This window comes from Streptomyces armeniacus (assembly GCF_003355155.1).
Taxonomy (GTDB): domain Bacteria; phylum Actinomycetota; class Actinomycetes; order Streptomycetales; family Streptomycetaceae; genus Streptomyces; species Streptomyces armeniacus.
In genome coordinates this window covers 6,435,901-6,548,062 of sequence record NZ_CP031320.1, presented here as the reverse complement: position 1 = coordinate 6,548,062, position 112,162 = coordinate 6,435,901, and the positions used below count along the sequence as shown (strand labels likewise).

Genomic DNA, 112,162 nt, shown 5'->3' with positions numbered 1-112,162 from the left:
CGTGGAGAGCACGGTGAACCACACGGTGTTCCACAGCGAGGACCACATCGCCGGGTCGCGTACGGCCTCGGCGTAGTTGTCGAGCCCCGTGAACTCCGCCCCGGTGCCGGTGATGTTCTGGCTGGTGAGGCTCATCCCGGCGCCGTAGACGAGCGGCCACAGCAGGAACAGCGCGTAGATGAGCAGGAACGGGGTGACGAAGACGAGGCCGTGCTCGGTCCACTTGCGGCGCACTCCGGCGGGCCGGGCCGCCGCGCCCGCCGCGCCGCCCGCGGGCAGGTCCGCGCGCGGCGCCGGGGCCGCGGTGGGGCTGACTGCGGTCATGAGGCGGCTCCCGGCAGGGGGTTGGGGGTGTCGAGGAAGCCCCGGATACGTTCCCTGGCCTCCGCGAGCGCGCTGCGCGGCGTACGGGAACCGGTGAGCACGCCGGAGAAGACGTCTCCGAGCTCGATCCACATCCGGGAGGCGGAGCCGTTGAACCAGGCCGGGGCGTCCAGCTCCACGTCCTCGAGCACACTGCGGTACTCCGACTGCGGGTCCAGCTTCAGATACGCGGGGTCGTCGAGCACCGGCAGGTACGCCGGCACATGGCCGCCGGCCGCCCAGTCGACGGAGTGCTTCAGCATCCAGGCGACCAGCGTGTGCGCCGCCTCGTTCGGCGCGCCCCCGCGGTCGTCCTGGTGCGGCAGGACGAAGGAGTGGCAGTCGGCCTGCGCGGTGGGCCGGCCGAAGAGGTCCGGTATCCGGGTCATGGAGAAGGGCACCTTGTTGGTCTTGAAGGTGGTGACCTCCCATTCGCCACCGAGGAGGAAGCCGGTCTTGCCGAGGTTGAAGACGCCGACAGCGCCGAGCGCGTCGACGCGCCGCACCCACAGCCCCTCGGCGGTCATCGACGCCATCCACTCCAGTACGCGCAGGGCCTTGGCGTCGTCGATGACGAGCCGCTTGCCGTCGGCGGAGAGCACCTTGCCGCCGGTCTGCGAATAGAAGGTCGAGAACAGCCGCCAGCCGCCCACGGACTCCGCGCCCAGGGTCTCGGTGACCAGCGCCGGCCGGCCGGTCGCCTGCTTCACCCGGCGCAGCACCTCGGTGAACTCCTCCGCCCCGCGGATCGGCGCGAGCTTCCCGTCCTTCAGCAGCCCGGCCTTCTCGCAGATCTCGGTCTGGAAGTAGAGGACCATCGGGTGGGTGTCGAGCGGGATGGCGTACTGCTTCCCGCCGACCCGGCCGCGCCGCCAGATGTCCGGCGGGAAGTCCTTCTCGGTTACGCCGTGTTCGGCGAGCAGGTCGAGGTCGAACGGGTCGAGGAGGGTGCCGGGCCCGAAGCCGGGCAGCCGCGCGAGATGGAGCGCGGCCAGCTCGGGCGCGCGCCCGCCGACACCGGCCATGCCGAGCTTGGTGTAGTACGGGGCGCCCCACTGGAGGGTGACGGCCTCCAGGTCGATGTCGGGGTGGTCCGCGCCGAACGCGTCCAGCATCTTCGCCAGGTTGACGCCGTCACCGCCGGAGAACAGATGCCAGAAGCGCAGCCGCGCCGCGCCCGACGCGGAGGCCGCCGGCGCGGAGCAGCCGGCGGCGAACGGGCCGAGGGTGCCCGCCGCGGCGAGCGCGCCGAGCCCGCCGGCCAGTGCCCGGCGCCGGCTGGGGAGGGGTGGGTTCATCGCGGCTCATCTCTCGGGGTTGCGGGTTCACGGAGGCGGGTTCACCGGCGGCGGGTGGCGGATCAGAGGCGGGCGCCGGGTCAGGCCAGGCGGATCACGTTCCAGGACAGCGGCTCCAGTTCGACGCCGAGTTCGTCACCGGAGAGCACCGCCCCGCGCCCCTCGTGCGGCGCGACCCGTCCGGGGTCGTCGAGGGTGTTGCGGGCCTCGGGGTCGGCGTCGGCGAGCACGGTGTGCTCCACGACCTCGGCGAGGTCCAGGTCGCGCAGGCCGATCCGTACGGGCAGCGGCCGCCGCTGGTCGCGGTTGACGGCGAAGACGGCGACGCCCCCGGTCTCCGGGTCCCGTACGGCGGTGGCGTGCAGCAGCGGCACCTCGCCGTACTGCGCGGTGGCGTACGTCGGGGAGTCGACGCGTACGTCCAGCACTTCCCCGCGCCCGTACCGCGCGGCCTGCGCGAAGGGGAAGAACGTCGTCTGCCGCCACGCGGGCCCGCCCGGCTCGGTCATGATCGGCGCGATGACGTTGACGAGCTGCGCGAGGCAGGCGACGGTCACCCGGTCCGCGTGCCGCAGCAGCGCGATGAGCAGGGAGCCGAAGACGACGGCGTCGGTGACGGAGTAGCTGTCCTCCAGCAGCCGCGGCGCCTCGGGCCAGTCGGGCGGGCCCGCCTCGAACTCCGCGTGGAACCGGCGCATGTACCAGACGTTCCACTCGTCGAAGGAGAGGTTGATCCGCTTCTTCGACTTGAGCCGGGCGCCGACGTGGTCGCAGGTGGCGACGGTGTTCTCGATGAACGACTCCATGTCCACGGCGGAGGCGAGGAACGAGTCGCGGTCGCCGTCCAGCTCCTCGTAGTAGGCGTGCAGCGAGATGTAGTCGACCAGGTCGTACGTCTCCTGGAGGACCGTCGCCTCCCACGCGGCGAAGGTCTCCATGCCCTGGTTGGAAGAGCCGCAGGCGACCAGTTCGACGTCCCGGTCGGCCTGCCGCATGGCGCGCGCGGTCTCGGCGGCGAGCCGCCCGTACTCCTGCGCGGTCTTGTGGCCGGTCTGCCAGGGGCCGTCCATCTCGTTGCCCAGGCACCACAGCCGGATGCCGAACGGGTCCTTGTCGCCGTGCTCGGCGCGCAGGTCGGAAAGGGCGGTGCCGGAGGGGTGGTTGGCGTACTCCTGGAGCTGGAGGGCCTCGGCGACGCCGCGGGTGCCGAGGTTGACCGCCAGCATCGGCTCGGCCTGCGGGCCGAGCTTCCCGAGGAAGCCGATGAACTCGCTCAGCCCGAAGCGGTTGGTCTCCGTGGAGCGCCAGGCCAGGTCGAGGCGGCGGGGCCGCTCGCCGACCGGGCCGACGGAGTCCTCCCAGCGGTAGCCGGAGACGAAGTTGCCGCCGGGGTAGCGCACGGCGGTGACGCCCAGCTCGCGGACGAGTGCGAGCACGTCGGTACGGAGTCCCGCCGAGTCGGCCGCGGGGTGGCCCGGTTCGTGGATGCCGGTGTAGACGCAGCGGCCGAGGTGCTCGACGAACGAGCCGAACAGCCGTCGGTCGACCTCGCCGACGGTGAAGGCGCGGTCGAGGGTGAAGCGGGCGGCGCGGCCTGTCGTGCCGGAGGGGGGCATGGCGACCTTTCCGTGTCTCGTGCAGCTCGTTCGATATTTCGAAGAGTGATCGCAACTTCGAACACGGAAGGAAGGTAGATGCGTGAGCACGCGTGGTCAACGGTTCCCGCAGAATCCCCGGACGGGGGTCCGAAATCCCGCACAACAGCGGGCCGCGGGCGCTCTCTTACGACCTCACGGCCCGCGGCGTACGACCCCGACCGACAGGGCGCGGGCGGCGCGCCCGTACGAGCGCGCCACCCAGGTGCCGCCCGCGTGCGCGTCAGCTCCCGTCGGGCACCGCCATCTCGCCGAGCAGGGACCAGCCCTCCTGCGGCACCGACGTGTTGACGATCCGCGGGGTCTCCGCGAGGTGGGGCGGCAGCGTCCGCTGCGCGGCGGCGAAGTGCTCGGACTGTACGTGCGCCGCACCGGCCTCGTCGTCGCGGAACGCCTCGAGCAGCACGTACTCGTCGGGGTCCTCCACGCTGCGGGACCAGTCGAACCACAGGCACCCCGGCTCGCTCCGGGTCGCCTCCGTGAACGGGCGGCTGATGTCGGGCCAGTCGTCGGCGTACTCGTGCCGTACGCGGAACCTGGCGGCAATGAAGATCATGGCGCTTCCTCGTGTGTGTCGCGGTGTCCGGACCGGAGGTTCGTGTGTGTCGCGGTGTGTGTCGCGGTGTCCGGACGGGAGGGTCAGTGGGATCAGGGATCAGGGGACCACGATCGCCCGTCCCCCGCCCGTACGGCACGCTTCCGCACACGCCCCACGGAAGCGGTCGGCTGATCGACGACGGGCTGTCCCAGGCGACGTACGCCTGATGCTGCGGTTCAGCGGACCGCCGTGCTCAGACGTGCAGGGTGGGGCGGTAGACCAGCTCCTGGATGTTGCCGTCGAGCGTGCAGCTCTCGGTCAGTTCGAGGTCGAAGTCGGCCGCGTCCCGGAAGACCGGGTCCAGCCCCGTCTGACCGGTGATCACGGGGAAGAGCGTCACCTGTACGCGGTCCACCAGCCCCGCCGTCATCAGCGCCCGGTTCATCGACAGGCTGCCGTGCGAACGCAACGGCACGTCGGACTCCTCCTTGAGGCGGGCGACGACATCGACGGCGTCGCCGTTCGCGATGTCCGCGTCCGGCCAGTCGAGGGGGCCTTCGAGCGTGGTCGACACGACCGTCGCCGGAAGGCTGCGCATCCGCGTCACCCAGGGGTCGCGTACGTCGTCGCCCTCCGCGCTCTCGGCCAGCATCTGCGCGAACAGCCGGTACGTGTTGGCCCCGAAGACCATCCGCTGCTCCCCGTCGTACAGGGCGAGGCGGTGGTCGAGCAGCTCGGGGCCCTGCTTGCCCCAGTAGCCGGTCCAGTTGCCTCCGGCGGCGCCGAAGCCGTCGAGGCTGGAGAAGACGTCGAAGGTGTAGGTGGCGGGCATGATGCGCTCCGTTGGTTGTCGGGTGCGGTGATCGCGTGTGTGAATACAGACGGTGAACGACGGCGGAACTCATCGGTGCCGCGACAGGTCCAGTTCAGCCCGTACCGTCTTGCCGACCGGCACCCGGTCGAGGACGCACCAGCGGTCGGCAAGCGCCTCGACCAGCAGCAGCCCGCGACCGCCCTCGGCTCCGTCCACGGGAGTCACGGCGCCGTCGGGGCGCCGCTCGCCGCGCGCGTCCGACACGTCGATCCGCAGGGCGTACGCGTCGAGGCTGAGCCGCACCTCGAAGTCACGGCCGGGAACGCGGCCGTGGGTTGCGGCGTTGGCCGCCAGCTCGGCCACGACGAGCGCGGCGGCGTCCGAGGCGCCGGAGCCGTACGGGACGCCCCAGGCGCTCAGCTGGTTCAGGGCGAGATGGCGGGCGAGGCGGGCCCCGCGCGGAGTGGAACTGAACCGCTGCGTGAACACACGTACGGTGACCGGCCGGTGGGGTGCGGGGCGTTGCGTCATGGCGCCGAAACTGGCCGCCCGCGCACACAGCACACCAGGTCAGCGACTCGTACTCTGCGTCAGCGTACGAGTACGGACGGTGGACAGGGCTGGCGACCGCCCGTAACCATGGCCGGGGTGAACGCGGTTGGCGGGGCAGGCTGGGGAAGGGAGGGGTCCTCGCATGGCGGACGGTACGGGTGGCACTGGCGGATCGCCGGGCGGCGGCGGCGAGCCGGAGGTGTCGGACAGTCTCAGGACGTTCGGCGAGGTGTTCAAGGCGTTCCGCAAACGGGCGCGCCTGACGCAAGAGGAATTCGCGGAGCGGGTGCCGTACTCGGTCCAGACGGTAGCCAAGATCGAACAGGGCCGCCGCTTCCCGCAACCGGACTTCGTGGAACGGGCGGAGGAGACCCTGGACGCGTTCGGCGCGCTACGGGGCGCGGCCCGACACCTGTCGCGCCAGCCGGGCCTGGCGAGTTGGTTCCGCCAGTGGGCACGGCTGGAGGCCGAGGCGGTAAGCCTCAACACGTACGAATGCCGGGTCGTACCCGGCCTGTTGCAGACCGAGGCCTACGCGCGCGCCGTCTCGTTCAGCGTGCCGCCGCTGCCCGACGAGCAGGAGATGAGCGAGCGCATCGCGGCACGCCTCGCCCGCCACGAGCTTCTGGCCACAAGCCGGAAGCCGCCTTCGGCCTTCAGCTTCATCGTCGAACAGGCGGTGCTGGAGCGGCACACGGGCGGCGAGGAGGTGACGCGGGAGCTGTACGACCACCTGCTGGCGGTGATCGACCGGCACTGGAACGTGGAGTTCCAGCTCATGCCGCTACGGCAGCCGGTGCACGCCGGGCTGGACGGGCCGCTTCAGCTGGCCGAGACACCGGAGCGCCGGTGGTTCGGCTACTCGGAAGGCCAGGAAAACGGCCGTCTCATCACTGACGCAAAAGAGATCAGCCGTCTCCACCAGCGCTATGCCAAGATGCGCTCACAGGCTCTGACCCCCGAGGACTCCCTGAGCCTGCTGAAGCGAATGCGAGGAGCGCTATGAGCACGTCCGAAGTGACCTGGTTCAAGAGCAGTTACAGCGGCTCGCAGGGCGACGACTGCGTCGAAGTGGCCCTCTCCTGGCACAAGTCCAGCTACAGCAGCGGCAGCCAAGGCGACTGCGTCGAGGTGGCGGCCTGCCCCACCACCGTCCACGTACGGGACTCCAAGCTGACGCAGAGCCCGCAGCTGGCGATAGCCCCGGCCACATGGCGGAGCTTCCTCACGTACGCGACCCGGGACTGACCGCCCGGCGCCGCCGGTCTCACAGAGTGAAGGGCGCCCCGTAATCGAGGCCGTCCATCCACTCCGGCCGGGGCTCTTCGGCCAGCATGTCCAGCAGGCCGTTGATGTAAGAGTCGATGTCAGGCGCGGGGTGCGGACCGTCGAGCCGTACGGCCAGGTCCTTTCCGCCCGCCGAAGCGAGTGGCGGGTCCAGGGGCGGCAGTTGGGCGACGATGCCGTCCCAGTCGAGGGAAAGGCGCGCGCCCTCGTCCTCGGGAGGCGGGTCGGCCCGCCTCCCGTCGGAGAAGTCTGACCGGTGCCAGTTGAGCTCGAACACGGTGGTGGTGACGCCGTTCGGCAGGTCAGCGCTGACGTATTCGGTGACATCGAGGCCTGCGAGCAGCCGCCCGCGCTGCACCGTCCACACGTTGACGCTCTCACCGAGCAGCAAGTCATTGAGAAGCCTGCCGTGGCTTTCACGATGGGAGAGCTTGGGTGCCAGACGGGCGTGCAGCTCTTCTGCGGTGGCGTACGGGCGGAAGTATCCCGTCTCGCCGATGACGGGCCACGACTCTTCCAACAGATAGAAGCTCCGCGTCGGTTCGGCATGCGAGGCGGTGTGTTCGGCGCTGATTCCCTCGTGGTCTGGCCGCATCTTCGTTCCCCGTGACGCTGGATGATCCTGTACTGGGCGACCCTACGGGCGGTCGCCGTCACCGCGGGGCGGGACCAGCGGGTGCTCGTGTGGGACCTCGGGCGGAACGGGATCGCGAGGGTGCGGTAGGCCGCGGCGCCGAGGGGGGTGCCCGCAATGCCCGCCCTCGCGCGCCTCCGGCATTACTTGGCTAGCCACACGATTGCTGTTACGGTAATTATGTGGCTAGCCAAGCTTTTGGTGAGCCGAAGAGAGCGGAGTCATCATGAGAGCCATCGTTTTCGACCGGTTCGGCGGCCCGGACGTGCTGCACGAAGCGGACATCGAGGTCCCGCAGCCCGGCCCCGGCCAGGTCCGGGTCCGTGTGAAGGCCGCCGGGCTGAACGCGCTGGACGGCAAGATCCGCGCCGGGATGCTGGAGGCCGTCCGCCCGACGACCTTGCCCGCCGTCCCCGGTGGCGAGTTCGCCGGAGTGGTGGACGCCCTCGGCGAGGGCGTGAGCGAGGTGCAGGCCGGGGATGAGGTGCTGGGCTGGTCGGACACCGGCTCGTACGCCCAGTACGCGCTGGCCACCACCGTGGCCCCCAAGCCCGACGGCCTCGACTGGCAGCACGCGGCCGCGCTGCCGGTGGCCGGTGAGACGACCGACCGGGTCCTGAACCTGCTGGGCGTCGCCGCCGGGGAGACCGTGCTGATGCACGGCGCGTCCGGAGCGGTCGGGACCCTGGCGGTTCAGCTCGCAACGGCCCGCGGAGTACGCGTGATTGCCACCGCGGGCCCCTCCAACCAGGACTACCTGGCCGCGCTCGGCGCCACCGCGACCGTGTACGGCGACGGGCTGGTCGAGCGAGTGCGAGCGCTGGCCCCCGACGGCGTGGACGCGGTGTTCGACCTGGCCGGGAAGGGAGCCCTGGAGGGCTCCGTCACCCTGCGGGGCGGCACCGACCGCATCGTCACCATCGCCGACTTCGGTGCACAGCAGCTGGGCATCACCTTCTCCCAGGGGCCTCAGGAACGCTCGCCCGCCCGCTTGGCCGCCCTGGCCCAGGACGCCGCGGCCGGGAAGCTCGTCACCACCGTCACCGCCTACCCGCTCGACCAGTCGGCCGCGGCCCAGCAGGCCAGCGACGCCGGGCACGTGCGGGGCAAGCTCGTCCTGACCGTCGGCTGAGCACGCCCTCCCACCGCGCCCCACACCCCCACGACCACCCCTGCCTTTGCGGTGACCGGCCGGTCACCGCCGTATCGGAGGACCTCCTCATGCTGGATTCCCTGTGGACGCCGACCACTGTTGGCGGCATGTCTCTGCCGCACCGCCTGGTCATGGCCCCCATGACCCGTGACCGCTCCACGCCTGAAGGCGTACCGACCGAGCTGAACGCCGAGTACTACGCCCAGCGGGCCTCGCACGCGCTCGTCATCACCGAGGGAACCCAGCCCTCCGCCGACGGCCAGGGCTACCTCCTGACCCCCGGCATCCACAACGACGAGCAGATCGCCGGTTGGCGCAAGGTCACCGACGCCGTACACGCGGCCGACGGCCGGATCGTCATCCAGCTGATGCACACCGGACGCATCGCCCACCCCGACAACACCCCCCACGGGCGGCGGCCGGTCGCACCTTCGGCGATCCGGCCGCGGGGCACGATGTTCACCGCGTCCGGGCCCCAGGAGATGCCGGAGCCCCGTGCTCTGTCCACACAGGAGGTCGCGGCGACCGTCGAGGACTTCCGCCGCGCCGCGGCGGCTGCCGTCGCGGCGGGCGCCGACGGTGTGGAGATACACGGCGCCAACGGCTACCTGGTGCACCAGTTCCTGTCCGACAACACCAATCAGCGCACCGACGGTTACGGCGGCTCGGCCGAGGCCCGTATCCGCTTCGCCGTCGAGGTCGCCGCCGCGGTGGCCGACGAGATCGGCGCCGAGCGCACCGGTATCCGCATCTCCCCCGCGAACCCGTACAACGACATCGCCGAGTCCGACACCGCCGGGCTGTATCCGGCGCTCCTGGACGCCCTGCGCCCCCTCGGCCTGGCCTACCTCCACGTGCTGCACGTCGGCGACGAGGAGCTGTTGGGCACCCTGCGCGCGCTGTGGCCGACCACGCTGATCCTCAACCGGGGCGGCACCGACCTGCCCGACCGCGCCAAGGACATCGGCGACGGCACGGCCGACCTCGTTTCCGTCGGCGCCCTCGCGCTCGCCAACCCCGACCTGGTCGAGAGGCTCCGCACCGGCGCGCCGCTGAACACCCCCGACCCGGCTACCTTCTACGGCGGCGGGGCGGCCGGTTACACCGACTACCCCACTCACACCGACTGAGGAGCCGAACCATGCCCGACCCCACACCGCGCATCCCCACGACGGCCGGCGCAGGGCCGATGAGTTACGCGATCTTCCAACTCGCCCGCGCCCACCGCGCCCGCGCCGGCGCCATGCTCCGCGAGATGGACCTGCATCCCGGACAGGAACTGCTGCTGATGCAACTCCTCGACAGGGATGGCCAGACCCAGTCAGAGCTGCTCGAAAGCGTCGGCCTGGACCACTCCACCCTCTCCAAGGCGCTGCGCCGCATGCAGGACGCCGGCCTGCTCGTCCGCGAGCCGGCCGCGCATGACCGGCGCGTCATGGTGGTCCACCTCACCGACAAGGGCCGGGCGATGCGCGAGCCCATCGCGGCCCTGTGGCAGGCCCTGGAGGAGGACTCCGTACGGAATCTGTCGGAGCGCCAGGTGGAGTCCTTCGTCGAGACCGCGTACGCCATCACCGAGGCGATCAGCGGCCGCGCACTGCCGGAAGAGGAGTCCGCGTAACTCCCCGGTGCGCGGGGGAAGTGGCAGCCGTGCGGCAACAGCTGTGGCGCTTGCAGGACGGGATGAACGACGCCGGTCTCGCTCACCTGGGGCGGACGTTCCGTCTACGGACGCGGCTTCGCCATTCTCATCGTCGTCCGCTACCTGCTGGAGACCTGCGACACCGTCGACGAGGCGGTCGGCAGGCTGCGGTCCCTGCCGGGTCGCCGTTCCCCAGAACCTCACCCTTGTCGACGCCTCGAAGGCGGTGACGGTGTTCGTGGTGCCGGACATGCCGCCGACGGTGGCACCGGATGCCTGCGCCGGAGTCCTGGCAACAGTCCTTCGGCGACTTCACACCCGGATCCCGCACCGTGGCCCTGGGCCGGTCCGGCTGAGAGCCATTCCTGACGCCGGGGGGCCACGGTCCGGGGATCAGGCTGCGATGTCGGCCTCGGACTGGAGAGCGGGACCAAGCAGCAGTCCCCCGTCCAGGACGAACTCCGCACCAGTGGCGAAAGACGCGTCCCGGGAGGTGATGAAGAGCAACAGGCGGGTGATCTCAGAGGGTTCGGCGAGGCGGGGAACGGCGTAGGGATCGGGCGAGTAGACGTCGGCGATCGCCGGCTGGCCCGCAACGGTGGGTTCGTTGATCAGCGGTGTGGAGACGACGCCGGGATGGATGGAGTTGACCCGGATGTTGTCCCGCCCCAGCTCCAGCGCAGCCGACTTGGTCAACCCGCGCACGGCCCACTTGCTGGCGGTGTAGGGGGCGTAGAAGGCCGTACCGCCGTGAGCCACGGTCGACGCGATGTTGACGATGGTTCCGCCGTCGCCCCGGCGCATCGACGGGGCCACGGCCCTGATGCCGAGGAACTGGCCGGTGACGTTGACGCTGAAGGTGTGCTCCCAGGTGCGGGGTTCGGTCTGCTCGATAAGGGCCGCCGGGTTCTGGACGCCCGCGTTGTTCACCAGGATGGTGACCGGCCCGAAGTGGCCTTCGGCTTCTCGCACCGCCGCCGCCCAGTCGTCCTCGCTGGCGACGTCCAGGTGTACGTACAGAGCCCGATGACCGAGCCGAGCAACGAGATCGCGGCCGGCGTCGTCGTTGCGGCCGGCGATGACGACGTTCGCTCCCTCGGCGTGGTAGCCCTGCACATGGCTGCTGCCCATGCCCCCGCTGCCGCCCGTGACGATGACGGTCTGGCCCTCGAAGCGTCCCATGGTGCGTCCTTCCAGGCTTTAATGGTGAGCCGAGTGGCTCACCTCTTCTCCGAAGGTAAGAGCAGACTAGAGGTGAGTCAAGTGACTCACCTCGCAGCGAGAGGCATACTGGACGGCATGACGGCAGAGCCTTCGGAATACCACCGGCGCGTGGCAGCGCAGAAGCGGATGTCCATCGTCGAGGCGGCGACGAAGCTGTTCCTCGACTCCGGCTACGACGGCACCTCGCTGGCCCGCATCGCCGAGGCGGCCGGAGTGTCGAGGGCGACGCTGTTCAAGCAGTTCACCACCAAGGCGGCCCTGTTCGAGGCGATCGTCACCGAGTACTGGAAGGTCGACGACGAGGAGGCACCCCTCCCCGAACCGGGGAACCTCCGCGCAGGGCTGGAGACCATCGGACGCCGATACGTAGCCCTTCTCACCCAGCCCGGCATGGCCGCCCTCTTCCGCATCGTCATCGCCGAGGTGCCACGCTTCCCGGAGCTCGGCGAGACTCAGTTCAATCTCGGCAAGATGCCTTACTTCGAATCGGTCCAGCGCTACCTGGCAACGGAAAACGCCGCCGGCACAGCCCGGCTTGACGATGCGGAGATGGCGGCGACCCAATTCCTCGGGATGATCTCCAACTACGTGTTCTGGCCGCGGATGCTGCTCGCACACTGGGAGCCAGACGACTCCGACCTCGACAACGCGGTGGACCAAGCGGTTCTGACCATGCTCGCCCGATACGGCGCTGCGGGAACCCACGACGCCTGAGACCCGAGCGCCCCACCGCGCTGCGTAACCGCCCCATATCTCCCGCACAGGCTGACCCGCGGCCAGTCCCAGAAGCCGAAGGCGAGGGCGCCACGGCGAATTCGGGACCCCACTGCCACTCGGTGACCGGGACCGAGGCACCGCAGGTGGAGCAGGGGGCGCTCCGGCGGGCCGTACCGTACGGAACGCGTTCCGCGTGGCGGTCCCCGGACCTCCTCGCTGAAAACAAGCTCGTGTTCTAAGCGGCTTCCCCACCAGGGAAGCATGACGGAGCCGCCCGTGCCCGCTGCCCGGGCGGCACCGTCGGCGTCGCTTACGATCGCCGCCTGCCCTCCGTCAGACCTTGCCCCCGTGCTCCACGGTGCGGTGTCCCAGCTGCCTGCTGAACTTCTCGCAGAAACTGTCGGAGAGCGACGGCCAGTTCCAGAAGTCGAAGGCGAGGGTGCCGAGGGCGAATTCGGGGCTCCACTGCCACTCGGTGACCGGGACGGAGGCACCGCAGGAGGCGCAGGGCGCACTCCCCTCCCCCGTCTCCATCCAGGCGGCGATGGCGTCCTCGAACGGCTGCCAGACCTCCTCGTCCGTCTCGAACTCCTCCGGGTAGTTGATGACCACGGTCTTGCTCTGACACCGCGGGCAGACGGCGAATGACGCCGAGTCAACTCCCTGTCCGGCGACGTAGTAGCCACGACCGACGACGACAGCCACCGGGCCCGGCAGCCAGTCCGGGTACGGGGGCTCGGCAAGGGCTCGCGCCCAGTTGGGACCCGGCACGTAGCCCTTGTCCACGGGGTGGCTGTACACCCCGTCGTCGGACATCTCGCGCGTGATCAGGCCCTCGGCGACCATCCAGTCGACCATCCGCTCCGCGAGCGCCCCGGCCTCCTCGCCGGTCGCCTCCACGTCGACGATCCGCTCGAAGTAGTCACCCATCGTCTCTCCCACGCCTGTCGATCAGTACCGGACACACTCTGCCATCCCCCACTGACACCGGTCCCGGCATCGGCAAGGGCCTGGAAGCACGACGGTGCCGCCCGTGGCCCGCGGCAGGGAGGGGGTCACTCCGCCGCGGGGCGCAGGCGGGTGGTCAGGAAGGCGAGGATCTCGTCCCTCGCGCGCACCGTGGGGTGTCCCTCCTCGTCGACGAAGTGGGCGGTGACGACGCTGTGCGGGGTCGCGACCACGTCGCGGAAGAACGGGGGCGGGTCGGCGCGGGCACAACTGCCCGGCAGGACGCGGCCGTCGAAGGCGTCGCCGAGGAGCGCGCGGTACGCGTCGAAGCGCCGGCCGGTGCACCAGCGGTCGTTGTCGAAGCGGTACGCGAGGACCGTCAGGCCGTCGCGCGTGACGCGGTCCCGGACCGTACGGGCGTCCTCGTCGCTGATCTCGAGTCCCGCGGGGTCGTCCAGCGGCAGCGACGGGTGGTTGACCACCGGTGCGATGACGGCCGGTTCCAGCGCCATGGTGAGGGCGAAGTTGCCGGTGAAGCACAGGCCGACCGCGCCGACGCCCGGACCGCCGCACTCCGCGTGCGCCTGGCGCGCGAGCCCGCGCAGCCACGCCGTGACGGGGCTGGTGCCGCCCCCGGCGAACGCGCGGAACTCGGCGCTGACACACGCACGGCGGACAACCTCCGTACCCCGCCCGGCCGTTGGCCAGGCGCCGTCGGTCCCGAACAGCGAGGGGACGTGGACGGTGAAGCCCGCGTCCCGTATCCATCGCGCCAACCGGAGGACGTCGGGGCTGATGCCGGGCATCTCCGGCATCAGGACGACGGCCGGCCCGGTGCCCGACACGTGGACGGTCTTCACCACCCCGTCCACGTCAACGGACCGGCGGGAGAAGTCGGTGATCGCGTCGTCCGGGCGTTCGTCGGGGCGTTCGCTGGCAGCACTCATGGCGACAGCGTGACCCGGTGCGCCCGTACGGAGTGATGGGCCGGATCGCCGACTACGGGGGTAATCTCGCCACGAGGCGGGGCGAGGCGAAGCAGGAAGGGGCCGGCGTGGACGCGCTGCGGGTCGGTGTCCTGGCGTATCCGGGCAGCTTCGCGTCCGAGGTGTTCGGCGTGCCCGATCTCCTGACGATGGCCACGCACGTCGCCGGGCCGGACCGCGCCGGGTACGAGGTGTCGGTCGTCTCGCCGCGCCGCAGCGTCACGGCAGCGGGCGGTACGGCGTTGGCCGTCGCCCCGGTGCGCGAGGCCGACGTGCTCGTCGTGCCGGGCTTCGAGCTCGTGCCGGGCCTCGACATCGGCGCGAAGCTCGCGCCCCTCGCCCCCGAGGTCGCGGCGATCCGCGCGCACGCCGCCTCGGGTAACGCCGTCGTCTCGATCTGCGTCGGCGCGTTCCTGCTCGCCGAGGCGGGCCTGCTCCGCGGGCGCCGCGCCACGACGGCGTGGCTGCACGCGGACGAACTGGCCCGGCGCTGCCCGGAGACCGACGTCCGCCCTGAACGCCTCGTCATCACCGACGGCGGGGTGACGACGACGGCGGCGTTCAGCGCCATGTACGACTTCGCGCTGGAGCTGATCCGCCGGCAGAGCGGACCCGGCGTGGCACGGACGACCGCGCGGGTGGCGCTCGTTGACGACGCGCGCTCGTCGCAGTCCCCGTACGTCGACACGCGGCTCCTTCCGCAGCCCGGGAACGAGTTCTCCCGCCGGGTGATGCGGTGGCTCGACCAGAACCTCGCCGCACGGTACGACCTCGCCGCGCTGGCGGCAGCGTTCCACGTCAGCACCCGGACGCTGCTGCGGCGCTTCGCGCGGGAGACGGGCCAGAGCCCGCTCGCGTACCTCCAGTCGGCACGTATCCGCCGCGCCCGCCATCTCCTGGAGACGACGGACCGCACCGTCGCGGGCATCGCCACGGCGGTCGGCTACGGCGACCCCGGCACCTTCGCCGCGCTGTTCGCCAGGCACACCGGCCACCGCCCGAGGGACTACCGCGCGGCCTTCCGCCGCGCCGACGGCTGACCACAGCCGTCTCCGGACCCCGCCCGCGGTGGGTTCGGAGACTCCGCGACCGGCCGGAGCGTCACGGGTTCCTCGTTACCCCGCGGCGCGGCCGATGAGTTTACGGCTCCCGGCCGGTCAGAACTCGTGACACCCCAGGAAAGGACACCGCCATGTCAGAGCTTCTCGTTGACTTCATCACCTCCCTTGACGGCCACGCCTCGGCAGAGGGATGGCCCGGGTTCTGGGGCCTCGAGGGCCCGGAGTACCTCGCATGGCTCGGCGAGCAGCCCGAGACCACCCATCTGATGGGGGCGAACACGTACCGCCAGATGTCGGGCTTCGCCGCCGGTGAGGTCCCGGACGGCCAGGACGAGTTCAGGCCCGAAGAAGAGGCGTCCGTCGACGAGCTCACGCGGGCGTCCAAGGTGGTGTTCTCCTCCTCACTCGAGGAGCCGCTGACGTGGGCCAACTCCACGCTCGTCCGTGACGACGCCGTCGAGACGGTCCGTGCCATGAAGGCGAGTGGCTCGGGGCTCCTCAGCACGATCGGCAGCCTGAGCCTGTGCCGGTCCCTGTTGCGAGCGGGGCTCGTCGACCGCTTCCGGGTCGTGATGTTCCCGGTGATCACCGGAGCCACGGGCGCGGAACGCATCTACGACGGCTATCCGGACGTCGCTCTCGAGATGACCGAGCACCGCACCTTCGACGGCAGCATCCAGCTGGTCGAGTACAAGCCCCGCGTGCTCGAGCACCCTCCGCTCGCCACCCCTGCGTGACGTCGCGCCGCCCGCCGGCCTGGACCGCCGCCAGGCCACCAGGTCACCAGGCCGGCGGGCCGGCGTACGGGCGCGGAGCCCGCGGCACTTCTCGGATACGAGGCGTTGACACATTTCCAGGGGCCACAGGAAAATAACCCGCACTTGACAACGTTGTCCAACGGTGAGGAGCCACCGTGGCGCCCACGTCCCTCCCGGTCGGCCGCCGACGGCTGCTCCAACTCCTCGGCGTGGGCGGCGCCTTGGCCGCTCTCCCCACGTCCCTCGGCACCTACGGGGCGGCCGCCGCCGGCCGTGCCGGGGACGCGGGCGGTGAGGTCGCCGGCACGTACCACCGCGTGCTCCTCCGGCACACCCGCTGGTCCGAGACGCAGTGGGACGAGGCGAAGGAGGTCTACACCGACAAGGACTTCGGCTTCGCCGTCGTCCTCGGGCACGCCGTGCTGCTCACGCACGGGAGCTTCGACGAGCGCGAGGCAGGCATCGACCGGGAGACCCTGAAGCGCCGCACCCTGTCGACCCTCCGCCACTTCGCCGCCTCGAACCGGCTGACCGGCGGCACCCAGTGGGGCCGCAAGCTGTTCTTCGACACCACGTTCCAGTCGTACTTCATCCTCGCCGCGCGCCTGCTGTGGGACGAGCTCGACGCCGGTACGCGTACCGCCGTCGACACCATCACCCGTGAACAGGCGGCGTACACCCACTCGTTGGGCACGGGCGACGACCCGGACTCCGGGGACTGGACGCCGAACGGCCTCAAGGGCGGGTACGTCGGCGACACCAAGCTGGAGGAGATGGGCCTCTACGCGCAGACCCTCGCCCCCGCGCTCGCCTGGGCCCCGGACGACCGGCGCCGCTCCGACTGGGCCGCCGACTACGGCGCCTGGTCCCGCAACGAGGCCGGGCTGCCGGCCGCCGACCTGGCCAACCCGGCGCGGGTGGACGGCGTTCCGGTGTCGCGCAACACCGCGCACAACACGTACGACACGTTCATCGTCGAGAACCACGGCTCGTTCGGGCCGCACTACCAGGAGGAGTTGTGGCGTACGTCGGGCCGCAACGCCGCGCACTTCCTCGCGGCCGGCGAGCCGCTGCCCGAGGTGCTGACCGCGCAGCCCAACGCGGGGCCGCTGTGGCGCACGCTGCTGGGCGTCATGTCCGACGCCGGTGAGCCGCTGATGCCCATGGTGGACGACCGGGAGCATCTGTACGGCAGGGACGTGATCCCGCTGGCGTTCCTCTCGCGGGTGGCCGGTGACCGGGCCGCGGCGCGGGCGGAACTGGAGCTGGCGGCGCGCCTGGAGGCGTACCAGAAGTACCCGCCGGAGTACCGGCTGGCGAAGTTCTCCGGGGAGCCCAAGTACGAGCCGGAGGCGCGCGCCGAGCTCGCCATCAGCTATCTGCTGCACGTGTGGCCGGAGGCCGGGCGGCGGGTGCGGCCGATGTCGCGGGAGGAGCTGTTCGCGTACGCGTCGGGGGTCACCGACTTCGGTACGGGCCCCGGTCTGGTCTCCCACCAGTCCCCCGCGGCATGGGCGGGCACGGTGACGAAGCCCGGCTTCGTCAAGTTCGCCTGGCAGCCGGGCCACGACGACTGGCTGTTCCGGCTCAGCGGCGGCACCCCGATGTTCCTGCCGTCGACCGCCGCCGGAATCGACCACCGTACGGTGCGCGAACACAACACCGTACGGGACGGTTTCGACGGGAGCGCGACGCTGCTGCGCCTGAAGGACGGCTTCGCCGGGTACACGACGCTGCCCTCGGGCGCGGTGGTGTACGCCTACGACGGGCCGGGCGCGGGCCGTTCACGGCTGGAGGTGCACAACCTCACCATGCCGGGTGTGGCGGGCCTGGACGGCAGCCGCACGTACCGGTTCGCGGAGGGCTCCGCCGAGGTACGCGCGCAGGACGCCGCGTCGCACGGCGGGGGACGCGTCGACGAACTGACCTTCGCGCGTGCGACGGTGCGTCACCTCCGGATGCTGGGCGTGCAGCCCGACCCGGAGTACGGGTACTCGCTGTACGCCGTCGAGGCCCGCGACGGCGCAGACGGTGACGACCTCGCGCGCGGCCGTACGGCGACGGCCTCCTCCCACGAGCCGGACAGGGCACCGGAGCTGGCGGTGGACGACGACGGTGGCACCCGCTGGGCCGTCTCGCGCGCCGACCGGCAGCGGGCGGACAGCTGGTGGGCGGTGGACCTCGGGGCCGCGCTCGCGCTCGACCGGGTCACGCTCCGCTGGGAGGCGGCGGCCGGGCGCGTCTACCGCGTGCAGGGGTCGTCCGACGGCGAGCAGTGGGCCGACCTGGTGACGGGGCCGGAATCGGCGCTGCGCAGCCGCGGCGGCTGGCTCGACATCGACGGCCGCGCGGGGCTGGTCGTACGCGGCGGGCAGCCGCTTGCCGTGTACGGCGACTCGATCGTGCCCGCGGACGATCCGGACACGGCGTCGCTCCTCGTCGAGGGCCACTGCGGCGCCTCTCCCGACGAACTGCGGGACCTGGCGCGCCGCCCCGCGCCCTCCGCCGCGGACAAGCGTGTCCGTACGGCGCTCACCGACGGGCACCTGAGCCTGTTCAACCTGTCGGCGGAGGCCGTCCGTACGCGCGTCGAGGTGCCGCAGCAGGGCCATCGCCGGCTCGTCTACGAAGGCGAGCAGACGGTGACCCCGGACGGCCTCGCCTATACGGCACGCCTCGACGCCGCCACCGCCCTGCTGCTCCCTCCCCGGTTCACGCTCACCTCGCTGTCGGGCCGGAAGCTGCCGACGGGGCTGCGGGTCCGGGTGGCCGACGGGGCGACCCTGCACCTGTCCGGGCCGGGTTGCCGGGTGCGGATCGCGGCTCAGGGCAAGAGCACGGTGACGACCGTACGGAGCGGGCGCGAGACACGTGTCACGCTGCACGGCGCGCGCCCGTACCCGTACGGGGACCGTGCCCTGGGCCGGACCACCTTCCCCACCGATCCGCTGCCGTCCGGGATGTCCCGCCCATACGCCGCCGTGGACGGCGACCCGGACACCGCGTGGCAGCCGGGACGGGACGGCCGCATGGTGGTGGACCTCGGGGCGCGGCACCCGGTGCGGACGGTGGAGGCCGAGTGGACGACCGGGTCGGCCCCGGCCGCCCACGTGGAGTTCAGCCGGGACGGCGTGCACTACAGCCGTGCGGGCACGCTGGACGGCAACGGACGCGTACGGAGGCTGACGCACACGGGTTCCGCGCGGTACGTCGCGCTGGCGGTGCACGGCACACCGCACGGGGACGCGGGTGTCGTACGGCTCTCGGTGCGCTGACCCTTTCCGGTTTCGGCCGGATCAGTCCAGCCCCAGCCCTCGCCATCAGCGACCCGGCCTGCGAGGGCCCCGGGCGCCTCCGGTACAACAGTGTTCGCAGCGGAACGCCACGGCGTCACCGGTCCTGTCGCGGTGCGCGCCCCGGCTCCGTCCGCCGGTGGTCTCCGCTGCGAAAAACCCGCGGGGGCGGCTGTCGGCCGCGGGTCCAACGGGGGCCGGCCGGTGCGTACTTCGGGGGCGCGGCGCCAGTGCGGCACGGAGAGAGGCAGCTGTGCGAACCATCGCGGACAGGTACGAACTGGTGGCGTTCGTGGGCCGGGGCGGCATGGGGGAGGTCTGGGAGGGCCGGGACCTGGCCATCGAGCGCCGCGTCGCGGTCAAACTGCTGCCGGACCAGCAGCACGGCCCTGCCGCCGACCTGTTCTTCCGCGAGGCGCGCACCGCGGGCGGCCTGAACCACCGCGGCGTCGTCATCGTCCACGATCTGGGCCGCGACCCGGGCGACGGCACGCTCTACCTCGTCATGGAGTACGTGGCCGGGCGCGACCTCGCCACAGTGCTGCGCGAGGAGGGCCCGCCGCCGCCCGCGACGAGTGTCGACTGGGCGGCCCAGACCGCCGCCGCGCTGGCCGCCGCGCACGACGCGGGCGTGGTGCACCGGGACCTGAAGCCCGCCAACCTCATGCTCACCACCGGCGGCGAGGTGAAGGTGCTCGACTTCGGCATCGCCCGCTTCATGGCCACCGGCGACAAGTCCAGCCAGGTCATGGGCACCCTCGCCTACATGGCCCCAGAGCGCTTCGCGGAGCACTCCGGCGACGCCCGCAGCGATCTGTACGCGTTCGGCTGCGTTCTGCACGAACTGCTGACCGGGAAACCGCCGTTCGACGCGGGTGACCCGGTGTCCCTGATGGCCGCCCACCTGAACAAGGCGCCCGAGGCGCCGAGTGCACTGCGCCCCGGGATTCCCCCCGCCCTCGACGCTCTGGTGCTGCGGCTGCTCGCGAAACAACCGGCCGACCGTCCGCAGTCCGCGGCCTCCGTCCACGACGAACTGCGGGCCCTGGACCTGGCTTCGGCGCAGGCGACGATGCCCGCCCCGGCCCGGCCCTCCTCTGCCCCTCGCGCGCCATGTTCAGCTGGCCCGCCATCAGGGACACCGGCACACCCGCTCAGAACGGCGGTTTCCCGGTCCGCCGTTCGTGCAGGCCAGCCCGCGCCGGGCCACGGCCGGCCGCCCCGGAACCGGGCCTGCCTGCCGTGGCCGGCCGAGGGCGCGGCGCTCCCCGCGCTGGGGCGCCGGAGCGGCGCCGGCCCGGCAGCGGTCGTACTCGCCGCACTCGCCGTGTACGCGCACCGGCTGAGCGGGGAGGGGGAGGTGCTGCTCGGCTACGGCTCCGGGCGCGGCGTCCTGCCCGTACGCGCGGGGCGGCACTGGAGGAACGCGAACCCGTGCCGCCGCGCCCCGTACGGACGGCGACGGGCGGCGTGGCGGCAGCGGCGGGCGTACTCCTGCTGGGGCCGCCCGGCGGCGGGCTGGCGGACCGGCACCCGGGGCGGCGTCAGGCCGTGGCCGCGGACCGCAGGTGCTCCCGCGCCCAGGCGGCGAAGCCGGTGAGCGGGATGCCGAGGTCCGCGGCGTACCGCGGCCGGGCCGGCTGGCCCGCCACGTTCAGCCAGTCGTGCGTGGCGCCCATCGCCGGCATTCCGGCGGCAAGGGCCTCCTCCTCGGTCATGTCCGGCGCGGACAGCCGCGTGCCCAGGGCGTCGGAGAGGACTTCGGCGATCTCCGTCATCGAGAGGTAGTCGCTCGCCAGCTCCAGCTCTACGCCGTCGAACCGTTCGGGATCTGCGATCGCCGCGGCGGCCGCCCTGCCGATGTCGTCCACCGCGACCAGTGAGAGCCGGGTCTCGGGCTTCACCACGGACACGAGGCCGCCCTCGATGCCGCGCGGGAAGAGGAAGGCCATGGACGGGAGGAAGTTCTCCATGAAGAACGCCGGCTTGAGGAGCGTCCAGTGCGGGAAGCCGGCCTCGCGTACCCGGTCCTGGATCGCGGCCTTGGCGCCCAGGGTGGGCTTCATCGCGGCCCAGCGGCCCTCGGCCCAGCCGGGAGTCCCGGTGTGCCGGCCGGCGCCGCTGACGGAGGTGTGCACGAACTGCCGTACGCCGGCGGCCTTCGCGCCCTCGACGAGGTTGACACCCTGGGCCGCCTCCCCGTCGAAGTCGGGGCCGTCCGCGGTGAATTCGGGCATCTGCACGGAGAAGACCGCGCGGGCGCCCTCGGCGGCCCGGCGTACGGAGTCGCGGTCGCGGAGATCGCCGGTGGCCAGTTCGGCACCGCGTGCGGCGACGGCGCGGGCCCGGCCGGTGGCCGGGTCGCGCACCAGGGCGCGTACGGGCACGCCCGCCGCAAGCAGGGCGCGGGCGGTGGCGCCGCCCTGCCTGCCGGTGGCACCGGCGACCAGGACGGGCGCGGAGCCAGCGGGGTCTGCGGGGCTTGGGGAGTCTGCGGGGTCTGCGGGGTCTGCGGGGTCTGCGGGCATGACGCTCCTCGGTGCTCGGCCGAACGCGAAACGGCGGGGCCCGCCGTTTCGCCTCGGATACGATACGGCGGGGCCCGCCACTTCGTAAACCTGGAGACGACGCCATGCCCGAGCACCGGCGCGCGGACGCACGGCGCAACTACGCGCGCATCCTCGCCGTGGCCGAGGAGGAGGTCGCCGCCCACGGGGCAGCCGCCTCCCTGGAGCAGATCGCCCGCGTCGCGGGGGTCGGTTCGGCGACGGTGCGCCGTCACTTCCCCACCCGCCACGCGCTGCTGGAGGCGGTCTCCCGGGAGCGGATCGAGGCCCTGTGCGTGCGCGCCCGCGAGCTGACGGGCGCGGGAGACAGCACCGTTGACAGCCGGAGCGCGCTGCTGGAATGGCTCGGCGAGGTCGTCTCGTACTCCGTGACCGCCCGGGGCCTGGCCGTCGCGCTCGCCTACGACACCGCCGGCGCCGACCCGGCCCACGGCAACTCCTGCTCCACGGCGCTCGAAGAGGCGGGCGACCCGCTGCTCCAACGCGCCGTACGGGACGGCGCGGTGGCGGCGGACGTCACCGTCGCCGACCTGATCACGCTGATCGTCGGCATCGTCCTGGCGGCGGAGCACCACCCCGATCCGGCCGCCCGCGCGGACCGGCTGTTCCGGCTGGCCGTGACGGGACTGGGCCCTCAGGAGGACCGCACCGCGTAGGGCGCGCTCCACCCCGTACGACGTCCACGGCGCCGTGCCCGGGGCCCCACATCCCGTACCGGGCCGTGCACTGCGGTTCACATCCCGTACCGGGCCGTGCACTGCGGTTCCATTCCGAGGAAGAACGACAGCGCCCGCGCGCACGGCGCGAGCCCCCGCGTACGGCATCGGCCTGCCCCGGAGCGGCGCGGGAGACGCGGCACCCGGGCTGTGGAGCGCCCGTACGGGTACGGGGGTGGACTCGACCACCGCGGTCGAGCGGCGGTGGGGCCCGACCCAGCGGGTGTCCGTCAGGTGTCATGCGGCGGGCGGCAGCGCGGCCTGACGCGCAACAAGGCGAACGGCGGCGCGGCCTGACGCACGCGCGCGCCGCCCGGGACAGGCCCGGACGGCGCGCCTTCGTACCTCACGTGCCTTGCTACGACCCGCAGTTGCCCTGTGCCGGCGTGCCGGCGAAACGGGCGCCGAGCCAGTCGAGCGCGGGCCCGTTGCCGTCGATGGCCGCCTGGACGTGGCTGTCACCGGGGAAGGACTTCCACTCCACCGCCAGCCCCTTGGCGCACCAGTCGGCCCGCAGGCCGGTGCCCAACTCGTACGGGATCGTCTCGTCCGCTTCCCCGTGGTAGAGGAAGACGGGCGCCGTGGGCGTCTTCGTGCCCAGCTTGTTGGCGTTGACCGCCTGCTGCCAGTCGGGCTCCTCCAGCGGGTTGCTGACCGTGAAGTCCTCGATCTTCTTGCCCTTGCCCGCCTCGAGGATCTCGTTGAGGCAGCTCTCCTTGGTGAACTCGGCCAGCTTGCTCCCCTCGTCGTTCAGGTACTTGCCGAGGTCCAGCTCGGGGAACGAGGTGGTGTGGCCGATCGCGGACATCATGACGTAGCCCGCGCTGTCGCCGCCGTTCAGATGTGTGGCGACCTTCATCAGGTCGGCGGGTACGCCGCCGCTCGCCGTGCCCTTGACCTTCAGTTCGGGCGCGTACGAGCCGTGGAGCTCCGCCGCCCAGGCGCTCGCCTGGCCGCCCTGCGAGTAGCCCATGATGCCGACCGGCGACTCCGCGCTGACGCCCATCTGCTGTGCCTCGGGCAGGCGCTGGGCCGCGCGCGCCGCGTCGAGCAGTGCCGTGCCGGCGGGCTGCGCGACAGTGTACGTGTGGTCGCCGGGCGTGCCGAGACCCTCGTAGTCGGTGACGGCGACGGCGAAGCCGCGTACGAGCGCCGCGTTGATCAGCGGTGCCTCGGTCGTGCTGCCGTCGTGGAACCCGGCGGAGGGCGCGCACTTGTCGCCCATGCCGACGGATCCGGCGGCGTACGCGATCAGCGGGCGGGGCCCGGTCTTGCCGTCGTCGGGGACGACGACCGTGCCGGAGACGGTGTTCTCCTTTCCGGTGGCCGTGGTCGACTTGTAGGTGATCTTCCAGGCGGAGGCGGCGGCCGGATAGCCGGGCCAGTACTGGAATTCGGTGGGTTCGGAGCTGACGATGTCCCCGGGACCCGCCGTGGACTCGGGGCCCTTGGCCTTGGCCTTGCTCTTGGCCTTGTCTTCGGCCTTGGTGCCCTTGTCCTTGGCCTGGCGGTCCGCCGTGGCCTGCTGACCCGCCTCGGTCCCGTCGGCGGCGGACGGCTCCTGTGCCTGCGAGCCGCCCGCACTTCCGAGGATTCCGAGGACGGACAGCGCGAGCGCGGCCGTGGCCGCGCCGGCTCTGCCCAGGGGGGACGCCAGTGATGACGATTGCATACGGCTCTCCCGACTCTCCTGCTGACAGGGGTGGTTGGCAGCACCGTACTGACTCGTCAGTAGCACCGCTATGGTGCGTACCGTTTCCCCTGCCGGCCGCGGCTCCCGGCCGCCCGCTGCCGGCCGCCCGCCTACGGCGCTCTGCCCGGAGCGTGTGCGCCGATCGCGCGTCGCGGCCTGGCGGGCGCGATGGTTGGCGACGTAGGCACCGCTGCCGCAGCCTGACCCTCTGCCCCTGTCCCCTCCCCCGCCAACCCCACGGCGCCTTCTCCCCGTGCACCGCCGGGAACGTCGTGGTGAGCCACGGGCCCAGGTCATCCGGCGGCAGGCCGCGGACCCGGCGAGGTCGGAGGTCCAGCCGCCGTAGCGGGGCATCACGAGGGTGGACCCCGTACGTACGATCTTCCGCGCCGCCGGAATTCGGTTGCCCGCCCGATCCGCTCCCTGCTGTACTCCCACGCGACACCCGGAGAAGGAGCGAGGAGCCCGTCATGCGCCGAGCGTTCATGTCCGACCAGAAGGGAATCGGCATCCACCCAGAGGACATGACGCTCCATGACCACGTACAGAACGCTCAACCTGGGCATCCTGGCGCATGTTGACGCCGGAAAGACCAGCCTGACCGAACGACTCCTGCTGGACGCCGGAGTCATCGACGAGATCGGCAGCGTCGACGACGGCAGCACGCAGACCGACTCGCTGGCGCTGGAACGGCAGCGCGGCATCACGATCAAGTCCGCCGTCGTCTCGTTCACGCTCGGCGACGTCACGGTCAACCTGATCGACACCCCCGGTCACCCCGACTTCATCGCCGAGGTCGAGCGCGTGCTGAACGTGCTCGACGGCGCCGTCCTCGTCGTCTCCGCCGTGGAGGGCGTGCAGCCGCAGACCCGCGTACTGATGCGGACGCTGCGGCGGCTGCGCATCCCGACGCTCGTCTTCGTGAACAAGATCGACCGCTCCGGCGCACACCTGGACCGCGTACTGCGTGAGCTCGCCGAGAAGCTGACCCCGGCCGTCGTACCGATGGCCACGGCCGAACGGCTGGGCACCCGCGACGCGTTCGCCGTCCCGTACGCGGGCGACGACGCGGCCTTCCGCGACCGGCTGGCGGAACGCCTCGCGGACCACGACGACGCGCTGCTGGCCGCGTACGTGGACGACGCGGCGCTCCCGTACGGCCGACTGCGCGCCGCACTGGCCGCGCAGACCGGCCGCGCGCTGGTGCACCCCGTGTACGCGGGCTCCGCGATCACGGGCGCGGGCGTGGAGGCGCTGACCGACGGCATCAGGGAACTGCTGCCGGGCACGGAACGTTGCGCGGACGCGGACGGGTCCGGGGACGGCGATCCGTCCGGCACCGTCTTCAAGGTCGAACGGGGCCCGGCGGGCCAGAAGATCGCGTACGTGCGGATGTTCGCCGGGACACTCCGGGTGCGCGACAAGGTGCGTTACGGGCAGGACGGTGCGCCGGACGGGGCCCGCGAGGGCGAGGTCACCGAGGACAAGGCCACCGAAGGCAAGGCCGCCGAAGGCAAGGTCACCGCGATCAGCGTCTTCGCGGACGGCTCGGAAGTACGGCGGCCCTCGGTGTCGGCGGGCCGTATCGCCCGGCTGTGGGGCCTTGCCGACGTCCGCGTGGGCGACACGGTGGGCGTTCCGCGCCCCGGCGCGGCCCCCGCCCGGCGCCACTTCGCGCCGCCGACACTGGAGACGGTCGTCGTCCCCGGCCGTACGGCCGACCGTGCCGCGCTGCACACGGCGCTCGCCCAACTCGCCGAACAGGACCCGCTGATCGGCCTGCGGCAGGACGACGTACGCCAGGAGGTGTCCGTGTCGCTCTACGGCGAGGTGCAGAAGGAGGTCATCGAGGCGACGCTGACGGACGAGTTCGGGCTGGACGTCGCGTTCCGCGAGTCGACCACGATCCACATCGAACGGCCCGTCGGCAGTGGTGCGGACGCCGAGCTCATCGGCACCGAGCCGAACCCGTTCCTCGCCACCGTCGGACTGCGGGTCGATCCGGCGCCCGTCGGGTCGGGGGTGTCGTTCCGGCTCGGAGTGGAGCTGGGGTCGATGCCGTACGCGTTCTTCGCGGCGGTCGAGGAGACCGTACGGGAGACGCTGCGGCAGGGCGTCCACGGCTGGGAGGTCACCGACTGCGCGGTCACCATGACGCACTCCGGCTACTGGGCGCGGCAGAGCCACTCCCACGGCACGTTCGACAAGAGCATGTCGAGCACCGCCGGCGACTTCCGCAACCTCACGCCGCTGGTGCTGATGAGCGCCCTCAAACGGGCGGGCAGCCGGGTGCACGAGCCGATGCACCGGTTCCGGCTGGAACTCCCGGCGGACGCTTTCGGCACCGTCCTGCCGGTGCTGGGGCGGCTGCGGGCGGTGCCCCACAAGCCGGTGGCGCGGGGCGGCGCGTACCTGCTGGAGGGCGACATCCCGGCCGCCTCCGTACACGAGTTGGGGCAGCGGCTGCCCGGACTGACGCGCGGCGAAGGGGTACTGGAGTCCGCGTTCGACCACTACGAGCCGGTCACCGGCCCGGCCCCGACCCGCCCGCGCACGGACCACGACCCGCTGCACCGCAAGGAGTATCTGCTGAGCGTCGTACGGCGGGTGAGCGCCGCGCCCGCCCCCCGGCCACGCGCCTCCAGCCCGTCCGACGCTCGAGGACGAACCGGGGCGGCCACCAAATCCGGCCCGTCCGGCGCTTGAGGACAACACCGGGGCGGCCACCGGACGCAAGTGACCCAACAAGCAGTGGCACAGCGCGCCCCCGCCGTGGCCGAGGGCCGTCCTCAAACGCCGGACGGGCTGGGGGGGGGCGGCTGACGACCGTCTTCGAGTGACGGGGACCAGTTGGGCGGCGGCGTCAGACCGAGGCCGTGCCGATCAGGCCCTCGCGGGTGACCAGCCCGGCCAGTTCGGACTCCGTCATACCCTCCGTGCCGGGCGGGCGCTCCGGCAGAACCATGTAGCGGCTCTCCGCGCTGGAGTCCCACACGGTGATCTCCACCTCCTCCGGCAGGTGCAGCCCGAACTCGGCCAGTACGGCGCGGGGTTCGCGTACGACGCGCGAGCGGTACGCCTCGCTCTTGTACCAGGACGGGGACGGCCCGAGCAGCCCGATCGGGTAACAGGAGCAGAGCGTGCAGACCAGCACGTTGTGCCGGGTGGGCGTGTTGGCGACGACGCCGAGGCGCTGCGCCTGGAGGCCGCCTGCGGTGCCGAGGCCCAGTTCGGGGAGGGCCGCGCCGGCGTCGGCGAGGAGGCGTTCGCGGAAGTCCGGGTCGGACCAGGCGCGGGCGGTGACGCGGGCGCCGTTGAGGGGCGAGGCGCCCTGCAGGAACCGGGTGAGGACGGCGTCCAGCTCGGCCTCGTCGACGAGCCCGGCGCCGATCAGCCGCTCTTCGAGCCGCCGTACGCGGGCGGCGAGGGGGTTGCCGGTGTGCGTGCCGCTCATACGGGTTCCTCTCCGGCAGCCGGACCCGCCGCCGATTCCGCTGCCGGTTCCAGGTACGACTGCCACAGATCGAGGGTGACCTCGTGGCCGCCCTCGCCCCACAGGGCGCGCGCGTCGAACGCGACCGTGTACACGGGCTCGTTCCGTGGCGCGGGCCGGTGTGCCGCTACGTCGTCGGCCAGCGGCCAGTTCCCGGTGAGGGCGACGATCCGGCCGGTCTGGCCGCGCGCGTAGCGCGGGAGGCGGGTGTGCCCGTCGGGGTCACCGGCACGGGCCCGTACGCGGTCGCCGGGCGCGAACCGGGGCGGCACGGCGCCGGACTCACCCACGGCCCGCACCCCCACCCGTACGGACGTCCGCGCCGCCACCCGTACCGCCGCCCGTACGACCCTCCGTCAGCGTCTCGATCGCCCTCAGCCACCGCTCGTAGTACGACGCGGCCAGATACTCCTGCGGCGGCATCCGCTCGATGGCGTCCCGGAACTCGTGCAGCGTGTACACCCCGCGCCGCACGAGCGCGGCGTTCAGCGCGTACACGCGCGCTTCCCAGTCGGCACTGAACGGCGGCTCGTCCCGCTCGATCTCCAGCCTGCCGAAACCCGTCTGCCCACCGACATCGTTGACCCGGCTCATACGCGCCAGCCTATTCCTTCCACTCGCGCAGCCTTCTGGCGATGGCGGCCAGCCCTGTCCTCTCGGCCCGGATTTCCCGGACGAGTTGGGCCATGGCACCGGGGGGCGGGATGAAGGGCTGGTCCGACTGCCGCATGTACATATCCGCGCACCCAGCCCCGATCGAGGCGTTGAAGTCGGAGAAGGGCTCTAAGAGCAGCGCCGTGTGCAGGAAGGTGGCCGCGCGGCTCGCGGGCTCTTCGTAGTACGCCTCGCCCGCGAAGCGCTCGTACCTGTGGCGCTCAGCCATGCACTGAAGCGCCCCCCAGTCCCGCACGGGGGTGTTGGCCGGAGAAACCTCGACCTGAACATTGAGGATCCACCCGGTGTCGACGTAGAGGGTCAACGCAGACCCTCCGGGAACTCGTCCTCGAACTCGGCCTTGTACTCCAGCGCCCTCTTCGTGGCGCCCTCGACGAAGCGCTGTTTCTGCCGGCGCCGCACCACGTCCTCGGTCAGTATGTCGTGGGCCAGCCGCTTGATCGCCAGTCCCTGCTCCTTCGCCTCCGCGCGCAGCTCCGCGAGCTCTTCCTCAGTGAATTCGATCGTGATTCCAGGCATGCGATCAGATTAGAGGCAGCGAAACCATTCCTGCTACCAGAGTCACTACTACGAGCGAGGCGGACACACACTGTTGACGATATGCAACTCTCAGTCGCGCCCCACCCGTTCCTCCAGGATGCGCTGCAGCTCGCGGGCCGCGCGGGTCGGGGAGACGTCGCCGCGGTGGGCGACCGAGATGGTGCGGTGGAGGCCCGGGGGTGCGAAGGGGGTGGCGCGGAGGCCGGAACGGGCGGCGACCATGCCGGGGACGACGGCGACGCCGAGCCCGGCCCGTACGAAGCCCAGCACCGCGTCCATCTCGCCGCCCTCGACGCCCAGCACCGGTTCGAACCCGGCCGCGCGGCAGGCCGCCAGGGTGAGGTCCCGCAGGTCGTAGCCGCGCCGGAACATCGCCAGCGGGCGGTCGCGGAGGTCTTCGATCCGGATGCGGGCGCGGCGGCGTACGGGCGGGGGCGCGTCCGGGGCGGAGACGACGACCAGCTCCTCCCGCAGCAGCTCCGCGGTGGCGAGCGCCGGGGCCTGGCCGAGCAGCGGGGTGATGATCAGCGCGAGGTCGAGTTCGCCGGCGGCCAGCACCCGTACGAGGTCCTGCGAGCCGTCCTCGTGGACGACCAGCTCGACGCCCGGGTAGCTGTCGTGGAACGCACGCAGCACCCCCGGCACGATGCTCGCGCACAGGCTGGGCGGCGCGCCCAGGCGCACCCGGCCGCGGCGCAGCTGCGCGGCCTCCTGGACCTCGCGGCGCGCGGTCTCGGTGTCGGCGAGGATGCGGCGGGCGAGCGGGAGCAGTGCCTCGCCGGCGTCGGTCAGTGAGATGTGGCCGCGGGCGCGGTGGAAGAGTTCGGCGCCCAACTCCCGTTCCAGCGCGCGGATCTGCTGGGAGAGGGACGGCTGCGCGACGTGTTCGCGCTGGGCGGCGCGGGTGAAGTGGCGGGTGTCGGCGACGGCGGCGAAGTACCGAAGCTGCTGGAGCTGCATACGCCGAGGATAGAGGCTCGGCATAGGCATCATCTATCGAAAGCAGCAGGTCTATGTCTTGGACTGATCCGCCGGACCCTCTCTAACGTCGGCCCCATGGCACTGGGCACGCGGACGCGCACGGACCGGCGGGAGACGGACCCGCGCAGGACGGACCGGCGAGGGACGGGCAAGACGGCCGCACGGCGGCCGTCCTCCCTCGTGGCACTCGTATGGCGCTCGACCGTCGGCAAGAAGGCCGTCATGGCCGTCACCGGCCTGATCATGCTGGCGTACCTGGTCGGCCATCTCCTCGGGAATCTGAAGGTGTTCTTCGGCCCGGACGAGATGAACGGCTACGCGCACTGGCTGCGTACGATCGGCGAACCCTTCCTCCGGCACGGCTGGTTCGTGTGGCTCGTACGGTTCGGGCTGCTGGCCGCCGTCATCCTGCACGGCGTCTCCGCGTACCAGCTCAGCCGCCGGGACCGGGCCGCGCGGCCCGTCGCGTACGCGCACCCGCGGCGGCCCGGGAAGGGCCGCGGCGACTACGCGACGCGGACGATGCGCTGGGGCGGCGTGATCCTCGCGCTGTTCATCGTGTGGCACCTGCTCGACCTGACCACCGGCACGGTGAACCCGCGGGGCGAGGAGGGCCACCCGTACGAGAACATCGTCGCCACCTTCAGCACGTGGTACGGCAACACCATCTACATCGTGGCGATGCTCGCCGTCGGGCTGCACATCCGGCACGGCTTCTGGAGCGCCGCCCAGACCCTCGGCGCGAACCGGCCGAGCCGCGACCGGGCGCTCAAGATCACGGCGAACGGGCTGGCGCTGGTCCTGACCGCCGGGTTCCTCTCCATTCCCCTGGCCGTGATGACGGGAGTCGTGAGCTGACGATGACCAAGGACCACACGTACGACGACGCGGCCAAGGGCCACAGGTACGGCGAGCGCGCGTACGACGACGCGACCGAGCACGGCACGTACAGCGAGCACGGCACGTACAGCGAGCACGCGTACGGCGGTTACTCCGACTACGCCGTCGGCGACCCCCTCGTCGACACCAAGGCCCCCGACGGCCCCGTCGCCGACCGCTGGAAGCGCCGCCGCTTCGAGGCCAGGCTGGTCAACCCGGCGAACCGCCGCAAGCACACCGTCATCGTCGTCGGCACCGGCCTGGCGGGCGGCGCCGCCGGGGCGTCCCTCGCCGAACAGGGCTACCGCGTCGTCCAGTTCTGCTACCAGGACTCCCCGCGCCGCGCCCACTCCATCGCCGCCCAGGGCGGCATCAACGCCGCCAAGAACTACCGCAACGACGGCGACTCCGTGCACCGCCTCTTCTACGACACCGTGAAGGGCGGCGACTTCCGCTCCCGCGAGTCGAACGTGCACCGGCTCGCCGAGGTGTCGGTGGAGATCATCGACCAGTGCGTGGCGCAGGGCGTGCCGTTCGCCCGCGAGTACGGCGGGCTGCTGGACACGCGGTCGTTCGGCGGCATGCAGGTCTCCCGTACGTTCTACGCCCGCGGCCAGACCGGGCAGCAGCTGCTGCTCGGCGCGTACCAGGCGCTGTCCCGGCAGATCGCCGCCGGCAGCGTGGAGATGCATCCCCGTACGGAGATGCTGGACCTGATCGTCGTGGACGGGCGTGCCCGCGGCATCGTGGCGCGCGACCTGGTGACGGGCCGCGTCGACACGTACTTCGCGGACGCCGTCGTGCTGGCCACCGGCGGCTACGGCAACGTCTTCTACCTCTCCACCAACGCCAAGAACTCCAACGCCACCGCCGTCTGGCGGGCCCACCGGCGCGGCGCCCACTTCGCCAACCCCTGCTTCACGCAGATCCATCCGACCTGCATCCCGCGCGCCGGCGACCACCAGTCGAAGCTGACGCTGATGAGCGAGTCGCTGCGGAACGACGGCCGGATCTGGGTGCCGAAGGCGCACGGCGACGACCGGCCGCCCGGCGCCATCCCCGAGAACGAGCGGGACTACTACCTGGAGCGGCAGTATCCCTCGTTCGGCAATCTCGTGCCGCGCGACATCGCCTCGCGCGCCGCCAAGAACGTCTGCGACGAGGGCCGCGGCGTCGGCCCCGGCGGCCAGGGCGTGTACCTCGACTTCGCCGACGCCATCGCGCGGCTGGGCCGTGAGGCGGTGGAGGCGAAGTACGGGAACCTCTTCGAGATGTACGAGCGGATCACCGCGGAGAACCCGTACGAGGTGCCCATGCGCATCTACCCCGCCATCCACTACACGATGGGCGGCCTCTGGGTCGACTACGACCTCCAGACCACCGTGCCCGGCCTGTTCGCCATCGGCGAGGCCAACTTCTCCGACCACGGCGCCAACCGCCTCGGCGCCTCCGCCCTCATGCAGGGCCTCGCCGACGGCTACTTCGTGCTGCCCGCCACCCTCAACGACTACCTCGCCGGCCACTGGCACGACGAGGTGCCCGAGAACCACCCGGCGGTGCACGAGGCCGTCGGCGCGGTCACCGACCGGCTGTACGCGCTGCTGTCCAACAACGGCGACCGCACCCCCGACTCGTTCCACCGCGAGCTGGGCGAGCTGCTCTGGGACGAGTGCGGCATGTCCCGTACGGAGGCGGGGCTGCGCAAGGCGCTCGACCGGATTCCCGCGCTCCGCGAGGAGTTCTGGCGCCGCATTCGCGTCCCCGGCAGCGGCGAGGCGCTCAACCAGTCGCTGGAGAAGGCCAACCGCGTCGCCGACCACCTCGAGCTCGCCGAGCTGATGTGCCTGGACGCGCTGCACCGCACCGAGTCCTGCGGCGGCCACTTCCGCGAGGAGAGCCGTACGGCGGACGGCGAGGCGGAGCGCGACGACGAGGCGTTCTCGTACGTCGCCGCCTGGGAGTTCACCCGTACGGGAGCGCCGCCGGTGCTGCACCGCGAGCAGCTGACCTTCGAGTACGTACACCCCACCCAGCGGAGCTACACGTGAACCTCCACCTGCGCATCTGGCGCCAGCCGGGCCCTGACGCGGACGGCGCCATGACCACGTACGAGGTGACGGGCATCAGCCCGGACATGTCGTTCCTGGAGATGCTCGACACCCTCAACGAGGAGCTGGCGGCGCGCGGCGAGGAGCCCGTCGCGTTCGACCACGACTGCCGCGAGGGCATCTGCGGCGCCTGCGGCATGGTCATCAACGGCCAGGCACACGGCCCGGAACGCACCACCGCCTGCCAGCTGCACATGCGGCACTTCGCGGACGGCGACACGATCGACGTGGAGCCGTGGCGGGCGGCGGCCTTCCCGGTGGTGAAGGACCTGGTGGTGGACCGTTCGGCGTTCGACCGCATCATCGGCTCGGGCGGCTACGTCACGGCCCCGACGGGCAGCGCCCCGGAGGCACACGCCACGCCGGTGCCGAAGGCGGCGGCGGACACGGCGTTCGAGAACGCGGAGTGCATCGGCTGCGGCGCGTGCGTGGCGGCCTGCCCGAACGGCTCGGCGATGCTCTTCACCTCGGCGAAGGTCGTCCACCTCAACTCCCTGCCGCAGGGCGGCCCGGAGCGGGAGTCCCGGGTCCTGGACATGGTCGCGACGATGGACGAGGAGGGCTTCGGCGGCTGCACGAACACGGGCGAGTGCGCGACCGCCTGCCCGAAGGGCATCCCGCTCCCGTCGATCGCGGCGATGAACCGCGAGTACCTGCGGGCGGCACGGCGGGCGGGGCGCTGACGGTGCGCCGCAGGGCTGCGGGGGCGCTGACCCCACGGGTGCCGCGCGCGGCACCCGTGCCGGGCCTCGCCTCGCTTGCCTCGCCTGCCTCGCCCGAAAACCAGTTGAGCCGCTCGTCCGCGCGCCGCTAGCGTGCTCGCGCCTCTGTCGCCTCGTCGAGGACGTGCCGTTGTACATCCAGTGAGACCTCCTGAGCGCTGATTCGTCGCGCGTCGCCTTGGTGCGACGCGCTCCTTTTCGCTGCGGACTTCTCACTGGAACCGGTGTACATCTGTGTCCGAAAGCTGGGCGGTCATGCCCGCCTGCCTGCCTGTCATCCTCCGCCGCTGCCACGCCTGCGCCTCCGGGCGCTTTCGTGCAAGCGGCAAATTCCGCGTCAACGCACACCACAAGCTCCTCGACGTCTGGCTCCTCGCGCGGTGCACGGTGTGCGGGGAGACCACCAAGCTCACCGTCCTGGAACGGACGAACGTGCGCTCCGTACGGCCTGAACTCCTGGACCTGCTGCACCACGACGACCCGGGCCTGACCGCCGAGTTGCTCCGGGACCCGGCCGTACGGCGCCGCAACCGCATCGCTCTCGACTGGGACAACGCCTGGCGCCTCGACACCGGCGCACCGGACCGGCCGGAGGACGAGGCGGTCGAGGTCTCGGTCCGGAACCCGGCGCGGATTCCCGTCCGGCCGGTACGGCTGATCGCCGAGGGCTTCGGCCTTTCACGGACCGAAGTCGAGAGACTCCTCACGGAGGGGAATCTCGTCTCGGTGGTCCGGCTGAGCGGCAAGCTCTCCGGCGACTTCACCTTCACGCTGAAGCGCTGAGCCGTGCCGGTACCAGGGCCTGTCCGGCGGCACGAACCGCCGGACAGGCCCTGGCAGTTCCAGCCCTTGCTTCCGCCGAACCGTGGACCGCAGGCGCAACCCGCCACAATTCAGCCCGTCCGGCGTTTGAGAACGGCCCGCAACCAAAGCGCACCGGCTGGCGGCCACGCGCCGCCACGCACCACCAAGGTGGGGATTTCCCCACCCCCAAGACGGTGGTTTGACGGCTGTCCCCCGCCCCGAATCGCGCGGGACGATAACGGCATGACGCAGACGACCGCTCACCCCACGGCCACCACCCCACCGCCGAGGCCCACGCCCCCCGCTTCGCCCGGGAGTTGGGGTTCCTCCTCGCCGGTTTCCCCATCGGCGTGGGCGCGTTCGTCGCCGGGATCACCATGTTCTCCTTCGGCGTGGGCTTGCTGGTCACACTCCTCGGGGTGCCGGTCCTCGTCGGCGCCCTCACCGCCGCGCGGGGTCTCGCCAGGGTCGAACGGCGGCGCGTGGAGGCCGTCACCGGCCGTTCCCTCCCGCCGCACCACTACCGCGAGCCCGGCGGCACGGGCCTCGCCGGGTTGCTGAACAGGCTGCGCGAGCCCCAGGCGTGGCGCGACCTGCTGCACACCGTGGTGGCGTTCCCCGTACGGATGCTGGGTTTCGCCCTCGCCCTCGCCTGGACCGTCGGCGGAGTCGGCGAGGTGCTGTACGTCCTCTGGTCGTGGGCCATCCCGCGTGACGACGACGAACAGGGCCTGCTGGACCTCGCGTTCGACATATCCTCACGCTCGGCCGACATCGGCTTCCACACCGGCATCGGCGTGGTGCTGCTCGCGACGGCGGTCCCCGTCGTACGCGCCCTCGTCGCCATGCAGACGGCCCTCGCCCGCGGCCTGCTGACGAACCAGCACGCGGCCGTGCGCGCCCATCGCGGCCGCTGACCGACCGCGACGGGACGCGTCACCGCCGTACGGTCAGACCGTCCAGGGTGAGGTCCAGCAGGCGTTCCGCCTGCTCGCGCTGTCCGGGCTCCGCCGAGGTGAGGGCGATGCCCGCGAGGGCGGCGCCCAGGTCGGCCGGGCTGATGTCGGTGCGGATCACCCCGGCGTCCGCGCACGCGTCCATCAGACGGGCGATGGCCGCTTGGATCATCTCCCGGCTGTGGCCGTACGGGTTCTCACCCGTGGCGGCGATGGCGCGCAGGGCGTCGGCCATGCCCAGCTTGGCGGTGACGTAGTCCAGGAAGAGGCGCGTCCAGGCACGCAGGGCTTCGTACGGCGGCTGCGTCGCGAGCAAGTCGGGGACCGCGTCGCAGAGTTGCGCGACCTCGTTGCGGTAGGCCGCCTCGATCAGGGCTTCGCGGGTGGGGAAGTTGCGGTACAGGGTCGCGCTGCCCACGCCCGCCTTCCTGGCGATGTGCTCCAGGCGTACGTCCAGCCCTTCCTCGGTGAACGCGCGCACCGCGGCTTCGAGGATCTTCTCGCGGTTGCGCCGCGCGTCGGCCCGCTGCGGGCGCGGTGCGTCCTTGGTCATCGGCGGCTTCCGCCTCCTCTCCGGTCTTCCGCGGTTGCTAAGTGGAGGGCTCCCCACTTAACCTCAGTGGAAGTGGGCGCTCCCCCACTTCCACTGTAGGTCATGGTCTGGCCTGCGCACATTCACCCCGTAAGGACTGTTGATCATGTCGGGTATCGCAGGCAAGGTCGTCGCGATCACAGGTGCCAGCAGCGGCATCGGAGCGGCGACGGCGACATATCTCGCCGGACAGGGCGCCCGGCTCGTGCTGGGAGCCCGGCGCGAAGACCGCCTGCACGCGGTGGTGGACGAGATCACCGCACAGGGCGGCTCGGCCGTCGGCGCCGTCATCGACGTCGCGCACCGCGACGACCTCAAGCGGCTGACCGACACGGCCGTCGAACGGTTCGGCCGGCTCGACGTCCTGGTCTCCAACGCGGGCACGATGGCGGTGTCGCCCTTCGACGAACTCCGCCAGGACGACTGGGACGCGATGGTCTCCACGCACATCACCGGCCTGCTGAACGGGATCGGCGCGGCGCTCCCCGTCTTCCGGCGGCAGCGCTCCGGCCAGTTCGTCAACGTCGCCTCCACCGCGGCGTACGTCGTGAAGCCCCCGCAGAGCGTCTACGCGGCCACCAAGACGGCCGTCAAAGTGCTGACCGAGGGCCTGCGGCAGGAGTCCGGCCCCGACCTGCGGGTCACGCTCGTCTCACCCGGGTTCACCCACACCGAGGGGGTCGGCAAGGGAGCGAGCCCCGAGACGGCGACGGCGATGATCCGGCAGCGCGACGAGATCGCCATCCCGCCTGCCGCCATCGCGTCAGCGATCGGTTTCGCGATCGAGCAGCCGATCGGTGTCGACGTCAGCGAGGTCGTGGTCCGCCCCACGGTGCAGGCCTGACGGCCGGGCCGAGCGCACGCCGACGCGGCAGTCTGTCGTTACGGCTTGCGCCCGACGGCGCGGGTGTTACGGCTTGCGCCCGACGGCGCCCCAGCCCGCGCGCTCGGTGGTACGGCCGGTCTTCTCGTCGGGCCGCCAGTTGGGCCACGACACCATTCCGGGCTCGACGAGGTCGAGCCCGTCGAAGAAAGCGATGGTCTGCTCCGGCTCGCGGAAGATGTACGGGATCGCGCCGGAGTTGTTGTACTCCTCCTGCACGGCCCGGTGCTCCTCGTCGGACGCCGTGGAGTGGCTGAGCGCCAGATAACTGCCCGACGGAAGCCGGTCCATCAGCCGGTGGACGAGCGACAGCGCGTCGTCCCAGTCCACGATGTGCCCCAGCACGTCGTTTATGACGACGCCGACGGGCCGCTCCATGTCGAGGGTCTTGGCGGCCCCCTCCAGAACGATGTCCGTGTCCCGCATATCCGCCTGCACGTAGTCGCTCGCGCCCTCGGGCGTACTGGTCAGCAGCACGTGCACGTGCAGCAGTACGAGCGGGTCGTGGTCGACGTACACCACGCGGCTGTCGGGCGCGATGCGCTGGGCGATCTGGTGCGTGTTGTCGGCCGTCGGCAGCCCGGCGCCGAGGTCGAGGAACTGCCGTACCCCGGCCTCCCCCGCCAGATACGTGACCGTGCGCCGCAGGAAGTCCCTGGACTCCTGCGCGAAGGTCGTGATCAGCGGGTACTTGCTGCTGTACGCGTCGCCCGCGGCGTGGTCGGCGGGGTAGTTGTCCTTGCCGCCCAGCCAGTAGTTCCACACGCGCGCGGAGTGCGCCACCGCGGTGTTGATCTCCGGCGGCAGGTGCGGTTCTTGGGTCATGCGCCGTTCCAATTCTCCGGGATCAACGTGCCGTCTGGCGGGCAGCGTAGCCGACGAACGCAGCCCAGGAGGCGGCGGGCAGCGCGAGCGCGCCTGCGCGCGGGTCTTTCGAGTCCCGCATGTGCACTACGCCGCAACCCGCCGCCACCTCGACGCAGTTGCCGCCCTCCGTACCGCTGTAGCTGCTCTTGACCCACGCCGTCCCGGCCCGCATGGCTACTCCCCGGCCTGCGCCGCCGCGTAGCCGACGAACGCCGCCCACGACGTGGCGGGGAGAGCCAGTGCTCCCGCCCCCCGGTCCTTCGAGTCCCGCATGTGCACGACCCCGCAACCGGCCGCCACCTCAACGCAGTTGCCGCCCTGGTCGCCGCTGTAGCTGCTCTTGAACCAGGCCAGTTCACGGGAACGCGTGGGCTGATCGGTGTTCATAGCTCTCCTGCCAGCTGCTCGACGAAGCGCACGGACTCTTCAGGGGTAAGAGCCTGCGCACGAAGCATTCCATACCGCTGCGTCAGTGCGCTCACCTCTTCTCGGTCAGAGATGACGAAGCTCCCGCTCTGCGCCTCGATGTACACCAGATTCTTCCGCTCAGGCGTCTCCAGAAGCACCATCGGCCCGTTGAGTCCACTGTGCGTCTGCCGGTTCAACGGCATGATCTGCACCGTCACATGGCGCATCCGCTGGCAGTCCAGCAGGCGCCGCAACTGCTCTTGCAGTACGGCAGCACCGCCGATCGGCCGACGCAGGACGGTCTCCTCGATCACGAATCCGAGCGTCGGGGTTGGCTTCCGTTCCAGGACGGCCTGGCGACTGAGTCGCGCGGTCACCCTCTGCTCCACTTGCTCGTCATCCAGCGTCGGGCAGTAGCCCGCGTGCACGGCCCGTGCGTAGGCCTCGGTCTGGAGCAGTCCAGGCAACACGTGATTCTCATACGAGTGCATGCTGACCGCGTCGGCCTCCAAGAGGGCGAAGTCCACGAACCAGGAGGGGAAGCGGGCCTCCAGCAGGAACGGGATGCCCGCGCGCAACACCCCGTTCGCGCCGAGCAGTTCGTCCGCCTGTTCCACGAACTCCTGCTGCGGCACGCGGCGCCCCTGCTCCACGCTTGCGACCGTGTAGCCGGAGTACCCGAGCCGGTCGCCGAGTTCGTCTCTCGACATGCCTGCCCGGCCCCGGAACAGCTTCATCTGGCTGCCGAAATACTTGAGCGTCCCGGAACCCGCGTCATCCTGTTGCTGCTGAGCCACCGCCACCACCCCGCCCCTGTCCCCGCCCGCGCGCCCGCGCGTACGCAGCACGTACAGCCGCGTACACGGACCCACGTGCACGCAGCGCCGATGCACATTCTACGGAGCGTGAGTGAGCGTGTGCGGCATGAAGTCCGAAATCCCTCTTCCCCTCTCTCCGAACGACGCCGCGTCCTGGATGCGGTTCACGTCCACTCCGCGCAGTGCGCGCCTCGCGCGGCGGCTGACCGCCGTACGGCTCGATCAGTGGGGCATCCCGTACGACTCCCCCGTCTCCGAGGCGGCCGTGCTGATCGTCGCGGAGCTGGCCGGAAATGCCGTCACGCACGGACACGTACGGGGCCGGAACTTCAGCCTCCGGCTGTTGTGCGGGCCCGGCCGTCTCCGTATCGAGGTGTCGGACACGCGTACGGAGGCGCGCGTTCCCCGTACGGCATCCGCGCCCCGTCCCGACGACGAGAACGGCCGTGGCCTCCTCCTTGTCGCCGCGCTCGCCACCCGTTGGGGCGTCGCCGAACGCGAGCCGCAGCCCGCACCCGGCAAGACCGTATGGGCCGAACTCGGCCACTGACGGCCGCAGTCGGGGCGGCGATGCAAATGAGGCGGTCGGACCGCCTAGCATCGTGCCCCATGGGTTCCGACGAGCAGGGCGAGCAGGGCGCACAGGTCGAGCAAGCCGAACAGGCCCTGAGGGCAGCCGCGGACACCGGCGACGCCGAGGCGATGTACGGGCTGGCGCGGCTGCTGATGGAGCGGCGCGAGACGTTCGACGAGGCCGAGGTGTGGTGCCGACTCGCGGCCGACCAGCAGCACGTCGAAGCCATGTACGGCTACGCGCAGATCCTGCACGCGCGCGGCGAACTGCCGGGCGCCGAGACGTGGTTCCGGCGGGCCGCCGAGCAGGGGCATGCCGAGGCGACGCACCACGTGCCGCTGCTGCTCCAGGAGCGCGGGGAACTCGCCGAGGCCGAGACGTGGTTCCAGCGGGCGGCCGAGGGCGGGGACCCCAGGGCGATGTACAACCTCGGGGTCCTCCTGCGCGACGGCGGGAAGGGCGACGCGTCCGAGTCGTGGTTCCGGCGGGCGGCGGACGCGGGGCACGTGGACGCGATGTTCAACCTGGGCGCGGCGCTGTTCGAACGCGGCGACCACGCCCTGGCCGAGAGCTGGCTCCAGCGCGCCGCCGACCACGGCGACGCGGACGCCGCCGCCAACCTGGCGGTCGTACGGCAGGCCCGGTCAGCCTCCGGCGGCTGACCGCCGTACGCGGGCACGGCCGTCAATACGCACGCACGGCGGTCAAGCGGAGCGCCCGTCACTCGCCGCCGTCCTCGACGAACTGCCGTGCCCCCGGCACCTCGTGCGCGTCCTCGACCAGGACGACGCCGCCGACGTGCTTGCTGCTCGGGCGCATGATGTAGTCCGCGTAGCTGGCGGGCCTGTTCTCGTCGGAAAAGTCCTGGGGGGTGCCGAGGCCGGTGTCGCCCGCGTTGCGGGAGCGGTGGGCGTCGACCACGCCCTGCCGGGTCAGGTCCTTGGCCTCGCAGGCCTGCTGGAGGTCCTGACCCATGAGGACGGCCGCGTTGTAGCCGGAGAGGACGCCGGAGTCGACGAGTTCCCCCGGGAACTTCTTCTCGTACGCGGCGACCATCTTCTTCACGGCGGGCAGCTTCGAGCTGACCGGGGGCGCGGCGCTGACGATGTACAGCATCTTCTCCAGGGCCTTCGCCGCAGGGGTCTTGAGCAGCTGCGGGGCGTAGCCGGGGGCGCTGCTGACGACGGGGACCTTCAGGCCCTGCGCGGCGGCGACGCCGACCAGCGAGGCGGTCTGGGTGGGGCCCGCGCTGATCAGGATGGCCTTGACCTTCGCGCTGCGCAACGCCGTGACCTGGGACGACATATCGGTGTCCGTGGCCTTGATCTTCTTCGGCACCACGGTCGCCCCGGCCTCGCGCGCGGCGTGCCGGGAGCCTTCGAGGGCGTTGCTGCCGTAGTCGCCCTCGAAGTAGACGTGGCCGATCTTGTCGCCCTTGCCGAGACCCTGCCTCCGCTTGAGGAAGTCCACGGCGCTCATCATGTCGATGTCGTACGTGGTGCCGAGCACCTGGACGGCCTCGTTGCCGAGCAGGGAGGCGGACCAGGCCTGCGGGAAGGTGAGGATCTTGTCGCGTTCGACCTCGTCGAGGAGGGCGGCGACCATGGGCGAGCCGATGACCTGGGGCACGGCGACGATGTCCGGGGAGAGCTGGGTGTAGGCGGAGACGGCCTTCTGTACGTCGTAGCCGTGGTCCTTGACGACGATCTCGACGTCGCGCCCGCAGACCCCGCCCGCCTTGTTGAACTCCTCCGCCCACATCTTCTGCGCCTGCACGATGCTCTTGCCGAGGGTGGCGTACGGGCCGCTGAGGTCGGTGAGCGCGCCCAGCTTCACGATCTTGTCGGTGACGCCGGGGCCGGTCTTGACGCCCTTGTCGTCCGTACTCCCGGAGGACTCCCCCGACTTGGTGCTGCAACCGCTGCCGAGGAGGGCGAGGACGGCCAGGGCGGCGACGGCCGCGGTCGTGCGTCTGGCGCGGGGGCCGGTGCGGCTCGTACGGGCGCGGGGCACCGTACGGGCGCGGGGGCCGGTGCGGCTCGTACGGCCGGTGCGGCGGGTGCGGTTCACGAGGTCTGCTCCTTGGGCTCGGTGGCGGGGACAGGGGCCCGGTCCCGGGCCGGGTCGGGCGCGGCGGCACGCCGTACGCGGGGAACGGCGGAGGCCGTACGGGGGCGGGGGCGGGCGCGGGCGCGCCCGTGGTGCCGCCGGAAGAGGCCGCTCAGCCCGCCGGGCGCGTAGAGGAGTACGAGGATGACCGCGGCGCCGTACAGGTAGCGCGCCGCGTCGGTGGGACCCACCGGGTGCCCGGCAGCGCCCGCGGGAGCGACGAGGGGCAACTGGTCGGCGTAGCGCGCCATCAGCAGCGGCAGCGCGGTGACGAAGACCGCTCCGGCGGTGGCGCCGGCCGCGGAGCCCAGCCCGCCGAGGACGATCATGACGAGGTAGTCGATGGACAGCGCGAGCCCGAAGTGGTCGGGCACGATGCCGCGGAACGCGAGCGCGAGCAGCACACCGGCCAGCCCCGCGTACATGGAGGACACCACGAACGCCGCCGAACGGTAGCGCGCCACCGGCACGCCCAGCACCGCCGCGGCCACCTCGCTGTCCCGTACGGCGGCCAGCGCGCGTCCCTGCCGTCCGTGCAGCAGGTTACGGGCGGTGAACAGGACGAGCGCGAGCAGGACCAGCCCCACGTACCAGAGGCGTTCCTCGGCCCCGAACGGGACGCCCAGCACGGTGAGTTCCGGGTCGGCGGAGGTGAAGGTGAAGCCGCCGATCTCGAGGGGCGGCACGGAACGGCCGTTGAAGCCGCCGGTGACGGACTCGGCGTTGACCATCACGTGGTGCCCGAGGAACACCAGCGCGAGGGTGGCCACCCCGAGGTAGACCCCGCGCAGGCGGCCCGCGATCGGGCTGAACAGCCCGCCGGCCGCGCCCGCCAGCAGCACCGCGAGGACCATCGCGAGCAGCGGCGGCAGGCCGGGGCCCGGTTCGCCCGCCAGCCACACGTAGCCGTACGCGCCGACGGCGAGGAAGAAGGCGTGGCCGAGGGAGAGCTGACCGGTGGTGCCGGTGAGGAGGTTGAGGCCGATGGCGCCGATGGCGGCAGCCATGGAGAAGAGGCCGACCTGCAGCCAGAAGGCGTCGAGGTAGAAGGGGAGGGCGCAGAGGAGGGCGATGCCTCCGATGGCTCCGGCGGTGCGGAGGGTGCGGTCGGAGACCCGTGGTGCCACGCCACCGGCCCGTTCGGCCCGTTCGGCTCCTGCGGCCCGTTCAGCCGGTTCAGCCCGTACGGCCCGCTCGCCCGCGGCGGTGTCGTCCGCGGTGGTCGCGGTGGTGTCGTCCGCGGTGGTGTCGTCAGACACGTACAGACTCCTTCGCACCCAGCAGCCCGTTCGGCCGCACCAGCAGGACCAGCACCATCACGGCGTACGGTGCGACATCGCCGAAGCCCCCGCCCAGCGCGCTCAGTTCGGACTCGTAGCCTGCGACCAGCGCCTCCGTGACCCCGATCAGCAGGCTGCCGAGCAGCGCGCCGAGCGGTGACGTCATCCCGCCGAGGATCGCCGCCGGGAATGCCTTCAGCGCGATCTGCCCGGTCGTACGCTCCAGCCCCGGCGACGGGAACGCCACCAGGAAGACGGCGGCGAGCGCGGCCAGCGCGCCCGCCAGACACCAGGCGAGGGTGCGTACGCGCGCCAGCCGCACGCCCATCAGCGCCGCCGCCTCCCGGTCCTCGGCCGCGGCCCGCAGGGACAGGCCCCAGGGGGTGAAGCGGAAGACGGCGAAGATCGCGCCGATGACCACCAGCGACACGAGGATCGAGGCGATACGGCTCTGCGCCACGGTGATCCCGCCGAACGTGGTCACCGCGTCGCCCCACGGATCGCCCAGCGGCAGCAGATCGCCGCCCACGCGCCGCATCAGGTCCGTCATCAGGAGGATGTCGACGCCGATGGTGAGGATCGTCAGGACGTGGGCGGCGTTCGGATCGAGACGGCGCAGCAGTACCCGGTCGACGGCGCCGGCCACGAGGGCGGTCGCGAGGACGGCGAGCGCGAGGGCGGCGGCGAAGCCGACGCGTTCGTGGAGGACGGCGATGAGGTAGCCGCCGAGGAGGAGCAGCGAGCCGTGGGCGAAGTTCATGACCCCGGACGCCTTGAAGATGATCACGAAGCCGAGTGCCACCAGGGCGTAGACCGAGCCGAGGGCGAGGCCGTTCAGGACGATGCCGATCGCCGTGTTCATACGGAACGCTCCGATCCGCCGGGGGACTCCAGGTCCTCGGCCTCGCCCGACGTGTCCTCCACCGCGCCCGAGGACCCCAGATACGCGCGGCGGACCTCGGGGTCCTGCCGGACCTCGTACGGGGTGCCGCCAGCGATCCGGCGGCCGAAGTCCAGGACGGTCACCTCGTCGGCGAGCCTCATGACCAGGCCCATGTCGTGCTCCACCAGCAGGACGGACAGCCCGAGCCGTTCGCGCAGGGAGCGGACGGTGGCGGCCGTACGGGCGCGCTCGGCCGCGTTCATGCCCGCGACCGGCTCGTCCAGCAGCAGGAGCCGCGGCTCCAGGCAAAGCGCCCGCGCCAGCTCCACGCGCTTCCGGTCGCCGTACGACAGCAGCTCGACGGGGGTGTCGAACAGCCCGTCGAGGGCGGTGAGTTCGGCGATCTCCCGTACGCGTTCCAGCTGGGCGTGCTGCTCCCGTACGGCATGCGGCAGACGCAGCGCGGTCGCGGCGAAGCCCGCGCGGGACAGGCCGTGCCTGCCGAGCATCAGGTTGTCGGCGACGGTGCCCCTGGTCATCACGATGTTCTGGAAGGTGCGGGCGACGCCGAGTGCGGCGATGCGGTGCGGCGCCAGCCGGGTCAGTTCGGCGTCCCCGAAGCGCACGGTGCCGCGGGCGGGGCGGCACACGCCGGACAGCACGTTGAAGCAGGTGGACTTGCCGGCGCCGTTGGGGCCGATGAGCGCGTGGATGCTGCCGGGCGCGACGGTGAAACCGACGCCGTCCAGGGCCACCAGGCCGGCGAAGCGGACGGTGACGTCCGCGACGTGCAGGGCGGAAGTCGTACCCGTGGTGGCGGCGGCGGGGGCGGTGGAGGCCGTGCGGGCGGTCATCCGACCAGCCCGTTCGGGTGGTGGTGCGGGGCGTGTGGTGTGTGCGGGGCGTGTGCGGTGGCGGGTTCGGCCTCATCGCCGTCCCCGCTGTCCTCGCCGTCCTCGCCCTCCCCGCTGTCCCCCAGGTACAGGCGGCTCACCTCGTCGGTGCGGGCCAGTTCGGCGGCGGGGCCGTGCAGCCGTACCTCTCCGATGTCCAGCACGTAGGCGTGGTCGGCCAGTTCGAGCGCCATGGCGGCGTTCTGCTCCACGAGGAGTACGGACGTCCCCTGCGCGTTGATCTCCCGTACGACTCCCGCGATCCGTTCGACCATCATCGGCGCGAGGCCCAGCGACGGCTCGTCCAGCAGGAGCAGCCGCGGCGCGCCCATCAGCGCCCGGCCGATGGCCAGCATCTGCTGCTCGCCGCCGGACAGCAGACCGGCGCGCTGCCCGGAACGTTCGGCGAGCATCGGGAACAGGCCGTGCACGCGCTCGCGCGCCGCCCGGATTCCGGCGGTGCCGCGGTCGCGCCGGCCCAGGCTGCCCGCCCGCAGGTTCTCCGCCACGGTCATCCCGGCGAACACCCGCCGCCCCTCCGGCACCTGGACGATCCCGGCGCGCAGCGCGGCGACCGGGTCGGTGCCGTTCAGGGCGCGGCCGTCGTAACGCGCCGTGCCGCCCGTGATCGCGCCGTGGTGCAGCCGCAGGGTGCCGGACAGGGCGCGCAGGAGGGTGCTCTTGCCCGCGCCGTTCGCGCCGAGCAGGGCGACGACGCTGCCCGCGGCGACGGTCAGCCCGACGCCGCGCAGGGCCCGTACGGCGCGGCCGTACGTCACCTCCAGCCGCTCGATCCGCAGCGCGCCGGGCTGTTCGGGCTCCTCCGGCGCCTCGGCGGGCCGGCTGGCAGGGGGACTTCCGGGCATACAGGCTCCTCGGCTCCGCGCGGCGGGGTGTGCGGGGGGATGGGTCTGGCTACCAGTAGTCTGCACCCACGCTCTCGGCGGACGCGTCAGTTGGTTATAAGGGACAGCGCTCCTCGGGGATGAAGGAGCGGGTCGGCCGGTCCCAGGCCGACCCGCTCCTTCATCCCCGAGGAGAGTGCGTCATCACTTCCAGCAGCAGCCCGCCGACAGGCGGTTCGCCGGCAGCCGGCGCCGCCGGCGCCGCAGGGGCCGGCGGCGGCAGCGCGGCGGCCGTCGAACTCCACGGCATCACCAAACGGTTCCCGGGCGTCGTCGCCAACCACGACATCGACATCACCGTGCGGCGCGGCACCGTGCACGCGCTCGTCGGTGAGAACGGCGCCGGCAAGTCGACCCTCATGAAGATCCTCTACGGCATGCAGCAGCCGGACGAGGGCACCATCGTGCTGGACGGCGACAAGGTGGCGTTCGGCAGTCCCGCCGACGCCATCGCCCGCGGCATCGGCATGGTGCACCAGCACTTCATGCTCGCCGACAACCTCACGGTGCAGGAGAACGTCGTCCTCGGCGCCGAGAAGCTGTACGGCATCGGCGGCGGCGCCCGTAAGAAGATCAAGGAGCTGTCCGACGCGTACGGCCTGGCCGTACGCCCGGAGGTGCTCGTCGAGGACCTCGGCGTCGCCGACCGGCAGCGCGTCGAGATCCTCAAGGTCCTCTACCGCGGCGCCCGTACGCTCATCCTCGACGAGCCCACCGCCGTGCTCGTGCCGCAGGAGGTCGAGGCGCTCTTCGACAACCTCCGCGAGCTCAAGGCGGAGGGGCTGACCGTCATCTTCATCTCGCACAAGCTGGGCGAGGTGCTGTCCGTCGCCGACGACATCACCGTCATACGGCGCGGTACGACCGTCGCGTCCGTGCACCCCTCCGAGACCACGCCGAAGCAGCTCGCGGAGCTCATGGTGGGCAGCGAGCTGCCCTCGCCCGAGACCCGCGAGTCGACGGTCACGGACACCCCGATGCTCACCGTCGACGGCCTGCACCTGTCCGCCACCGACACCGACGGCGCCGTACGCACGGTGCTGGACGGCATCTCGCTGGTGATCCGCAAGGGCGAGGTGCTGGGCGTCGCGGGCGTCGAGGGCAACGGCCAGGCGGAGCTGGTCGAGGCCGTGATGGGCATGCGGGACCCGGACCGCGGCACCGTCACGCTGGACGGCGAGGACATCTCGCACCGCAGCACCCGCAGGCGCCGCGAGGACGGCATCGGCTACATCCCGGAGGACCGGCACCGGCACGGGCTGCTGCTGGAGGCCCCCCTGTGGGAGAACCGGATGCTCGGCCACGTCACCGAGACCCCGAACAGCCGCGGCCAGGTCCTGGACCTCAAGGCGGCCCGTACGGACACCGAGCGGATCGTCGCTGACTACGACGTCCGTACGCCCGGCATCGAGGTCACCGCGGCCAGCCTGTCCGGCGGCAACCAGCAGAAGCTGATCGTCGGCCGCGAGATGAGCCACCACCCGAAGCTGCTGATCGCCGCGCACCCCACCCGGGGCGTCGACGTCGGCGCGCAGGCGCAGATCTGGGACCAGATCCGCGAGGCGCGCCGCGAAGGGCTGGCGGTGCTGCTGATCTCCGCGGACCTGGACGAGCTGATCGGCCTGTCGGACACCCTGCGGGTGATGTACCGCGGCCGGCTGGTCGCGGACGCGGATCCCGCCACCATCACCCCGGAGGAGTTGGGTTCCGCGATGACCGGCGCCGCCAGCGGCCACCTCGAACACCACGAGGACGGCGAGCACCAGGAGGACGGCGAACGCGGCGAGGGCGGGGGAGGGGACCGGCAGTGAAGTTCGACAGGAACAGGCTGATCCTCGCCGCCGCGGCGCCGCTGCTGGCCGTCGTCACCGCGCTCGTCATCACCTCGCTGATCATCGCGGCCACGGGCGAGGACCCGTTCCGCGCCTACCAGGTGATGATCGAGTTCGGGTCCAAGAGCGACAGCCAGGTCTGGATCATCAACAAGGCCGTCCCGTACTACCTTTCGGCGCTGGCCGTGGCCATCGGCTTCCGGATGAACCTCTTCAACATCGGGGTCGACGGGCAGTACCGCATCGCCGCGTTCTTCGCCGCCGTCGTCGGCGGGGCGCTCACGCTGCCCGGCTTCCTCCAGATCCCGGTGATCATCATCGTCGCGATGGCGGTCGGCGCGATCTGGTCCGGCATCGCCGGCGTGCTGAAGACCACCCGCGGGGTCAGCGAGGTCATCACCACGATCATGCTGAACTTCACCGCGGGCTCCCTCATCGGGTACTTCCTGCAGGAAGGCCGGCTCGCGGAGAAGGACGGCAACCTCTTCCACACCCCGAACATCCCGGAGTCCAGCCACTTCTTCACGTTCCCGACCAACCCGGACCCGGTCGGCGGCTTCATCGTCGTCGCCGTGCTCGTCGGCGCCGTCTACTGGTTCGTGATCAACCGCACCCGCTTCGGCTTCGACCTGCGCGCCGTCGGCCGGTCCGAGTCCGCGGCGGAGGCGAGCGGCGTCAGCGTCAAGCGCATGGTGCTCACCTCGATGGTGCTGTCCGGCGCGGCCGCCGGGCTGGTCGGCATGCCGACGCTGCTGGGCGAGTCGTACAACTACGGCAACGACTTCCCCACCGGCATCGGCTTCACCGGCATTGCGCTCGCGCTGCTCGGCCGCAACCACGCCCTCGGCATGGCCTTCGCCGCGCTCCTCTGGGGCTTCCTGGACCGGACCGGCAGCCAGCTCGAACTGGAGGGCTACGCCCAGGAGATCATCGAGGTGATGAAGGGCGTCATCGTGCTGTGCGTCGTCATCGCCTACGAACTCGTACGGCGCTACGGCCTCCGCCTGCAGCAGCGCAGGGTCGGCGAGGAACTCGCCGCGCAGGCACGGGACAACGGCACGAACGACAAGGCGGGGGTGTCCGCATGAGCACGAACATCACTGCCAGGATCCAGAGTTCGCTGAGCAGCGCAGGCAAGGACAAGCCCGGCACCGGCGGTTCCGGGCGGCGGAAGCTCTCGTACCCGATGGTGCTGCTGATCATCGCCGGCGGGCTGGTCTTCCTGTCCGCGCTGCGCGCCATCACCGACGTCAACGACCTGACCAGCTTCGGGCAGTACAGCGCCGCGCTGGGCTGGGCCGTGCCCATCGGGCTGGCCGGCCTGGGCGGCCTCTGGTCCGAACGCGCGGGCATCATCAACATCGGCCTCGAAGGCATGATGATGCTCGGCACCTTCGCCGCCGGCTGGATCGGCTGGCAGTACGGGCCGTGGGCCGCGGTCGGCGCGGGCATCCTCGGCGGCGCGCTCGGCGGGCTCGTCCACGCCATCGCGACCGTCACCTTCGGTGTGGACCACATCGTGTCCGGTGTCGCCGTCAACATCCTGGCGCTGGGCATGGTCCAGTTCCTCGCCAAGCTGTGGTTCGGCGCGCCGGGCAGCGAGGCCGCGTCGCAGGGCGGCAACGACAAGCAGTCGCCGCCGATCGACGATCTGCCGACGTTCACGGTGCCCGGACTGGCCGACTGGCTGGCGTCCATCGAGAAACACGAGTGGTTCCTGATCTCGGACACCGCGGGCATCCTGCGCGCCGGGTGCGACAACGTGTCGTGGGTGACGCTGCTGGCCGTGCTGCTGTTCGTCGGCACGTTCTTCGTGCTGTGGCGCTCGCCGTTCGGGCTGCGGCTGCGGTCCTGCGGGGAAAGCCCGGTCGCCGCCGAGTCGCTGGGCGTCAACGTCTACAAGTACAAGTACGCCGCCGTCATCACCTCCGGCGCACTCGCCGGGCTCGGCGGCGCGTTCCTCGCGGTGTACGTGCACCACTACCAGGAGAACCAGACCGGCGGCCGCGGCTACGTCGGCCTCGCCACCATGATCTTCGGCAACTGGCGGCCGGGCGGAGTCGCCATGGGCGCGGGCCTGTTCGGCTTCATGGACGGCTCGCAGCTGCGCGGCGGCGGCCCGACCATCCACGCGCTGCTGCTCGTTGCGGCGCTGCTGCTGGCCGGGTACGCGGTGTGGAAGTACCGGCGCGGGGCCCGTACGGCGGCCGCGGTCGCCATGGTTGTCGCGGTGCTGACCGCGGCCTGGTACGCCCTCACCGACACCGTGCCGCTCGAACTGGTCGAGGCCAGCCCGTACATCACCACCCTGCTCGTGCTGTCCCTCGCCGCACAGCGGCTACGCGTGCCGAAAACCATCGGCAAGCCGTACCGCAGAGGCCAGGGCGCATGACGCCCGCGCACACGAGCGAACCCGCGGGCGGCCCGGAGGTCGACTGGGCCCGCCTGCGGGACCGGGCCCGGGACATGATGTCCCGGGCCTACGCCCCCTACTCCGGCTTCCCCGTCGGCGCGGCGGCCCTCGTCGACGACGGCCGTACGGTCGCGGGCTGCAACGTGGAGAACGCGGCGTACGGCGTCGCGCTCTGCGCCGAGTGCGGTCTCGTGTCCGCGCTGCACGCCACCGGCGGCGGCCGGCTCACGGCGTTCACCTGCTGCGACCGGCACGGCGAACGCCTCATGCCGTGCGGCCGCTGCCGCCAGCTGCTGTGGGAGCACGGCGGTCCGGGCATGCTGGTCGACACGGCGGGCGGCGTACGGACGCTGGCCGAGCTGCTGCCGTACGCGTTCGGCGCGGCGGACCTCGCGGAGGAGCGCGGGGACCGCGAGGGCCTCGACCTCGAGGACCGTGACGGTGAGGACCGCGACGGCTGAGCGCCGGGCCTTCCGGCCCGTGCGTGCGTCCGGCGCGTACGCCCTCGTCCGGCGCGTACGTCTCCCACCGGCGCGTACGTCTCCCACCGCGCGTACGCGCCGCCCGGGCCGCGCGCCTGACCGCGCCGCCCCTGCCCCCTCCGTACCGAAGGAGCCGAGTCCCATGGACGCGATTTCCGTCATCCGCGCCAAGCGCGACGGCCACCCGCTCAGCGACGGCCAGATCGACTGGGTCGTCGACGCGTACACGCGCGGCGACGTCGCCGACGAGCAGATGTCCGCCCTCGCGATGGCCATCCTGCTGAACGGCATGTCCCGCGCCGAGATCGCCCGTTGGACGGCGGCCATGATCGCCTCGGGCGAGCGCATGGACTTCTCCCCGCTGTCCCGGCCCACCGCCGACAAGCACTCCACGGGCGGCGTCGGCGACAAGATCACGCTGCCGCTCGCCCCGCTGGTCGCCGCCTGCGGCGCCGCCGTACCCCAGCTGTCGGGCCGCGGCCTCGGGCACACCGGCGGCACACTCGACAAGCTGGAGTCCATCGCCGGCTGGCGGGCCTCGCTCAGCACCCCGGAGATGCTGGGCATCCTGGAGTCCGGCGGCGCCGTCATCTGCGCGGCGGGCGAGAGCCTGGCTCCGGCGGACAAGAAGCTGTACGCGCTGCGCGACGTCACCGGGACCGTCGAGTCCATCCCGCTGATCGCCAGCTCCATCATGAGCAAGAAGATCGCCGAGGGCACCGGCTCCCTGGTGCTCGACGTGAAGGTCGGCTCCGGCGCGTTCATGAAGAACCTGGAGGACGCCCGCGAACTCGCCGCCACCATGGTCGGCCTCGGCACCGACCACGGTGTACGTACTGTCGCGCTGCTCACCGACATGTCCACGCCGCTCGGCCTGACCGCGGGCAATGCCCTGGAGGTGCGTGAGTCCCTGCACGTCCTCGCGGGCGGCGGCCCCAAGGACGTCGTCGACCTCACCCTGGCCCTGGCTCGCGAGATGCTCGACGCCGCGGGCCTGCCCGACGCCGACCCGGCGAAGGCCCTCGCGGACGGTTCCGCGATGGACCACTGGCGCCGCATGATCAGCGCCCAGGGCGGCGACCCCGACGCGCCCCTGCCGCTCGCCCGCGAGCAGCACATGATCCCGGCCCCGGCATCGGGCACCCTCACCCGCCTCGACGCGTATGCCGTCGGCGTCGCCGCCTGGCGGCTGGGCGCGGGCCGCGCCCGCAAGGAGGATCCCGTGCAGGCGGGCGCGGGCATCGAACTCCACGCCAAGCCGGGCGAGGAGATCACGGAGGGCCAGCCGCTGCTGACCCTGCACACGGACACACCGGAGAGGTTCGACTACGCCCTGGCGGCCCTCACCGACGCGTACGACATCGGCGCCCTGACGACGGCCCCGCCGCCGGTGATCCTGGACCGCATCGCCTGAATCCAGCCCGTCCGGCGTTCGAGGACGGCCGCGAGTGCCACAATCCAGCCCGTCCGGCGTTCGAGGACGGCCCTCGGCCACGGACGGCGTGCCGGTGGCCATGTCGGTGTGTGGCCATCCACCGTCCGGTGGCCGCTTCGGCCCGTCCTCAATCGCCGGACGGACTGGGGCTGCCAGAGAGGCTGGCGTCGCGGGCCGCGCGCCGCGTCGCGTAGAGCGTCACGCACGCCGCCAGCCCCAGCGCGCCGAGCGCGAAGACCGCCGTCGCGCCCCAGCCCGCCGTACGGTACGCGAGCGCGCCGACCGCGCCCCCCAGCGAGCTGCCCAGGTAGTACGACATCTGGTAGAGCGCCGCCGCCTGCGCGCGCCCCGTCGTGGCCGTACGGCTCACCGCGCCGGAGGCGACCACGTGGCCGGCGAAGAAGCCCGCCGTGATCAGCACCAGGCCGGCGATCACCGCGGCGAGGCTGGCGGCCAGGGACAGCAGCAGGCCCGTGGTCGCCGTCCCGATCGCCAGGTACAGCGCGCCGCGCCGCCCCAGCCGCGCGGTCAGCCGGCCGGCCGCGGCGGAGGAGGCCGTGCCCACGAGGTAGATCACGAAGACCGAACCGGCCAGCCCCTGGGAGAGCCCGAACGAGTCGCCGACCAGCCGGTAGCCGATCACCGTGTAGACCGCCCCGAAGACGGTCATGAAGAGCAGCCCGATCGCGTACAGGCGCAGCAGCAGCGAGTTCGCGAGGTGCCCCCGTACGGTGCGGGCGAGCGCCCGCGGGTTCGCCGCCTGCGGTGTGAAGTGCCGCGCGCGGGGCGCGAGTACGCAGAAGGCCACCGCGCACAGCAGCGATGTCATGCCCACCGCCGCGAGCGCCGCACGCCAGCCCCACGCCTGGGTCACCCAGCCGGTGAGGATGCGCCCGGACATGCCGCCGATGCTGTTGCCCGCCACGAACAGGCCGACCGCGCCGACCAGCGCCTTCGCCCGTACCTCCTCCGAGAGGAACGCCATCGCGGACGCCGGGATGCCCGCGATCGCCGCGCCCTGTGCCACCCGCAGGGCGATCAGCCAGCCCAGCGACGGCGCGAACGGGAGCAGCAGCGCGAGCGCCACCGCCACCGTCAGCGAGACGGCCATCATGCGGCGGCGCCCGAAGCGTTCGGAGAGCGCGCTGAGCGGCAGAACGGCCACCGCCAGGCCGATCGTGGCGCCGGAGACCGTCCAGCTCGCCTGGTCGGCGGTGACGCCGAGGTCGGCGGAGATGGTGGGCAGCAGGGCCTGGGTGGCGTAGAGCAGCCCGAAGGCCGCGAGTCCGGCGGCGAAGAGTGCCAGGCTCATCCGGCGGTAACCGGCCTGGCCGGGCCGCAGCTTGGTCGACTCGGTGTCGCCGGGCCCGATGCCGTCGGCGGTCTCGGCCTTGTGACTCGTCTCGGCGTCGGCAGGTACGGCGCCCACTGGTCCGGTGGACGTGGACGCCTTGGTATCAGCGGAAGGCATGCCCACGACCGTACGAGCGTCCGCCTCATGCGTCCAATGCGGAAAAGTGCCAGAATCGTTCCGCTGACGCATCACGCCAGCGCACCGCTGTCCCTGTCACCGCACCGCAACGAGAATGACAGTCACGTGACATCCGACTGGGGCACCGCCCTCACCCCGCGCCTCGCCCACTTCGTGGCCGTCGCCCGGCACGAGCACGTCACGCGTGCCGCGCACGAACTCGGCGTGCCGCAGTCCACCCTGAGCCGCGCCGTGACCCGACTCGAGGACGACCTCGGCGTCGCCCTCTTCGCGCGCCGCGGCCGTACGGTCTCCCTCACCCCGGCCGGCCGTACGTTCCTCGCCTCCGCGGAACGCGCGCTCGCGGCCGTCGAACAGGCCGCCGAGTCCGTACGCGCCGACGCCGACCCCGCCACGGGCAAGGTCGCCTTCGGCTTCCTGCACACCCTCGGCTGGGAGACCGTGCCCGGCCTCATCCGGGCCTTCCGCGCCGAACACCCGCGCGTCCGCTTCGCGTTGGTGCAGACGTATGGCGACGCGATGCTCGAACGCCTGCGTACCGGCGAACTCGACCTCTGCCTCACCTCGCCCGTACCGGACCCCGACGACCCGGACCTGGTCGCCCGCCGCCTGGACGAACAACGGCTGAGCCTGGTCGTACCGGACGACCACCCGCTGGCCGCCCGCAAACGCATCCGCCTCGCGGAGGCCGCCGACGAGCCCTTCGTCAGCCTGGAACGGGGCTACGGCATGCGGCGCATCCTCGAATCCATGTGCGCGGAGGCCGGGTTCCGGCCGCGTATCGCGTTCGAGGGGGAGGAGGCGGAGACGATCCGCGGACTGGTCGCGGCGGGCCTCGGCGTCGCGCTCCTGCCGCCGCCGGCAATGCCGCGGCCGGGCGTCCGTGAACTGACGGTCACGGCGCCGCGTGCCGTTCGCGAGATCGGCCTCGCGTGGGCGCGGGGGCATCCGGACACGGCGCCGGTGGCGTCCTTCAAACGCTTCGTGCTGGGCCGCCGGGGCCACCTTCTGAAGTAACCGCGCCCCACCCGCCACCCACCCGAGCCGGGCCCCTGTGCGCAGCCCCGCCGGGCCCTTGGGGCGGTCCTCCAGGCCCACCATCCCTGTCCCGCCGGGCGGTTGGGGACGGTCTGTGTGTGCCACGTACCCAGCCCGTCCGGTGTTTGAGGACGGCCCTCGGCCCAGGCGGTGCGGTGGTCGCTGGTGGGCGTTCACGGTGTCGTACGCGGGTGCGGTCCGGGGCGGGCCGGGGTCCGTCCTCAACCGCCGGACGGGCTTGATTGTGCGGGTACGTGCCTGAGTGCCGGACGGGCTGGTTGCGCGCGCAGCGCGCGGGCGATGGGGGGCGCCGCGCGCCCCCCCATCAGCGGGGCAGCGTGCGGCCGAAGCCCGCCGCCAACGGCATGCGCAGACCCAGCGGCGGCGGTGCCGCCAGCGCGTCCGCCAGGGGGCGGGCGAAGTCGCGGCCGCACAGCGTGCCGAGGACGAAATCCTCGGCGAGGGCCGCGACTTCCGCGCGGTGCTGGTGCAGGCCGTGCCCGTCGGAGTGCACCTCGAAGCGGCAGACGTCCGCGTTGATCTTCTTGGCGCGCTCCGCCAGCCGGTACGAGAGCTCCGGGTCGCTGCGTCCGTCGTTCGTGCCGTGGACCAGCAGCACCCGGCGGCCCGCCAGTTGGGCCACGGGTTCGTCCTCGATCGCGCGCGGCTCGTCGGCGGGGTCGGGCAGCCAGGGTGCGATGGCGAGCACCGAGTTGACGGCGGGGTGTCCGCCGGCGCGCAGGGCGGCGCGGGCGCCGACGTCTGTGCCTATGAGGCAGACGGACACGTCGCCGTAGCGCCGTACGACCTCCTCCAGGGCCCATTCGGTGTCCGTGACCGGGTGCGCGGCGGTGCCGTTCCAGCCGCGGTAGCGGTAGTGGAGGAGGTGTGTCACGAGTGACTCGTCCTGACCGGCGCGCGCCAGTCTTCGGGCCAGCGGCAGGGCCGCCGCGACGGACCTCGCGGACCGGCGGCGTACGCTCCGCGCTTCGCCGCCGGGCAGCAGCAGTACGACCCCGTGGACCGACTGGCGTTCACCCATCGGTCGCCCCAACTTGGCTTCCCGGTCCGGCACTCGGTCCGGCGTCGCTTGCTGAGCCATGCCAGAACGATGACAGAAGGTGAGGTGTACGGGCCGTGCCCGGGGATCACCATTACGTATCAAAAGCGTCCGGCGGCAGCGTGTGACGGAAGGCGCCCGAGGGACGTCCGTACGAGTCCCCGCGCACCCCCGCGCACCCCCGCGCGTCCCGAACCGGCCCGTGCGGCGCCCGTGCCGCGCCGTACCGCGGACGTACCGGCGCCGTACGGCACCCGTCACCCGCCGTACACGGCCCTGCTCTCCCGAAGCTGCCGCGAAGTGACAAGTAGCTCTCTGTAGCGGATCTGGGGTGCGCTTGTCAGCGTTTTCGATCTTCTGGGTTCATCGGGGGCCGTGCTCGGCGACCTTGGTCCGGTCATGACGACCGGAGGGAGCGCGGGGTGCGGCAGGAGTGGGAGCCGGAGGACCTGATCGAGGTCTGGACGCTGCTGGAGGAGGACCAGGAGCGGTTGCGGAACAAGTCGGGGGCGAACCGGCTGGGGTTCGCGTTGTTGCTGAAGTTCTTCGAGGTGGAGGCACGGTTCCCGGAGAACGCCGAGGAGATCCCGGCGCCGGCGGTGGCGTACGTGGCCCAGCAGGTGAAGGTGCTGGCCGGGGAGTTGGCGGCGTACGACTGGGCGGGGCGGGCGATCAAGCGGCACCGGGTTGAGATCCGGGGCGCGTTCGGGTTCCGGGAGTGCACCGCGGAGGACCAGGCCCAGCTCGCCGAGTGGCTGGCGGTGGAGCTGTGCGGGGTGGAGCTGTCGAGGGACCGGCTGGCGGAGGCGGTGGTGGCCCGCTGCCGCAAGGACCGGCTGGAGCCGCCGACGCCGGGGCGTATCGCCCGCCTGGTGGGGTCGGCGGTCAGCACCTTCGAGGAACGGTTCTGCGCGGCCACGGTGGGCCGGCTGTCGGCGGCGACCCGGTCCCGGCTGGACGACCTGGTCGCCGAGGACGCCGGCGGCGAGGAGTCTGCGGGCGGCGGCGTGTCGTTCTTCTCCGAGCTGAAGGCGGACCCCGGTGCGCTGGGCCTGGACAGTCTCCTAGCGGAGGTGAACAAGCTCCAGCGGGTGCGCGCGCTGGAGCTGGCGCCGGAGCTGTTCGGGGACGTATCGGAGAAGCTGGTGGCCGCCTGGCGGGGGCGGGCGTCGAAGGAGTACCCCTCGGACCTGCGGGCGGCAGCCGGACCGGTGCGGTACACGCTGCTGGCCGCGCTGTGCCACGTGCGGCAGACAGAGATCACCGACTCGCTGGTGGAGCTGTTCATCCAGCTGGTGCAGCGGATCAACACGCGGGCGGAGAAGAAGGTCGAGGGCGAGTTCACCAAGGACCTCAAGCGGGTGCGCGGCAAGGAGGGCATCCTGCTGCGGCTGGCGGAGGCGGCGGTCGCGGAGCCGGGTGGCACGGTCCGCCGGGTGATCTTCCCGGTGGCCGGGGAGTCCACGCTCAAGGCGCTGGCTGCGGAGGCGGCGGCGAACGAGGCCCGCTACCGGGCGCGGGTGCGTACGGTGCTGCGGTCGTCGTACTCGGGGCACTGGCGGCGGATGCTGTCCCCGCTGCTCGGGGCGCTGGAGCTGAAGTGCAACAACACCGCCTACCGGCCGGTGATGGACGCCATTGACCTGCTGAAGCGGTACCTGGACCAGCCCATCGCCAAGGAGGGCGCGTTCTTCGACGAGTCGGAGAAGATCCCGCTGGCCGGGGTGGTACGCGAGGAGTGGCGCAAGGCGGTCGTGGACGAACGCGGCCGGGTCGAGCGCATCCCGTACGAGCTGTGCGTGCTGGTGTCGCTGCGGGACGCGCTGCGGCGCCGGGAGATCTGGGTGCCGGGCGCGGGCCGGTGGCAGAACCCGGAGGACGACCTGCCGCCGGACTTCGAGGACAACCGCGACGTGCACTACGACGCGATCCGCCAGCCCCAGGACCCCCACGCCTTCATCGACGCGCTGAAGAAGCGGCTGCGGGAGTCCCTGACCCGCTTCGACACCGCGCTGGAGCTGGGCACGACGGGCGGGGTGGACATCGTCCGCAAGCACGGCGAGCCGTGGATCAAGGTCTCGCCGCTGGGCAAGCAGGTGGAGCCGGAGAACCTGGTGGCGCTGAAGGCGGAGATCGAGCGGCGGTGGGGCACCATCGACCTGATCGACATCCTGAAGGAGGCCGAGTTCGCCACCGGGTTCACGTCCGAGTTCGCCTCGGTCGCCACCAGGGAGGCGGTCCCGAAGGCGGTGCTGCGGCGCCGGCTGCTGCTGGTGCTGTTCGCGCTGGGCACGAACATGGGCATCAAGCGGGTCGCGGTCACCGGCAAGCACGGCGAGAGCGAGGCCGTCCTGCGCCGCGTGCGGCACCTGTTCGTCAACCGCACCAACCTGCGCGCCGCCCTGGTCCGGCTGGTCAACGCCACCTTCGCCGCCCGCGATCAGGCGTGGTGGGGCGAGGGCACCGCCTGCGCGTCGGACTCGAAGAAGTTCGGGTCCTGGTCCAGCAACTTCATGACCGAGTGGCACCAGCGCTACCGCGGCCCCGGCGTGATGATCTACTGGCACGTCGAGAAGAAATCGCTGTGCGTCTACTCCCAGCTCAAGTCCTGCTCCGCCTCCGAGGTCGCGGCCATGATCGAGGGCGTCCTGCGGCACTGCACGGACGTAGAGATCGACCGCCAGTACACCGACACCCACGGCGCTTCCATCGTCGGGTTCGCCTTCGCGCACATGCTCGGCTTCAACCTGCTGCCGAGACTGAAGAACGTCGGCTCAGCGCGGCTGTACCGGCCGGCGGCCGGTGAGGACGAGACCTGGCCGCATCTGGCGCCGGTGCTGTCGACCAAGACGATCGACTGGGACCTGATCGCCCAGCAGTACGACCAGATCGTGAAGTACACCACCGCCCTGCGCCTGGGCACCGCCGAGGCCGAGCAGGTCCTGCGGCGCTTCACCCGCGGCGGGCCCAAGCACCCGACGTACCGGGCGATCGAGGAGCTGGGCCGGGCGGTACGTACGGCGTTCATCTGCGACTACCTCGCCGACGCCGACCTGCGCCGCGAGATCAACGACGGCCTCCAGGTCGTGGAGAACTGGAACAGCGCCAACCACGATCTGTTCTACGGCAAGGACGGCGACCTGACCGGCTCCGACAAGGAGTCCCAGGAGGTATCCATGCTCGCCCTGCACCTGCTCCAGTCCGCGCTGGTACACGTCAACACCCTGCTGCTCCAGGACATCCTGAGCGAGGAGAAGTGGCAGAAGAGGCTCACCGACGCCGACCGGCGGGCCCTGTCCCCGCTGTTCTGGACGCACGTGAACCCCTACGGCCGGTTCGAGCTGGACATGAACTCCCACCTCGACCTCGCCCTTGCCGCCACGGTGCCCGGCCCCCGGACCGCGCCCGAGGCGGAAACCGCCCGATCGGCGACGGACGGTGCGGCTGGGTCGGCATCCTGAAGACCTGGGCCCGGCGTCGCTCCCCGGCGGCTGGATCAAAAAAATCGCAAAAGGTGACAAAATAGGTGAAATGAGGCATCGGCGCGGCCGTACAGGAGACCCGTTCGACGCCAACCGGTCACGGCAGTGCCCGGCCGCTCCCGGGCGAGCGAGCACCTGAAAGGAGTCCCCGCATGGCCAACATCAACGTCGCGCTGCACGTACAGGTCGAGGCCCAGCCCGGCAAAGAGGAAGAGGTCGCCGCCTTTCTCCGCGACGGCCTTGCCATCGTGCAGGAGGAGCCCGACACCGTCGCCTGGTTCGCCGTGCGCCTGGGCCCGTCCACCTTCGCCATCTTCGACGCCTTCCCCCACGACGCCGCACGCCAGGCCCACCTCGCCGGCCGCCTGGGCAGCGCCCTGACGGAACGAGCCGGTGAACTGTTCGCCCAACCGCCGTCCGTCGAGCAACTCGACGTCCTCGCCCACAAACTCCCCTGAAGACCAAACTTCCCTGTCCACGCCCGGCGCGTCGGACTGGTCCCGGCCGGCGCCCGAATCACCGCACCGGCGATCGATTGGGCCGTCATGGGGTGGGCCTGCCGTGCGCGTCGGAGCACGCGAGGTTCGGCCAGGTAGGCGGAGGCGCGCGGGGTCGGAATACACCAAGCGACAACCGCGTATCCACAGCAGAAAGGACCTTGCCATGACCATCAAGACGGAGTCAGTGTCCCTGGAGGACGCCCGGCGAGTCGTCGCTGCGGGGGAGGCCAAGGCCGACGAGATCGGCCCGCCGAGCAACATCGCCGTCGTCGACGTCGGCGGCAACCTCGTCGCGCACATCCGGATGGACGAGGCTTGGATCGGGAGCGTCGACATCTCCATCAACAAGGCCTTCACGTCCCGGGCCTTCGACATCACTACCGCCGACCTGGCCGCCAACGCGGGTCCCGGTGAGCAGTTCTTCGGGATCAACGCATCCAACAACGGACGCGTCATGATCTTCGCGGGCGGTGTCCCGCTGCGGCACGGCGGCCGGATCGTCGGCGCCGTGGGCGTCAGCGGCGGCAGCGGTGAGCAGGACCAGACCGTGGCCGAGGCTGCGGCGACGGCCTTCTGACGACTGGCCCCGCCATGCCGTGATCAGCGGAGACCCCAGCGCGGCCGCTCGTTGGAAACTTTCCAGTTCGCCAAGAACAAACCGGGCTGGATCATTACCAGGTCCGCATACACGACGCCGGGTACCGGCACATCACCGGCCATGCATGGCGATTCGACCCTTTTTGACATCTCTTGTGGGGGTGAGACAGTGGAAGTGGTGAGGCTTTTCCGTGCGGCACTCCGTCCACGGTGATGTGCCCACCAGACCGTGGGGACGGGCCAGGTCAACGTCAAGGCGTACAAACGGCAGCTGTGCGGGTTGATCGAGCAGGGCAAGTCCAAGCCGTCCTGGATCGTCTTCCAGGAGCTGTCGCTGGACCAGGCGCCGCAGGCCGACCAGCACTTCGGCCACCGCGAGGACGGTTGGACCAAGGTCCTCCTCCAACTCGACGGCAGCTGAGCGGCGGCAGCACGGGCCCGAACCGGTCCCCCGCTGACGGTCTATAGGAGCTTCCCCCGGAAGGAACCACGCACCATGACCAACGAACTGCACGGCAGGAAGGTCGCAATCCTGGCCACGGACGGCGTTGAGCGCGTCGAGCTCGAACAGCCTCTCGGCGCACTGCTGGGCGCTGGAGCGCAGGCCGAACTCCTCTCCCTCCACACCGGCGAGATCAACGCGCGCCAGATGGACATCGACCCGGCCGGAACCTTTACCGTGGACAAGAAGGTCGCTGACGCCCGTGTGGGTGACTACGATGCGCTCCTGCTGCCCGGCGGCACCATGAACCCCGACCAGCTGCGCACCGATCCCGACGCCGTCGCCTTCGTGAGGGAGTTCGTGGAGACCGGGAAACCCGTTGCCACCATCTGCCACGGACCTTGGATACTGGCGGAGGCTGGCGTGCTGCGCGGTCGCCGCCTCACCTCCTGGCCCAGCATTCGTACTGACCTGCGCAACGCCGGCGCCGAGGTGGTCGACGAGGAGGTCGTGATCGACGGCCAGCTGATCTCCAGCCGCGGCCCGCAGGACCTCCCCGCCTTCTGCAAGGCGATCATCGAACGCTTCGCCGCTGCACTGCAACCTGCCTGATCGAGTGAAGTCGCAAGCCACCGAATGACATCCGGCATTCCCACGGCCGAGTCCCCGTGGATCAGCAGAGGAGATCGTCATGGCAAGCAGCAACCGCGCCGTCACCTTCCAGAACCCGAAGGACATGCGCGTCGAGTCCCTGGACTTCCCGAAGCTTCAGATGCCGAACGGGAAGAAGGCCCCGCACGGAGTCATCCTCCGGATCGTCGCCACCAACATCTGCGGTAGCGACCTGCACATCTACCGCGGGTCCTTCCCTGTGCCTCAGGGCATGGTGGTGGGGCACGAGATGACCGGGGAGGTCATCGAGGTCGGCCCCGACGTCGAGTTCCTCAGCGAGGGCGACCTCGTCTCCGTCCCGTTCAACGTCGCCTGCGGCCGATGCCGCAACTGCAGGGCGCGCCGGACCGAGGTCTGCGAGACCACGAACCCCAAGGTGGCCTGCGGAGCGTACGGCTTCAACCTGGGCGACTGGACCGGCGGCCAGGCCGAGTACCTGTTCGTCCCGTACGCCGACTTCCAGCTCCTGCGCTTCCCGGACAGGGACCAGGCCATGGCCAAGATCCGTGACCTGGCGCTGCTCTCGGACATCCTGCCCACCGCGTTCCACGGTCTCATGGAGGCCGGTGCCAAGCCGGGCTCGACCGTGTACCTCGCCGGCGCCGGCCCGGTCGGTCGCTGCGGCGCAGCAGCGGCGCGCCTCCTCGGGGCGTCCTGCATCATCGTCGGCGATTACCACAAGGACCGCTTGGAGCTGGTGAAGAAGAACGGCTGCGAGACGATCGACCTGAGCCAGGACGCAGCGCTCACCGACCAGATCGAGGCCATCCTGGGCGAACCCATGGTCGACTGTGCAGTCGACTACGTCGGCACCGAGGCACACGGCATCGGCCGCGAGGCCGAGGACATGGACCCGGCCTACGCTATCAACCAGGTGATCGACGCCACCCGCGCGGGCGGAGCCACCGGAGTCATCGGCGTCTACGGCGCCGACCCGCTCGCGAAGTCGAAGGCCGAGCAAGAGGGAACGTACCCGCTCGACTTCGGCACGGCCTGGATCAAGTCGCCGCGGATCACCGGCGGGCAGGCACCGATCATGCACTACAACCGCGAGCTGATGATGGCGATCCTGTGGGACCGCATGCCCTACTTGAGCGCCATGCTCAACACGAAGGTGATCAGCCTCGACGACGCCCCCGACGCCTACGCGACCTTCGACGCGGGAGCGTCCGAGAAGTTCATCATCGACCCCCACGGCCTCATTCCCGCCTGAGGCCCGCGATCCGAGAAACAGTGCCGAACTCGCCCGCCTCTCACGTTGCCGCACCGGAGAGGCGTGAGAGGGCAGTCCGTCGCTTCGTCTCGGGCGACGGCCTGCCCACTACGCCGTCGCTCGTGAGTTCGCAGGGGCGGATGAGGGGGTGTCAGGACGAGGGCGAGGGGTCGGCATCGTCCGTCCGCGACGAGGTGGATCTGGGTGGTGAATCCTCCGCGGGAACGTCCCAGACACTCGCGCCGATCTGACCACCTCCTCACCGCACGGACCTGGGCCCGACGCGGACGCACACCCGTCATCCAGGTGCGGGGACGTTCCAGCGCCGCTTTCTCCATCGCCGCTCTGGCCTGCTACAAGCACGGTGAACGCGCAGAACCCATCTCTGAACCTCTGTCCGCCACCACGGCGGCGCTGCGGCGGCTGGGCCTTGGCTCGGCCACATCCGGTGGGAGGACGCGATGGTGCCGTATGCGGTGTGGCGCGGGCTGTGGTCGGTCAAGCGCGGCGCGTACCGCAATCAGCCGCTCGGCGGACCGCACGACGCGGCGCCGACTGCAAGCTGCTGCTTGCGAAGCTCGAACGGATGGCCGGGGTCGTGCCCGCCGACCGCTGGTGATCTTCACTGAAGGCAAGCAACGGCCAGAGCTGTACGCGGGGTTACTCTCACAAACGGTCCTTTGCCCGAGCAAGATCGATAATGGGTCGCCAGACCCCCGGGAACCTCGAATCGGTTCTCGGAACCCGTTCTCACTCAAAGAACGGTTGGACCCCCTTCTGAGACTTGCATTGTGCGAGAATCCGGGCTCATGACGGACCCTCAGCAGCCTTCCCCAACCGACCGGTCGGACGCCGACGACGTCGAATAGCACGCCTGTCCGAAGTGTGACGCGCAGCCCGGCTCGCCCTGCCGCTCACGCGGCGGCGCGGTCGCCTCCGCCTACCACACCCGCCGCTTCACGATGGTGCCCCGGCTCAAGAAGGCGCTGCGAATCCCGACCCCGGCCGACCGGGGTCCGGGCCGGCCGTGGCGCCCCGGCACCCCGCCGCCGACGCCCATCGACCCGGACCTGCCGAGCGCGGACATCCGCATCGGATACGCCCGCTGCTCGACCCTCGGGCAGGAACTCGACTCCCAGCTCGACGCGCTCAGCAAGCACGGCATCCCCAGGGACAAGATCTTCAGCGAGAAGATCAGCACCCGCGTCCGGGTCCGCCCCCAGTTCGAGGAGGCGCTGAAGACCGCGCGGGAGGTCAAGGCGCACGCCCCGCACTGCCGGGTCATCTTCACCGTGTACGAGATGAAGCGGCTCGGCCGCGACGCCGCCGAACTCACCGCGCTCGCCGACCACCTCACCGCCCACGGCCTCATCCTGGAGATGCTCGCCGGACCACTGCCCGGCATCTACGACCCCACCGGCCCGGGCAAGCTGCTGTTCGCGTTCTTCGCCGCGATGGCGGAGACCGAGCGGGAGAACATCCGGGAGTCGACGCTGGAAGGGCTCGACACCGCGGCCCGCAAGGGCAAGCATGGCGGCCGACCACCCGTCATCACCGACGACATGCTGCACACCGTGCTCCGCAGGCGGGCGCTCGGCGAGTCCGTCGAGCAGATCCAGCCCGACCTGTTCATCCCCACCGGCAAGCGCAAGGGGCAGAACCCCTCCGTCGCCAGCATCTACCGCGCGCTCGCCGAACACGCCAAGCGCAAGGCGTACCCCGAAGCCGTCGAACAGGCCCACGCCGACTTCGCCGCCCTCACCAGCAGCGAGGTTCCTCAACCGCGCACAGAAGCCAAGGCCCTAACAACACGCTGAGTTACTTGTCACTTCGCGGCAGCTTCGGGAGGACAGGGCCTACACGGACGTACGGCGGTGGCCCGATATCGCACTGCCGATCTACGCGCGTAGGCGCTACAGTACGGAAATGACGAGCGAGACCCCCATCACCATCCCCACCACGGAGCAGATCCGCCGCGCCCCGAAGGCGCTGTTGCACGACCACCTCGACGGCGGTCTCCGTCCGGCCACGATCATCGAGCTCGCGCGCGAGACCGGTTACGAGGGCCTTCCGGAGCCCGATGACGCGGACCGGCTCGAGACGTGGTTCCGTGAGTCGGCCGACTCCGGCTCCCTCGAGCGCTATCTGGAGACCTTCTCCCACACCTGCGCCGTGCTGCAGACCCGTGACGCGCTGGCCCGGGTGGCTGCCGAGTGCGCCGAGGACCTGGCCGCGGACGGTGTGGTGTACGCCGAGGTCCGGTACGCGCCGGAGCAGCACCTGGAGAAGGGGCTCACCCTGGAGCAGGTGGTCGAGGCCGTGAACGAGGGCTTCCGCGAGGGCGAGCGGCGGGCCCGCGCCGCCGGGAACCGTATCCGCGTGGGCGCCCTGCTCACCGCGATGCGGCACGCGGCCCGTGCCCTGGAGATCGCCGAACTCGCCAACCGCTACCGCGACCTGGGCGTCGTCGGCTTCGACATCGCGGGCGCCGAGGCGGGCTACCCGCCCACCCGGCACCTGGACGCGTTCGAGTACCTCAAGCGCGAGAACAACCACTTCACGATCCACGCGGGCGAGGCGTTCGGGCTGCCGTCCATCTGGCAGGCGCTGCAGTGGTGCGGCGCCGACCGGCTGGGGCACGGCGTGCGCATCATCGACGACATCCACGTCCCGGACGGCGCCCACTCCGGTGAGGGCGACGAGGGCGGCCCGTCCGGCGTCTCCGCCGCCAGGTCGGGGGAGGTGAAGCTCGGGCGCCTCGCCTCGTACGTACGGGACAAGCGTGTGCCGCTCGAGCTGTGCCCGACGTCGAACCTGCAGACGGGCGCGGCCTCGTCGTACGCCGAGCACCCCATCGGGCTGCTGCGGCGGCTGCACTTCCGGGCGACGGTGAACACCGACAACCGGCTGATGAGCGGCACCAGCATGAGCACCGAGTTCGAGCACCTGGTGCGGACGTTCCGGTACACGCTCGACGACATGCAGTGGTTCACCGTCAACGCGATGAAGTCCGCGTTCATCCCTTTCGATGAACGGCTCGCCATGATCAATGAAGTGATCAAGCCCGGGTACGCCGAGCTGAAGGCCGAGTGGCTGTTCCACGCCGCGGCCCCGGAACCGCCGCTGACCAGCGGCTCCGGCGAGTCCCAGAGCTGAGGCGGCACGGTCGCGGAGCGGCCGGGGCGCGGCGGTGACACGCCCGGCTCGGTCGTTTTGACCTGCTTGTGACCGATCAGGATGTGTGGCTACGTTCCCAGAGCTGCCCAAGCCACCACCACTGAGGGACGTACTCATGAAGCAGGCAACCATCAAGACCCTCGGCGTCACCGCGCTCGGCGCCGCGTTCGTCGCCGCGGGCTCCGGTCCCGCGTCCGCCGCCGACCTGTCGGGTCCGCTGGCCCCCGTGCACGGCGTCGTCAACGGCCTGGTGCAGGACACCGCTCCCGTGCAGAACGCGCTGTTCGGCGAGGGCGCGATCGGGAAGGTGCCGACGACCCCGGAGGACGTCGTGTCGAAGGAGCGGCTCGCCGAGAACAGCTCGGAGCAGGGCGGTCCGCTGGGGAACCTCTCCACGGACAACGCGGGCGAGCTGCTGGGCGGCCTGCCGCTGGTCGGCCAGCTCACCGGTGGCGGCGGCCTGCCGACGGGCGGCCTGCCCCTCGGCTGAGCGGCATCACGCACCAGCCGAGCAGCATCACGTACGGCGGATCGCCTGCGGCGCGTCACGTACCGCGCATCACCTGCGGCGCGTCACGTACCGCGCATCACGTACGGCGCGTCACGCACGGGCCGCGCACCGGCACAGGCAGTCCGCCGGGCGCGGCCCGCCGCCGTCACCAGGACGTGCGCTCCTGGTCGTTCGGCAGGAAGATCCACAGCGCGAGGTAGAGCAGGAACTGCGGGCCCGGCAGCAGGCACGAGGCCACGAATATGACCCGCATCGTGGTCGGGGTGGTGCCGAAGCGGCGTGCCAGTCCAGCGCACACACCGCCGATCATCCGGTTGTCACGGGGGCGGGCAAGCGCGGTCGACATGGCGTGGACTCCTTCGGTGTCGCGGGTGGCCGGCTGTGCTTCCACCGTAGGCACGCCCCGCCGGCGAGTCGTCGGACTAGGGTGCGATCCCGACCCTGGGGGCTCTCGGGGTCGGACCCTGAGCGCCCTCATCCCGCAGACTGACCCGCATCTGGTCCTTGCGGCCACCGCGGCCGTTCGCGCCGCCGCGCCGCAGCCGCGACCGCAGCAGCGGGTAGAGGAGTACGTGCGCGAGGCCCACGCCGGCGGCGTTCAGCATGATCGCGTCGATGTTCACGACCTGGCCCGGCACGCCCGTCTGTACGAGTGCGAGGCCCAGCGCGATCAGCACGCCCGCCAGCGTCGTACGCAGCGCCGTCCCCGGCAGCCGCCGCTGCAGCTGCCCCGCGGCCAGCGGCAGCAGCACGCCCAGCGGCGCCAGCAGCAGCAGTTCGCCGCCGATGCCCTCCAGCGCGGCCTGCGGCCCGCCGTCCAGGTCGGCGCGGATGGTGGCGAACGGATGCAGGTTGGTCGGGCAGACCCAGGGCACCGAGCGCGGACGCAGCGTCATCCACCCGACCACCAGCAGATGCACGGCGAGCAGGGCGGCACCTGCTGCACGGATACGGGACACGGGAACGCCGCTGTGGCCATGACGCTGCACGGGGAAAAGGACGCCGGCCCCGTGCGTGCGGTTCCGCTGCCGGGTGTGACCCGCTACACGGTGGTTCCGGCGGTCTCCGCCGCTTCCGGGCTCCTCCGCAGCGCCGTGTCGCACTCGTACCGGCGCAGCGGGTGCGCGGTGTCGTCCGCGGGCCCGCCGAGGACCACGGTGCCGTCGTCGTCGGCGATGCCGGTGTCCGCGTACGAGCACACGATCTGCGCCAGGGCGTACCGCGGCAGCTTGTCCAGCGGTGTGCTCAGCCGCAGGGCGTTCTCGGGGTCGCCGTCCCGGCCCTCGGTGATCTTGAGGTCACGCGGTACGGCGCTCTCGAAGCCCGCCGACTCCTCCTCCGGGCCCGGCGGGTCCTGGAGCTCGTCGAGGAGGGCGCGTACGAAGTCGGGGCGCTTCTCGGGGAGCCGTACGAGCCGGTGCACGGGGGCCACGCGGGAGCCGCACACCAGGTAGACGCGTGCCGCCGCGCCGTCCGGGACCGCGCGTGTCTCGCCGCCGCCGGGGATCATGCAGGCCACCCGGGACGGCGCGGCACCGGCGTCCACCGGCACCGAGGTGGAGCGGATACCGCAGCCGCCGAGGAGCGTGGCCGCCGTACCGAGCGCCAGCGTGGTCGCGGCGAGCCGCGCGAGGCGGCCGCGGCGCGCACTCATCGTTCGTTCCCCTTGTTCTCGTCCCCGTCGTCCCCGTCGTCGCCGCCGTCCCGGTCGGTGTCGCGGTCCTCGCCCGCCGCCGCGAGGCCGCTGGCGTCCCGCGGCAGCCGCAGCGTGAACACCGCGCCGCCGTCCGGCTCCTGGGCGTTGCGCGCCGTGATCTCACCGCCGTGGATGTGCGCGTTCTCCAGGGCGATCGACAGCCCGAGGCCGCTGCCCTCCGAACGCGGCCGGGACGCGCTCGCCTTGTAGAAGCGGTCGAACACGTGCGGCAGCACGTCCTCCGGGATGCCCGGCCCCTGGTCGGCGACCTCCACGAGCAGCTGCGCCTCGCCCGTCTGCGACCAGCCGGTCCGTACGGACACCCGCACCGGGGAGCCGCCGTGCTTCAGGGCGTTCCCGATCAGGTTCGCCAGGATGACGTCGAGCCGGCGCGGGTCGAGCCGCGCCATGATGCCGCGGTCCGCGTCCAGTTCGACGGCGTCGAGCCAGGCGCGCGCGTCGATGCAGGCCGTCACCTGGTCCGCGACGTCGACGGTGTCCAGCACCAGCTTGGCCGTTCCGGCGTCGAAGCGGGTGACCTCCATCAGGTTCTCCACCAGGTCGCCGAGCCGCCGCGTCTCGCTGACTACCAGCCCGACCGCGGGCGCGATCATGGGGTCGAGGTTGTCCTGCTCCTCCTCGAGCACCTCGGTCACCGCGGAGATCGCGGTCAGCGGCGTCCGCAGCTCGTGCGACATGTCGGCGACGAACCGCCGCGACGACGACTCGCGCGCGCTCAGCCCCGCCACCCGCTTCTCCAGGGACTCGGCGGTCCGGTTGAACGTACGGGAGAGGTCCGCCAGTTCGTCCGTACCGGACACCTTCAGGCGCGTGTTCAGCTCCCCCTCGCCCAGCCGCCGCGCGGCGTCCGCGAGCCGCCGTACGGGGCGCAGCACCGTCGTGGCCGCGGCCTGCGCCAGCAGCATCGCGGCGATCAGGGCCAGGCCGGTGGCGATGCCCAGGGACCAGGCGAGCGAGTTGAGGTCGTCGCGTTCGGGCGCGAGCGACTTGAGCATGTAGCCGGTGGGCGTGGGCTGCTCGCCTATCAGCTTGGCGCCGCCGACCAGCTGCGGCTCCTCGCCCTTGGTGATCCGCTGCCAGTAGAGGTGGTACGGGTAGTCGTTCGCGTCGTCGACCGGCCGCTTCTTGTCGACGGCCCGGCTCAGCTCGGCGGGCACGTCCTCGATCGTGAAGTCGTTCGTGTCGGAACTCACGTTGCAGCGGTTGCCGTCGCGGTCCGTGCCGAGCAGCACCACCTCGTAGCTCTGCGTGGAGTCGGACATGCGGACCGCCGCGTCCTGCAGTTCGTCGCAGCCGAACTTGCGCGGCAGCTGCCCGGCGCTGTCCTCCATGGCCTTGCGGAAGTCGTTGAGCGCGGCGTTCTGGGCGCGGGTGAGGACGGCGTCCCGGTTCAGCCAGTACGCGATGCCGGACGCCGACACGGCGGCCGTCAGCGCCACCAGCGCGAAGACCACGACGAGTCGCAGCCGCAGGGTCGGGAGGATGCCCAGCATCCGGCCGCGCAGCCGGCCGGAGGGAGCGTCGCTCACGAGGGCGCGTCCAGCCGGTAGCCGACTCCGCGCACCGTACGGATCAGGGTCGGGGACGAGGGGACGTCCTCCACCTTCGCGCGCAGCCGCTGCACGCAGGCGTCGACGAGCCGCGAGTCACCGAGGTAGTCGTGCTCCCAGACCAGCCGCAGCAGCTGCTGCCGGGACAGCGCCTGGCCGGGCCGCCGGCTCAGCTCCAGCAGCAACCGGAGCTCGGTGGGCGTCAGTTGCAGATCCTCGCCGCTCTTGGTGACGGTCATCGCCGACCGGTCGATGACGAGCGAGCCGAAGGAGGCCGAGTCGTTCGCCTCCCGCTCGCCGCGCCGCATCACCGCGCGGATACGGGCGTCCAGCACGCGACCCTGCACCGGCTTGACGACGTAGTCGTCGGCGCCGGACTCCAGGCCCACGACCACGTCGATGTCGTCGCTGCGCGCGGTGAGCAGAATGATCGGCAGCTGGTCGGTGCGCCGGATGCGCCGGCACACCTCGAAGCCGTCGATACCAGGCAGCATCACGTCGAGCACGATCAGGTCCGGACGCTGTTCGCGCAGCAGTTTCAGGCCGTCCTCGCCCGACGCGGCGGTCACCACGCGGTGGCCCTGGCGGGTCAGACTCATCTCCAGGGCGGTACGGACAGCGTCGTCATCCTCGATCAGCAACAGGAAAGCCACGCGCGCCATTCTGTCCCATGGCCCCCTCCGACTTCGACCGCGCGGTCCGGGCAAGTGCGCGGAGGGCCCGGAGAACGGCGGGGGAAGGAGGCGCCTGCCCCTGTGACAGGCCTGTGACACTCGGGCGACCCCGTCATGAAACTGGCTCGGCAATGTATTCCCCACGAGCAAGCGACCGGCAGCTCCACGAGGGAGGCGCGACATGAACGCACTGCACAGGACACCGACCAGCGCAGTGATTCACACGCGTCTGCACACCCCCGCGGTTCCCGCGGCGCGGAACGCGTCCACGGGTGAGGCCGCTGTCCGGATCGCGGAGAAGTCCGGTGCTGTGGGCGGGCGGGGGTGCGCTCGCGGCACCGGGCGTAAGCGTCCATCGCACATCGCTGCGGTGGAGGGCCTCGGGGGAGAGGCTCGCGGGGGGACACGGGGGAACGGCGAGTACAGGGAGGCCACGGGGGACGAACGGGGCAGCGTCTCGGAAGCTGAGTTCACAGCTTACGTACGCGAGCGCCGGGCCTCCCTGTACGCCACCGCCTACCACCTGACCGGCGACCGCTTCGAGGCCGAGGACCTGCTGCAGAGCGCGCTGTTCTCGACGTACCGCGCCTGGGACCGGATCACCGACAAGGCCGCCGTCGGGGGCTACCTGCGGCGCACCATGACCAATCTGCACATCAGCGCGTGGCGCCGGCGCAAGCTGAACGAGTACCCGACGGAGGAGCTCCCGGAGACGCCTTCCGCCGACCACGACGCGATGCGCGGCACCGAACTCCGCGCCGTGCTGTGGCAGGCGCTGGCCCGCCTGCCCGAACTGCAGCGCACGATGCTCGTGCTGCGGTACTACGAGGGCCGGACGGATCCGGAGATCGCGGACATACTGAACATCAGCGTCGGCACGGTGAAGAGCAGCATCTGGCGCTCGCTGCGCCGGCTGCGCGAGGACGACGTGCTCAGCTTCGGCCAGGACCAGGAGGAGTCCTTCGGGGAGCTGGTGGCGTAACGCCTTCTGAGCCTGGGACCTCGGGGGGAATCGGGGGAACGGGTCCAGGGGAACGGCCCGCCGGGCGGGGTGGCACCGGCTCCGGTGTCGGCCTGGGCCGGGGCCTGGGCCTCGACCTGGCTCCGGCTCCGGCTCTCGGCCCGCGCCTCAACCTCCGCTTCAGAGGCGGCCGTCGCGGTGCCGGCCGCCGTGACGGTGACCGTGCCCGGTCTCGTACGAGCCCGCGCGTCCGCGTCCGCACCCGTACGCGTGTCCGTGTCCGTACGCGTGACGGCCTCCGCGGTCACCGCCTCCACCCGGCCCAGCGCCACGTCCGCGGGCCCCGCGGTGCCCTGCCGCCGCGCCACGGCGACCGTACGGAAGGCCCCGGCGGGCAGCCGCAGGCCGGCGCCGGGGCCGCCACCCGCGCCCGTAAGCGCCCTCGTGCCCGTGTCCGTGCCCAAGTCCGCGCTGCCGCCGCCCGGTTCGGGCCCGCCGGCACCGGCCCGTACCCGCGCGACCCCGCACGTCGTCTGCGCCGTGACGTACGGCAGCCGCAGCTCGCCGTCCGCCGTCCACAGCCCCGCGCAGCTCAACCACCCGTCGGGCGCGGCGACATGGCGCAGCGTCCGCTGTCCGGGCCGCCACACGGCGATCCACGTCCCGTTCGGGCCCTCCGCGCGCAGCGCCACCGCGCAGTTCTCCGGCTGGAGCGCGTGGCCGGGCTGCACGGCGAACGGCGTCAGCCGGACGCCCTCCGGCCGCAGCGCCTCGGGGAAGCGCACCGGCCGGTGGCTGCCCAGCACGCCCCAGCCGAGCCGCCCTTCGCCGGGCGTGGGCGCGTCGGACCGTACGAGCAGGAGCCCGCTGTCCGGGTCGGCCAGCAGCAGCCGGTCGTCGCTGTCCTCGGCGATCTGGAGCAGCGGGCTGGTCTCGCCGCCGCGTCCGAGGTCGACGGCGACGGCCTTGGTGGTCGTACGGGCGCCGGGTCCGCGCTCGGTGCGGTCGACCACCAGCAGCCGGCCCTCCCGGTCCAGCCACACGCCGCCGGTGCAGCGGCCGGAGACGGCGGCCACCTGCTGCGGGCCGTAGGCACCGCCCGCCACCAGCCAGACGGTGGTGGAGTGCGCGCCGGGCACGAGGGCGTACGCGAGCTGCCCGCCGGGGGCGGGCGGCAGCAGCGTCAGCCGCTCCGAGTCGATGCCGCCCAGGGGCGTTTCGCCGGTGCCGGGCCCCGTGGGGTAGAGCAGCGCGAGCTGGTGCCTGCGCTCCACGCGGCGGGCGATGAGCACGCGCCCGTCGGCGAGCGGCAGCACCTGGCTGGCGGGGTGCTCGGGCCGGCCGCCGGGGAGCGGCACGGCGTACGGCTCCGGGCCGTCGAGCGTCCACCGCTCCGGGTACCACCCGTGCGCCGTCCCGGGTGCCAGCGTGAGCCGTGCGGCGTACGCGCCGTCGGCCGAGATCACACAACCGGCGCGCCCCGCGGCCCTGTTGCCGGGCCCTCTGTCGCTTCTGTCGCCTCCGTCGCCTGTGGCCATCTCGATTGCACAGACAGTCATGACGCGATCACCTCCAGCGACGACGCTAGGGCTCGCACTTCCAGACGAACAACGCGAGTTGAGGGCCTTCACACATAAGGATGGTGCTGTAACGGTTCTGCTGAAAGGGGCGGGGTCTGTGTGCTGCGGGGGCCACGGTAAGGTTAGGGGAACCTAAGTGAATGGGTAATTCCCCTGTCCCCGCCGGCCCCCGCCTGTTCCCCGCTGATTCCGCCTGTTCCCGCTCGTTCCCCGTTCGCCCCCGCTCGTCCCCGGAGCTCACCCATGCTGATACGCACGCACGGCACCCGCCGCCGTACCCGCGCCGCCGCAGTCGTCGCGCTCCCGCTCGCCGCCGTCCTCACCCTCACCGCCTGTGGCTCCTCGGACAGCGGCGGAGGGAAGTCCAAGGGCGGCAGCGGCGGCAAGGACAAGGTCGCGCAGGGCGGTGAGGAGTTCGCCGAAGCGGCCAGGAAGACCGCGTCGTTCGGCAGCGACGCCAAGCCCGGCGAGTGGCCGCGCACCGTCACGCACGCGATGGGCGAGACGGAGATCGAGGAGCGGCCGAAGCGCGTCGTGGTGCTGGACGTCGGCGAGTTCGACAACGCCGTGTCCCTCGGCGTCAAGCCGGTCGGCCTCGCGCCGACCGAGGGCGACAACGCCGTGCCGAGCTATCTCGAGGACCAGGCGGGCAAGCCCAAGAGCGTCGGCACGATCAACAACCTCAACCTCGAGGCCATCGCGGCCCTCAAGCCCGACCTGATCCTGGGCACCCAGCTGCGCGCCGCCGACAAGTACGAGCAGCTCTCGCAGATCGCGCCCACCGTCTTCGGGATCCGCCCCGGCTTCACCTGGAAGGAGAACTACCTCCTCAACGCCTCCGCCCTCGGCAGGAAGCCGCAGGCCCAGGCGAAGCTCGCGGCGTACGAGAAGAAGGCCGCGCAGCTCGGCAAGGACATCGCGGAGAAGAGCGAGGACGGGAAGAAGCCGACGGTCTCGATGGTCCGCTACATGCCCGACACCATCAGGCTGTACGCGGGCGCGTCCTTCATCGGCACCATCCTCAAGGACACGGGCCTGCCCCGGCCGAAGAACCAGCAGGTCTACGATCTCGCCACCGAGATCAGCCCCGAGCGCATGGACGAGGCCGACGCCGACTGGATCTTCACCGGCGCCTACGGCGACCCCAAGGCCACCGACCGCGACAAGGCCCAGGACAGCCCGCTCTGGAAGAACCTCGGCGCGGTCAAGGCGGGTCAGGCCGAGGATGTCGACGACGAGACCTGGTACTTGGGCCTCGGCGTCACCGCCGCCGAGCGCGTGCTCGGCGACCTGCGCCGCCACCTGGTGAAGTGACCCGCGGGCGGGCCCGCGCGCCGGTCCGAGCCCGGTCCCCGCGCCGGTCCGAGCCCGGTCCCCGCGCCGGTCCGAGCCCGGCCCGCGCCCCGGCCCGGCAACCGCGTATGACGGCTCGACGTGCGGGCACGGGTGGAAGGTAGCCTTTCACCCGTGCCCGCACTCTCCGATGTCATCCGCGCGCTCGACGCCCTGTGGCCCCCCGAGCGCGCCGAGCAGTGGGACGCGGTCGGTACGGTCTGCGGCGACCCGGACGCGGACGTGACCACGGTCCTGTTCGCCGTCGACCCGGTGCGGCAGATCGCCGACGAGGCGGTCGCGCTCGGCGCCCAGCTGCTCGTCACGCACCACCCGCTGTACCTGCGCGGTACGACCACCGTGGCCGCCGGCACGTTCAAGGGCCGCGTCGTGCACACGCTGATCAAGAACGACGTCGCGCTGCACGTCGCCCACACCAACGCCGACCGCGCCGACCCCGGCGTCTCCGACGCCCTCGCGGGCGCGCTCGGCCTGCGCGTGGTGGGGCCGCTCGTGCCCGACCCGGACGACCCCGCGGGCCGCCGCGGGCTCGGCCGGATCTGCGAACTCGACCGGCCCGTACGGCTGGAGGAGTTCGCCCGGAGCGCCGCCGCCGCGCTGCCCGCCACCGCGCAGGGCGTCCGTACGGCGGGCGATCCCGCGCGTACGGTGCGTACGGTCGCGGTCTGCGGAGGCTCCGGCGACAGCCTCTTCGCGGAGGTACGGGCCGCGGGCGTGGACGCGTACGTCACCGCCGACCTGCGGCACCACCCCGCCTCCGAGGCACGCGAGCAGTCGCCGCTGGCGCTCGTCGACGCCGCCCACTTCGCCACCGAGTGGCCGTGGTGCGAGCAGGCGGCCGCACAGCTGGACGCGATCTCCGACCGGAACGGGTGGGGCCTGCGCACGCACGTCTCCCGTACGGTCACCGACCCCTGGACCGCCCACGCGGCGCCGTCCGCCACAGCCACACCGAACACCACTGGAGCCCCCAACTGAACGCCGCGCCCGCCGATCAGATCCGCCTCCTCGACGTACAGGATCTCGACACGCGTCTGTCGCAGCTCGCGCACAAGCGCCGCAGCCTGCCCGAGCACGAGGAGATCCAGACCCTGGAGGCCGACCTCAGCCAGCTGCGCGACCTGCTGGTCGCCGCGCAGACCGAGGAGAGCGACACCGCCCGCGAGCAGACGAAGGCGGAACAGGACGTCGACCAGGTGCGCCAGCGCGCCGCACGCGATCAGCAGCGGCTGGACTCGGGCATGGTCACCAACCCCAAGGATCTGGAGAGCCTGCAGAGCGAGATCGCCTCGCTGGCGAAGCGGCAGAGCGATCTGGAGGACGTGGTCCTGGAGGTCATGGAGCGCCGCGAGTCCGCGCAGGAGCGGGCGGCGGAGCTGACCGAGCGGGTCGAGTCCGTGCAGCAGCGGACCGCCGAGGCGGAGGGCCGCCGCGATCTGGCGCTGGAGTCCATCGACCACGAGGTGCGGATGGCCACGAAGGAGCGCGAGGTCGTGGCCGGTGCGCTCCCCGCCGACCTGCTGAAGCTGTACGAGAAGATCCGCGAGCAGCAGGGCGGTGTGGGCGCGGCCAAGCTGTTCCAGCGGCGCTGCGAGGGCTGCCGGCTGGAGCTCAACATCACCGAGGTCAACGACGTGCGGGAGGCGGCGGAGGACGCGGTCCTGCGGTGCGAGAACTGCCGCCGCATCCTGGTCCGTACGCCCGAGTCCGGCCTCTGATGGCGGCGACGGCGGCCCGCAGCTTCCTCGTCGAGGCGGACGGCGGCTCCCGCGGCAACCCCGGCCCCGCCGGGTACGGCGCGGTGGTGAAGGACGCGGTGACGGGCGCGACGCTGGTGGAGGCCGCGGAGTTCATCGGGCGCGCGACGAACAACGTCGCCGAGTACCGGGGCCTGGTGGCCGGGCTGCGGGCGGCGTACGAGCTGGACCCGGCGGCGACCGTACGGGTGCGGATGGACTCGAAGCTCGTCGTCGAGCAGATGTCGGGCCGCTGGAAGATCAAGCACGCGGACATGCGGCCGCTGGCGGCCGAGGCGAAGGGCATCTTCCCGCCGGATTCGGTGCGTTACGAGTGGATTCCGCGGGAGAAGAACAAGCACGCGGACCGGCTCGCGAACGAGGCCATGGACGCGGGCAAGCGCGGCGAGCGGTGGTCACCGGCCGCCTCCACGGCGGAGCTGGACGCGGGCGGCGCGGGCGGCGCCGGCGGCCCTGGCGGCGCGACCGCCGTGGGCGCCGCCGGCACGGAACCCGACGCGGCCGAGCCGGCCGCAGCGGCCAAGCCCGCCGCGCCGCCCGCCGGCTGGGGCCCCGACCTAGGGCCGCCCACCACGTTCGTCCTGCTGCGGCACGGCGAGACCGCGCTCACCCCCGAGAAGCGCTTCTCGGGCAGCGGCGGCGCCGACCCCGAACTGTCCGCTGTGGGCCGCCGCCAGGCCGAGGCCGTCGCCGCCGCGCTCGCGGCGCGCGGCACCGTACAGGCCGTCGTCAGCTCGCCGCTGCGCCGCTGCCGCGACACGGCGGCCGTCGTCGCGGAGCGCCTCGGGCTGGACGTACGGACGGACGAGGGGCTGCGCGAAACGGACTTCGGCGCGTGGGAGGGCCTGACGTTCGCCGAGGTACGCGAGCGGCACCCGCACGACCTGTCGGCCTGGCTGTCGTCCGCGAAGGCCGAACCGACCGGCGGCGGCGAGAGCTTCACGGCCGTCGCCCGCCGGGTCGCGCTCTCCCGCGACAAGCTGCTCGCCCGCTACCCGGGCCGTACGGTGCTGCTGGTCACGCACGTGACGCCGATCAAGACGCTCGCCCGGCTGGCGCTCGGCGCCCCGCCGGAGGCGCTGTTCCGGATGGAACTGTCGGCGGCGTCGATCTCGGCGGTGGCGTACTACGCGGACGGGAACGCGTCGCTCCGCCTCCTCAACGACACCGGCCACCTGCGCTGACCACGAGCCGCGGCACGCGCCGTACGCCTCAGGCGCGGCGTACGCTTCAGGCGCGCCGTACGCCTCAAGCGGGGCGTACGGCCGCCGCCTTGGCCGACAGGCGCTCCACCCGCGCCCAGTCCTTCTCCGCCAGGGCGTCGGCGGGCAGCATCCAGGAGCCGCCGACGCAGCCCACGTTGGGCAGCGCCAGATAGTCCGGCGCGGTGGCCAGGCTGATCCCGCCGGTCGGGCAGAACCGCGCCCCCGGCAGCGGTGCGGCCATGGCCTTCAGGAACGTGACGCCGCCCGCCGCCTCCGCCGGGAAGAACTTCAGCTCCGCGACGCCGCGTTCGAGGAGCGCGAGCGTTTCGGAGACGGTCGAGACGCCCGGCAGGAACGGCAGTTCCGACGCCTGCATCGCGTCCACGAGCCGTTCCGTGCTGCCGGGGCTGACGAGGAACCGCGCGCCCGCGTCCGCCGTCGCCCGTACCTGCTCGGGGGTGAGGACGGTGCCCGCGCCGACCACCGCCTCCGGGACCTCCGCCGCGATGGCGCGGATCGCGTCGAGCGCCGCGTCCGTACGCAGCGTCACCTCGATCGCGGGCAGCCCGCCCGCCACGAGCGCGCGGGCCAGGGGCACCGCGTCGGCGGCGTCGTCGAGGACGACGACGGGGATGACGGGGGCGAGGTCCAGTACGGACGGCGTGGGCGGCGGCGAGGACGGCGCGGCGGGGGCGGTCATGCGGCACATCCTCCCGCCGTGCGGCGCCCTACGCAACGTGCGTTGCGTTCACTGCAATGGAGTACGTACGGCTCCCCGCGTCCGCGGCCCCGCTCAGAGCTCCGTCACGATCACGTCCAGCTGCCACGGCGTGCCCGCCCGCTCCGGCGCCGAGCCCTCCACCGCGTAACCGAGCTCCTTCAGCGCGACCGCCAGCGCCGCCGGATCGCGCGGCGCCGCGCCCGCCTCCAGCAGGTCGCGTACGAGCCGCCCCTTGGTCGCCTTGTTGAAGTGCGAGACCACGCTGCGCTTTTCGACGCCGTCCACGACTGTCGACTGCAGCACCCGTACCGTCGCCGTACGCTCCGCCAGCTCGCCGGCCGGCCGCCACATGCCCGCGTACGCGGAGGAGCGCAGGTCCAGGACGAGCCCGCGGCCCGCCGCCTCCGGCAGCACCTGAGCCAGCGGCCGCCGCCAGTGCGCGCCCAGCGCGCCCACGCCGGGCAGCTTGACGCCGGCGGGGCAGCGGTACGCCGGGATCGGGTCCTTGATCCCGATCGCTCCCCACAGCCCGGAGAAGACCAGCAGCGAACGCGTCGCGCGCCGCTTCGCGGCCGGACTCAGGGTGGCCAGGCCGAGCGCGTCGTAGAGCACGCCTGTGTAGATCTCGCCGGCGGGCCGTACGGGTGCGGTCGGCAGGCCCGCGTTCTTCGTCACCTCGCCGCGCAGGCCCTCGCTCAGGCCGAGCGTCTCGCGGGCCTTCTCCGCGTCGCCGGAGCAGAGCGCGACCAGCTTCCCGAGCACCGCCGCGCGCGCGTCCGTCAGACCGGGCAGCGACAGCGCCCCCAGGTCCAGCCTGGTACGCGACCTCACCGTGGCCTTCCCCTCGGACGGCGGCAACAGCACGAGCACCTGCTTCTCCTCACGTTCACGTGTTCCGGTCGTTCCGGTTGTCCTGTGCCCGCAGCCTACGGGCGCCGGCGGGCAGGTCCGGGCCAGGCTGATCACCCGGGTACGATGGAGGCACGGCAGACGAGTCGTGCGGGCGGTCGCGTCGGAATCCGCGAGGATTCCGCCGAGGAAAGTCCGGGCTCCGCAGGGCAGGGTGGTAGGTAACGCCTACCTGGGGCGACCCACGGGAAAGTGCCACAGAAAGCAGACCGCCGGGGCCGCGAGGCACCCGGTAAGGGTGAAACGGTGGTGTAAGAGACCACCAGCGGCCAGGGTGACCTGGCCGGCTCGGTAAACCCCACCTGGAGCAAGGTCAAGATGGGGCCGCGTCCCGTACGGGGCGGTGGCTCTGCGCGGATGTTCGAGGGCGGCCCGCCCGAGTCCGCGGGTAGACCGCTGGAGGTCGCCGGCGACGGCGATCGTAGATGGATGGCCGCCTCCGGGCGGACCGCGAGGTCCGCCCGGAACAGAATCCGGCTTACAGCACGGCTCGTCTGCCGCTCCCCCCGGTGTCACCCGAGGGGAGCGGTCAGCCGTACGAGGCCGGACCAGGCGAGACCGTACGGCTCAGGCCGTACGGCCCGGCTCAGGCCAGGTCGAACCGGTCGAGGTTCATGACCTTGTCCCACGCCGCGACGAAGTCCTTCACGAACTTCTCCTTCGCGTCGTCGCTCGCGTAGACCTCCGCCAGCGCGCGCAGTTCGGAGTTCGCACCGAAGACGAGGTCGGCGCGGGTGCCCGTCCACTTGAGCTCGCCCGTGGCGGAGTCGCGGCCCTCGAAGTGGTTCGCGTCCTCGGCCGTCCCCTGCCAGGTGGTGCCCATGTCGAGCAGGTTGACGAAGAAGTCGTTCGTCAGGGCGCCGGGGGTGCCGGTGAGCACGCCGGCCTTCGACTCCTGGTAGTTCGCGCCGAGGACCCGGAGGCCGCCGACGAGGACGGTCATCTCGGGGGCGCTCAGCGTCAGCAGGTTCGCCCGGTCGATCAGCAGGTACTCGGCGGGTAGCCGGTTGCCCTTGCCGAGGTAGTTGCGGAACCCGTCGGAGGCCGGCTCGAGCGCGGTGAACGACTCCACGTCCGTCTGCTCCTGCGACGCGTCCACACGGCCCGGGTTGAACGGCACCTCGATGTCGAAGCCCGCGTCCTTCGCGGCCTTCTCGACGCCGGCGCCGCCCGCGAGCACGATCACGTCGGCGAGCGAGACCCGCTTGCCGCCGGTCTGGGCGTCGTTGAAGCCGTCCCGGATGCCCTCGAGGGTGCGCAGTACGAGCGCCAGCTGGTCGGGCTCGTTGACCTCCCAGCCGTTCTGCGGCTCGAGGCGGATGCGGGCGCCGTTGGCGCCGCCGCGCTTGTCGCTGCCGCGGAAGGACGAGGCCGACGCCCAGGCGGTGGACACCAGTTGGGACACGGTCAGGCCCGAGGCGAGGATCTGCCCCTTGAGGGACGCGATGTCAGCGGCGTCGACGGCCTCGTGCGTCACCGCCGGCAGCGGGTCCTGCCACAGCAGCGTCTCGCTGGGGACCTCCGGACCGAGGTAGCGCACGACCGGGCCCATGTCGCGGTGGGTCAGCTTGAACCACGCGCGGGCGAAGGCGTCCGCGAACTCGGCGGGGTTCTCGTGGAAGCGCCGGGAGATCTGCTCGTACGCCGGGTCGAACCGCAGCGAGAGGTCCGTCGTCAGCATCGTCGGGGCGTGGCTCTTCGACGAGTCGTGCGCGTCGGGCACGGTGCCCTCGCCGGCGCCGTCCTTCGGCCGCCACTGCCACGCGCCCGCCGGGCTCTTGTACTGCTCCCACTCGTAGCCGAAGAGGATGTCGAAGAAGCTGTTGTCCCAGGTGGTCGGCGTGTTCGTCCAGATGCCCTCGAGGCCGCTGGTGATCGCGTCGGCGCCCTTGCCGGTGCCGTGCGAGCTCTTCCAGCCGAGGCCCTGCTGCTCGATCGGGGCACCCTCGGGGTCGGCGGCGACGGCGTCCGCGGGGCCCGCGCCGTGGGTCTTGCCGAACGTGTGGCCGCCCGCGATCAGGGCGACCGTCTCCTCGTCGTTCATCGCCATACGGCGGAACGTCTCGCGGATGTCGCGTGCCGCGGCGACCGGGTCCGGGTTGCCGTTCGGGCCCTCGGGGTTGACGTAGATGAGGCCCATCTGCACGGCGCCGAGGGGGTTCTCCAGCTCGCGGTCGCCGGTGTAGCGCTCGTCGCCGAGCCAGGTGGTCTCGGGGCCCCAGTACACGTCCTCGTCGGCCTCCCAGACGTCCGCGCGGCCGCCTGCGTAGCCGAAGGTCTCGAGACCCATCGACTCCAGCGCCACGTTGCCGGTGAGGATCATGAGGTCGGCCCACGAGATGTTCTGGCCGTACTTCTTCTTGACCGGCCACAGCAGGCGGCGGGCCTTGTCCAGGCTCGCGTTGTCCGGCCAGCTGTTCAGGGGCGCGAAGCGCTGCTGACCGGCGCCGGCGCCGCCGCGGCCGTCACTGATGCGGTACGTGCCCGCGCTGTGCCACGCCATCCGGATCATGAACGGGCCGTAGTGCCCGAAGTCGGCCGGCCACCAGTCCTGCGAGGTCGTCAGCACCTCCGCGATGTCCCGCTTGACCGCCGCGAGATCGAGGCTCTGGAACGCCTCGGCGTAGTCGAAGTCCTCACCGAGCGGGTCGGCCACGGCGGGGTTCTTGGCGAGGATCTTCAGGTTGAGCCGCTCCGGCCACCACTGGCGGTTGCCGCCGCCCTGGGTCGGGTGCGGGGCGCGCGTGTGCGCGACCGGGCAGCCGCCCTCGCCCTCCGCCTTCGCGTCTACGGCGTGTGCATCTTGGTTCTCAGACATGGGAATCCTTCCGGACCAGGCGGATCTCGGTGCTCTGGAACTGCGGGGGTGGGAAAAGCCGGGGACAGGGAGGACGGGAGCAGTGACGGAGCCCGGCTCCGCCGGGCACGGAGCCGCAGTCGTCGTGCGCGGCCGGGCACGAGCCCCGCCGACCGCGCGGACGAAGTCGGCGACGACGGCGACGACCCGTACAACCGGCACACATGACGTGGTAGTGGTTGTCCCCGACGCGGGCCTTACGCTGTCCCTTGGCTATTACCGGAACCGATCCTACGATGGACAGAATCCAAGTCAAGAAGCGGGCCAAATCCATATCCACTCGGCCCCAGGACATCCGCAGCGAGAGCGAACCGCGGGTGTCCCGCCGGACCTGAAAAGGTGAACCGATATGAGCGACCTGCTGGAGCGACTGCGAGAGCGCGGCTGGCGGATGACCTCCCAGCGGCGTGTTGTCGCCGAGGTCCTCGACGGCGACCACGTGCACCTCACCGCCGACGAGGTGCACGCCCGCGCGGCGCAGCGGCTGCCGGAGATCTCCCGGGCGACCGTCTACAACGCGCTGGGCGAGCTGGTCTCCCTCGGTGAGGTCACCGAGGTCTCCACCGACGGCCGGGCCCGCCGCTACGACCCCAACGCGCACCTCCCGCACCACCACCTGGTGTGCTCCCGCTGCGGCACGATCCGCGACGTCCACCCCGCCGCCGATCCGCTGGCCGACCTCCCGGAGGAGGAGCGGTTCGGCTTCACGGTGTCCGAGGCGGAGGTCACGTACCGCGGGCTGTGCCCGTCCTGCGCCTAGTCGTCTGCCGCCCTAGGAGGGCGAGCGGTCCGGCAGAGGGTGTTCCGCCGCTATCTCCGTGCCTTCCCCTTCCCGTTCCGCGGACAGCCGCGCCGCCGTGCGGTTGTGCCGCTCCTCCCAGGTGGACAGGGCGAGTCCGCACGCGTGGTCCATGTGCCGCAGCCCGCCCAGGTGGAGTTCGACCGTACGGTTGGCGGGCAGCGTGTCCAGCTGGTCCTGCAGCTTCGGCAGCCGGAGGAAGGTGGCGTTGCCGCGTACGTGGACGCGTACGGGGCGGCCCGCGCCCGGGTCCTCCGTCTCCACGTGCACGTGCGAGATCTCCCAGGCGGTCTTGACGACGGACATCAGCAGCCCGATGAGCACGCCCTCGAACATGTTCGTGACGACGATCGACACCGCCGTGACCGCCAGCACCACGGCCTCCGCCCGGTGTTCGCGCCACAGCGGCCCGAAGTCCCGTACGGGCATCAGCTTCCAGCCCGCGTGTACGAGCACGCCCGCCAGCGCCGCCACCGGGATGACCTCCAGCGCCGCCGGGAACGCCGCGGCGAACGCCAGCAGCCACACGCCGTGCAGCACTCGCGACGCCTTCGTACGGGCGCCCGCCGAGACGTTGGCGGAGCTGCGGACGATGACCGCCGTCATCGGCAGGGCGCCGAGGGCGCCGCAGACGGCGTTGCCCGCGCCCTGTGCCCGCAGCTCCTTGTCGTAGTCCGTACGGGGCCCGTCGTGCATACGGTCCACCGCGGCCGCGCTGAACAGCGACTCGGCCGAGGCGATGAGCGTGAAGGCGAGGACGGTGCCGATCATTCCGGTCGTGGCCAGGCCGCCGAACTCGTCGAGTCCCGGCGGCTGTACGGCCTCGACGAGGCCCGTGACGCGGACGCGGGCGATCGGCAGGTCGAACGCGACGGTCACCGCCGTGGCCAGGGCGACGGCGGCCAGCGGCGCGGGCAGCACCTTCGCGCCCGCGGGCCACTTCGGCCACAGCACGAGCAGCAGGACGGTCGCCGTCCCGACCCCGGCGGCGGTCAGCGCGGTGCCGGAGCCCGCGGTGTCGGCGACGAGGCCGGGCAGTCCGGTCAGCTTCTCGATGCCGCTGCCGGGCGCCGAACGGTCGGCGAGCGCGTAGACCTGACCGGCCATCAGCACCAGGCCGATGCCCGCGAGCATGCCCTGGACGACGGCGACCGAGATCGCCCGGAACCAGCGGCCCAGCTTCAGCGCGCCCATCAGCAGCTGCAGCAGGCCGGCGGCCAGGACCAGTACGCCGAGCGCGCCGAGCCCGTACGTCTCGACCGCTTCGTAGACGAGCACGGTCAGGCCGGCGGCCGGGCCGCTCACCTGGAGGCTGCTGCCGGGCAGGAAACCGGTGACGAGTCCGCCCACGATGCCGGTGATCAGGCCGAGTTCGGCGGGCACGCCGGACGCGACGGCGACGCCGACGCACAGCGGCAGCGCGACGAGGAAGACGACGAGTGACGCCGTGAGGTCGGCCCGGAGCGTGCCGGGGCTCCGCAACGGGTTGAGTTTGGTCATCAGTTCTCCGGGGGGTGTTGCGTACGTCGGGTGGCGGGGGAGGCGGCGGCGCGCAGAAGGGACTAAAGGGCCCAAAGGGCCCAGAGAGACCTAGAGGGGGAGGAACACATCAGTCCCGGCGTGGTGCTCGAGGACGAGGCCGGTGTCGACCGCGTAGAACCAGCCGTGCAGCCGCAGTTGGCCGGCCGCCTCGCGCTCCGCGATGTGCGGGTAACCGCGCAGCCGCTCCAACTGGGCGCGTACGTGGCGCTGTACGGCGGCGGACACGTCGGGCTCGTCCGCTTCCTCCGCCGCGTCTGCTTGCCTCGTTTCCCCTTTTCCGCCGTGGCCGCGGGTCAGGACGGCGGGCTCTGCGAGCTGACTGGTCAGCCAGCCGTGGACGGCCGGCACCGCCGCCAGGTCGTCGCCGCGCACCCACGCGCCGACGGCACCGCAGTGCGAGTGCCCGCACACCACGATGTCGGGCACCTGCAGCACGCACACCGCGTACTCGATGGTCGCGGCCTCACCGCTGGGCCGCTCGGCAGCGCCGTACGGCGGGACCGCGTTGCCCGCCGTACGGAGCTCGAAGAGCTGTCCGGGACGGGCCCCGGTGAAGATGCTCGGCACCACCCGCGAGTCGGAGCAGGTGATGAACAGGGCCTCGGGGGACTGGCCGTGTGCCAGCCGCCCGAAGGTCTCGCGTTCGTCGGCGCGGCTGATCACCCGGGAGTGGAAGTCGCGTGCGTGGTGGATGAAGGACTGCATGGGGGTCACCTCCATCCCCCTCTGCGCAGGGGGCACCCGCCCACGGCCCGCCACCGGCACCGCCTGTGCGGGCGGGCCCGGCGGGGCCGCGGGGTGTGTCTGCGCGGGGGGTCGGTTCGTAGCGTCGAGTTCGGCGTTACGGACAGGGGCACGTGTACGCGCCGGTCCGCCGTGCGGTACGGCACGGTGGTGCGGTACGGAGCCGCCGTACGGCGCGGAGGCACCGTACGGAAGGACGGGGCGGGCGGGGCCGCCCCCGGGGGCCGGGGATCAGCAGCGGAACGTCTGGTGCAGCACCTGGACGCCCACGGATCTCTCCCTCGGCAGCCCCTTGCTTCCCGCGCACGCGGGTGTCTTGACGGTCGTCTGCGGCAGCCGGAATTGGCAACCGCACACGGGCAGTGAACTCATGACGAGGGCCGGGGTGCCGGCCTGGGCGCGCGCTCGGCGGCGTGACTGGGAGTCGTCCGGCATGGCGTCGGTCTCCGCCGCCGGTACGGAACGGGTGTCCTGGGTGGTGACTGCGCTGCTCTTGACGGCGGGGACGACCTGGGCCGCCGCAGTGTCGGCGGCCAGCAGGACGGACAGCAGGACCGCGACGGCGTTGACGAACACGACGATCGCTCTGCGTGGCATCTTCCGCCTTCCGGGGTCGTCGACAGCGATCTCCATTGTGTCCAAGGCCTGATGACACTTTGCAAGTCGTCATGTGAACGCTGCGTGAAACCGACGAGGGATTGGCCGGAATGGGCCCCGCTCAAGCGATCGAGAGTCCGCTCACCCGATCGAGCGGACGGGTGTGGCGCGCAGCGTCACCGCTCCCGCCACAGGTCGTCGGGGGACAGTTCCGCGGGCGACCGGTGGCCGGTCAGACCCAGCGTGATCTCGAGGTCCGCGAGCAGGCCGCGCAGCACGTGGCGTACGCCGTCCTCGCCGCCGTGCGCCAGCCCGTACGCGTACGGGCGGCCCAGCAGCACCGCCTTCGCGCCCAGCGCCAGGGCCTTGAGCACGTCGGCGCCGGTCCGTACGCCCGAGTCGAACAGGACCTCCGTACGGTCGCCCACCGCCTCGGCGATCGCGGGCAGCGCGTCGAGGGCGGCGACGGCGCCGTCCACTTGGCGGCCGCCGTGGTTGGAGACGACGATGCCGTCCATGCCCGCGTTGACGGCGCGGCGGGCGTCGTCGGCGTGCTGAATGCCCTTCAGCAGGATCGGCCCGTCCCAGTGCGCGCGCAGGAACGGCAGCCGGTCCCACGTCTTGTCGGTGCCGGTGAACATCGGCACCCAGCGCAGCACAGCCGAGATCAGGTCCTCCTCCGGCGACTTCGCGAGCCCCGCGCGGAACGCCGGGTCGGAGAACGCGATGGCGGTGCCGATGCCGCGGATGAACGGCAGATACGCGCGGTCGAGGTCGTGCGGGCGCCAGGCGAGAGTCCAGGTGTCCAGGGTGACGACGAGCGTGCTGTACCCGGCGGCGCGTGCGCGGCCGAGTATCGAGGCGCACACGTCGTCGTCGTTCGGCCAGTACAGCTGGAACCAGCGCGGCCCGTCGCCGCCCGCCTCCGCCACCTCTTCAAGGGTGTGCGACGAGGCGGTGGACAGCACGGAGGGCAGCCCGAGGGCGGACGCCGCGCGCGCGGTGGCGAGTTCGCCGTCCGGGTGCACGATCGACTGGACGCCGACGGGCGCGAGCAGCACCGGCGCGGGCAGTTCGCCGCCCAGCACCGTCGTCCGCAGGCTGCGGCCGGTGGCGCCGGTCAGCATGCGCGGGACGAGCCGGTACCGGTCGAACGCCGCGCGGTTGGCGCGGTCGGTGGCACCGGAGCCGGCGGCACCGGCCACGTACCAGAACGGGCCCGGCTCCAGCCGCTCCCGCGCGGACGCCTCGAGCGCGGTGAAGTCGGTGGTGAAGGGCGGGTGGCGGTCCTCGAGACCGTGGAGGTAGATCTCGTTCTGGTAGTTGCTGAAGCCGGGGTCGCCGCTCAACTCGGAACCGTCCCTTCGGTGCGTACGTGCGCGCTGCCGTCGTTGCCCTGGCTGCTGCCCGTTCCGCTCCCTCTTTCACCGGTGCCTTCGCGGGGCCGGTGCGGGTGCCGGTGCCGGGCCGTCAGCCGATACGGGTCCCCGCGCCCGAGACGTGCACCCGCGGGTCGCCCGCGCGCAGCTCGACGGTGAGGACGCCGGGGCGCCCCATGTCGTCGCCCTGGTGGAGAGTGAGCGTAGCGGCTTCCGGCACGAGGCCCAGCTCCCGTACGTACCCGCCGAACGCCGCCGCGGCCGCGCCTGTCGCCGGGTCCTCCACCACACCGCCGACCGGGAACGGGTCGCGTACGTGGAACACGGTGCCGCTCTCCGACGCCGGGTCCCGCCACACCAGTTGGAGGGTGGTCAGGTCCAGCCGGAGCATCAGCGCCTTCAGCCGCGCGAAGTCGTAGTCGAGCGCGGCCAGCCGCTCCCGCGTGCCCGCGGCCAGTACGAGGTGCCGGGCGCCGCCGAAGGCGAGCCGGGGCGGCACGACGGGGTCGAGCTCGTCCCGCCGCCAGCCGAGCGCGGCCAGCGCCTCGGTGAGGTCGGCGTCGTCGACGGGCATGGAGTGCGGCTCGACGCTGCTGAGCGTGGCGCGGAAGCCGTCGTCCTCGTTCCGGGTGACGGCCACCGGGATGGTTCCGGCGGGCGTCGCGAACAGCAGCTCGCCCGGCCCGGCGGAGCTCTCGGCGAGAGCGAGGGCGGCGGCGACGGTCGCGTGCCCGCAGAAGGGGACCTCGGCGACGGGGCTGAAGTACCGGACGGTGAACGCCCGTCCGGGCACGGCGCCCGCGAGCCCGTCCGGGGGAGGGGTGAGGAAGGCGGTCTCCGAGTAACCCACCTCAGCGGCGATGGCGAGCATCCGCTCGTCGCTCAGCCCGCGCGCGTCCAGCACCACTCCGGCCGGGTTACCGCCGTCCGGGGTACGCGAGAAGGCGGTGTAGCGCAGCACCGCCGTGTCCGTCTGTCCACCGTTGATCGTCATGGCCGGTGAACCGCGGCGCGGAGGGGATGTATTCCGGCCTTTCTTGCGCCGGGCGGCGCCGCGGGCTCCCGCGGCCCACGACCGGCCCGCGTGGGCCGGGGAGCGGGGCCCCGCCCCTGCACCAGAAGGTTGCGGGCCGTGGCCCAGGCGCCAACCCGTCGGCACCACCCGCCGCAGGCGACGGCAAGGCAGGGGCCCGGCTCAGCCGCGACCGATGTACGGCATCGCCGTCGCCATCACCGTCGCGAACTGCACGTTCGCCTCCAGCGGCAGTGCCGCCATGTGCAGCACCGTCCGGGCGACGTCCGCCGCGTCCATCACCGGCTCGACGGCCGTACTCCCGTCGGCCTGCCGGATGCCCGTCTGCATACGGGCCGTCATGTCCGTGGCGGCGTTGCCGATGTCGATCTGCCCGCAGGCGATGCCGTACGGGCGTCCGTCCAGCGAGAGCGACTTGGTCAGGCCGGTCACGGCGTGCTTCGTCGCGGTGTATGCCACCGAATGGGGGCGAGGCACATGGGCGGAAAGCGAGCCGTTGTTGATGATGCGTCCGCCCCGCGGGTCCTGCTCCTTCATCAGCCGGAACGCCGCCTGCGCACACAGGAAAGCCCCGGTGAGATTGGTCTGGACGACGTTCTGCCAGTCCTCGTAGGCCAGCTCTTCGAGGGGATGCGGAGGCCCGAACGAGCCCGCGTTGTTGAACAGCAGATCGACTCGCGCGTGTCGCTCCCGAACGGCGCGGAACAGCGCGGTGACTGATTCTGGATCAGTGACATCCGTGCATACGACAGCCGTCGAGCTGCCCCTCCCCGCCAGCGCCGCCGTCTCCTCGAGCGGTGCCGTCCGCCGTCCGGCGAGCGTCACGTGCCAGCCCGCCTCCACGAGTGCCACCGCCACCGCGCGTCCGATGCCCGAACCGGCCCCGGTGACCACCGCGTTCACGGGCGCGCCGGCGCCTCCCGCCGTGCCGCCCGGTGCGCCACCCGTACGCGGCGCGCTGTCCTCTCCCGCCATGGCCGCAGCGTACGCGAACGGCCCCCGGCCGACGGGCGGCCCGTCGCCGTCCGGCCCGGCGTCCGGCCCGACGCGCGGTCAGTCGCGCAGCCACTCGCGCAGGCAGTCGCGCGGTCAGTCGCCATCCGATGGTCATACGTCTGTCGCGTACGCGCCAACGAGACGCCGCCCCGGTCCGTTGCACTCGGCCGTATGACGCAACCAGTGAGCGCCGACCACGAACTCCGTGCCGCCGCCCGCCACTTGGGCCGCCGCCGGTTTCTGACCGTATCCGGTGCAGCACTCGCACTGGCTTTCGGCACGAACCTTCCCAATACCGCCCACGCCGTGTCCACACTTAATCCTATGAGAATCGAAAAGGAACCCTTCACCCTAGGTGTGGCATCAGGTGATCCAATGCCCGATTCCGTGGTGCTCTGGACCAGACTGGCGCCCGAGCCGTACCAGGCGGACAGCGGACTCCCCGCCGAGCCCGTGACCGTCGAGTGGGAGATCGCCGAGGACGAGGACTTCTTCCTCACGGCCGGCTCGGGGCAGGTCGTCGCGCACCCCGAGTTCCACCACGCCGTCCACGTCGAGCCGGACGGACTGGAGCCGGGGCAGACGTACTACTACCGCTTCACGGTGGGCGAGTGGACCAGCCCGGTGGGCCGTACGCGTACGGCGCCCGCCGCCGACGCAGAGGTCGAGTCGCTGCGCTTCGCCGCCGTCTCGTGCCAGGCGTACCACCAGGGCTACTTCACGGCCCTGAAGCACCTCGCCGCGGAAGACCTCGACGTGGTCTTCCATCTGGGCGACTACCTGTACGAGTACGCCGTGGACTCCGCGGGCGGCGCACGCGCGTACAAGGACGTCGTCCTCCCCGCGCACTTCAACAAGGAGACGATGACCCTCGAGGACTACCGTCTCCGCTACTCGCTCTACCACGCCGACAAGGACCTGCAGGCCGCGCACGCCGCACACCCGTGGGTCGTGACGTGGGACGACCACGAGACCGAGAACAACTACGCCGACGAGGTCCCCGAGGACGGCAGCAGCGCCGAGAAGTTCCTCGTACGCCGGGCAGCCGCGTACCGCGCGTACTACGAGAACATGCCGCTGCGGAAGCCGCAGCAGCCCAAGGGCGCGGACCTCCAGCTGTACCGGCGGCTGCGGTACGGCAAGCTGGCGCAGTTCGACGTGCTCGACACCCGGCAGTACCGCGACGACCAGGCCAACGGCGACGGCTGGCAGGTTCCCACGCCCGAATCCGAGGACCCCTCCCGCACGGTGACCGGCGCCGAGCAGGAGCGCTGGCTGATCGACGGCTGGAAGGCGTCCGACGCCCTGTGGAACGTCCTCCCGCAGCAGATCATCTTCGCCCGCCGGCGCAACCAGGTGAAGGAGCCCTCCCCGGTCTCCATGGACGCCTGGGACGGCTACCCCGGCAACCGCAAGCGGGTGCTGGACGGCGCCCGTACGGCCGGCGTCAAGAACCTCGTCGTCCTCTCCGGTGACGTCCACGTCCACTACGCGATGGACATCAAAGAGGACTACGACAAGCCGGACTCCCGCACACTCGGCGTGGAATTGGTCACCACGTCCCTCGCCAGCGGCATGGACGGCGCCGAGCGTCCGGACGACTGGGAAGTGATGCTCAAGGCGAACCCGCACATGAAGTACTTCGACGGGCGGCGCGGATACCTGCTGGTCACGATGGACCGGCAGCAGCTGCGGGCCGACTACCGCATCGTCTCGAAGGTCACCTCACCGGGCGGCACCATCAGCACGGCGCGGTCCTTCACGTCCCGCGCGGGTGACCCAGGTCTCAAGGACGCGTGATCCCTGACCGGCGAATCGGGTGGGCCGGGGCAGGTTTTGCTGGGAGAATGTGTCTGCCGTTAACAATCTCCTGGAGAGGTGCATGACCGACCCCGGCCCTTCTAGTCCGGCCGTACTCCCTACGACTCCCGAACACCCCGCCACCGTCCCCGGCGCCCGCGGCGCTTCCGGCGCCCCCCGCGCCTCCGCCGCAACCGGCACCCAGACCGGCAAAGCCGGTCAGCAGTACGGGAAGCCCGGCCAGCACGGGAAGCCCGGCCACCCCGCTCACTCCGGGGGACCCGGCCAGCCCGGGAAACCAGGCCAGAGCTCCCCGTCCGTACCGCCGTTCACACCGCGCCGGCGCGCCGGGCTCATGGTCACCCTCATCCTCGGCAGCCTCACCGCCCTGCCCGCGCTCTCGATGGACATGTACCTTCCGGCGCTCCCGGACGTCGGCGGCGCCATGCACACCCCGGCCGCCACCGTCCAGCTCACGCTGACCGCCTGCCTGCTGGGCCTCGCCGTGGGCCAGCTCGTCGTCGGCCCCATGAGCGACCGGTTCGGCCGCCGCAGGCCGCTGCTCATCGGCTCGCTCGGATACGTGCTGGCCAGCGCCGCCTGCGCGGTCGCGCCGACCATCGAGACGCTGACGCTGTTCCGGCTGCTCCAGGGCCTCTGCGGCGCCGCGGGCATCGTCATAGCGCGCGCCGTGGTCCGAGACCTGTACGACGGGCTCGCCATGGCCCGCTTCTTCTCCACGCTCATGCTGATCTCCGGCGTGGCACCGATCCTCGCGCCCGTACTCGGCGGCCAGGTGCTGCGCTTCACCGACTGGCGCGGGGTCTTCCTGATCCTCACCGGCATCGGCGTACTGCTGACCTTCATCGTGCTGCGCTGGCTGCCCGAGACCCTGCCACCGGGCGAGCGGCACAGCGGCGGTGTCCCGGCCGCCCTGCACACCATGCGCGGCCTGTTCCGCGACCGCGTCTTCACCGGCTACCTCCTCGCGGGTGCCTTCACCTTCGCCGGGCTGTTCGCGTACGTGGCGGCCTCGCCGTTCGTCATGCAGGAGATCTACGGCGCCTCGCCGCAGACGTACAGCCTGCTGTTCATGGCGAACTCCATCGGGCTGGTCGCCGTCGGCCAGATCAACGGCAAGATCCTCGTCGGCCGCGTGCCGCTGGACAAGGTGATCGCCTTCGGGCTGTGCGTCGTGCTGTCCGCGGCCGTCTCCCTGCTGCTGATGACCACCGGCGTCTTCGGGCGGCCCGGCCTGCTGCCCGTCGCCACCGGGCTGTTCGTGCTGATGTCCGGCATGGCGCTGATCCTGCCCAACGCCAACTCCCAGGCCCTGATGCGCACTCCGCACGCCGCCGGCTCCGCCTCGGCGCTGCTGGGCACCTCGCAGTTCCTCATCGGCGCCATCACGTCGCCGCTCGTCGGGATCGCCGGCGAGCACACCGCCGTACCCATGGCAATCGTCCAGCTCGCCTCGCTGCTCCTGGCCGCGGCCTGTTTCGTGGCACTCTGCCGACCATGGCGTACGCGAGACTGAGGCACGCGGCCTCACCTGAACGGGCCGGCCTGCGGGCGGCGGAACTGGCCGGACTCACCGCGGACATCGACGCGCTGCCCGGCACCTGGTGCTCCGGCGCCGTGGTGCTGGCGGGGCGCGGCCCGTACGTGGCGGTCGAACACGCGGCGGGCTGGGCCGTGCGCTACGCCTCGTACGACCCGGAGCGCGGGCTGGGCGTCGAACTGCCCCGCGAGCAGTGGGTGCCCGCCAGGCCCGACACGGTCTTCGACCTCGCCTCGCTCACGAAGCTGTTCACGGCGGTCGCGGTGCTCCAGCAGGCCGAACGGGGGACGGTGGAGCTGGACCGGGCGATCACGTCGTACGCGCGGACGGCGGCCGGCGGGATCGGGAGCGCGGGCGCGGGTGCGGGCGGTGCGGGTGGCGCGGCCGGCCTGGGCGGGGACGCCGGGCTCGGCGGTCTCGGGCTCGCCGCGTTAAAGGTGCCCGAGCACGGTCTGACGCTCCAGCACCTGCTCACCCACACCTCCGGGCTCCGGCCCGAACTCCCGCTGTACGACCACGAACCCAAGACCCGCATGGAACGCGTCTGGGCCGAGGAGCCCCTCACCCCGCCCGGCGGCGCGTACCGCTACTCCGACCTCAACCTGCTCCTCGCCCAGAGCGTGCTGGAACTCGTCACCGGGCGCCCGCTCGACGCCCTCATACGCGAGGGGATCACGCGCCCGCTCGGCATGACCCGCACCCGCTTCCGGCCCCCACGCGGCTGGCGCCCCCGCATCGCCGCCACCGAGGACCAGCGCAAGCCCTGGGCGAAGATGGACCGGGGCATGCTGCGGGGCCGCGTACACGACGAGAACGCCCACGCCCTGAACGGCGTCGCCGGCCACGCCGGGCTGTTCAGCACGGCGGGCGACCTCGCGGTGCTCTGCCGCACGCTGCTGACGGGCGGCGCGTACGGGCCGGCGCGCATCCTCGCCCCGTCGTCGGTGGCCCGGCTCCTCGAACCGCCGGGGCTGGGCTTCGGCGTCGGACAGCCGTGGTTCATGGGCGAGTTGGCGGGCCCCCTGAGCGACGGGCGCGCGGCGGGCCACACGGGCTTCACGGGCACGAGCCTGGTCCTCGACCCGGTCACCGACACGTTCCTGATCCTGCTCGCCAACACGGTCCACCCGGTCCGCCGCCCCCCGGACTCCACCCCACGTGCGGCAGCGGCCACGCGCCTGGCGAGGGCGGTGCTGTGACGTGTGTGTGCCGTAGCCGTGCGTCTGTGTCCTGGCCGTACGTGGGTGTTGCGGCCCCTCGTGATTCCGCCGGGCTCTCGGTGTGGTGGCGCGCCGCCGCGGCGGCGGGAGGAATGCGTGCGCTTGCGCACGTGGTGCCGTTGCCTCCGGCGGAGAGGGGCCTGGGCGGAGCGCCTAGACTGCCCGGGTGGATCATGTCAGGCATCCGGCCGCCGCGGCGGCCCCCGCGCGGGCCGTTGACCAGCAGTTGCGTGCCGCGCTGGACGCCCTTCTGGACGGGCTGCCGCCACGGCAGGCCGCCGCCGCCGTGGAGCGGCTGATCGGCCACTACCGCGGCGACACCCCCACCGGCGCCCCCGTCCTGCGCGACCGCGCGGATGTCGTGGCGTACGCCGCCTACCGGATGCCCGCCACCTTCGAGGCCGCCGCCTCCGCGCTCGACGCGTTCGCCGTACGGGTGCCCGGCTGGCGTCCGGCGTCGCACCTCGACATCGGTGGTGGCACCGGCGCGGCCGTCTGGGCGGCAGCCCGGGTCTGGGGCGACGGTGCGGACGGACCGGCGCGTAAGACCACCGTGCTCGACTGGGCCGCCCCGGCCCTCGACCTCGGCCGCGAGCTGGCCGCGGCGTCCGACTCGGCCGCCCTCCGCGCCGCCGAGTGGCGGCCGCGCAGGCTCACGAACGGCGGCGCGGACGCGGACGCCGACCGCGCCGACGCCGACCGTGCCGACCTCGTCACCGTCTCGTACGTCCTCGGCGAGCTCACCGACGCCGACCGCCGCGCCGTCGTCGCGGGCGCGGCCGGGACCGGTCGTGCGGTGGTGGTCGTCGAGCCCGGCACCCCGGACGGCTACCTGCGCGTCCGCGCGGCCCGTGACGTGCTGACCGGCGCCGGCCTGACCGTGCTGGCCCCCTGCCCGCACAGCGACCGCTGCCCCATCACGCCGGGCGAGGACTGGTGCCACTTCGCGGCGCGCGTCAGCCGTTCGTCGCTGCACCGGCAGGTGAAGGGCGGTTCGCTCGCGTACGAGGACGAGAAGTTCAGCTACGTGGCGGCCGTGCGCCCGGCGGCCGTACGCCCCGACACGGGCGCACCGGGCGAACCGGCCGCCTCCCGAGTCGTACGCAAGCCGCAGCTGCGCAAAGGCCAGGTGCTGCTGGACCTGTGCACCGCCGGGGACGGGCTGCGCCGCGTGACGGTCAGCAAGCGCCAGGGCCCGGTGTACCGGGCCGCGCGCGACACCGGCTGGGGCGCGGAGTGGCCGCCGCCCCAGCCGTAGGGCCGTAAGGCCGTGGGACCGTGTAAGGCCGAGGCCCGCAGACGGAGGGGGCCGCGCTACCCGCGTAGCTCCGCGGTCACGCACTTCACGCTGCCGCCGCCCTTCAGCAGTTCGCCGAGGTCGATGCCGACCGGCTCGTAGCCGCGCTCGCGCAGCGGCTCGAACAGGCCCTGTGCCGTCTGCGGCAGCAGTACGTGGTGGCCGTCGCTCACCGCGTTCATGCCGAACGCCCGTGCGTCCGCCTCCGTCGCGATCAGCGCGTCCGGGAACAGCCGGGCGAGGACGGCGCGGCTGCCCGGCGAGAACGCCTCCGGGTAGTACATGACCTCGCCGTCGACCGTGTCGTCGAGGACGCACAGCGCCGTGTCCAGGTGGTAGTAGCGCGGGTCGATCAGGTCGAGGCCGATCACCGGGCGTCCGAAGAACTCCTGTACCTCGCCGTGTGACAGCGGGCTGCTGCGGAAGCCGCGCCCGGCGAGCAGCCAGGAGGGGGTGACGGCGAAGTCGCCCTCGCCCTCGTTGATGTGCTCGGGTTCGCGTACGTCCTCGTAGCCGTGCCCGCGGTACCAGGCCAGGTGGGCGGCGGCCTCGGCCGTACGCTCCGGGTACGCGAAGCGGGCGCCGAGCACGCGGCCGTCGACGACGAGGGCGCCGTTCGCGGCGTACACCATGTCCGGGAGGCCGGGCTGCGGCTCCAGCTCCTCGACGGTGTGGCCGAGGACGCGGTAGCGGTCGCGCAGATGCTCCCACTGCGTGACGGCGAGGGGCAGGTCCACCGGTTTGCCGGGGTCCATCCAGGGGTTGATGGAGTACGTGACGCGGAAGTGCTCGGGTGGGCACATCAGATAGCGGCGGGAACTGAACAACGAGAGCTCCTCACGGGATCGCCGTGCACTGTCGGAGACATCGTCCACTGTCCGGCGCGGGTTCGCCGCTGAACCGGCTGAACCGGCGAAAGATCCACGGGCGCCGCCCGGACGCCCCCGTACGCCCCCCGCGCGCCGCCCGTGCGCCCTCTGTACGTCGTCTCCGTGCCGCCCGTATGCCACCCGGGTGCGCGTTCGCCCGTGCGGAGGAGGAGACTGGACGACGGTTACCCGTGTCCGAGGATTCGGTGATGCACCGGCGTGCCGCTGCGTACCCTCGACACATCCGGAGCCACGCCGCCCTGGTCGGGAGAGTGAGGGGATAGATGGAACGCGAGAGCAGATTCTCCCAGTGGCTGCGCCGCCGTGCCCGCACCGGCGGCGGTACCGCCGGGGCGGGCGGCGAAGCGGCCCGCGAGGATCTGCTGCGGGCCGCCGCCGGAGCGGGCTTCCCGCTCGCGCCCGCCGCGTACCCGGAGGGATACGGCTGCTCCTGTGTACGCATCGGCTGCCCCACCCCCGGGCGGCACCCCGTCTCGTTCGCCTGGCAGACGCAGGCGACCACCGACCCCGACCAGATCACCCGCTGGGCGCAGGGCCAGCCGCAGGCGAACTTCATCACCGCCACCGGCCGTGCGCACGACGTCCTCGACGTGCCCGCGGAGGCGGGCCGCATGGCGCTGGAGCGGCTGGACACGGAGGGTACCGAGACCGGCCCCGTGGCGCTCTCGGGCGGCGACCGGATGCTGTTCTTCACCGCCACCCGCGGCACCCCGGAGGACGAGGACGAGTGGTGGCCGTGCGAGCTGGACTGCCACCCGGAGACGATGGACGAGCATCCGGGCCTGCGCTGGCACTGCCGCGGCAGCTACGTGCTCGTGCCCCCGGCCCGGCTGCCCGGCGAGGGCCCCGACGCGGTGGTCCGCTGGGTACGCCCGCCGGTCCCCGGCGCGACCCTCCCGGAGCCGCTGACGCTGCTGGAGCCGCTGACGGACGCGTGCGCGGTGTACGCGGGCGCCACCACGGACCAGGAGACAGCGGCACCCTGGCCGGTCCGCTAGCCGCACGGCCGCGGCGGGACTTGAAGGCACGGCCTAGGTGTATTGACCCGCAGGGTTGTTGACGCGGGTGATGGGCGGGTGTCCGTCGAGTGCGGTGTGGCAGCGGTGGTGGTTGTAGGTGTGGAGGAAGTTTGCCAGGGCTGCGGTTCGCTCGGTGTTCGAGGTAGACATCCGTGCCTGGATCACCGCATGGAACACCGACCCCAAGCCCTACGTGTGGACCAAGACCGCAGACGAGATCCTCGAACGCCTCGCCAGCTATCTGAACAGAATTCCCGACTCAGAAGACTAGCTGTGTTGTTCGGACAGGTTGGTGATGCGGCTGGCTGGTGGGTGGCCGCCGATGCCGGTGTGGGGTCGGTGGTAGTTGTACCAGTCGAGCCAGTCGGGAAACGCTGCCTGCCGTTCGCTGTCTGAGGTGTAGGGCCGCTGATAGGCCCATTCCTCGAGCAGGGTGCGGTGGAAGCGTTCGACCTTGCCGTTGGTCTGAGGCCTCCAGGGCCTGGTCCAGCGGGGGCTGATGCCCAGGTCGTGGCAGGTGGTGCGCCAGGTGTTCTTGCTGTAGGCCCAGGCGTTGTCGGTGATGACCCGCTCGATGGTCACGCCGCGGGCGGTGAACCAGGCGGCGGCCCGGGTCAGGAAGCCGGCGCAGGTGGCGGCCTTCTCGTCGGGCAGGTCTTCGGTGTAGGCGAGACGGGTGTGGTCGTCCAGGGCGGTGTGCAGGTAGGCGTATCCGGTCCCGTTGCGGCGGTCCTGGTGGGCCCGGCCGGCTGCGCGGCCGAGGACCTTGTGGCCGCCGCCGTCGGAGATACGGCCGAGTTTCTTGACGTCGATGTGGACCAGTTCCCCGGGCCGGGAGCGTTCATAGCGGCGCACGGGTTCGCCGGTGGCGCGGTCCAGCGTGGACAGGGCGGGCAGGTGGTGGCGGATGAGGATGCGGTGGGCGGTGGAGGCGGCTATGCCGCAGCGGGCGGCCAGCCGTACCGGCCCGATCCGGTGCTCGCGCCGCAGGTGCAGGACCTGCTGCTCGACCGTGGCAGAGGTCTGGCGCGGGCTGTGGTGAGGGCGGCTGGAGCGGTCGTGCATCCCGGCCGCGCCCAGCTGCCGGTAGCGGTTGGCCCAGCGCATGGCAGTGGTATGGCTGACCTGGAAGCGTTCCGCGGCCCGCCGCAGCGGCCAGCCGTCGTCCACAACACACCGGGCCAGACGCAGCCTGCCGGTCGGGGTCAGCGGGGCATTACGGTGGGACACGAGGGCCTCCTGGCGGTCGGCGGTAGATGTCGCAATCCACACCGAACCCAGAAGGCCCTCACCTGTTCAACAACCCGGCCCGCGTGTCACCAACGTCCCGAGACAACACACCTAGACCCGGGGGAAGCGCGCCTGGAGCTGCCACACCGCCGGGTTCTCCGACAGGCCCTCGTGCATGTCGGCGAGATCCGCGATCAGGTCGTGCAGGAAGTCCCGTGCCTCGCGGCGCACCGTCGCGTACGGGAACACCAGCGGCGGGTCGTCCACGTACTGCCAGTCCGCGGTGATCTCCACCCGGCCGCGCCGCTCCTCGAACAGCAGGCAGTCGGTGGTCTCGGTGAAGTCCAGCTCGGCGCGGCGGGGTTGGGCACCCTGCGCCGCGGGCGGGCCGCCGGGGCCGAGCTCCTCGACGATGTCGCACAGCGCCCACCCGAAGTCGAGCACCGGCAACCATCCCCAGGCTGTGGACAGTTCGCGGCCGCTCTCCGTGTCCGCGATGTGGATGTCGCCGCAGAACAGATCGTGCCGCAGGGTCCGTACGTCCGCCGTGCGGTAGTCCGTCTGCGGCGGGTCGGGGAAGCGGGGGGACAGGGAATAGCCGATGTCGAGCACGACGCGATGGTGTCACGACAGCGGCCGCACAGTGGGGTTGACTTGGGGTGATCGGCTTGCGACATGGCGTCGTCGCCGACTAGCGTTCCGGCAGGGATCCAAGCTCGACGCGGGGCGCCGGCGGCTGCCGTGGCGCGTACAGCAGCGGCGCTGTACGGTGATCGCATGTCGAAGCACGTCACGATCCGCCTGGACGAGGAGTTCCACGAGCGCCTCAAGGCTCGCGCGGCGGAGCAGGGCACCACGGTCACCGCGCTGATCACCGAAGCGACGAAGCGGGAGCTGGACGAGGACAGGGCGAGGTTCCTCGCCGGAGTCGACGAGTTCGCCGAGCATTGGGACTACTTCCAGGAGCGATTCGGACTGTGAAGATCACAATGGAGTGGGCGTGGAGCGCACTTGCGCAGCACCTCCCCTCCGACCCCACTGTCTGGGACCCCTCGGGGGTGGTGGCCGCGGTCGCCCGCCATCAGAACGACCTCGTGCTCGTCGCGGACCAGCCGGAGCCGGACATAGCCTGGCGGGCCGCTGCGTTCCTGCACACGCTGGCGGTCTGCCCGCCGCTGGAATCACCGATGAACGAGTTCTACGCCGCCGCCGCGACCCGCTCGTACCTCCGCGTGGCGGGCGCGAAGGCCCTGCCGGACGCGGAGACCTTCGCCGATCTGGTGGAGGCGGCGAAGCAGGGGCGCGCGGACGTGTCGGCCGTCGCGGCCGAGCTGCGTACGCGCCTGGTGACCTGAACCCCGGCGTCCGGCTCTCCCCGGAGCGCCCTTTACAACAGCGCCTCTCGACAGCAGCGCCTCTCAACGACTCGGCGGCGCCCCCTCGTTGGGGACGCCGCCGACTGCGTTACGAGGCGGGCCGGGCCCGCGTCAGACCTGCCGCGTCAGATGTTGACGCCGAAGTCCTGGGCGATGCCCGCGAGACCGGCGGCGTAACCCTGGCCGACCGCGCGGAACTTCCACTCGGCGCCGTTGCGGTACAGCTCGCCGAAGACCATGGCGGTCTCGGTGGCGGCGTCCTCGCTCAGGTCGTAGCGGGCGATCTCGGTGCCGCCGGCCTGATTGACGACGCGGATGTACGCGTTCCGCACCTGGCCGAAGTTCTGGCTGCGGGTCTCCGCGTCGTAGATCGACACGGGGAAGACGATCTTGTCGATCTCGGCCGGGAGGCCCTGCAGATTGACGTTGATCTGCTCGTCGTCGCCCTCGCCCTGACCGGTGGTGTTGTCACCGGAGTGCACGATCGTCTGGTCCGGGGTGGCCTTGTTGTTGAAGAAGATGAAGTGCTGGTCCGAGTGGACCTTGCCCTGCGCGTTCACGGCGATGGCGCTCGCGTCGAGGTCGAAGTCGGTGCCCGTGGTGCTACGGACGTCCCAGCCGAGGCCGACCGTGACGGCGGTGAGGCCAGGTGCCTCCTTGGTGAGCGAGACGTTGCCGCCCTTGGACAGGCTTACAGCCATGGGGATGCCCTTCTCTGTGTGCGTGTCAGCGGGTTCAGATCCTTCACCCTCTCACCCTCCACAACGCAGCCGGGGCAGGGGCGGGTTCCTGGTTTCTTTACGTTCTTTGCCCGCGATCCGTCCCGCCCCCGCGGGAAAGCGGATGACGGCGGCCGTTTGAGGCGGGATCATGGGGCACATGTCCGGGCCCTGGTTCATCCGCGGCTCGGTCTCCCTCCCGGAGGCCGAGCTCAGTTGGCGTTTCACGAAGTCCTCGGGGCCCGGCGGGCAGCACGTCAACACCACGGACAGCGCGGTGGAGCTCCGCCTCGACCTCGCCCGCACCGAGTCGCTGCCGCCCGTGTGGCAGGCCCGCGCCCTGGAACGGCTCTCCGGCCGCCTGACCGACGGCGTGCTCACCGTCCGCGCCTCCGAGCACCGCTCGCAGTGGCGCAACCGCGAGACGGCGGCCGTACGGATGGCCGCGCTGCTCGCGGAGGCCACCGCCCCGCCGCCGCGGCAGCGCCGCAAGCGGAAGATTCCGAAGGGGATCAACGAGCGGCGGCTGCGCGAGAAGAAGCGCCGCGCGGATGTGAAGCGGGGCCGCTCGGGCCGCGACTGGTCCTGACCTGGCGGCCGTTCCCGACGGCGGCACGCACCACCCGTACGCGCGCACCGTACGCAGACCTCCGCACGTACGCCGCCGTACTCACGCCGCCGTCCGTACGCGCCTCCGTACGCACGCGCGCCGCGTCAGCGTATGGCGTGCCGTCCCTTGCGCCGCGACTTCCGGCCGCCCGTGCCTCCCTGGGGCGGGCCCGCGCCGTCCGGGCCGCTGCCGTCCCCGGCCGCGTTCGCCGAGGTGTCCGCTGCCGCGGCGTTCGCGGAGGAGCGCCGCGCACGGAGGTACTCGATCACGATCGGCAGCACCGACAGCAGCACGATCAGGATGAGGATGCTCTCGATGTGTGCGTGGACGAAGTCGACCTTCCCCAGGCTGGCGCCCAGCAGCGTGACACCGGCGCCCCAGAGGATGCCGCCGACCACGTTGAAGATCACGAAGGTGCGGTAGTTCATCCGGCTGACGCCCGCGATGATCGGCGTGAACGTCCGCACGATCGGCACGAACCGCGCCAGCACCAGCGACTTGGGGCCGTACTTCTCGAAGAACTCGTGCGCCTTCTCCACGTTCTCCTGCTTGAAGAGGCGCGAGTCTGGCCGTTTGAAGAGGCTGGGGCCGACCTTGCGGCCGAAGAGATAGCCCACCTGGTCGCCGGCCACCGCCGCGATCACGATGAGCAGGCACACCAGCCACAGCGGGTAGTGCAGGTACTGGCCGGTCGTGACCAGCAGTCCGGTCGTGAACAGCAGCGAGTCGCCCGGCAGGAAGAACCCGATCAGCAGGCCCGACTCGGCGAACACGATGGTGAGGATGCCGATCAGCCCGAAGGTCTGGATCAGGTAGTCCGGGTCGAGCCAGCTTGGCCCGAGCGCGAGAACGGTCACCGGGCAGTCTCCTGGTCGCACGGAAGGATCAAGCCGCCCGTAGGAAGCGGCTCAGACGGATCGAACCGTCTGCTCGAGCCGCCTGCCGGGTTCGAACCGACGACCTTCTGTTGACAAGTCGGCAGCTACGACGCTGGTCAGCTCTGGCCCACTCTAACAGCCCCGCTCACACCCTCTGGGCGAGGGAAGCGGGCCGGGCCCACTCCGGAAGACCCTTGCCACGCCTGCGAGTTGCGGTGACCTCCGTACACGCGGCCGCTCGCACCCGCCGCCCTTCCGGCGGCCGCTGGTGCGATCTGCCACAAGATTGATAGATTCATCTCAGATGAGAGTATGCTCTCGCGTATGACCCTCACCACCCACGACGCCGAGGCCTTCGCACCGGAGACCATGCGGTACGTACGAGGCCAGTTCGCGCACCTGGAACACGACGCGCGCGGCACGAGCCGCCTCTTCTTCGAGAACTCCGGCGGCTCGCTCCGGCTACGGGCGGCCTCCGAACGCGCGCTGGAGATCTCCCTCTTCCCCGAGGCCCCCTCACGCCCCGGCAAAGTCGCCCGGGACCTGGCCCGGATCGAGCAGCAGGGCGAGTCCGACCTCCTGGCCTTCTTCGGAGGTGCGCCAGACGGCGCGCTCCTGCCCACCGCGACCGCGTCGCAGGCGATGTTCGTTCTGGTACGGACGATCACCGAGAACGTCCCCGGCACCAACATCGTGACCACCGCCCTCGAACACCCCTCGTCCTACGACGCCTGCGAGCAGTACGCGCGGCGCACGGGACAGGAACTCCGTACGGCCGCGCCCAACCGGACGACCGGCGGCATCGACCCCTCGGCGGTCGCCGAACTGGTCGACGCCGAGACCTCCCTCGTCTCGGTCATCGCCACTTCGAACATCACCGGTGCCATCACGGACATCCCCGCACTGGTCGAGGCGGTCCGCGAGAAGAACCCCGGCGTTCACGTGATCGTGGACGCGGTCCAGTACGCGCCGCACGGCGTCCTCGACGCCCAGGGGTGGGGAGTCGACGGCGTCAACATCGCGCCGTACAAGATGTTCGGGGACCGCGGGAACGCGTTCACCTACCTCTCGCCCAGGCTCGCGGAACTCGGCCACGACCGGCTCACCAAGGCGAGCTCGCGCACCTGGAGCGTGGGCAGCTCCGCTCCCGCGGTCTTTGCCGGGTTCTCGGCGATCATGGACTATCTCGTCACTGTGGGCGGTGCGTCACCGGCCACCGATCGTCGCGACGGCATCGTCGCGGGGATGCACGCCGTCCAGCGGCATGAGCAAGCGCTTCTGCACACCTTGCTGAACGGGACGGAGCGACAGGCCGGGCTCCGCCGGCTCCCGGGAGTCCACATCCACTTCGCCGACACGGCGGCCACGTCGCCCCGCGACCTGATCGTGCCGCTGACCTTCGACGGGCTCTCCTGCGCCGACGCGGTCCGCGCCTACGAGGACAACGGCGTGACCGTGTACGAGCGGGTCGCGACCAGCCACTACTCCGAGCGCATCCTTCGCTCGCTCGGGCTCGAGGGCGTGGTGCGCGTGTCACCACTGCACTGCCACACCCCGGAGGAAGCGGAGCACTTCCTCCGCGTCACCGAGATGATCGCCAAGTAGCAGGCGCGGCAGCGGCGGACGCCCCGTGAACCCGGCCCGGCAGGGCCCTGCCACCACGGCCCTGCCGGACCCTTCGCGTTGCCCGATCCCTATGAAACTGAGTCTATATTCTCAGATGAGACCGTGTTATCGTCTGCGATCCGCAGCCTTCCACGAACGACATCCGGCCTCGGAGACTCCCCCTCCGACGGCGCGCCCTCCCCACGGCGCAGCGGAGCACCTGCGGACGGTCCTCGAGAAAGGGGCAGCACGCGACGATCACCGGAATACGGCGATCGAATCCGGCACGCCGGAAGCGGCGTGAATCAGCTCAGCCTGCCCGTCCCCAGAGAAAGGGCTGAAAGCCATGAGTACCGAGACCCGAGAGCCCCCTCGTACCGCTCGGAAGAGGTTCCGACTCCAGCTCCACACCCAGGTGGTCATCGGGGCGGCCCTGGGGATCGTCGTCGGCCTGATCCTCCAGGACGACGCGAGCCATCTGGACCCGGTCGGCCAGATCTTCCTGCAGCTGCTGCAGTTCCTGGTCGTTCCCCTGGTCGTCGTCACGCTGCTGGCCGGCATGATCCAGATGACCTCGGCCCGCGACCTGGCAGGCATCGGCGGCAGGTTCTTCGCCTACCTCGTCGTCACCTCACTGTGCGCCTCCGCCATCGGTGTCGGCATCGCGCTGATCGTCCGCCCCGGGCGGGGATTCGACGTCGGGTCGGTCGAAAAGGGGACACCCGAGGAGGCGACCGGAGAGTTCTCGTTCCTCGACCAGATTCAGGAATGGGTCCCGTCCAACATCGTTGCCTCCATGGCCGAGATGTCGATGGTCCAGATCATCGTCGGCGTCATTCTCTTCGGTTCGGCCATCCTGCTGATCGGCGAGCAGAAGATCCCCGGCATCTACGCCCTCATCCGGGAATCCTCGGAGGTGGTCCTCCGGCTCACCGGCATCATCATCAAGGCGTCGCCGTACGGGATCTTCGCGCTGATGGCCGTGCTCGTCGGCACCACCGGCACGGACTCGCTCTCGGCAGCGGTCAAGTTCATCGTGGTGGACTACCTCGCGCTCATCGTGATGGCGCTGGTGGTGTATCCCCTCGTCATCGGACTCGTCGCCCGCCTCAACGTGTTCCGCTTCTACCGCAAGGTCTGGCCGGCGTCCCTGTTCGCCATGACCACCGCCAGCAGCGCCGCGACGATCCCCGTCTCCATGAAGATCGCGCAGAACGACCTCGGAGCCCCGAAGAGGATCTTCGGCTTCACGATCCCGTTCGGCGCGACCGCCAACATGGACGGCTTCGCCGTGGCGCTGGGAGTGATCGCCGTCTTCGCCGCCGACGCCCACGGCATGGACATCACGCCCGCCCTGATCCTCCAGATCGTCCTGCTGGGCCTGGTGATGAGCGTCGGCGCGGCCGGAGTGCGCGGCGCGGGCATCGTGATGTCGGCGGTACTCCTCAAGAGCCTGGGGCTCCCCCTCGAGATAGTGCCGCTGCTCGCGGCCATCTGGCCGATCCTCGACATCGGCCACACCGGACTGAACGTCACCGGAGACCTGACCGGCACTGCAACCGTCAGCGCGGCCGACAAGTCACTCGAGAAGGAGGTCTTCAACGCCCCGCCGACGGAGCTGGACACCCGTAAGGACAAGGCCCCCGAGGCTCCGGCGGCGGACCAGCGCGCGGCACCGTGAAAGCACACGGCACCGTGAAGTTGAGCGGCAGGGAACGCAGAGTCCGCGGTACGACCGGGCTGAGCGGCGGCTGCTGCCGAACAGCGGGGCTCCCCTGCCGGGAGCCCGGAGTGCGGCGGTTGGAGCCGCCTGTCGGATTCGAACCGACGACCTTCTGTTTACAAGACAGATGCTCTAACCAGCTGAGCTAAGGCGGCGTGCCCGAGCAGTGTACCCGGCCGCGACGGCGCGACGACGGGGAGTTTCCTCCCCGCGCGACTACTGACAAAGAAGCTGCCCCCGGGTTAACGTCCACGCAACGTCTTCGGAAGAGGACTAGACCCTTTACTACGGATCGTCCGGCACGTACCTGCCGGTGAAGGAGACAACACCATGGCCACGGTCACCTATGACGCTGCGACCCGGATCTACCCGGGTGCCAAATCCCCCGCCGTCGACAAACTCGACATCGACATCGAGGACGGCGAGTTCCTCGTCCTCGTCGGACCGTCCGGCTGCGGAAAGTCCACCTCCCTGCGCATGCTCGCGGGTCTCGAGGACGTCGACCAGGGCACCATCCGGATCGGTGACCGCGATGTCACCCACCTTCCGCCGAAGGACCGGGACATCGCCATGGTGTTCCAGAACTACGCGCTGTACCCGCACATGACCGTCGCGGACAACATGGGCTTCGCCCTCAAGATCGCCGGCGTCAACAAGGCCGACATCCGCAAGAAGGTCGAGGACGCGGCGAAGATCCTGGACCTCGAGGACTACCTCAGCCGCAAGCCCAAGGCCCTCTCCGGCGGTCAGCGCCAGCGCGTCGCGATGGGCCGCGCGATCGTCCGTGAGCCGCAGGTCTTCCTGATGGACGAGCCGCTGTCGAACCTCGACGCGAAGCTCCGCGTGCAGACCCGTACGCAGATCGCGAGCCTGCAGCGCCGCCTCGGCATCACCACCGTGTACGTCACCCACGACCAGGTCGAGGCCATGACGATGGGCGACCGCGTGGCCGTCCTCAAGGACGGGCTGCTCCAGCAGGTCGCCACGCCGCGGCACATGTACGACAAGCCGCAGAACCTCTTCGTCGCGGGCTTCATCGGCTCCCCGGCCATGAACCTGGTCGAGGTGCCGATCACCGACGGCGGCGTGAAGTTCGGCAACAGCGTCGTGCAGGTCGAGCGCGAGGCGCTCTCCACCGCCGGCGACAAGGGCGACACCACGGTCACCGTCGGCTGCCGCCCGGAGCACTTCGACCTCGTCAACGGCGACAACGGCGGCGACTCCAAGTCCCTCTCCAAGGAGGCCAAGGACCAGCCCGCGGGCCTCGCCGTGACCGTGAACGTCGTCGAGGAGCTCGGCGCCGACGCGTACGTCTTCGGCACCGCCGACCTCGGCGACACCAAGGAGGACCTGGTGATCCGCGTCAGCGGGCGCGACGTGCCGGAGAAGGGCTCCGTGATCCACGTCGTGCCGCGGGCCGGCGAGACGCACGTGTTCTCCACCTCGACCGGTGAGCGGCTCAGCGACTGAGTCTTCGCCGTACGGGTTGTCCGTACGGAGCCGTACGAGCCGTTTCGCGCAAGCGACTTGGGGCCGCACCTCCCGCGCAAACCGGGAGGTGCGGCCCCATTTCGATCCCGTACGTCAACGTGCGGTTCGAACGGCACAAGTTCTTGTCGCTCGACATGGTGACCAAATGTCGCCAAATCATCACTGTTCGCTACGATCGCCTCCGTGAACCACGTAGCCCGCCGTATCGGCCGATCCCTCGCACTCGTCCTCCCGGTCGTCCTGGTCCTGTCCGGGACGCTCGCGGTCGCCCGCGTCCCGTGGGCGACCGCCCCCTCCGACTCGCAGGCGCTCACCGCGTCAGCGGACGGCGCCTCCACGCAGCAGACGGAGCCGCGTACGCCGCAGGAGGTGCTGCGCGACCGCCTCGTCGCCGAACTCCAGGAGGAGAACCCGGGCGTCGCGCTCACCAGCCTCCAGAAGGAGATGAACCGGAAGCCGTCGCTCGCCCGGCACTGCAAGTCCATCGCGAAGGCGCTGGGCCGCGCGGCGGTCGAGAAGTACGGCGCCGTGCACCGCGCGCAGGCGTTCGCCCGCCCGGTCTGCGACACGGCGTTCGCCACCGGGGTCGCGCAGCTGCGCTGACGTACGGGGTGCGGTGCCGCGCTGCTGCGGTGCAGCGGTGCTGCGGTGCAGCGGTGTTGCGGTGCTGCGGTGCTGCGCCACCGCGTCGCTGCGGGGTGCGGGCGGCGTACGCGTCGTACGGCCGCGGCGACCTGCGTACGGCCATGGCCCGTGCCGTCACGGGCCATAGGGTGCCCACCATGACCCGTGACCCGCATGACGAGACGTACCCGAGCCAAGCCGTGGTCCTGGCCGGAGGCCAGGGTTCGCGGCTGCGGCCCTACACCGACGACCGTCCCAAGCCGATGGTCGAGATCCCCGGCACCGGCATGCCGATCATCGGCCACCAGCTGGCCTGGCTCGCCGCCGAGGGCGTCACGGACGCGGTCGTCTCGTGCGGACACCTCGCCGAGGTGCTGCAGGAATGGCTCGCCTGCACCGAACTCCCGCTGCGGGTCAGCACCGTGATCGAGAACGAGCCACTGGGGCGGGGCGGCGGACTCAAGTACGCCGCCGCGTCGCTGCCGCGGCCCGACGAGCCGTGGTACGCCACGAACGGCGACATCTGGACCCGCTTCTCGCTCCGCGAGTTCGCCGCCTTCCACGCCGAACGCGACGCGACGGCCACGCTGGCGCTGGCCCGGCCGCGGATTCCGTGGGGGGCCGTGGAGACGGACGAGTTCGGGCATGTACTGGACTTCATCGAGTCGCCGCCGTCGCCGTATCTGATCAACGCGGGTGTGTACGTGTTCTCGGCCGAGTTCGCCGGCCTGCTGCCGGACCGGGGCGACCACGAACGTACGACGTTCCCGCGGCTCGCCCGCGAACGGCGGCTGGCGGGCTTTCCGCTGCCGCAGGGGGCGTATTGGCGGGCGATCGACACGGCGAAGGATCTGACGGAAGCCGCGAAGGAGCTTGGCGGCGGCGACTGACGCGCCTCAGCCCCTCCGGCGCCCCCAGCGCGTCCGGCGTTTGAGGACGGACCCCGGCCGCCCACGGGCCGCGGCAACGCCACGTGGGCAGGCCCGAATCGGCCGACACTCCCACCCATCGGGCTGAGGGCCGTCCTCAAACGCCGGACGGGCTTGGATGTGCCGGGCTGAGACCGTCCTCAAGTGCCGGACGGGCTTGGTTTGGGCTGCTGTGCGCCCTCAAGTGCCGGACGGAGGTGGTGGGGATGGCCGCGGAGCGTCCGTCAGGTGACGGGAGGCGCTGAGGTGACGGTCACCCCAGGAGCCCTCCCAGCGCGCCGCGGCCCCCGCTCGTGCCGCCCCCACCGTCGCCGCCGCTCCCGCCGGAGGAGGAGCCGCCCGAGGACGAACCGCCCGTGCTGCCCCCCGCCGTGCTGCGGCCGCTCGGTGTGCCCGTGCTGCCCGTACTGCCCGTGCTCGTGCTGCCCGCCGACGGTTCCGTCGCCGCCGGCGGCTCCGCTTCCGGGGGCGCGGACTGCTGCGGTGCCTGTACGGTCTGCCGCTGGCTCGGGGTGGCCGGTTCGCCGCCCGGGGCACTGGGCGAACCGGAGCTGGACGCCGAGGGGTTGGCCGAGCGGCTCGCGTCCGGGACGCGTGAGCCGGGCGTCTGCCCGTCGCGGTCCTTGCGCTTGCCGGGTTCGCCGGGGAGCGGGGAGCCGGGCAGTTCGTTGGTCGGCGGCTCGCCCGGGTCGGGCACGGTGACGGTCTGCGAGGAGCGTACGGCGCCGCCGAGGAGCGCGCCGAGGAGCAGCGCCGAGCCGAGGACGACGGTGGCGAGCGCCGTGCCGCGGCGCAGTACGCGCCGCCGCAGGTCCCACAGTTCGACGCGCGGGCCGAGCGTGCGCCAGGCCTCGCCGGCGAGGCGGGCGTCCATCGAGTAGACGGGGGCGCCCGCGATGATCAACGGGCTCCACGCGGCGAGGTAGATGATGTCCGGCGCGTCGTACGCGGGCACCGTACGCCAGCTCACCGTCATGATCAGGGCGGCGGAGAGCAGCGCCCCGAACCCGGCGGCGACGCGCTGCCAGAGCCCGCACATCGTGAGTACGCCGACGATCACCTGCAGGAACGCGACCGTGAGCCCGGAGCCGACCGGGTGCGCGAGCGCGAAGTCGTGCAGTGGCGTGGCGATTGTCCACGGCTCCAGCGAGTTGAGCCAGGTGACCATCGAACCGCGGCTGCCGCCGTCGAAGTAGACGGGGTCGCAGAGCTTGCCCATCCCGGCGTAGATCGAGATGAAGCCGAGGAAGATCCGCAGGGGCAGCAGCACCACCCCGAGGTTCATCCGCCGCCCTGGGTAGTACGCGTGCCGCACGGCCTCCGCGCGGCGCTGCGCACGCGCGGACGCGCCGGGGTCCGCGCCCGCGCCCGTACGGTCGCCGCGCGGGCCGTCGCCTTCGTACGAGCCCTCGTGCGGACCGTCGTACGGGTCCTCGCGCGGGCTGTCGTACGGGCCGCCGGGCGCGGCCCCGTCGTCGTACGCCCCGCGCACCGGCCGCACCCCGGAGAGCAGCGGCTGGGTGCTCTCGGGCGGGCGCGGGTCGCGCGGCCCGACGACCAACGGGCCGCCGCGGCCGGTGCGTTCCCGGCCGGGCCCGGGGTCCCGGCCGGGTCCGGGGTCCTCGATGCGGGGGAGTGTCTGCGTGGAGGCGTTGGCGGGTTCGGGGTCGTGCTGCCTGATGACCGTGCCGACCAGCCCGGGTTCCGTGTCGAGGGTGTCGAGGCCGGTGCCGGCGGGCGGCGTCCGTACGGCCTGGAGCAGCCGCGTCGCCCCGGTGTCCTCGGGTCCCGTGTGGCCGCTCCACACGACCGGCGCGCGCCGCCGCGTACCACCGCGCGCCCCCGCCCCGGCGGCCGCGCCCGCAGCCGCGCCCGCGCCCGCTCTGCCCGCGGGCGCCCCGGCGCCCGCGGCCGCACGCCGCCGGGCGGCGGCGTCGAGCGCGTCGTTCGGGGGGACGGGCGCGGCCAGCCGCACCCGGAAACTCGCGTGGTTCACGATGACCTGCGCGGGGTCGCACGGGACCTTGACCGTGCTCAGTACGGTCTCGTCGTCGGTGAAGCCGCGCGGCGCTCCCCCAGGGGGAGAGCCCGGAGGGACGGATGTGCGGGGTGTTCTGGTGTCCACACTCATCTAACCGAGTGATGGACGCTTAAGACACTGCCTTGACCGCCCGAAGTGTCCGAGGCCCGTCAAGGCCCCGGCGCCCGGCCGGAATTACTCGCTCCGAGCCCGCGCCGCGCCCGCTGCGACGACGCCGCGCACCTCACGCCGCGCACCTCACGCCGCGCACCCCGCGACGGCCACCCGACGCCGCGCGGCACCCGCTCAACCCCGCAGCCGCGCCGCCTCGTACAGCACGACGCCCGCCGCGACGCCCGCGTTCAGCGACTCCGCGCCGCCCGGCATCGGGATACGTACGCGCATGTCGCACGTCTCGCCGACCAGCCGCGACAGCCCCTTGCCCTCCGAACCGACGACCACCACGACCGGCCCGTCCAGCGCCGCCAGGTCGTGCAGCGTGGCGTCGCCGTCCGCGGCCAGCCCGACGACCAGCAGCCCTTCCTTCTGGTACGACTCCAGCGCGCGGGTCAGGTTGGTGGCGCGTGCGACGGGCGTACGGGCGGCGGCGCCGGCCGAGGTCTTCCACGCGCCGGCCGTCATGCCCGCCGCACGCCGCTCTGGGATGACGACGCCGTGGCCGCCGAAGGCCGCGACGGAGCGGATGACCGCGCCGAGGTTGCGCGGGTCGGTCACCCCGTCGAGTGCGACGATCAGCGGGTCCTCGCCGTCGTCGAACGCCGCGGCGACCAGGTCCTCCGGGTGCGCGTACTCGTACGGCGGGATCTGCAGCACCATGCCCTGGTGGTTGAGCCCGTTCGTCATGCGGTCCAGCTCGGGGCGCGGGGCCTCCATCAGATGGATGCCGCCGCGCTCGGCCGCGAGGCGCAGGGCCTCGCGTACGCGCTCGTCGTTGTCGATGAACTGCTGGACGTAGAGCGTGCTCGCGGGCACGCCCTCGCGCAGCGCCTCCATGACCGAGTTCCGGCCGACGACCAGCTCGGACGGGGACTTCTGGCCGCGCCGCCCCGCCGTACGGCCGCCGCTGCCGCCCTGGGCGCGGCGCGCCTTCGCCTGGGCCGCGCGCTGCTTGGCGTGACCCTTGCGCATCTCGGCGGGCGGCGTCGGGCCGCGGCCCTCCAGCCCGCGGCGGCGCTGGCCGCCGCTGCCGACCTGCGCGCCCTTCTTGTTGGACGTGCGCCGGTTGCGGCGCTGGCTGTTCCCGGCCATGAGGCCACCCACTTCTCTGCTTGCTGCTGCTTCGTGCCGCCCACGGCCGTCCGGAGGCGATGCCGTACGGGACGGACGGGCGCCCGTCCGGTCGCTGCCGGGCGGGGTCCCGGATGTACAAGCGTAAAGGCGACCGGGCCCCGTACGCGTACGAGTGCGGTCCCGGACCGCGTACGGGCACCGGCCCCGTACGCGTACGGGCGCCGCCGCCCGCCGTCCGTCCGAGGCGGTCCGCCCTAGCGCCCGCCCCCGCCGAGCTCCCAGCGCGGGCCGGCCGGGGTGTCCTCGATGACCAGTCCCGAGCGCTGCAGCTGGTCCCGGATCGCGTCGGCCGCCGCGTAGTCCTTGCGCGCCCGCGCCGCCTGCCGCTGCTCCAGCACCAGGGACACCAGCGAGTCGACGACGCCGTGCAGCTCCTCGCCGCGGCCCCCCGCGCCCGCGTCGCCTGCCGCCCAGCTCTCGTCCAGCGGGTCGAGCCCGAGCACCCCGAGCATCGCGCGCAGCTCGGCGAACCGGGCGGCGGCGGTCTCCTTGTCGTCGGCGGTGAGCGCGGAGTTCCCCTGCCGTACGGTCGTGTGCACGACGGCGAGCGCCTGCGGGACGCCCAGGTCGTCGTCCATCGCCTCGGCGAACGCGGTCGGCACCCCGGCCGTGGGCACGACCTCCCCGACCAGCTCCACGACGCGCTGCATGAAGCCCTCGATACGGGCGAACGCGGTCTCGGCCTCGCGCAGCGACTCCTCGCTGTACTCGATGGTGGAGCGGTAGTGCGGGGTGCCGAGGTAGTAGCGCAGGACGATCGGGCGCCAGTGCTTGACCATCTCGCTGACCAGCACCGAGTTGCCGAGCGACTTGCTCATCTTCTCGCCGCTCATGGTGACCCACGCGTTGTGCGCCCAGTACCGCGCGAACTCGTCGCCGTACGCCTTGGACTGCGCGATCTCGTTCTCGTGGTGCGGGAAGACCAGGTCGACGCCGCCGCCGTGGATGTCGAAGGCGTCACCCAGGTACTTGTGCGCCATCGCCGAGCACTCCAGGTGCCAGCCGGGCCGGCCGCGGCCCCAGGGGGTGTCCCAGCTCGGCTCGCCCTCACGGGCCGCCTTCCACATCGCGAAGTCGCGTGGGTCGCGCTTGCCGGTCTCGCCCTCGCCCTCGGGCTGGCGGAGGTTGTCCAGCTCCTGGTTGGACAGCGCGAGGTAGCGGTCGTACGAGTGCACCGCGAAGTAGACGTTGCCGTCGGCGGCGTACGCGTGGCCGCGCTCGATGAGCGCCCGCATCATCTCGATCATCTCGGGGATGTGGCCGGTGGCCCGCGGCTCGTTGGTGGGCGGCAGGCAGCCGAGGGCGTCGTACGCGGCGTTGAACGCGCGCTCGTTCTCGTACCCGATCGACCACCAGGGGCGGCCCTGGTCGGCGGACTTCGCGATGATCTTGTCGTCGATGTCCGTGACGTTCCGGATGAAGGTCACTCCGAAGCCGCGGTACGCGAACCAGCGGCGCATGATGTCGAAGTTCAGCCCGGACCGTACGTGCCCGATGTGCGGCGGTGCCTGGACCGTGGCGCCACAGAGGTAGATCGAAACGTGTCCCGGGACGAGCGGGACGAAGTCACGGATCTGCCGGGCGCTGGTGTCGTACAGGCGAAGAGTCACGCGTCAAGGGTAGTGGGCGCGGGGCGCCCCCCGCGCCCCTTCCCGCCCGTACCCCGCGGCACTTCGGAGGCGCCGGTCAGAGGCGGCCGGCGACCTTGCGCGGGGTGATGCGCACGACGACGCGCTCCGCGTCCTGGGCGGACTGCGGGTTGAACTCGGCGTAGCTCTTGCCGACGTACTTCTGCGCCAGCTCGTTGATCAGCTCCTGGCCGCCCTCGGTGGTCAGGGAGGCGGTGCCGCGGATCTCCGCGTAGCTGTAC

108 protein-coding genes, 1 tRNA gene, 1 other RNA gene and 4 pseudogenes (2 of these 114 running past the window's edge) are annotated in these 112,162 nt (G+C 71.8%); 59 read left to right on the top strand and 55 right to left on the bottom strand.

The window, feature by feature from the left end:
* From DVA86_RS28550 to DVA86_RS28525, 6 genes are all read right to left on the bottom strand, one after another.
* Positions 1–324: the 5' end (the start) of a carbohydrate ABC transporter permease gene (locus DVA86_RS28550; protein ID WP_208882627.1), read on the bottom strand. Its footprint begins 645 nt before the window's first position; only the first 324 of its 969 coding nucleotides appear in the window; the start codon lies at positions 322–324; the stop codon falls past the left edge of the window.
* Entirely contained in the window at positions 321–1,661 is a 1,341-nt protein-coding gene (locus DVA86_RS28545; protein ID WP_208882624.1) for an extracellular solute-binding protein, read from the bottom strand. The genes DVA86_RS28550 and DVA86_RS28545 overlap by 4 nt, the downstream gene beginning before the upstream one ends.
* Positions 1,662–1,741: 80 nt before the next feature.
* Complete coding sequence (arfA, locus tag DVA86_RS28540; RefSeq protein WP_208882622.1) at positions 1,742–3,277, bottom strand: arabinosylfuranosidase ArfA; 1,536 nt, start codon at positions 3,275–3,277, stop codon at positions 1,742–1,744.
* Positions 3,278–3,539: 262 nt separating this feature from the next.
* Positions 3,540–3,872 (bottom strand): putative quinol monooxygenase, encoded by a 333-nt coding sequence (locus DVA86_RS28535; RefSeq protein ID WP_208882620.1) that lies wholly within the window; start codon positions 3,870–3,872, stop codon positions 3,540–3,542.
* A 235-nt stretch (positions 3,873–4,107) separates the two neighbouring features.
* Entirely contained in the window at positions 4,108–4,686 is a 579-nt protein-coding gene (locus DVA86_RS28530; protein ID WP_208882618.1) for a dihydrofolate reductase family protein, read from the bottom strand.
* Positions 4,687–4,755: 69 nt separating this feature from the next.
* Complete coding sequence (locus tag DVA86_RS28525; RefSeq protein WP_208882616.1) at positions 4,756–5,199, bottom strand: ATP-binding protein; 444 nt, start codon at positions 5,197–5,199, stop codon at positions 4,756–4,758.
* 163 nt (positions 5,200–5,362) lie between these two features.
* On the opposite strand from DVA86_RS28525, the gene DVA86_RS28520 reads away from it, so the two are divergent.
* Together DVA86_RS28520 and DVA86_RS28515 are read left to right on the top strand one after the other, a co-directional pair.
* Entirely contained in the window at positions 5,363–6,226 is an 864-nt protein-coding gene (locus tag DVA86_RS28520; protein ID WP_208882614.1) for a helix-turn-helix domain-containing protein, read from the top strand.
* The gene (locus tag DVA86_RS28515) at positions 6,223–6,468 is read left to right on the top strand and encodes a DUF397 domain-containing protein (protein WP_208882612.1); all 246 of its coding nucleotides are present in this window, start codon (positions 6,223–6,225) and stop codon (positions 6,466–6,468) included. Before DVA86_RS28520 ends, DVA86_RS28515 begins: the two co-directional genes overlap by 4 nt.
* 19 nt (positions 6,469–6,487) lie before the next feature.
* Here the strand turns inward: DVA86_RS28515 and DVA86_RS28510 are convergent, their stop codons facing one another.
* Entirely contained in the window at positions 6,488–7,102 is a 615-nt protein-coding gene (locus tag DVA86_RS28510; RefSeq protein WP_208882610.1) for a hypothetical protein, read from the bottom strand.
* A gap of 265 nt (positions 7,103–7,367) precedes the next feature.
* Here DVA86_RS28510 and DVA86_RS28505 point away from each other — a divergent pair, with 265 nt between their 5' ends.
* The 4 genes from DVA86_RS28505 to DVA86_RS36145 all read left to right on the top strand — a co-directional run bounded on the left by DVA86_RS28505 (position 7,368) and on the right by DVA86_RS36145 (position 10,305).
* Positions 7,368–8,273 (top strand): NADP-dependent oxidoreductase, encoded by a 906-nt coding sequence (locus DVA86_RS28505; RefSeq protein WP_208882608.1) that lies wholly within the window; start codon positions 7,368–7,370, stop codon positions 8,271–8,273.
* Positions 8,274–8,362: 89 nt separating this feature from the next.
* A complete protein-coding gene (locus tag DVA86_RS28500; protein WP_208882606.1) occupies positions 8,363–9,424 on the top strand; it encodes an alkene reductase in 1,062 nt (353 codons plus the stop codon).
* 11 nt (positions 9,425–9,435) lie between these two features.
* Positions 9,436–9,915: a MarR family winged helix-turn-helix transcriptional regulator gene (locus DVA86_RS28495; protein WP_208882604.1), complete on the top strand. Its 480-nt coding sequence runs from the start codon at positions 9,436–9,438 to the stop codon at positions 9,913–9,915.
* 123 nt (positions 9,916–10,038) lie between these two features.
* Positions 10,039–10,305, top strand: coding sequence for a hypothetical protein (locus tag DVA86_RS36145; RefSeq protein WP_342776418.1), 267 nt, complete (start codon positions 10,039–10,041; stop codon positions 10,303–10,305).
* A 24-nt stretch (positions 10,306–10,329) separates the two neighbouring features.
* On the opposite strand, the gene DVA86_RS28485 is transcribed toward DVA86_RS36145, so the two are convergent.
* Positions 10,330–11,118 (bottom strand): SDR family NAD(P)-dependent oxidoreductase, encoded by a 789-nt coding sequence (locus DVA86_RS28485; RefSeq protein ID WP_208882602.1) that lies wholly within the window; start codon positions 11,116–11,118, stop codon positions 10,330–10,332.
* Positions 11,119–11,235: 117 nt separating this feature from the next.
* Between DVA86_RS28485 and DVA86_RS28480 the strand changes: the two genes are divergently transcribed.
* A complete protein-coding gene (locus tag DVA86_RS28480; RefSeq protein ID WP_208882600.1) occupies positions 11,236–11,874 on the top strand; it encodes a TetR/AcrR family transcriptional regulator in 639 nt (212 codons plus the stop codon).
* Positions 11,875–12,210: 336 nt separating this feature from the next.
* On the opposite strand, the gene DVA86_RS28475 is transcribed toward DVA86_RS28480, so the two are convergent.
* Positions 12,211–12,807, bottom strand: coding sequence for a hypothetical protein (locus DVA86_RS28475; RefSeq protein WP_208882598.1), 597 nt, complete (start codon positions 12,805–12,807; stop codon positions 12,211–12,213).
* Positions 12,808–12,932: 125 nt separating this feature from the next.
* Complete coding sequence (locus DVA86_RS28470) at positions 12,933–13,772, bottom strand: dienelactone hydrolase family protein (RefSeq protein WP_208882596.1); 840 nt, start codon at positions 13,770–13,772, stop codon at positions 12,933–12,935.
* 17 nt (positions 13,773–13,789) lie between these two features.
* Here DVA86_RS28470 and DVA86_RS28465 point away from each other — a divergent pair, with 17 nt between their 5' ends.
* From DVA86_RS28465 to DVA86_RS35030, 4 genes are all read left to right on the top strand, one after another.
* Positions 13,790–14,851, top strand: coding sequence for a GlxA family transcriptional regulator (locus DVA86_RS28465; protein WP_245997297.1), 1,062 nt, complete (start codon positions 13,790–13,792; stop codon positions 14,849–14,851).
* Positions 14,852–15,003: 152 nt separating this feature from the next.
* Positions 15,004–15,609: a dihydrofolate reductase family protein gene (locus tag DVA86_RS28460; RefSeq protein WP_208882594.1), complete on the top strand. Its 606-nt coding sequence runs from the start codon at positions 15,004–15,006 to the stop codon at positions 15,607–15,609.
* Between the two features lie 176 nt (positions 15,610–15,785).
* Positions 15,786–18,905 carry a discoidin domain-containing protein gene (locus DVA86_RS28455; protein ID WP_208882592.1) on the top strand — a complete coding sequence of 1,040 codons (3,120 nt, stop codon included), beginning with the start codon at positions 15,786–15,788 and terminating at the stop codon, positions 18,903–18,905.
* Between the two features lie 271 nt (positions 18,906–19,176).
* On the top strand, positions 19,177–20,523 hold the full coding sequence (locus DVA86_RS35030; RefSeq protein ID WP_222623379.1) for a serine/threonine-protein kinase: 1,347 nt from the start codon (positions 19,177–19,179) through the stop codon (positions 20,521–20,523).
* On the opposite strand, the gene DVA86_RS28445 is transcribed toward DVA86_RS35030, so the two are convergent.
* Complete coding sequence (locus DVA86_RS28445) at positions 20,468–21,451, bottom strand: NmrA family NAD(P)-binding protein (RefSeq protein WP_208882590.1); 984 nt, start codon at positions 21,449–21,451, stop codon at positions 20,468–20,470. The two genes, DVA86_RS35030 and DVA86_RS28445, sit on opposite strands and share 56 nt — an antisense overlap.
* A 104-nt stretch (positions 21,452–21,555) precedes the next feature.
* Between DVA86_RS28445 and DVA86_RS28440 the strand changes: the two genes are divergently transcribed.
* On the top strand, positions 21,556–22,146 hold the full coding sequence (locus DVA86_RS28440) for a TetR/AcrR family transcriptional regulator (protein WP_208882588.1): 591 nt from the start codon (positions 21,556–21,558) through the stop codon (positions 22,144–22,146).
* 418 nt (positions 22,147–22,564) lie between these two features.
* Here DVA86_RS28440 and DVA86_RS28435 read toward each other — a convergent pair whose 3' ends face one another.
* Complete coding sequence (locus DVA86_RS28435) at positions 22,565–23,878, bottom strand: lipase family protein (RefSeq protein ID WP_208882586.1); 1,314 nt, start codon at positions 23,876–23,878, stop codon at positions 22,565–22,567.
* A gap of 555 nt (positions 23,879–24,433) precedes the next feature.
* Between DVA86_RS28435 and DVA86_RS28430 the strand changes: the two genes are divergently transcribed.
* Complete coding sequence (locus tag DVA86_RS28430) at positions 24,434–26,605, top strand: elongation factor G (RefSeq protein ID WP_208882584.1); 2,172 nt, start codon at positions 24,434–24,436, stop codon at positions 26,603–26,605.
* 157 nt (positions 26,606–26,762) lie between these two features.
* On the opposite strand, the gene DVA86_RS28425 is transcribed toward DVA86_RS28430, so the two are convergent.
* The 6 genes from DVA86_RS28425 to DVA86_RS28400 all read right to left on the bottom strand — a co-directional run bounded on the left by DVA86_RS28425 (position 26,763) and on the right by DVA86_RS28400 (position 29,567).
* Positions 26,763–27,353 (bottom strand): nitrile hydratase subunit alpha, encoded by a 591-nt coding sequence (locus DVA86_RS28425; protein ID WP_208882582.1) that lies wholly within the window; start codon positions 27,351–27,353, stop codon positions 26,763–26,765.
* A complete protein-coding gene (locus DVA86_RS36035; protein WP_281279330.1) occupies positions 27,350–27,682 on the bottom strand; it encodes an SH3-like domain-containing protein in 333 nt (110 codons plus the stop codon). The genes DVA86_RS28425 and DVA86_RS36035 overlap by 4 nt, the downstream gene beginning before the upstream one ends.
* On the bottom strand, positions 27,675–27,986 hold the full coding sequence (locus DVA86_RS36030) for an SH3-like domain-containing protein (protein ID WP_208882580.1): 312 nt from the start codon (positions 27,984–27,986) through the stop codon (positions 27,675–27,677). The genes DVA86_RS36035 and DVA86_RS36030 overlap by 8 nt, the downstream gene beginning before the upstream one ends.
* Before the next feature lie 10 nt (positions 27,987–27,996).
* Positions 27,997–28,275, bottom strand: a complete 279-nt coding sequence (locus tag DVA86_RS28410; protein WP_245997295.1) for a hypothetical protein — start codon at positions 28,273–28,275, stop codon at positions 27,997–27,999.
* Between the two features lie 92 nt (positions 28,276–28,367).
* Positions 28,368–28,586, bottom strand: coding sequence for a hypothetical protein (locus tag DVA86_RS28405; RefSeq protein ID WP_208882576.1), 219 nt, complete (start codon positions 28,584–28,586; stop codon positions 28,368–28,370).
* A 90-nt stretch (positions 28,587–28,676) separates the two neighbouring features.
* Positions 28,677–29,567, bottom strand: a complete 891-nt coding sequence (locus DVA86_RS28400) for a LysR family transcriptional regulator (protein ID WP_208882574.1) — start codon at positions 29,565–29,567, stop codon at positions 28,677–28,679.
* Between the two features lie 96 nt (positions 29,568–29,663).
* Between DVA86_RS28400 and DVA86_RS28395 the strand changes: the two genes are divergently transcribed.
* The 5 genes from DVA86_RS28395 to DVA86_RS28375 all read left to right on the top strand — a co-directional run bounded on the left by DVA86_RS28395 (position 29,664) and on the right by DVA86_RS28375 (position 35,018).
* Positions 29,664–30,446: a succinate dehydrogenase cytochrome b subunit gene (locus tag DVA86_RS28395; RefSeq protein WP_208882572.1), complete on the top strand. Its 783-nt coding sequence runs from the start codon at positions 29,664–29,666 to the stop codon at positions 30,444–30,446.
* Positions 30,447–30,448: 2 nt separating this feature from the next.
* The gene (locus DVA86_RS28390; RefSeq protein ID WP_208882570.1) at positions 30,449–32,515 is read left to right on the top strand and encodes a fumarate reductase/succinate dehydrogenase flavoprotein subunit; all 2,067 of its coding nucleotides are present in this window, start codon (positions 30,449–30,451) and stop codon (positions 32,513–32,515) included.
* Entirely contained in the window at positions 32,512–33,258 is a 747-nt protein-coding gene (locus DVA86_RS28385; protein WP_208882568.1) for a succinate dehydrogenase/fumarate reductase iron-sulfur subunit, read from the top strand. Before DVA86_RS28390 ends, DVA86_RS28385 begins: the two co-directional genes overlap by 4 nt.
* 294 nt (positions 33,259–33,552) lie before the next feature.
* A complete protein-coding gene (locus DVA86_RS28380) occupies positions 33,553–34,080 on the top strand; it encodes a DUF1062 domain-containing protein (RefSeq protein ID WP_425471002.1) in 528 nt (175 codons plus the stop codon).
* Between the two features lie 338 nt (positions 34,081–34,418).
* A complete protein-coding gene (locus DVA86_RS28375; protein WP_208882564.1) occupies positions 34,419–35,018 on the top strand; it encodes a sensor domain-containing protein in 600 nt (199 codons plus the stop codon).
* Between the two features lie 19 nt (positions 35,019–35,037).
* Here DVA86_RS28375 and DVA86_RS28370 read toward each other — a convergent pair whose 3' ends face one another.
* The gene (locus tag DVA86_RS28370; protein ID WP_208882562.1) at positions 35,038–35,610 is read right to left on the bottom strand and encodes a TetR/AcrR family transcriptional regulator; all 573 of its coding nucleotides are present in this window, start codon (positions 35,608–35,610) and stop codon (positions 35,038–35,040) included.
* Positions 35,611–35,755: 145 nt separating this feature from the next.
* Here DVA86_RS28370 and DVA86_RS28365 point away from each other — a divergent pair, with 145 nt between their 5' ends.
* The gene (locus tag DVA86_RS28365; RefSeq protein WP_208882561.1) at positions 35,756–36,493 is read left to right on the top strand and encodes an SDR family oxidoreductase; all 738 of its coding nucleotides are present in this window, start codon (positions 35,756–35,758) and stop codon (positions 36,491–36,493) included.
* Between the two features lie 66 nt (positions 36,494–36,559).
* On the opposite strand, the gene DVA86_RS28360 is transcribed toward DVA86_RS28365, so the two are convergent.
* The 4 genes from DVA86_RS28360 to DVA86_RS28345 are packed head-to-tail and all read right to left on the bottom strand — an operon-like array spanning position 36,560 to position 38,604.
* Positions 36,560–37,357, bottom strand: a complete 798-nt coding sequence (locus DVA86_RS28360) for an SAM-dependent methyltransferase (protein ID WP_208882559.1) — start codon at positions 37,355–37,357, stop codon at positions 36,560–36,562.
* A 22-nt stretch (positions 37,358–37,379) separates the two neighbouring features.
* Positions 37,380–37,571 carry a DUF397 domain-containing protein gene (locus DVA86_RS28355; protein ID WP_208882557.1) on the bottom strand — a complete coding sequence of 64 codons (192 nt, stop codon included), beginning with the start codon at positions 37,569–37,571 and terminating at the stop codon, positions 37,380–37,382.
* Between the two features lie 2 nt (positions 37,572–37,573).
* Positions 37,574–37,786, bottom strand: coding sequence for a DUF397 domain-containing protein (locus DVA86_RS28350; RefSeq protein WP_208882555.1), 213 nt, complete (start codon positions 37,784–37,786; stop codon positions 37,574–37,576).
* On the bottom strand, positions 37,783–38,604 hold the full coding sequence (locus DVA86_RS28345; protein WP_245997293.1) for a helix-turn-helix domain-containing protein: 822 nt from the start codon (positions 38,602–38,604) through the stop codon (positions 37,783–37,785). Before DVA86_RS28345 ends, DVA86_RS28350 begins: the two co-directional genes overlap by 4 nt.
* A 127-nt stretch (positions 38,605–38,731) precedes the next feature.
* Between DVA86_RS28345 and DVA86_RS28340 the strand changes: the two genes are divergently transcribed.
* Together DVA86_RS28340 and DVA86_RS28335 are read left to right on the top strand one after the other, a co-directional pair.
* Positions 38,732–39,175, top strand: coding sequence for an ATP-binding protein (locus DVA86_RS28340; RefSeq protein WP_245997292.1), 444 nt, complete (start codon positions 38,732–38,734; stop codon positions 39,173–39,175).
* 59 nt (positions 39,176–39,234) lie between these two features.
* Complete coding sequence (locus DVA86_RS28335) at positions 39,235–39,861, top strand: tetratricopeptide repeat protein (RefSeq protein ID WP_208882553.1); 627 nt, start codon at positions 39,235–39,237, stop codon at positions 39,859–39,861.
* Between the two features lie 58 nt (positions 39,862–39,919).
* Here the strand turns inward: DVA86_RS28335 and DVA86_RS28330 are convergent, their stop codons facing one another.
* The 5 genes from DVA86_RS28330 to DVA86_RS28310 all read right to left on the bottom strand — a co-directional run bounded on the left by DVA86_RS28330 (position 39,920) and on the right by DVA86_RS28310 (position 45,230).
* Positions 39,920–41,212: an ABC transporter substrate-binding protein gene (locus DVA86_RS28330; RefSeq protein ID WP_208885287.1), complete on the bottom strand. Its 1,293-nt coding sequence runs from the start codon at positions 41,210–41,212 to the stop codon at positions 39,920–39,922.
* 53 nt (positions 41,213–41,265) lie between these two features.
* On the bottom strand, positions 41,266–42,390 hold the full coding sequence (locus DVA86_RS28325) for a branched-chain amino acid ABC transporter permease (RefSeq protein ID WP_245997765.1): 1,125 nt from the start codon (positions 42,388–42,390) through the stop codon (positions 41,266–41,268).
* A gap of 169 nt (positions 42,391–42,559) precedes the next feature.
* Positions 42,560–43,450 (bottom strand): branched-chain amino acid ABC transporter permease, encoded by an 891-nt coding sequence (locus DVA86_RS28320; RefSeq protein ID WP_208882551.1) that lies wholly within the window; start codon positions 43,448–43,450, stop codon positions 42,560–42,562.
* The gene (locus tag DVA86_RS28315) at positions 43,447–44,325 is read right to left on the bottom strand and encodes an ABC transporter ATP-binding protein (protein ID WP_208882549.1); all 879 of its coding nucleotides are present in this window, start codon (positions 44,323–44,325) and stop codon (positions 43,447–43,449) included. The genes DVA86_RS28320 and DVA86_RS28315 overlap by 4 nt, the downstream gene beginning before the upstream one ends.
* Positions 44,322–45,230, bottom strand: a complete 909-nt coding sequence (locus tag DVA86_RS28310; protein WP_208882547.1) for an ABC transporter ATP-binding protein — start codon at positions 45,228–45,230, stop codon at positions 44,322–44,324. Before DVA86_RS28310 ends, DVA86_RS28315 begins: the two co-directional genes overlap by 4 nt.
* A 119-nt stretch (positions 45,231–45,349) precedes the next feature.
* On the opposite strand from DVA86_RS28310, the gene DVA86_RS28305 reads away from it, so the two are divergent.
* From DVA86_RS28305 to DVA86_RS28285, 5 genes are all read left to right on the top strand, one after another.
* The gene (locus tag DVA86_RS28305; RefSeq protein WP_208882545.1) at positions 45,350–47,080 is read left to right on the top strand and encodes an ABC transporter ATP-binding protein; all 1,731 of its coding nucleotides are present in this window, start codon (positions 45,350–45,352) and stop codon (positions 47,078–47,080) included.
* Entirely contained in the window at positions 47,077–48,189 is a 1,113-nt protein-coding gene (locus DVA86_RS28300) for an ABC transporter permease (RefSeq protein WP_208882543.1), read from the top strand. Before DVA86_RS28305 ends, DVA86_RS28300 begins: the two co-directional genes overlap by 4 nt.
* Positions 48,186–49,493, top strand: a complete 1,308-nt coding sequence (locus DVA86_RS28295; protein WP_208882541.1) for an ABC transporter permease — start codon at positions 48,186–48,188, stop codon at positions 49,491–49,493. The genes DVA86_RS28300 and DVA86_RS28295 overlap by 4 nt, the downstream gene beginning before the upstream one ends.
* A complete protein-coding gene (locus tag DVA86_RS28290) occupies positions 49,490–49,975 on the top strand; it encodes a cytidine deaminase (RefSeq protein WP_208882539.1) in 486 nt (161 codons plus the stop codon). Before DVA86_RS28295 ends, DVA86_RS28290 begins: the two co-directional genes overlap by 4 nt.
* Positions 49,976–50,138: 163 nt before the next feature.
* Positions 50,139–51,410 carry a thymidine phosphorylase gene (locus tag DVA86_RS28285; RefSeq protein WP_208882537.1) on the top strand — a complete coding sequence of 424 codons (1,272 nt, stop codon included), beginning with the start codon at positions 50,139–50,141 and terminating at the stop codon, positions 51,408–51,410.
* A 148-nt stretch (positions 51,411–51,558) separates the two neighbouring features.
* Here the strand turns inward: DVA86_RS28285 and DVA86_RS28280 are convergent, their stop codons facing one another.
* Positions 51,559–52,902, bottom strand: coding sequence for an MFS transporter (locus DVA86_RS28280; RefSeq protein ID WP_208882535.1), 1,344 nt, complete (start codon positions 52,900–52,902; stop codon positions 51,559–51,561).
* A 36-nt stretch (positions 52,903–52,938) separates the two neighbouring features.
* Between DVA86_RS28280 and DVA86_RS28275 the strand changes: the two genes are divergently transcribed.
* Positions 52,939–53,940, top strand: a complete 1,002-nt coding sequence (locus DVA86_RS28275) for a LysR family transcriptional regulator (RefSeq protein ID WP_222623378.1) — start codon at positions 52,939–52,941, stop codon at positions 53,938–53,940.
* Between the two features lie 346 nt (positions 53,941–54,286).
* Here the strand turns inward: DVA86_RS28275 and DVA86_RS28270 are convergent, their stop codons facing one another.
* Positions 54,287–55,063: an alpha/beta hydrolase gene (locus tag DVA86_RS28270; RefSeq protein ID WP_208882531.1), complete on the bottom strand. Its 777-nt coding sequence runs from the start codon at positions 55,061–55,063 to the stop codon at positions 54,287–54,289.
* Positions 55,064–55,443: 380 nt separating this feature from the next.
* Between DVA86_RS28270 and DVA86_RS28265 the strand changes: the two genes are divergently transcribed.
* The 11 genes and pseudogenes from DVA86_RS28265 (at position 55,444) to DVA86_RS28220 (ending at position 65,594) form a co-directional block, all read left to right on the top strand.
* Positions 55,444–58,482 (top strand): Tn3 family transposase, encoded by a 3,039-nt coding sequence (locus DVA86_RS28265; protein ID WP_208882529.1) that lies wholly within the window; start codon positions 55,444–55,446, stop codon positions 58,480–58,482.
* Positions 58,483–58,655: 173 nt separating this feature from the next.
* A complete protein-coding gene (locus DVA86_RS28260; protein ID WP_030878133.1) occupies positions 58,656–58,961 on the top strand; it encodes a putative quinol monooxygenase in 306 nt (101 codons plus the stop codon).
* A gap of 205 nt (positions 58,962–59,166) precedes the next feature.
* Positions 59,167–59,580, top strand: a complete 414-nt coding sequence (locus tag DVA86_RS28255; RefSeq protein WP_208882528.1) for a GlcG/HbpS family heme-binding protein — start codon at positions 59,167–59,169, stop codon at positions 59,578–59,580.
* A 249-nt stretch (positions 59,581–59,829) separates the two neighbouring features.
* A complete protein-coding gene (locus DVA86_RS28250; protein WP_208882526.1) occupies positions 59,830–60,021 on the top strand; it encodes a hypothetical protein in 192 nt (63 codons plus the stop codon).
* Positions 60,022–60,096: 75 nt separating this feature from the next.
* On the top strand, positions 60,097–60,654 hold the full coding sequence (locus DVA86_RS28245) for a type 1 glutamine amidotransferase domain-containing protein (protein ID WP_184772824.1): 558 nt from the start codon (positions 60,097–60,099) through the stop codon (positions 60,652–60,654).
* A 79-nt stretch (positions 60,655–60,733) separates the two neighbouring features.
* Complete coding sequence (locus DVA86_RS28240; RefSeq protein WP_208882523.1) at positions 60,734–61,927, top strand: alcohol dehydrogenase catalytic domain-containing protein; 1,194 nt, start codon at positions 60,734–60,736, stop codon at positions 61,925–61,927.
* 261 nt (positions 61,928–62,188) lie between these two features.
* Positions 62,189–62,320: pseudogene (locus DVA86_RS36340) on the top strand (IS630 family transposase); the annotation flags it as partial.
* A gap of 488 nt (positions 62,321–62,808) precedes the next feature.
* Positions 62,809–62,907: pseudogene (locus DVA86_RS36335) on the top strand (zinc finger domain-containing protein); the annotation flags it as partial.
* Positions 62,890–63,744, top strand: coding sequence for a recombinase family protein (locus tag DVA86_RS28230; RefSeq protein WP_245997290.1), 855 nt, complete (start codon positions 62,890–62,892; stop codon positions 63,742–63,744). The pseudogene DVA86_RS36335 and the gene DVA86_RS28230, both read left to right, overlap by 18 nt.
* Positions 63,745–63,853: 109 nt before the next feature.
* Positions 63,854–65,083 (top strand): adenosine deaminase, encoded by a 1,230-nt coding sequence (locus DVA86_RS28225; protein ID WP_208882522.1) that lies wholly within the window; start codon positions 63,854–63,856, stop codon positions 65,081–65,083.
* Positions 65,084–65,219: 136 nt separating this feature from the next.
* Complete coding sequence (locus DVA86_RS28220; RefSeq protein ID WP_208882520.1) at positions 65,220–65,594, top strand: ATP-binding protein; 375 nt, start codon at positions 65,220–65,222, stop codon at positions 65,592–65,594.
* Positions 65,595–65,760: 166 nt separating this feature from the next.
* Here DVA86_RS28220 and DVA86_RS28215 read toward each other — a convergent pair whose 3' ends face one another.
* From DVA86_RS28215 to afsQ1, 5 genes are all read right to left on the bottom strand, one after another.
* Positions 65,761–65,961 carry a PspC domain-containing protein gene (locus DVA86_RS28215; RefSeq protein WP_208882518.1) on the bottom strand — a complete coding sequence of 67 codons (201 nt, stop codon included), beginning with the start codon at positions 65,959–65,961 and terminating at the stop codon, positions 65,761–65,763.
* Positions 65,962–66,037: 76 nt separating this feature from the next.
* Entirely contained in the window at positions 66,038–66,574 is a 537-nt protein-coding gene (locus DVA86_RS28210; protein ID WP_245997288.1) for a VanZ family protein, read from the bottom strand.
* 83 nt (positions 66,575–66,657) lie between these two features.
* Positions 66,658–67,269, bottom strand: coding sequence for a hypothetical protein (locus DVA86_RS28205; protein WP_245997287.1), 612 nt, complete (start codon positions 67,267–67,269; stop codon positions 66,658–66,660).
* Positions 67,266–68,861: a sensor histidine kinase gene (locus tag DVA86_RS28200; RefSeq protein WP_281279329.1), complete on the bottom strand. Its 1,596-nt coding sequence runs from the start codon at positions 68,859–68,861 to the stop codon at positions 67,266–67,268. Before DVA86_RS28200 ends, DVA86_RS28205 begins: the two co-directional genes overlap by 4 nt.
* A complete protein-coding gene (gene afsQ1 / locus DVA86_RS28195; protein ID WP_208882517.1) occupies positions 68,858–69,535 on the bottom strand; it encodes a two-component system response regulator AfsQ1 in 678 nt (225 codons plus the stop codon). Before afsQ1 ends, DVA86_RS28200 begins: the two co-directional genes overlap by 4 nt.
* A gap of 202 nt (positions 69,536–69,737) precedes the next feature.
* Between afsQ1 and DVA86_RS28190 the strand changes: the two genes are divergently transcribed.
* Positions 69,738–70,538, top strand: a complete 801-nt coding sequence (locus DVA86_RS28190) for a SigE family RNA polymerase sigma factor (protein ID WP_208882515.1) — start codon at positions 69,738–69,740, stop codon at positions 70,536–70,538.
* Between the two features lie 389 nt (positions 70,539–70,927).
* On the opposite strand, the pseudogene DVA86_RS35605 reads toward DVA86_RS28190, so the two are convergent.
* Positions 70,928–72,076, bottom strand: a pseudogene (locus DVA86_RS35605) (hypothetical protein); the annotation flags it as partial.
* 264 nt (positions 72,077–72,340) lie between these two features.
* Between DVA86_RS35605 and DVA86_RS28185 the strand changes: the two are divergent.
* From DVA86_RS28185 to DVA86_RS28170, 4 genes are all read left to right on the top strand, one after another.
* Positions 72,341–73,411: an ABC transporter substrate-binding protein gene (locus tag DVA86_RS28185; RefSeq protein WP_208882513.1), complete on the top strand. Its 1,071-nt coding sequence runs from the start codon at positions 72,341–72,343 to the stop codon at positions 73,409–73,411.
* A gap of 153 nt (positions 73,412–73,564) precedes the next feature.
* Entirely contained in the window at positions 73,565–74,428 is an 864-nt protein-coding gene (locus tag DVA86_RS28180; protein ID WP_208882511.1) for a Nif3-like dinuclear metal center hexameric protein, read from the top strand.
* Complete coding sequence (locus DVA86_RS28175; protein WP_208885279.1) at positions 74,425–75,168, top strand: zinc ribbon domain-containing protein; 744 nt, start codon at positions 74,425–74,427, stop codon at positions 75,166–75,168. Before DVA86_RS28180 ends, DVA86_RS28175 begins: the two co-directional genes overlap by 4 nt.
* A complete protein-coding gene (locus DVA86_RS28170; RefSeq protein WP_208882509.1) occupies positions 75,168–76,391 on the top strand; it encodes a bifunctional RNase H/acid phosphatase in 1,224 nt (407 codons plus the stop codon). The genes DVA86_RS28175 and DVA86_RS28170 overlap by 1 nt, the downstream gene beginning before the upstream one ends.
* A gap of 64 nt (positions 76,392–76,455) precedes the next feature.
* Here the strand turns inward: DVA86_RS28170 and DVA86_RS28165 are convergent, their stop codons facing one another.
* Together DVA86_RS28165 and yaaA are read right to left on the bottom strand one after the other, a co-directional pair.
* Entirely contained in the window at positions 76,456–77,112 is a 657-nt protein-coding gene (locus tag DVA86_RS28165; RefSeq protein ID WP_208882507.1) for a bifunctional 4-hydroxy-2-oxoglutarate aldolase/2-dehydro-3-deoxy-phosphogluconate aldolase, read from the bottom strand.
* 93 nt (positions 77,113–77,205) lie between these two features.
* Positions 77,206–78,003, bottom strand: coding sequence for a peroxide stress protein YaaA (gene yaaA, locus DVA86_RS28160; RefSeq protein WP_208882506.1), 798 nt, complete (start codon positions 78,001–78,003; stop codon positions 77,206–77,208).
* 121 nt (positions 78,004–78,124) lie between these two features.
* Here yaaA and rnpB point away from each other — a divergent pair.
* Positions 78,125–78,539: RNase P RNA component class A (gene rnpB, locus DVA86_RS28155), an RNA gene on the top strand.
* An 89-nt stretch (positions 78,540–78,628) separates the two neighbouring features.
* Here rnpB and katG read toward each other — a convergent pair.
* Positions 78,629–80,860, bottom strand: a complete 2,232-nt coding sequence (katG, locus tag DVA86_RS28150) for a catalase/peroxidase HPI (RefSeq protein ID WP_208882504.1) — start codon at positions 80,858–80,860, stop codon at positions 78,629–78,631.
* Between the two features lie 388 nt (positions 80,861–81,248).
* Here katG and DVA86_RS28145 point away from each other — a divergent pair, with 388 nt between their 5' ends.
* Complete coding sequence (locus DVA86_RS28145) at positions 81,249–81,659, top strand: Fur family transcriptional regulator (RefSeq protein ID WP_208882502.1); 411 nt, start codon at positions 81,249–81,251, stop codon at positions 81,657–81,659.
* Between the two features lie 12 nt (positions 81,660–81,671).
* Here the strand turns inward: DVA86_RS28145 and DVA86_RS28140 are convergent, their stop codons facing one another.
* The 6 genes from DVA86_RS28140 to DVA86_RS28115 all read right to left on the bottom strand — a co-directional run bounded on the left by DVA86_RS28140 (position 81,672) and on the right by DVA86_RS28115 (position 87,968).
* Entirely contained in the window at positions 81,672–83,198 is a 1,527-nt protein-coding gene (locus DVA86_RS28140; RefSeq protein ID WP_208882500.1) for a SulP family inorganic anion transporter, read from the bottom strand.
* Between the two features lie 90 nt (positions 83,199–83,288).
* Positions 83,289–83,945, bottom strand: a complete 657-nt coding sequence (locus DVA86_RS28135; RefSeq protein ID WP_208882499.1) for a carbonic anhydrase — start codon at positions 83,943–83,945, stop codon at positions 83,289–83,291.
* 270 nt (positions 83,946–84,215) lie between these two features.
* Entirely contained in the window at positions 84,216–84,581 is a 366-nt protein-coding gene (locus DVA86_RS28130; protein ID WP_208882497.1) for a hypothetical protein, read from the bottom strand.
* Positions 84,582–84,757: 176 nt separating this feature from the next.
* The gene (locus DVA86_RS28125) at positions 84,758–85,930 is read right to left on the bottom strand and encodes a lactate 2-monooxygenase (RefSeq protein ID WP_208882495.1); all 1,173 of its coding nucleotides are present in this window, start codon (positions 85,928–85,930) and stop codon (positions 84,758–84,760) included.
* A 121-nt stretch (positions 85,931–86,051) separates the two neighbouring features.
* Positions 86,052–86,954, bottom strand: a complete 903-nt coding sequence (locus tag DVA86_RS28120) for a PhzF family phenazine biosynthesis protein (RefSeq protein WP_208882493.1) — start codon at positions 86,952–86,954, stop codon at positions 86,052–86,054.
* 201 nt (positions 86,955–87,155) lie between these two features.
* Positions 87,156–87,968, bottom strand: a complete 813-nt coding sequence (locus DVA86_RS28115) for an SDR family oxidoreductase (protein ID WP_208882491.1) — start codon at positions 87,966–87,968, stop codon at positions 87,156–87,158.
* 192 nt (positions 87,969–88,160) lie between these two features.
* Between DVA86_RS28115 and DVA86_RS28110 the strand changes: the two genes are divergently transcribed.
* The 4 genes from DVA86_RS28110 (at position 88,161) to DVA86_RS28095 (ending at position 93,828) form a co-directional block, all read left to right on the top strand.
* The gene (locus DVA86_RS28110) at positions 88,161–89,789 is read left to right on the top strand and encodes an alkaline phosphatase D family protein (RefSeq protein ID WP_208882489.1); all 1,629 of its coding nucleotides are present in this window, start codon (positions 88,161–88,163) and stop codon (positions 89,787–89,789) included.
* Between the two features lie 82 nt (positions 89,790–89,871).
* On the top strand, positions 89,872–91,326 hold the full coding sequence (locus DVA86_RS28105; protein ID WP_208882487.1) for a multidrug effflux MFS transporter: 1,455 nt from the start codon (positions 89,872–89,874) through the stop codon (positions 91,324–91,326).
* Positions 91,308–92,549, top strand: coding sequence for a serine hydrolase domain-containing protein (locus DVA86_RS28100; RefSeq protein WP_208882485.1), 1,242 nt, complete (start codon positions 91,308–91,310; stop codon positions 92,547–92,549). Before DVA86_RS28105 ends, DVA86_RS28100 begins: the two co-directional genes overlap by 19 nt.
* A gap of 187 nt (positions 92,550–92,736) precedes the next feature.
* On the top strand, positions 92,737–93,828 hold the full coding sequence (locus DVA86_RS28095; protein WP_208882483.1) for a small ribosomal subunit Rsm22 family protein: 1,092 nt from the start codon (positions 92,737–92,739) through the stop codon (positions 93,826–93,828).
* A 56-nt stretch (positions 93,829–93,884) separates the two neighbouring features.
* On the opposite strand, the gene ddaH is transcribed toward DVA86_RS28095, so the two are convergent.
* A complete protein-coding gene (gene ddaH / locus DVA86_RS28090; protein ID WP_425470938.1) occupies positions 93,885–94,694 on the bottom strand; it encodes a dimethylargininase in 810 nt (269 codons plus the stop codon).
* Positions 94,695–95,020: 326 nt separating this feature from the next.
* Here ddaH and DVA86_RS28085 point away from each other — a divergent pair, with 326 nt between their 5' ends.
* Both DVA86_RS28085 and DVA86_RS28075 read left to right on the top strand, forming a co-directional pair.
* On the top strand, positions 95,021–95,755 hold the full coding sequence (locus DVA86_RS28085; protein WP_208882481.1) for a bifunctional DNA primase/polymerase: 735 nt from the start codon (positions 95,021–95,023) through the stop codon (positions 95,753–95,755).
* Positions 95,756–95,918: 163 nt separating this feature from the next.
* Positions 95,919–96,047, top strand: a pseudogene (locus DVA86_RS28075) (IS630 family transposase); the annotation flags it as partial.
* Here the strand turns inward: DVA86_RS28075 and DVA86_RS28070 are convergent.
* Both DVA86_RS28070 and DVA86_RS28065 read right to left on the bottom strand, forming a co-directional pair.
* Positions 96,044–97,006 (bottom strand): IS481 family transposase, encoded by a 963-nt coding sequence (locus tag DVA86_RS28070; RefSeq protein ID WP_208882479.1) that lies wholly within the window; start codon positions 97,004–97,006, stop codon positions 96,044–96,046. The pseudogene DVA86_RS28075 and the gene DVA86_RS28070 overlap by 4 nt on opposite strands.
* Before the next feature lie 111 nt (positions 97,007–97,117).
* Positions 97,118–97,618, bottom strand: coding sequence for a hypothetical protein (locus DVA86_RS28065; protein ID WP_208882477.1), 501 nt, complete (start codon positions 97,616–97,618; stop codon positions 97,118–97,120).
* Between the two features lie 165 nt (positions 97,619–97,783).
* Here DVA86_RS28065 and DVA86_RS28060 point away from each other — a divergent pair, with 165 nt between their 5' ends.
* On the top strand, positions 97,784–97,987 hold the full coding sequence (locus DVA86_RS28060; RefSeq protein ID WP_121517519.1) for a plasmid partition protein ParG: 204 nt from the start codon (positions 97,784–97,786) through the stop codon (positions 97,985–97,987).
* A complete protein-coding gene (locus tag DVA86_RS28055; protein WP_245997281.1) occupies positions 97,984–98,361 on the top strand; it encodes a hypothetical protein in 378 nt (125 codons plus the stop codon). The genes DVA86_RS28060 and DVA86_RS28055 overlap by 4 nt, the downstream gene beginning before the upstream one ends.
* A 146-nt stretch (positions 98,362–98,507) precedes the next feature.
* Here DVA86_RS28055 and DVA86_RS28050 read toward each other — a convergent pair whose 3' ends face one another.
* Positions 98,508–99,083 (bottom strand): TerD family protein, encoded by a 576-nt coding sequence (locus DVA86_RS28050; protein WP_208882475.1) that lies wholly within the window; start codon positions 99,081–99,083, stop codon positions 98,508–98,510.
* A gap of 178 nt (positions 99,084–99,261) precedes the next feature.
* Between DVA86_RS28050 and arfB the strand changes: the two genes are divergently transcribed.
* Complete coding sequence (gene arfB / locus DVA86_RS28045) at positions 99,262–99,690, top strand: alternative ribosome rescue aminoacyl-tRNA hydrolase ArfB (protein WP_208882474.1); 429 nt, start codon at positions 99,262–99,264, stop codon at positions 99,688–99,690.
* A 125-nt stretch (positions 99,691–99,815) separates the two neighbouring features.
* Here the strand turns inward: arfB and DVA86_RS28040 are convergent, their stop codons facing one another.
* Positions 99,816–100,568: a DedA family protein gene (locus DVA86_RS28040; protein ID WP_208882472.1), complete on the bottom strand. Its 753-nt coding sequence runs from the start codon at positions 100,566–100,568 to the stop codon at positions 99,816–99,818.
* 345 nt (positions 100,569–100,913) lie between these two features.
* Here DVA86_RS28040 and DVA86_RS28035 point away from each other — a divergent pair, with 345 nt between their 5' ends.
* Both DVA86_RS28035 and DVA86_RS28030 read left to right on the top strand, forming a co-directional pair.
* Positions 100,914–102,194 (top strand): aminotransferase class V-fold PLP-dependent enzyme, encoded by a 1,281-nt coding sequence (locus tag DVA86_RS28035; RefSeq protein WP_208882470.1) that lies wholly within the window; start codon positions 100,914–100,916, stop codon positions 102,192–102,194.
* Positions 102,195–102,540: 346 nt separating this feature from the next.
* Positions 102,541–103,875 carry a dicarboxylate/amino acid:cation symporter gene (locus tag DVA86_RS28030; protein ID WP_208882468.1) on the top strand — a complete coding sequence of 445 codons (1,335 nt, stop codon included), beginning with the start codon at positions 102,541–102,543 and terminating at the stop codon, positions 103,873–103,875.
* A 120-nt stretch (positions 103,876–103,995) separates the two neighbouring features.
* Here DVA86_RS28030 and DVA86_RS28025 read toward each other — a convergent pair.
* Positions 103,996–104,072 (bottom strand) — tRNA-Thr (locus tag DVA86_RS28025).
* A gap of 175 nt (positions 104,073–104,247) precedes the next feature.
* Here DVA86_RS28025 and DVA86_RS28020 point away from each other — a divergent pair.
* From DVA86_RS28020 to DVA86_RS28010, 3 genes are all read left to right on the top strand, one after another.
* On the top strand, positions 104,248–105,387 hold the full coding sequence (locus tag DVA86_RS28020) for an ABC transporter ATP-binding protein (RefSeq protein ID WP_208882466.1): 1,140 nt from the start codon (positions 104,248–104,250) through the stop codon (positions 105,385–105,387).
* 204 nt (positions 105,388–105,591) lie between these two features.
* The gene (locus DVA86_RS28015) at positions 105,592–106,011 is read left to right on the top strand and encodes a hypothetical protein (protein WP_208882464.1); all 420 of its coding nucleotides are present in this window, start codon (positions 105,592–105,594) and stop codon (positions 106,009–106,011) included.
* A gap of 179 nt (positions 106,012–106,190) precedes the next feature.
* Entirely contained in the window at positions 106,191–106,922 is a 732-nt protein-coding gene (locus DVA86_RS28010; RefSeq protein WP_208882462.1) for a nucleotidyltransferase family protein, read from the top strand.
* A 292-nt stretch (positions 106,923–107,214) separates the two neighbouring features.
* Here DVA86_RS28010 and DVA86_RS28005 read toward each other — a convergent pair whose 3' ends face one another.
* The 4 genes from DVA86_RS28005 to DVA86_RS27990 all read right to left on the bottom strand — a co-directional run.
* Entirely contained in the window at positions 107,215–109,092 is a 1,878-nt protein-coding gene (locus tag DVA86_RS28005) for a DoxX family protein (RefSeq protein ID WP_208882460.1), read from the bottom strand.
* Between the two features lie 195 nt (positions 109,093–109,287).
* Positions 109,288–110,250 carry a 23S rRNA (guanosine(2251)-2'-O)-methyltransferase RlmB gene (gene rlmB, locus DVA86_RS28000; protein WP_208882458.1) on the bottom strand — a complete coding sequence of 321 codons (963 nt, stop codon included), beginning with the start codon at positions 110,248–110,250 and terminating at the stop codon, positions 109,288–109,290.
* Positions 110,251–110,486: 236 nt separating this feature from the next.
* A complete protein-coding gene (cysS, locus tag DVA86_RS27995) occupies positions 110,487–111,902 on the bottom strand; it encodes a cysteine--tRNA ligase (protein WP_208882456.1) in 1,416 nt (471 codons plus the stop codon).
* Positions 111,903–111,978: 76 nt separating this feature from the next.
* Positions 111,979–112,162, bottom strand: partial view of a PPOX class F420-dependent oxidoreductase gene (locus DVA86_RS27990; protein WP_208882454.1) — the final stretch only. It continues 221 nt past the right edge of the window; the window shows 184 of its 405 coding nt (coding positions 222–405); its start codon lies off the right edge, out of view; it ends in the stop codon at positions 111,979–111,981.

Coding starts and splice junctions, on each gene's coding strand:
- DVA86_RS28440 (WP_208882588.1), top strand. CDS start 21,556: ATGCCCGAGCACCGGCGCGCGGACGCACGGCGCAACTACGCGCGCATC.
- DVA86_RS28315 (WP_208882549.1), bottom strand. CDS start 44,325: ATGACCGCCCGCACGGCCTCCACCGCCCCCGCCGCCGCCACCACGGGT.
- DVA86_RS28035 (WP_208882470.1), top strand. CDS start 100,914: ATGACCCTCACCACCCACGACGCCGAGGCCTTCGCACCGGAGACCATG.
- DVA86_RS28520 (WP_208882614.1), top strand. CDS start 5,363: ATGGCGGACGGTACGGGTGGCACTGGCGGATCGCCGGGCGGCGGCGGC.
- DVA86_RS28170 (WP_208882509.1), top strand. CDS start 75,168: ATGGCGGCGACGGCGGCCCGCAGCTTCCTCGTCGAGGCGGACGGCGGC.
- DVA86_RS28215 (WP_208882518.1), bottom strand. CDS start 65,961: ATGTCGACCGCGCTTGCCCGCCCCCGTGACAACCGGATGATCGGCGGT.
- katG (WP_208882504.1), bottom strand. CDS start 80,860: ATGTCTGAGAACCAAGATGCACACGCCGTAGACGCGAAGGCGGAGGGC.
- DVA86_RS28510 (WP_208882610.1), bottom strand. CDS start 7,102: ATGCGGCCAGACCACGAGGGAATCAGCGCCGAACACACCGCCTCGCAT.
- DVA86_RS28460 (WP_208882594.1), top strand. CDS start 15,004: ATGTCAGAGCTTCTCGTTGACTTCATCACCTCCCTTGACGGCCACGCC.
- DVA86_RS28435 (WP_208882586.1), bottom strand. CDS start 23,878: ATGCAATCGTCATCACTGGCGTCCCCCCTGGGCAGAGCCGGCGCGGCC.
- DVA86_RS28425 (WP_208882582.1), bottom strand. CDS start 27,353: ATGAGCGGCACGCACACCGGCAACCCCCTCGCCGCCCGCGTACGGCGG.
- DVA86_RS28505 (WP_208882608.1), top strand. CDS start 7,368: ATGAGAGCCATCGTTTTCGACCGGTTCGGCGGCCCGGACGTGCTGCAC.
- DVA86_RS28395 (WP_208882572.1), top strand. CDS start 29,664: ATGGCACTGGGCACGCGGACGCGCACGGACCGGCGGGAGACGGACCCG.
- DVA86_RS28390 (WP_208882570.1), top strand. CDS start 30,449: ATGACCAAGGACCACACGTACGACGACGCGGCCAAGGGCCACAGGTAC.
- DVA86_RS28190 (WP_208882515.1), top strand. CDS start 69,738: ATGAACGCACTGCACAGGACACCGACCAGCGCAGTGATTCACACGCGT.
- DVA86_RS28245 (WP_184772824.1), top strand. CDS start 60,097: ATGACCAACGAACTGCACGGCAGGAAGGTCGCAATCCTGGCCACGGAC.
- DVA86_RS28105 (WP_208882487.1), top strand. CDS start 89,872: ATGACCGACCCCGGCCCTTCTAGTCCGGCCGTACTCCCTACGACTCCC.
- DVA86_RS28480 (WP_208882600.1), top strand. CDS start 11,236: ATGACGGCAGAGCCTTCGGAATACCACCGGCGCGTGGCAGCGCAGAAG.
- DVA86_RS28400 (WP_208882574.1), bottom strand. CDS start 29,567: ATGCAGCTCCAGCAGCTTCGGTACTTCGCCGCCGTCGCCGACACCCGC.
- DVA86_RS28295 (WP_208882541.1), top strand. CDS start 48,186: ATGAGCACGAACATCACTGCCAGGATCCAGAGTTCGCTGAGCAGCGCA.
- DVA86_RS28320 (WP_208882551.1), bottom strand. CDS start 43,450: ATGAACACGGCGATCGGCATCGTCCTGAACGGCCTCGCCCTCGGCTCG.
- DVA86_RS28145 (WP_208882502.1), top strand. CDS start 81,249: ATGAGCGACCTGCTGGAGCGACTGCGAGAGCGCGGCTGGCGGATGACC.
- DVA86_RS28165 (WP_208882507.1), bottom strand. CDS start 77,112: ATGACCGCCCCCGCCGCGCCGTCCTCGCCGCCGCCCACGCCGTCCGTA.
- DVA86_RS28030 (WP_208882468.1), top strand. CDS start 102,541: ATGAGTACCGAGACCCGAGAGCCCCCTCGTACCGCTCGGAAGAGGTTC.
- DVA86_RS28475 (WP_208882598.1), bottom strand. CDS start 12,807: ATGGGTGACTACTTCGAGCGGATCGTCGACGTGGAGGCGACCGGCGAG.
- DVA86_RS28495 (WP_208882604.1), top strand. CDS start 9,436: ATGCCCGACCCCACACCGCGCATCCCCACGACGGCCGGCGCAGGGCCG.
- DVA86_RS28535 (WP_208882620.1), bottom strand. CDS start 3,872: ATGATCTTCATTGCCGCCAGGTTCCGCGTACGGCACGAGTACGCCGAC.
- DVA86_RS28260 (WP_030878133.1), top strand. CDS start 58,656: ATGGCCAACATCAACGTCGCGCTGCACGTACAGGTCGAGGCCCAGCCC.
- DVA86_RS28355 (WP_208882557.1), bottom strand. CDS start 37,571: ATGCGGGCCGGGACGGCGTGGGTCAAGAGCAGCTACAGCGGTACGGAG.
- DVA86_RS28205 (WP_245997287.1), bottom strand. CDS start 67,269: ATGAGTGCGCGCCGCGGCCGCCTCGCGCGGCTCGCCGCGACCACGCTG.
- DVA86_RS28525 (WP_208882616.1), bottom strand. CDS start 5,199: ATGACGCAACGCCCCGCACCCCACCGGCCGGTCACCGTACGTGTGTTC.
- DVA86_RS28120 (WP_208882493.1), bottom strand. CDS start 86,954: ATGACGATCAACGGTGGACAGACGGACACGGCGGTGCTGCGCTACACC.
- DVA86_RS28255 (WP_208882528.1), top strand. CDS start 59,167: ATGACCATCAAGACGGAGTCAGTGTCCCTGGAGGACGCCCGGCGAGTC.
- DVA86_RS28380 (WP_425471002.1), top strand. CDS start 33,553: ATGCCCGCCTGCCTGCCTGTCATCCTCCGCCGCTGCCACGCCTGCGCC.
- DVA86_RS28270 (WP_208882531.1), bottom strand. CDS start 55,063: ATGGCTCAGCAAGCGACGCCGGACCGAGTGCCGGACCGGGAAGCCAAG.
- arfB (WP_208882474.1), top strand. CDS start 99,262: ATGTCCGGGCCCTGGTTCATCCGCGGCTCGGTCTCCCTCCCGGAGGCC.
- DVA86_RS28020 (WP_208882466.1), top strand. CDS start 104,248: ATGGCCACGGTCACCTATGACGCTGCGACCCGGATCTACCCGGGTGCC.
- DVA86_RS28310 (WP_208882547.1), bottom strand. CDS start 45,230: ATGCCCGGAAGTCCCCCTGCCAGCCGGCCCGCCGAGGCGCCGGAGGAG.
- DVA86_RS28140 (WP_208882500.1), bottom strand. CDS start 83,198: ATGACCAAACTCAACCCGTTGCGGAGCCCCGGCACGCTCCGGGCCGAC.
- DVA86_RS28110 (WP_208882489.1), top strand. CDS start 88,161: ATGACGCAACCAGTGAGCGCCGACCACGAACTCCGTGCCGCCGCCCGC.
- DVA86_RS28515 (WP_208882612.1), top strand. CDS start 6,223: ATGAGCACGTCCGAAGTGACCTGGTTCAAGAGCAGTTACAGCGGCTCG.
- DVA86_RS28100 (WP_208882485.1), top strand. CDS start 91,308: ATGGCGTACGCGAGACTGAGGCACGCGGCCTCACCTGAACGGGCCGGC.
- DVA86_RS28010 (WP_208882462.1), top strand. CDS start 106,191: ATGACCCGTGACCCGCATGACGAGACGTACCCGAGCCAAGCCGTGGTC.
- DVA86_RS28135 (WP_208882499.1), bottom strand. CDS start 83,945: ATGCAGTCCTTCATCCACCACGCACGCGACTTCCACTCCCGGGTGATC.
- DVA86_RS28005 (WP_208882460.1), bottom strand. CDS start 109,092: ATGAGTGTGGACACCAGAACACCCCGCACATCCGTCCCTCCGGGCTCT.
- DVA86_RS28050 (WP_208882475.1), bottom strand. CDS start 99,083: ATGGCTGTAAGCCTGTCCAAGGGCGGCAACGTCTCGCTCACCAAGGAG.
- DVA86_RS28060 (WP_121517519.1), top strand. CDS start 97,784: ATGTCGAAGCACGTCACGATCCGCCTGGACGAGGAGTTCCACGAGCGC.
- DVA86_RS28240 (WP_208882523.1), top strand. CDS start 60,734: ATGGCAAGCAGCAACCGCGCCGTCACCTTCCAGAACCCGAAGGACATG.
- DVA86_RS28470 (WP_208882596.1), bottom strand. CDS start 13,772: ATGAGTGCTGCCAGCGAACGCCCCGACGAACGCCCGGACGACGCGATC.
- rlmB (WP_208882458.1), bottom strand. CDS start 110,250: ATGGCCGGGAACAGCCAGCGCCGCAACCGGCGCACGTCCAACAAGAAG.
- DVA86_RS28445 (WP_208882590.1), bottom strand. CDS start 21,451: ATGCCCGCAGACCCCGCAGACCCCGCAGACCCCGCAGACTCCCCAAGC.
- DVA86_RS28335 (WP_208882553.1), top strand. CDS start 39,235: ATGGGTTCCGACGAGCAGGGCGAGCAGGGCGCACAGGTCGAGCAAGCC.
- DVA86_RS28085 (WP_208882481.1), top strand. CDS start 95,021: ATGGAACGCGAGAGCAGATTCTCCCAGTGGCTGCGCCGCCGTGCCCGC.
- DVA86_RS28285 (WP_208882537.1), top strand. CDS start 50,139: ATGGACGCGATTTCCGTCATCCGCGCCAAGCGCGACGGCCACCCGCTC.
- DVA86_RS28430 (WP_208882584.1), top strand. CDS start 24,434: ATGACCACGTACAGAACGCTCAACCTGGGCATCCTGGCGCATGTTGAC.
- DVA86_RS28370 (WP_208882562.1), bottom strand. CDS start 35,610: ATGACCAAGGACGCACCGCGCCCGCAGCGGGCCGACGCGCGGCGCAAC.
- DVA86_RS28130 (WP_208882497.1), bottom strand. CDS start 84,581: ATGCCACGCAGAGCGATCGTCGTGTTCGTCAACGCCGTCGCGGTCCTG.
- DVA86_RS28290 (WP_208882539.1), top strand. CDS start 49,490: ATGACGCCCGCGCACACGAGCGAACCCGCGGGCGGCCCGGAGGTCGAC.
- DVA86_RS28275 (WP_222623378.1), top strand. CDS start 52,939: ATGCGGAAAAGTGCCAGAATCGTTCCGCTGACGCATCACGCCAGCGCA.
- DVA86_RS28185 (WP_208882513.1), top strand. CDS start 72,341: ATGCTGATACGCACGCACGGCACCCGCCGCCGTACCCGCGCCGCCGCA.
- arfA (WP_208882622.1), bottom strand. CDS start 3,277: ATGCCCCCCTCCGGCACGACAGGCCGCGCCGCCCGCTTCACCCTCGAC.
- DVA86_RS28500 (WP_208882606.1), top strand. CDS start 8,363: ATGCTGGATTCCCTGTGGACGCCGACCACTGTTGGCGGCATGTCTCTG.
- DVA86_RS28365 (WP_208882561.1), top strand. CDS start 35,756: ATGTCGGGTATCGCAGGCAAGGTCGTCGCGATCACAGGTGCCAGCAGC.
- DVA86_RS28225 (WP_208882522.1), top strand. CDS start 63,854: ATGACGAGCGAGACCCCCATCACCATCCCCACCACGGAGCAGATCCGC.
- DVA86_RS28280 (WP_208882535.1), bottom strand. CDS start 52,902: ATGCCTTCCGCTGATACCAAGGCGTCCACGTCCACCGGACCAGTGGGC.
- DVA86_RS28410 (WP_245997295.1), bottom strand. CDS start 28,275: ATGGCTGAGCGCCACAGGTACGAGCGCTTCGCGGGCGAGGCGTACTAC.
- DVA86_RS28350 (WP_208882555.1), bottom strand. CDS start 37,786: ATGAACACCGATCAGCCCACGCGTTCCCGTGAACTGGCCTGGTTCAAG.
- DVA86_RS28405 (WP_208882576.1), bottom strand. CDS start 28,586: ATGCCTGGAATCACGATCGAATTCACTGAGGAAGAGCTCGCGGAGCTG.
- DVA86_RS36030 (WP_208882580.1), bottom strand. CDS start 27,986: ATGAGCCGGGTCAACGATGTCGGTGGGCAGACGGGTTTCGGCAGGCTG.
- DVA86_RS28545 (WP_208882624.1), bottom strand. CDS start 1,661: ATGAACCCACCCCTCCCCAGCCGGCGCCGGGCACTGGCCGGCGGGCTC.
- DVA86_RS28220 (WP_208882520.1), top strand. CDS start 65,220: ATGAAGCAGGCAACCATCAAGACCCTCGGCGTCACCGCGCTCGGCGCC.
- DVA86_RS28305 (WP_208882545.1), top strand. CDS start 45,350: ATGAAGGAGCGGGTCGGCCGGTCCCAGGCCGACCCGCTCCTTCATCCC.
- DVA86_RS28360 (WP_208882559.1), bottom strand. CDS start 37,357: ATGACCCAAGAACCGCACCTGCCGCCGGAGATCAACACCGCGGTGGCG.
- DVA86_RS28530 (WP_208882618.1), bottom strand. CDS start 4,686: ATGCCCGCCACCTACACCTTCGACGTCTTCTCCAGCCTCGACGGCTTC.
- DVA86_RS28230 (WP_245997290.1), top strand. CDS start 62,890: ATGGTGCCCCGGCTCAAGAAGGCGCTGCGAATCCCGACCCCGGCCGAC.
- DVA86_RS28115 (WP_208882491.1), bottom strand. CDS start 87,968: ATGGCGGGAGAGGACAGCGCGCCGCGTACGGGTGGCGCACCGGGCGGC.
- DVA86_RS28485 (WP_208882602.1), bottom strand. CDS start 11,118: ATGGGACGCTTCGAGGGCCAGACCGTCATCGTCACGGGCGGCAGCGGG.
- DVA86_RS28340 (WP_245997292.1), top strand. CDS start 38,732: ATGAAGTCCGAAATCCCTCTTCCCCTCTCTCCGAACGACGCCGCGTCC.